General features: G+C 63.6%; 114 protein-coding genes and 1 tRNA gene (1 of these 115 cut by a window edge). 69 read left to right on the forward strand and 46 right to left on the reverse strand.

What is annotated here, in order from left to right:
* Positions 1–179 precede the first annotated feature (179 nt).
* The 7 genes from gmd to ABDW57_RS01585 all read left to right on the forward strand — a co-directional run bounded on the left by gmd (position 180) and on the right by ABDW57_RS01585 (position 7817).
* On the forward strand, positions 180–1223 hold the full coding sequence (gene gmd, locus ABDW57_RS01555; RefSeq protein WP_343728448.1) for a GDP-mannose 4,6-dehydratase: 1044 nt from the start codon (positions 180–182) through the stop codon (positions 1221–1223).
* Positions 1224–1244: 21 nt separating this feature from the next.
* The gene (locus ABDW57_RS01560; RefSeq protein ID WP_343728449.1) at positions 1245–2150 is read left to right on the forward strand and encodes a GDP-mannose 4,6-dehydratase; all 906 of its coding nucleotides are present in this window, start codon (positions 1245–1247) and stop codon (positions 2148–2150) included.
* Positions 2147–3313 carry a glycosyltransferase family 1 protein gene (locus tag ABDW57_RS01565; RefSeq protein WP_343728450.1) on the forward strand — a complete coding sequence of 389 codons (1167 nt, stop codon included), beginning with the start codon at positions 2147–2149 and terminating at the stop codon, positions 3311–3313. The genes ABDW57_RS01560 and ABDW57_RS01565 overlap by 4 nt, the downstream gene beginning before the upstream one ends.
* A gap of 5 nt (positions 3314–3318) precedes the next feature.
* The gene (locus tag ABDW57_RS01570; protein ID WP_343728451.1) at positions 3319–4434 is read left to right on the forward strand and encodes a glycosyltransferase family 4 protein; all 1116 of its coding nucleotides are present in this window, start codon (positions 3319–3321) and stop codon (positions 4432–4434) included.
* 34 nt (positions 4435–4468) lie between these two features.
* Positions 4469–5167, forward strand: a complete 699-nt coding sequence (locus ABDW57_RS01575; protein ID WP_343728452.1) for a response regulator transcription factor — start codon at positions 4469–4471, stop codon at positions 5165–5167.
* Entirely contained in the window at positions 5167–6516 is a 1350-nt protein-coding gene (locus tag ABDW57_RS01580) for a HAMP domain-containing sensor histidine kinase (protein ID WP_343728453.1), read from the forward strand. The genes ABDW57_RS01575 and ABDW57_RS01580 overlap by 1 nt, the downstream gene beginning before the upstream one ends.
* Positions 6517–6599: 83 nt before the next feature.
* Positions 6600–7817, forward strand: a complete 1218-nt coding sequence (locus ABDW57_RS01585; RefSeq protein WP_343728454.1) for a pyridoxal phosphate-dependent aminotransferase family protein — start codon at positions 6600–6602, stop codon at positions 7815–7817.
* Here ABDW57_RS01585 and ABDW57_RS01590 read toward each other — a convergent pair.
* From ABDW57_RS01590 to ABDW57_RS01605, 4 genes are read right to left on the reverse strand one after another with little or no spacing between them, the layout of a single operon-like run.
* Positions 7814–8812: an HD domain-containing phosphohydrolase gene (locus ABDW57_RS01590; RefSeq protein WP_343728455.1), complete on the reverse strand. Its 999-nt coding sequence runs from the start codon at positions 8810–8812 to the stop codon at positions 7814–7816. The genes ABDW57_RS01585 and ABDW57_RS01590 overlap by 4 nt on opposite strands.
* Entirely contained in the window at positions 8809–12267 is a 3459-nt protein-coding gene (locus ABDW57_RS01595; RefSeq protein WP_343728456.1) for an MHYT domain-containing protein, read from the reverse strand. The genes ABDW57_RS01590 and ABDW57_RS01595 overlap by 4 nt, the downstream gene beginning before the upstream one ends.
* 45 nt (positions 12268–12312) lie before the next feature.
* Positions 12313–13272: an alpha/beta hydrolase gene (locus tag ABDW57_RS01600; RefSeq protein ID WP_343728457.1), complete on the reverse strand. Its 960-nt coding sequence runs from the start codon at positions 13270–13272 to the stop codon at positions 12313–12315.
* Between the two features lie 15 nt (positions 13273–13287).
* A complete protein-coding gene (locus ABDW57_RS01605; protein ID WP_343728458.1) occupies positions 13288–13986 on the reverse strand; it encodes a dienelactone hydrolase family protein in 699 nt (232 codons plus the stop codon).
* A gap of 227 nt (positions 13987–14213) precedes the next feature.
* Between ABDW57_RS01605 and ABDW57_RS01610 the strand changes: the two genes are divergently transcribed.
* Genes ABDW57_RS01610 through ABDW57_RS01620 form a run of 3 tightly spaced genes read left to right on the forward strand, consistent with a single transcriptional unit; the run spans position 14214 to position 17400 of the window.
* Positions 14214–15449: an efflux RND transporter periplasmic adaptor subunit gene (locus ABDW57_RS01610; protein WP_343728459.1), complete on the forward strand. Its 1236-nt coding sequence runs from the start codon at positions 14214–14216 to the stop codon at positions 15447–15449.
* The gene (locus ABDW57_RS01615) at positions 15446–16171 is read left to right on the forward strand and encodes an ABC transporter ATP-binding protein (RefSeq protein ID WP_343728460.1); all 726 of its coding nucleotides are present in this window, start codon (positions 15446–15448) and stop codon (positions 16169–16171) included. The genes ABDW57_RS01610 and ABDW57_RS01615 overlap by 4 nt, the downstream gene beginning before the upstream one ends.
* Positions 16172–16215: 44 nt before the next feature.
* Positions 16216–17400 carry an ABC transporter permease gene (locus ABDW57_RS01620; protein WP_343728461.1) on the forward strand — a complete coding sequence of 395 codons (1185 nt, stop codon included), beginning with the start codon at positions 16216–16218 and terminating at the stop codon, positions 17398–17400.
* Positions 17401–17432: 32 nt separating this feature from the next.
* Here the strand turns inward: ABDW57_RS01620 and ABDW57_RS01625 are convergent, their stop codons facing one another.
* Positions 17433–17894: a hypothetical protein gene (locus tag ABDW57_RS01625; RefSeq protein WP_343728462.1), complete on the reverse strand. Its 462-nt coding sequence runs from the start codon at positions 17892–17894 to the stop codon at positions 17433–17435.
* A 157-nt stretch (positions 17895–18051) separates the two neighbouring features.
* Between ABDW57_RS01625 and ABDW57_RS01630 the strand changes: the two genes are divergently transcribed.
* The 4 genes from ABDW57_RS01630 (at position 18052) to ABDW57_RS01645 (ending at position 25663) form a co-directional block, all read left to right on the forward strand.
* Entirely contained in the window at positions 18052–19335 is a 1284-nt protein-coding gene (locus tag ABDW57_RS01630; RefSeq protein ID WP_343728463.1) for a BNR repeat-containing protein, read from the forward strand.
* A 43-nt stretch (positions 19336–19378) separates the two neighbouring features.
* The gene (locus ABDW57_RS01635) at positions 19379–20911 is read left to right on the forward strand and encodes a carboxypeptidase (protein ID WP_343728464.1); all 1533 of its coding nucleotides are present in this window, start codon (positions 19379–19381) and stop codon (positions 20909–20911) included.
* Positions 20912–21134: 223 nt separating this feature from the next.
* Positions 21135–24209: a TonB-dependent receptor gene (locus ABDW57_RS01640; RefSeq protein WP_343728465.1), complete on the forward strand. Its 3075-nt coding sequence runs from the start codon at positions 21135–21137 to the stop codon at positions 24207–24209.
* Between the two features lie 146 nt (positions 24210–24355).
* On the forward strand, positions 24356–25663 hold the full coding sequence (locus ABDW57_RS01645) for an enolase C-terminal domain-like protein (RefSeq protein WP_343728466.1): 1308 nt from the start codon (positions 24356–24358) through the stop codon (positions 25661–25663).
* Here ABDW57_RS01645 and dsbD read toward each other — a convergent pair.
* The 6 genes from dsbD to mrtJ are packed head-to-tail and all read right to left on the reverse strand — an operon-like array spanning position 25647 to position 32676.
* A complete protein-coding gene (gene dsbD / locus ABDW57_RS01650; RefSeq protein WP_343728467.1) occupies positions 25647–27461 on the reverse strand; it encodes a protein-disulfide reductase DsbD in 1815 nt (604 codons plus the stop codon). The genes ABDW57_RS01645 and dsbD overlap by 17 nt on opposite strands.
* Positions 27458–28351 (reverse strand): FAD:protein FMN transferase, encoded by an 894-nt coding sequence (locus tag ABDW57_RS01655; protein ID WP_343728468.1) that lies wholly within the window; start codon positions 28349–28351, stop codon positions 27458–27460. Before ABDW57_RS01655 ends, dsbD begins: the two co-directional genes overlap by 4 nt.
* Positions 28345–29478, reverse strand: a complete 1134-nt coding sequence (locus tag ABDW57_RS01660) for a DUF3570 domain-containing protein (protein ID WP_343728469.1) — start codon at positions 29476–29478, stop codon at positions 28345–28347. The genes ABDW57_RS01655 and ABDW57_RS01660 overlap by 7 nt, the downstream gene beginning before the upstream one ends.
* A gap of 11 nt (positions 29479–29489) precedes the next feature.
* Positions 29490–29711: a DUF4266 domain-containing protein gene (locus ABDW57_RS01665; protein WP_343728470.1), complete on the reverse strand. Its 222-nt coding sequence runs from the start codon at positions 29709–29711 to the stop codon at positions 29490–29492.
* Positions 29708–32323 (reverse strand): choice-of-anchor D domain-containing protein, encoded by a 2616-nt coding sequence (locus ABDW57_RS01670; RefSeq protein ID WP_343728471.1) that lies wholly within the window; start codon positions 32321–32323, stop codon positions 29708–29710. Before ABDW57_RS01670 ends, ABDW57_RS01665 begins: the two co-directional genes overlap by 4 nt.
* A gap of 14 nt (positions 32324–32337) precedes the next feature.
* Complete coding sequence (gene mrtJ, locus ABDW57_RS01675; RefSeq protein WP_343728472.1) at positions 32338–32676, reverse strand: JDVT-CTERM system glutamic-type intramembrane protease; 339 nt, start codon at positions 32674–32676, stop codon at positions 32338–32340.
* Between the two features lie 162 nt (positions 32677–32838).
* Between mrtJ and ABDW57_RS01680 the strand changes: the two genes are divergently transcribed.
* The 4 genes from ABDW57_RS01680 to ABDW57_RS01695 are packed head-to-tail and all read left to right on the forward strand — an operon-like array spanning position 32839 to position 35985.
* The gene (locus ABDW57_RS01680) at positions 32839–33396 is read left to right on the forward strand and encodes a sigma-70 family RNA polymerase sigma factor (protein WP_343728473.1); all 558 of its coding nucleotides are present in this window, start codon (positions 32839–32841) and stop codon (positions 33394–33396) included.
* Positions 33393–34037 carry a zf-HC2 domain-containing protein gene (locus ABDW57_RS01685; RefSeq protein ID WP_343728474.1) on the forward strand — a complete coding sequence of 215 codons (645 nt, stop codon included), beginning with the start codon at positions 33393–33395 and terminating at the stop codon, positions 34035–34037. Before ABDW57_RS01680 ends, ABDW57_RS01685 begins: the two co-directional genes overlap by 4 nt.
* Entirely contained in the window at positions 34034–35311 is a 1278-nt protein-coding gene (locus ABDW57_RS01690; protein WP_343728475.1) for a S8 family serine peptidase, read from the forward strand. Before ABDW57_RS01685 ends, ABDW57_RS01690 begins: the two co-directional genes overlap by 4 nt.
* Positions 35263–35985, forward strand: coding sequence for a TorF family putative porin (locus tag ABDW57_RS01695; protein ID WP_343728476.1), 723 nt, complete (start codon positions 35263–35265; stop codon positions 35983–35985). Before ABDW57_RS01690 ends, ABDW57_RS01695 begins: the two co-directional genes overlap by 49 nt.
* Before the next feature lies 1 nt (position 35986).
* On the opposite strand, the gene ABDW57_RS01700 is transcribed toward ABDW57_RS01695, so the two are convergent.
* On the reverse strand, positions 35987–36484 hold the full coding sequence (locus ABDW57_RS01700; RefSeq protein ID WP_343728477.1) for a glycine zipper 2TM domain-containing protein: 498 nt from the start codon (positions 36482–36484) through the stop codon (positions 35987–35989).
* A gap of 99 nt (positions 36485–36583) precedes the next feature.
* On the reverse strand, positions 36584–37498 hold the full coding sequence (locus tag ABDW57_RS01705) for a LysR family transcriptional regulator (protein WP_343728478.1): 915 nt from the start codon (positions 37496–37498) through the stop codon (positions 36584–36586).
* Between the two features lie 107 nt (positions 37499–37605).
* Between ABDW57_RS01705 and ABDW57_RS01710 the strand changes: the two genes are divergently transcribed.
* Genes ABDW57_RS01710 through ABDW57_RS01730 form a run of 5 tightly spaced genes read left to right on the forward strand, consistent with a single transcriptional unit; the run spans position 37606 to position 41931 of the window.
* On the forward strand, positions 37606–38358 hold the full coding sequence (locus ABDW57_RS01710) for an SDR family oxidoreductase (RefSeq protein ID WP_343729100.1): 753 nt from the start codon (positions 37606–37608) through the stop codon (positions 38356–38358).
* Positions 38359–38372: 14 nt separating this feature from the next.
* Positions 38373–39662, forward strand: coding sequence for an epoxide hydrolase family protein (locus ABDW57_RS01715; RefSeq protein WP_343728479.1), 1290 nt, complete (start codon positions 38373–38375; stop codon positions 39660–39662).
* Between the two features lie 15 nt (positions 39663–39677).
* Positions 39678–40916, forward strand: a complete 1239-nt coding sequence (locus tag ABDW57_RS01720) for an epoxide hydrolase (protein ID WP_343728480.1) — start codon at positions 39678–39680, stop codon at positions 40914–40916.
* Between the two features lie 11 nt (positions 40917–40927).
* The gene (locus ABDW57_RS01725; protein WP_343728481.1) at positions 40928–41341 is read left to right on the forward strand and encodes a hypothetical protein; all 414 of its coding nucleotides are present in this window, start codon (positions 40928–40930) and stop codon (positions 41339–41341) included.
* Positions 41311–41931 carry a zinc-binding dehydrogenase gene (locus ABDW57_RS01730; protein WP_343728482.1) on the forward strand — a complete coding sequence of 207 codons (621 nt, stop codon included), beginning with the start codon at positions 41311–41313 and terminating at the stop codon, positions 41929–41931. Before ABDW57_RS01725 ends, ABDW57_RS01730 begins: the two co-directional genes overlap by 31 nt.
* Here ABDW57_RS01730 and ABDW57_RS01735 read toward each other — a convergent pair.
* Positions 41920–42216 (reverse strand): hypothetical protein, encoded by a 297-nt coding sequence (locus tag ABDW57_RS01735; protein WP_343728483.1) that lies wholly within the window; start codon positions 42214–42216, stop codon positions 41920–41922. The two genes, ABDW57_RS01730 and ABDW57_RS01735, sit on opposite strands and share 12 nt — an antisense overlap.
* Positions 42217–42371: 155 nt before the next feature.
* Here ABDW57_RS01735 and ABDW57_RS01740 point away from each other — a divergent pair, with 155 nt between their 5' ends.
* Entirely contained in the window at positions 42372–42659 is a 288-nt protein-coding gene (locus tag ABDW57_RS01740) for a type II toxin-antitoxin system RelE/ParE family toxin (protein ID WP_343728484.1), read from the forward strand.
* A 2-nt stretch (positions 42660–42661) separates the two neighbouring features.
* Positions 42662–42985: a HigA family addiction module antitoxin gene (locus tag ABDW57_RS01745; RefSeq protein WP_343728485.1), complete on the forward strand. Its 324-nt coding sequence runs from the start codon at positions 42662–42664 to the stop codon at positions 42983–42985.
* 229 nt (positions 42986–43214) lie between these two features.
* On the opposite strand, the gene ABDW57_RS01750 is transcribed toward ABDW57_RS01745, so the two are convergent.
* From ABDW57_RS01750 to ABDW57_RS01840, 19 genes are all read right to left on the reverse strand, one after another.
* Positions 43215–44324, reverse strand: coding sequence for a tyrosine-type recombinase/integrase (locus ABDW57_RS01750; RefSeq protein WP_343728486.1), 1110 nt, complete (start codon positions 44322–44324; stop codon positions 43215–43217).
* Between the two features lie 2 nt (positions 44325–44326).
* On the reverse strand, positions 44327–44551 hold the full coding sequence (locus ABDW57_RS01755; RefSeq protein WP_343728487.1) for a DUF4224 domain-containing protein: 225 nt from the start codon (positions 44549–44551) through the stop codon (positions 44327–44329).
* Between the two features lie 18 nt (positions 44552–44569).
* Positions 44570–44908, reverse strand: coding sequence for a hypothetical protein (locus tag ABDW57_RS01760; protein ID WP_343728488.1), 339 nt, complete (start codon positions 44906–44908; stop codon positions 44570–44572).
* Between the two features lie 4 nt (positions 44909–44912).
* The gene (locus ABDW57_RS01765; RefSeq protein ID WP_343728489.1) at positions 44913–45392 is read right to left on the reverse strand and encodes a hypothetical protein; all 480 of its coding nucleotides are present in this window, start codon (positions 45390–45392) and stop codon (positions 44913–44915) included.
* Positions 45385–45603 carry a hypothetical protein gene (locus ABDW57_RS01770; protein WP_343728490.1) on the reverse strand — a complete coding sequence of 73 codons (219 nt, stop codon included), beginning with the start codon at positions 45601–45603 and terminating at the stop codon, positions 45385–45387. Before ABDW57_RS01770 ends, ABDW57_RS01765 begins: the two co-directional genes overlap by 8 nt.
* A 128-nt stretch (positions 45604–45731) precedes the next feature.
* Positions 45732–47486, reverse strand: coding sequence for a DNA cytosine methyltransferase (locus tag ABDW57_RS01775; protein WP_343728491.1), 1755 nt, complete (start codon positions 47484–47486; stop codon positions 45732–45734).
* On the reverse strand, positions 47483–48553 hold the full coding sequence (locus tag ABDW57_RS01780; RefSeq protein ID WP_343728492.1) for an RNA-directed DNA polymerase: 1071 nt from the start codon (positions 48551–48553) through the stop codon (positions 47483–47485). The genes ABDW57_RS01775 and ABDW57_RS01780 overlap by 4 nt, the downstream gene beginning before the upstream one ends.
* 296 nt (positions 48554–48849) lie before the next feature.
* The gene (locus ABDW57_RS01785) at positions 48850–49227 is read right to left on the reverse strand and encodes a four helix bundle protein (RefSeq protein WP_343728493.1); all 378 of its coding nucleotides are present in this window, start codon (positions 49225–49227) and stop codon (positions 48850–48852) included.
* A gap of 16 nt (positions 49228–49243) precedes the next feature.
* Positions 49244–49843 carry a DUF1566 domain-containing protein gene (locus tag ABDW57_RS01790; protein WP_343728494.1) on the reverse strand — a complete coding sequence of 200 codons (600 nt, stop codon included), beginning with the start codon at positions 49841–49843 and terminating at the stop codon, positions 49244–49246.
* Positions 49844–49901: 58 nt separating this feature from the next.
* Entirely contained in the window at positions 49902–50108 is a 207-nt protein-coding gene (locus tag ABDW57_RS01795; protein WP_343728495.1) for a hypothetical protein, read from the reverse strand.
* On the reverse strand, positions 50108–51019 hold the full coding sequence (locus tag ABDW57_RS01800) for a DUF2303 family protein (RefSeq protein WP_343728496.1): 912 nt from the start codon (positions 51017–51019) through the stop codon (positions 50108–50110). The genes ABDW57_RS01795 and ABDW57_RS01800 overlap by 1 nt, the downstream gene beginning before the upstream one ends.
* Positions 51016–51366, reverse strand: coding sequence for a hypothetical protein (locus ABDW57_RS01805; RefSeq protein WP_343728497.1), 351 nt, complete (start codon positions 51364–51366; stop codon positions 51016–51018). Before ABDW57_RS01805 ends, ABDW57_RS01800 begins: the two co-directional genes overlap by 4 nt.
* Positions 51367–51393: 27 nt before the next feature.
* Complete coding sequence (locus tag ABDW57_RS01810) at positions 51394–51795, reverse strand: hypothetical protein (protein ID WP_343728498.1); 402 nt, start codon at positions 51793–51795, stop codon at positions 51394–51396.
* A gap of 11 nt (positions 51796–51806) precedes the next feature.
* Positions 51807–51995, reverse strand: a complete 189-nt coding sequence (locus tag ABDW57_RS01815; RefSeq protein WP_343728499.1) for a hypothetical protein — start codon at positions 51993–51995, stop codon at positions 51807–51809.
* Between the two features lie 9 nt (positions 51996–52004).
* Positions 52005–52145 carry a hypothetical protein gene (locus ABDW57_RS01820; protein ID WP_343728500.1) on the reverse strand — a complete coding sequence of 47 codons (141 nt, stop codon included), beginning with the start codon at positions 52143–52145 and terminating at the stop codon, positions 52005–52007.
* Entirely contained in the window at positions 52142–52393 is a 252-nt protein-coding gene (locus ABDW57_RS01825; RefSeq protein ID WP_343728501.1) for a hypothetical protein, read from the reverse strand. Before ABDW57_RS01825 ends, ABDW57_RS01820 begins: the two co-directional genes overlap by 4 nt.
* Entirely contained in the window at positions 52390–52827 is a 438-nt protein-coding gene (locus tag ABDW57_RS01830; protein WP_343728502.1) for a hypothetical protein, read from the reverse strand. The genes ABDW57_RS01825 and ABDW57_RS01830 overlap by 4 nt, the downstream gene beginning before the upstream one ends.
* A 70-nt stretch (positions 52828–52897) precedes the next feature.
* Entirely contained in the window at positions 52898–53710 is an 813-nt protein-coding gene (locus ABDW57_RS01835; RefSeq protein WP_343728503.1) for a DUF1566 domain-containing protein, read from the reverse strand.
* Between the two features lie 656 nt (positions 53711–54366).
* The gene (locus tag ABDW57_RS01840; RefSeq protein ID WP_343728504.1) at positions 54367–55074 is read right to left on the reverse strand and encodes a S24 family peptidase; all 708 of its coding nucleotides are present in this window, start codon (positions 55072–55074) and stop codon (positions 54367–54369) included.
* Between the two features lie 84 nt (positions 55075–55158).
* Here ABDW57_RS01840 and ABDW57_RS01845 point away from each other — a divergent pair, with 84 nt between their 5' ends.
* The 29 genes from ABDW57_RS01845 to ABDW57_RS01985 all read left to right on the forward strand — a co-directional run bounded on the left by ABDW57_RS01845 (position 55159) and on the right by ABDW57_RS01985 (position 81449).
* Positions 55159–55395 (forward strand): Cro/CI family transcriptional regulator, encoded by a 237-nt coding sequence (locus ABDW57_RS01845; protein WP_343728505.1) that lies wholly within the window; start codon positions 55159–55161, stop codon positions 55393–55395.
* A gap of 153 nt (positions 55396–55548) precedes the next feature.
* Entirely contained in the window at positions 55549–55992 is a 444-nt protein-coding gene (locus tag ABDW57_RS01850; protein ID WP_343728506.1) for a phage regulatory CII family protein, read from the forward strand.
* A 3-nt stretch (positions 55993–55995) separates the two neighbouring features.
* Positions 55996–58737, forward strand: coding sequence for a DUF5906 domain-containing protein (locus tag ABDW57_RS01855; RefSeq protein WP_343728507.1), 2742 nt, complete (start codon positions 55996–55998; stop codon positions 58735–58737).
* A gap of 289 nt (positions 58738–59026) precedes the next feature.
* Complete coding sequence (locus ABDW57_RS01860; RefSeq protein ID WP_343728508.1) at positions 59027–59512, forward strand: hypothetical protein; 486 nt, start codon at positions 59027–59029, stop codon at positions 59510–59512.
* 140 nt (positions 59513–59652) lie between these two features.
* Positions 59653–59775 carry a hypothetical protein gene (locus ABDW57_RS01865; RefSeq protein ID WP_343728509.1) on the forward strand — a complete coding sequence of 41 codons (123 nt, stop codon included), beginning with the start codon at positions 59653–59655 and terminating at the stop codon, positions 59773–59775.
* Positions 59776–59778: 3 nt separating this feature from the next.
* Entirely contained in the window at positions 59779–61506 is a 1728-nt protein-coding gene (locus ABDW57_RS01870; protein WP_343728510.1) for a hypothetical protein, read from the forward strand.
* 4 nt (positions 61507–61510) lie between these two features.
* Positions 61511–61870, forward strand: coding sequence for an HNH endonuclease signature motif containing protein (locus ABDW57_RS01875; protein ID WP_343728511.1), 360 nt, complete (start codon positions 61511–61513; stop codon positions 61868–61870).
* Between the two features lie 222 nt (positions 61871–62092).
* Complete coding sequence (locus ABDW57_RS01880; RefSeq protein WP_343728512.1) at positions 62093–62602, forward strand: phage terminase small subunit P27 family; 510 nt, start codon at positions 62093–62095, stop codon at positions 62600–62602.
* Positions 62568–64283: a terminase TerL endonuclease subunit gene (locus ABDW57_RS01885; RefSeq protein ID WP_343728513.1), complete on the forward strand. Its 1716-nt coding sequence runs from the start codon at positions 62568–62570 to the stop codon at positions 64281–64283. The genes ABDW57_RS01880 and ABDW57_RS01885 overlap by 35 nt, the downstream gene beginning before the upstream one ends.
* Positions 64280–65593 (forward strand): phage portal protein, encoded by a 1314-nt coding sequence (locus ABDW57_RS01890; RefSeq protein WP_343728514.1) that lies wholly within the window; start codon positions 64280–64282, stop codon positions 65591–65593. Before ABDW57_RS01885 ends, ABDW57_RS01890 begins: the two co-directional genes overlap by 4 nt.
* Entirely contained in the window at positions 65568–66311 is a 744-nt protein-coding gene (locus ABDW57_RS01895; RefSeq protein WP_343728515.1) for a head maturation protease, ClpP-related, read from the forward strand. Before ABDW57_RS01890 ends, ABDW57_RS01895 begins: the two co-directional genes overlap by 26 nt.
* 85 nt (positions 66312–66396) lie before the next feature.
* Positions 66397–67587 (forward strand): phage major capsid protein, encoded by a 1191-nt coding sequence (locus tag ABDW57_RS01900; RefSeq protein ID WP_343728516.1) that lies wholly within the window; start codon positions 66397–66399, stop codon positions 67585–67587.
* A 45-nt stretch (positions 67588–67632) separates the two neighbouring features.
* Entirely contained in the window at positions 67633–67977 is a 345-nt protein-coding gene (locus ABDW57_RS01905; protein WP_343728517.1) for a hypothetical protein, read from the forward strand.
* A 2-nt stretch (positions 67978–67979) separates the two neighbouring features.
* The gene (locus ABDW57_RS01910; RefSeq protein WP_343728518.1) at positions 67980–68267 is read left to right on the forward strand and encodes a head-tail connector protein; all 288 of its coding nucleotides are present in this window, start codon (positions 67980–67982) and stop codon (positions 68265–68267) included.
* A complete protein-coding gene (locus tag ABDW57_RS01915) occupies positions 68267–68584 on the forward strand; it encodes a phage head closure protein (RefSeq protein WP_343728519.1) in 318 nt (105 codons plus the stop codon). The genes ABDW57_RS01910 and ABDW57_RS01915 overlap by 1 nt, the downstream gene beginning before the upstream one ends.
* Positions 68581–69045: a hypothetical protein gene (locus ABDW57_RS01920; RefSeq protein ID WP_343728520.1), complete on the forward strand. Its 465-nt coding sequence runs from the start codon at positions 68581–68583 to the stop codon at positions 69043–69045. The genes ABDW57_RS01915 and ABDW57_RS01920 overlap by 4 nt, the downstream gene beginning before the upstream one ends.
* The gene (locus ABDW57_RS01925) at positions 69042–69401 is read left to right on the forward strand and encodes a DUF3168 domain-containing protein (protein WP_343728521.1); all 360 of its coding nucleotides are present in this window, start codon (positions 69042–69044) and stop codon (positions 69399–69401) included. Before ABDW57_RS01920 ends, ABDW57_RS01925 begins: the two co-directional genes overlap by 4 nt.
* Positions 69402–69525: 124 nt before the next feature.
* A complete protein-coding gene (locus ABDW57_RS01930; protein WP_343728522.1) occupies positions 69526–70170 on the forward strand; it encodes a phage tail protein in 645 nt (214 codons plus the stop codon).
* A gap of 87 nt (positions 70171–70257) precedes the next feature.
* A complete protein-coding gene (locus ABDW57_RS01935) occupies positions 70258–70713 on the forward strand; it encodes a phage tail assembly chaperone (RefSeq protein WP_343728523.1) in 456 nt (151 codons plus the stop codon).
* Positions 70714–70730: 17 nt separating this feature from the next.
* Positions 70731–71027 (forward strand): DUF1799 domain-containing protein, encoded by a 297-nt coding sequence (locus ABDW57_RS01940; RefSeq protein ID WP_343728524.1) that lies wholly within the window; start codon positions 70731–70733, stop codon positions 71025–71027.
* Complete coding sequence (locus tag ABDW57_RS01945) at positions 71027–76177, forward strand: phage tail length tape measure family protein (protein WP_343728525.1); 5151 nt, start codon at positions 71027–71029, stop codon at positions 76175–76177. Before ABDW57_RS01940 ends, ABDW57_RS01945 begins: the two co-directional genes overlap by 1 nt.
* Entirely contained in the window at positions 76177–77097 is a 921-nt protein-coding gene (locus ABDW57_RS01950; protein ID WP_343728526.1) for a hypothetical protein, read from the forward strand. Before ABDW57_RS01945 ends, ABDW57_RS01950 begins: the two co-directional genes overlap by 1 nt.
* Position 77098: 1 nt before the next feature.
* Positions 77099–79333 (forward strand): hypothetical protein, encoded by a 2235-nt coding sequence (locus ABDW57_RS01955; RefSeq protein ID WP_343728527.1) that lies wholly within the window; start codon positions 77099–77101, stop codon positions 79331–79333.
* Complete coding sequence (locus ABDW57_RS01960) at positions 79330–79587, forward strand: hypothetical protein (RefSeq protein ID WP_343728528.1); 258 nt, start codon at positions 79330–79332, stop codon at positions 79585–79587. Before ABDW57_RS01955 ends, ABDW57_RS01960 begins: the two co-directional genes overlap by 4 nt.
* 14 nt (positions 79588–79601) lie before the next feature.
* A complete protein-coding gene (locus ABDW57_RS01965; RefSeq protein WP_343728529.1) occupies positions 79602–80036 on the forward strand; it encodes a hypothetical protein in 435 nt (144 codons plus the stop codon).
* Positions 80033–80470, forward strand: coding sequence for a D-Ala-D-Ala carboxypeptidase family metallohydrolase (locus ABDW57_RS01970; RefSeq protein WP_343728530.1), 438 nt, complete (start codon positions 80033–80035; stop codon positions 80468–80470). Before ABDW57_RS01965 ends, ABDW57_RS01970 begins: the two co-directional genes overlap by 4 nt.
* Positions 80467–80874, forward strand: a complete 408-nt coding sequence (locus tag ABDW57_RS01975) for a hypothetical protein (protein WP_343728531.1) — start codon at positions 80467–80469, stop codon at positions 80872–80874. Before ABDW57_RS01970 ends, ABDW57_RS01975 begins: the two co-directional genes overlap by 4 nt.
* Positions 80871–81131: a hypothetical protein gene (locus ABDW57_RS01980; RefSeq protein WP_343728532.1), complete on the forward strand. Its 261-nt coding sequence runs from the start codon at positions 80871–80873 to the stop codon at positions 81129–81131. The genes ABDW57_RS01975 and ABDW57_RS01980 overlap by 4 nt, the downstream gene beginning before the upstream one ends.
* Before the next feature lie 33 nt (positions 81132–81164).
* Complete coding sequence (locus ABDW57_RS01985; protein WP_343728533.1) at positions 81165–81449, forward strand: hypothetical protein; 285 nt, start codon at positions 81165–81167, stop codon at positions 81447–81449.
* Positions 81450–81471: 22 nt separating this feature from the next.
* On the opposite strand, the gene tmk is transcribed toward ABDW57_RS01985, so the two are convergent.
* Both tmk and ABDW57_RS01995 read right to left on the reverse strand, forming a co-directional pair.
* Positions 81472–82200, reverse strand: coding sequence for a dTMP kinase (tmk, locus tag ABDW57_RS01990; RefSeq protein WP_343728534.1), 729 nt, complete (start codon positions 82198–82200; stop codon positions 81472–81474).
* 346 nt (positions 82201–82546) lie between these two features.
* A tRNA-Leu gene (locus tag ABDW57_RS01995) sits at positions 82547–82631 on the reverse strand.
* 158 nt (positions 82632–82789) lie between these two features.
* On the opposite strand from ABDW57_RS01995, the gene ABDW57_RS02000 reads away from it, so the two are divergent.
* Positions 82790–84751: an APC family permease gene (locus ABDW57_RS02000; RefSeq protein WP_343728535.1), complete on the forward strand. Its 1962-nt coding sequence runs from the start codon at positions 82790–82792 to the stop codon at positions 84749–84751.
* Between the two features lie 64 nt (positions 84752–84815).
* Entirely contained in the window at positions 84816–84962 is a 147-nt protein-coding gene (locus ABDW57_RS02005) for a hypothetical protein (RefSeq protein ID WP_343728536.1), read from the forward strand.
* A gap of 52 nt (positions 84963–85014) precedes the next feature.
* Here the strand turns inward: ABDW57_RS02005 and ABDW57_RS02010 are convergent, their stop codons facing one another.
* Both ABDW57_RS02010 and ABDW57_RS02015 read right to left on the reverse strand, forming a co-directional pair.
* Entirely contained in the window at positions 85015–85158 is a 144-nt protein-coding gene (locus ABDW57_RS02010) for a hypothetical protein (protein ID WP_343728537.1), read from the reverse strand.
* 2 nt (positions 85159–85160) lie between these two features.
* Positions 85161–87056 (reverse strand): AAA family ATPase, encoded by a 1896-nt coding sequence (locus ABDW57_RS02015; protein WP_343728538.1) that lies wholly within the window; start codon positions 87054–87056, stop codon positions 85161–85163.
* Between the two features lie 379 nt (positions 87057–87435).
* Between ABDW57_RS02015 and ABDW57_RS02020 the strand changes: the two genes are divergently transcribed.
* Both ABDW57_RS02020 and ABDW57_RS02025 read left to right on the forward strand, forming a co-directional pair.
* The gene (locus ABDW57_RS02020; RefSeq protein WP_343728539.1) at positions 87436–87828 is read left to right on the forward strand and encodes a gel scht; all 393 of its coding nucleotides are present in this window, start codon (positions 87436–87438) and stop codon (positions 87826–87828) included.
* Positions 87829–87862: 34 nt separating this feature from the next.
* Positions 87863–88261 (forward strand): gel scht, encoded by a 399-nt coding sequence (locus ABDW57_RS02025; RefSeq protein ID WP_343728540.1) that lies wholly within the window; start codon positions 87863–87865, stop codon positions 88259–88261.
* 6 nt (positions 88262–88267) lie between these two features.
* Here ABDW57_RS02025 and ABDW57_RS02030 read toward each other — a convergent pair whose 3' ends face one another.
* The 8 genes from ABDW57_RS02030 to hutC all read right to left on the reverse strand — a co-directional run bounded on the left by ABDW57_RS02030 (position 88268) and on the right by hutC (position 98548).
* Complete coding sequence (locus ABDW57_RS02030; protein WP_343728541.1) at positions 88268–88996, reverse strand: transporter substrate-binding domain-containing protein; 729 nt, start codon at positions 88994–88996, stop codon at positions 88268–88270.
* 93 nt (positions 88997–89089) lie between these two features.
* Positions 89090–90814 (reverse strand): glycosyltransferase family 39 protein, encoded by a 1725-nt coding sequence (locus ABDW57_RS02035; protein ID WP_343728542.1) that lies wholly within the window; start codon positions 90812–90814, stop codon positions 89090–89092.
* A 101-nt stretch (positions 90815–90915) separates the two neighbouring features.
* A complete protein-coding gene (locus ABDW57_RS02040; RefSeq protein WP_343728543.1) occupies positions 90916–91185 on the reverse strand; it encodes a type B 50S ribosomal protein L31 in 270 nt (89 codons plus the stop codon).
* Positions 91186–91351: 166 nt separating this feature from the next.
* Positions 91352–92614 (reverse strand): transcription termination factor Rho, encoded by a 1263-nt coding sequence (rho, locus tag ABDW57_RS02045; RefSeq protein WP_155466069.1) that lies wholly within the window; start codon positions 92612–92614, stop codon positions 91352–91354.
* 121 nt (positions 92615–92735) lie between these two features.
* Positions 92736–93062 carry a thioredoxin TrxA gene (gene trxA, locus ABDW57_RS02050; protein WP_090182984.1) on the reverse strand — a complete coding sequence of 109 codons (327 nt, stop codon included), beginning with the start codon at positions 93060–93062 and terminating at the stop codon, positions 92736–92738.
* 211 nt (positions 93063–93273) lie between these two features.
* On the reverse strand, positions 93274–93663 hold the full coding sequence (locus tag ABDW57_RS02055; protein WP_343728544.1) for a response regulator: 390 nt from the start codon (positions 93661–93663) through the stop codon (positions 93274–93276).
* 1 nt (position 93664) lies between these two features.
* Positions 93665–97558 (reverse strand): PAS domain S-box protein, encoded by a 3894-nt coding sequence (locus ABDW57_RS02060; RefSeq protein WP_343728545.1) that lies wholly within the window; start codon positions 97556–97558, stop codon positions 93665–93667.
* A gap of 267 nt (positions 97559–97825) precedes the next feature.
* A complete protein-coding gene (hutC, locus tag ABDW57_RS02065; protein ID WP_343728546.1) occupies positions 97826–98548 on the reverse strand; it encodes a histidine utilization repressor in 723 nt (240 codons plus the stop codon).
* Between the two features lie 128 nt (positions 98549–98676).
* On the opposite strand from hutC, the gene ada reads away from it, so the two are divergent.
* The 4 genes from ada (at position 98677) to ABDW57_RS02085 (ending at position 102021) form a co-directional block, all read left to right on the forward strand.
* Entirely contained in the window at positions 98677–99738 is a 1062-nt protein-coding gene (gene ada / locus ABDW57_RS02070; RefSeq protein ID WP_343728547.1) for a bifunctional DNA-binding transcriptional regulator/O6-methylguanine-DNA methyltransferase Ada, read from the forward strand.
* A gap of 136 nt (positions 99739–99874) precedes the next feature.
* A complete protein-coding gene (locus ABDW57_RS02075) occupies positions 99875–100612 on the forward strand; it encodes a 2OG-Fe(II) oxygenase (RefSeq protein ID WP_343729101.1) in 738 nt (245 codons plus the stop codon).
* A gap of 13 nt (positions 100613–100625) precedes the next feature.
* Entirely contained in the window at positions 100626–101204 is a 579-nt protein-coding gene (locus tag ABDW57_RS02080; RefSeq protein ID WP_343728548.1) for a TetR/AcrR family transcriptional regulator, read from the forward strand.
* 91 nt (positions 101205–101295) lie between these two features.
* Complete coding sequence (locus ABDW57_RS02085) at positions 101296–102021, forward strand: SDR family oxidoreductase (protein WP_343728549.1); 726 nt, start codon at positions 101296–101298, stop codon at positions 102019–102021.
* Positions 102022–102116: 95 nt separating this feature from the next.
* Here the strand turns inward: ABDW57_RS02085 and msbA are convergent, their stop codons facing one another.
* A complete protein-coding gene (msbA, locus tag ABDW57_RS02090; protein WP_343728550.1) occupies positions 102117–103958 on the reverse strand; it encodes a lipid A export permease/ATP-binding protein MsbA in 1842 nt (613 codons plus the stop codon).
* Positions 103959–104084: 126 nt separating this feature from the next.
* Between msbA and ABDW57_RS02095 the strand changes: the two genes are divergently transcribed.
* The 7 genes from ABDW57_RS02095 to hutI form a co-directional block, all read left to right on the forward strand.
* Entirely contained in the window at positions 104085–105746 is a 1662-nt protein-coding gene (locus tag ABDW57_RS02095; RefSeq protein WP_343728551.1) for an amidohydrolase, read from the forward strand.
* Between the two features lie 82 nt (positions 105747–105828).
* On the forward strand, positions 105829–107532 hold the full coding sequence (hutU, locus tag ABDW57_RS02100) for a urocanate hydratase (protein WP_343728552.1): 1704 nt from the start codon (positions 105829–105831) through the stop codon (positions 107530–107532).
* Positions 107529–109079, forward strand: a complete 1551-nt coding sequence (gene hutH / locus ABDW57_RS02105) for a histidine ammonia-lyase (protein WP_343728553.1) — start codon at positions 107529–107531, stop codon at positions 109077–109079. Before hutU ends, hutH begins: the two co-directional genes overlap by 4 nt.
* Positions 109080–109090: 11 nt before the next feature.
* On the forward strand, positions 109091–109876 hold the full coding sequence (hutG, locus tag ABDW57_RS02110) for an N-formylglutamate deformylase (protein WP_343728554.1): 786 nt from the start codon (positions 109091–109093) through the stop codon (positions 109874–109876).
* A complete protein-coding gene (locus tag ABDW57_RS02115) occupies positions 109873–111237 on the forward strand; it encodes a formimidoylglutamate deiminase (protein WP_343728555.1) in 1365 nt (454 codons plus the stop codon). The genes hutG and ABDW57_RS02115 overlap by 4 nt, the downstream gene beginning before the upstream one ends.
* Positions 111234–111809, forward strand: coding sequence for a HutD family protein (locus ABDW57_RS02120; RefSeq protein ID WP_343728556.1), 576 nt, complete (start codon positions 111234–111236; stop codon positions 111807–111809). The genes ABDW57_RS02115 and ABDW57_RS02120 overlap by 4 nt, the downstream gene beginning before the upstream one ends.
* Positions 111810–111821: 12 nt before the next feature.
* Positions 111822–112170: the start of an imidazolonepropionase gene (hutI, locus tag ABDW57_RS02125; protein ID WP_343728557.1), read on the forward strand. Its footprint extends 860 nt past the window's final position; the window shows 349 of its 1209 coding nt (coding positions 1–349); its start codon is at positions 111822–111824; the stop codon falls past the right edge of the window.

Consider the following 112170-nt stretch of genomic DNA (forward strand, 5'->3'; position numbering starts at 1 on the left):
CTGTAGCTACCGCTACAGCTGGGTTCGTGTAGAAATGGCGGACCTGACCCCGGAGTTATTTCTCCTGTAACAAGATGTAAGTGATGTAAAACGCGGGTTTTCGTGAGAAATGCTCATGTAGCGCTCTGTTACAATATCGGGTTACTAAGATTACCCACGATTTGAATTCGTCATTCACCATGCAGAAAATGAAAAAAGCCCTGGTCACGGGCATCACCGGCCAAGATGGCGCCTATCTGGCGGAACTGTTGCTGGAAAAAGGCTACGAAGTCACTGGCACTTATCGCCGTACCAGCTCGGTTAATTTCTGGCGTATCGAAGAACTGGGCATCCAGTCGCATCCGAACCTGAAACTGGTGGAATACGATCTGACCGACCTGAGCTCCAGCATCCGCCTGATGCAAACCGTGCAGCCGGACGAGGTCTACAACCTGGCCGCGCAAAGCTTCGTCGGCGTGTCCTTCGAACAGCCGGTCACCACCGCGGAAATCACCGGCGTCGGCCCGGTCAATCTGCTGGAAGCCATCCGCATTGTCAATCCGAAGATCCGCTTCTACCAGGCGTCCACTTCCGAGATGTTCGGCAAGGTGCAGGCCGTGCCGCAAAAGGAAGACACGCCGTTCTATCCGCGCAGCCCGTACGGCGTGGCCAAGCTGTATGCCCACTGGATGACGGTGAACTACCGCGAGTCGTATGGCATCTTCGGCTCGTCCGGCATTTTGTTCAACCACGAGTCGCCACTGCGCGGCCGCGAGTTCGTTACCCGCAAGATCACCGATTCGGTGGCCAAGATCCATCTCGGCAAGCTGGACGTGCTGGAGCTGGGCAATCTGGACGCCAAGCGCGATTGGGGCTACGCCAAGGAATACGTGGAAGGCATGTGGCGCATCCTGCAGGCTGACCAGCCTGATACCTATGTGCTGGCCACCAACCGCACCGAGACCGTGCGCGACTTCGTGTCGATGGCGTTCAAGGCGGTGGACGTGACGCTGGAGTGGAGCGGCTCGGCCGACAACGAAATCGGCACCTGCAAGAAAACCGGCAAGGTGCTGGTGCGCGTGAATCCGAAGTTTTACCGTCCTGCGGAAGTGGAACTGCTGATCGGCGACCCGGCCAAGGCCACCAGGGAACTGGGCTGGAAGCCATCGACCACGCTGGAACAACTGTGCCAGATGATGGTGGAGGCCGACCTGCGCCGCAATAAAGCCGGCTTCTCGTTCTAAGTTTCACATTAAGGAGTACCCATGGCTGCTGAAGGTGCGGGCAAACGCGCCCTGATCACCGGTTTGTCCGGCTTCACCGGCCATTACGTCGCGCAGGAATTGCGCGCGGCCGGCTATGAAGTCTTCGGCACCATCTCGCCCGGCCAGGCGCCGGGTGAACGCGAATTCGCGGTGGATCTGCTGGACCGCGCCGGCCTGGCCGCCGTGGTGCAGGCAGTGCAGCCGGACGTGGTGGCGCACCTGGCGGCCATCGCTTTCGTCGCCCACGGCGACGTTGACCAAATCTACCGCGTCAATGTGGTCGGCACCCGCAATCTGCTGGAAGCGCTGGCCGGGCTGCAGAAAAAACCGTCGGCCGTGCTGCTGGCCTCCAGCGCCAATATCTACGGCAATACCGACGTTGGCGTGATCCACGAAGAGGTGCCGGCCGCGCCGGCCAACGATTACGCCGTCAGCAAGCTGTCCATGGAATACATGGCGCATCTGTGGCAGGACAAGCTGCCGCTGATCGTGGTCCGGCCGTTCAATTACACCGGCGTCGGCCAGCACGAGAATTTCCTGCTGCCGAAAATCGTCTCGCACTTCCGTCGCAAGGCCGCCGATATCGAGTTGGGCAATCTGCACGTGTGGCGCGATTTTTCCGATGTGCGCATGGTGGCGGCCAGCTATCGTAAGCTGCTGGCGGCATCGGCCGCGGTGGGCGGGACGTTCAACATCTGCTCCGGCCACGCGTATTCGCTGGGCGAAGCGCTGGACATGATGGCCGATATCGCCGGCTACAAGATCAATGTGCATGTCAATCCTGCCTTCGTGCGCGCCAATGAAGTGGTGCGCCTGGTCGGCGATAACCGCCGTCTGGCGGCCGCCACCGGCCCGCTGGACATCGTGCCGCTGGCCGACACGCTGCGCTGGATGTATTCGGCGTGAGCGCGCAGCCTTCCCTGCGCGTCGGCCTGTCGGTGACGACCGCCGAACCGGTGCTGACCGGCGGCCGCCTCGATGGCCTGGGCGTCTACAGCCGCGCCTTGCTGGAGCACCTGCCGCACGCCGGCGTGGAAGTGCTGCCGCTGTCTTTCGCGCCGCACGGCGATACCCGCAAGCTGCAACTGGGTCGCGGCCTGCCGCTGTCGTTTCCGCTGGCGACGCTGGGTGACTTGATCCTGCCATCCTCGGTGCATCTGAGCACCCAGGTCGCGCTGGGCAAGGGCGCCGCGCCGCTGGACCTGTTCCACGCCACCGACTACCGCATCGTGCGCATGGACTGCCCGGTGGTGGCCACGCTGCACGACGCGCTGCCGATCTCGCATCCCGAATGGGCCAGCCCGAAGATGCGCAAGCTGAAGAACTGGCTGCAGATCAGGGCCGCGCGCAAGGCGCAGCATGTGATCACCGGTTCGCACTTCTCCATCCGCGAGCTGGTGGAGTGCTTTGGCGTGGATGAAAGCAGGATCAGCGTGGTGCACCACGGCGTGGCCGCGCACTGGTTCGATCAGCCGTCGGTGGATGAACGCGACGTCACGCTTGGCCTGCATGGCCTGCGCGATGGCTACTTCCTGTTCGTCGGCACGCTGCAGCCGCGCAAGAACGTCGAGCGGCTGCTGGACGCTTATCTGGGATTGCCGCCGGTGCTGCGCTCCGCGCGCCAGCTGGTGATCGTCGGCCAGCCGGGCTGGCGCAGCGAGGAACTGGTCAGGCGCATCAAGGATGCGCAGCAGCGCGGCGAGAACGTGGTGTGGCTGGACCAGCTGACCGATGAGCGCCATCTGCGCCACATCTACGCCGGCGCCGCCGCCTTCGTGTTCCCGTCGCTGCATGAAGGCTTTGGCCTGCCGCTGGTGGAGGCGTTTGCCAGCGGCGTGCCGGTGGCATGCTCCAACACCACCTCGCTGCCTGAAGTGGCCGACGGCGCCGCGCTCGAATTCGATCCGCTGTCGGTGGACGACATCACCGCCGCCATGACCACGCTGGCGCGTGACGACAGCGTGCGCGCGCGCTGCATCGCCGCCGGCCAGCGCCGCGCGCTGGAACTGACCTGGGATGAAGCGGCACGCCGCACCGTCGCCGTTTATCACGAAGTGCTGTCACATTGAATACCATGCGCGTCCTCCATTTTTACAAGACTTATTATCCCGACACCTGGGGCGGCATCGAGCAGGTGATCCGCCAGCTGTGCGTGGGCACGGGACGCCTGGGCGTGACCAACGAGGTGCTGACCCTGAGCCGCAGCGGCCCGTCGCAGATCGAGATCGACGGCCATGTGGTGCACCGCGTGCCGCTCGATTTTGAAGTGGCGTCGACCGGCTTTTCGTTCGCGGCGATCCGCAAGCTGGCGCGCCTGGCGCGTGACGCGGATGTGATCCATTATCACTTCCCATGGCCGTTCATGGACATCGCGCACTTCATGGCGCGCATCAGGAAGCCGAGCGTGGTGACCTACCACTCGGACATCGTGCGCCAGAAGAACCTGCTGCGCGTGTATAGCCCGCTCAAGCGCCGCTTCCTGCGCAGCGTCGATACGGTGGTGGCCACCTCGCCCAACTACCTGGCCTCGTCGCCGGTGCTGAAGCGCTTCGCGCACAAGACCCGCACCATCACCTATGGCCTGGACAAGTCGATTTATCCGGTGCCGTCCGAGGAACTGAAGGCCAGGTGGCGCGCCCAGGTGGGCGAGCGCTTTTTCCTGTTCGTCGGCGTGCTGCGTTACTACAAGGGCCTGCACATCCTGCTGGACGCCATGGCCAATGTCGACTATCCGGTGGTGATCGTCGGCGCCGGCCCGATCGAGCAGGAGCTGAAGGAGCACGCGCAGCGTCTCGGCCTGACCCACGTGCAGTTCATCGGCGCGGTGGCGGAGGAAGACAAGGCGGCGCTGCTGGAGCTGAGCTATGCCATGGTGTTCCCGTCGCACCTGCGTTCTGAAGCCTTCGGTATCTCGCTGCTGGAAGGCGCCATGTACGGCAAGCCGATGATCTCCAGCGAGATCGGCACCGGCACCACCTACATCAATATCGACCAGGACACCGGCCTGGTGGTGCCGCCGGACGATCCGGCCGCGCTGGGTGCGGCCATGCGCACGCTGTGGGAAAAACCGGAACTGGCCGCCAGCATGGGGCGACGCGCCGAGGCGCGCTACTGGGAACTGTTCACCGCCGAGAAGATGGCCGAGAACTACCATGCGCTGTATCGCGAGCTGGCCGCCCGTCCAAGGTAGAATACGCATTCCTCACTGAATTGCGGAGAATCGCGTGCGCTGCCTGGTTATTGAAGACGAAGCCGAAACCTCCAACTACATCTGCAAGGGCTTGCGCGAGGCCGGCTACATGGTGACCGCCGCCGCCACCGGCCCGGACGGGCTGGATTACGCCAGCAGCGAGGAGTGGGACATCATCATCCTCGACCGCATGCTGCCCGGCCGCATCGACGGCCTGTCCATCGTCGACAAGCTGCGCGCGCTGGGCAAGCAGACGCCGGTCATCATCGTCAGCGCCATGACCACCATCGACGCCCGCGTGACCGGCCTGCGCGGCGGCGCCGATGATTATCTGTCCAAGCCGTTCGCCTTTTCCGAGCTGCTGGCGCGCGTGGAAGCGCTGCTGCGCCGCAGTGCGCCCGGCGCCGACAGCACCCAACTGCAGGTGGCCGATCTGCGGCTGGACCTGCGGACGCTGCGCGTCACGCGCGGCAACAAGGTGATCACGCTGCAGCCGCGCGAATACCGCCTGCTGGAATACCTGATGCGCAATGAGAACCAGGTGGTGACCCGCACCATGCTGCTGGAATCGGTGTGGGATTATCACTTCGACCCGCAGACCAATGTGATTGACGTGCAGATTTCGCGCCTGCGCGCCAAGGTCGACAAGGACTTTCCGGTGCAGCTGATCCACACCCTGCGCGGGGTCGGCTACCGCATGGGCGTGACGCCGCCGGACGAGTCGGAGCTGTAGTGTTCAGACTGCGCACCTCGATCGCCGCCAAGCTGGTATTGGGCTACGGCCTGCTGGGCATCGCGTCCATCGTGGCGGTATCGCTGGTGTTCTACAGCGGCACCATCGGCGTGATCGACCAGAATATCGACGGCAAGATCATGGCGCAGACCGAGCGCCTGGTGGACAATGTCGGCCGCGAGGGCCTGCAGAGCGAAGTCCAGCGCCTGCTCAGCGACGGCGTGGACAGCGACCGCGAAATTTTCCAGATCCTCGATGCCGAGGGCGAGCCGCTGGCCGGCAATCTGGCGTCCTGGCCCAGCGTGGCCGAGGCGCCCGACATGGTCACTTCGCAAGTGCTGCGCAATGGCCGCAGCGCGCCGGCGCGCCTGTATCTGCGGCCGCTGGTGCAAGGCGGCACGCTGATCGTCGGGCGTGACCTGAGCGAGGAGGAGGCGGTGCGCGAGGTGATCTGGCGTGCGCTGCTGGCCGGCGCCTGCGTGTCGCTGATGCTGACCGTCGCCGGCGCGCTGCTGTTCCGCCGCAGCATCGAGGCGCGCCTCGGTGAAATCCGCCGCACGGCCGCGCAGATCGAGGCCGGCGACCTGAGTCCGCGCATCCCCGTCACCGGCAACGACGAATTCGCGCTGCTCAATCGCGACATCAACCGCATGCTGGACCGCATCGAGCTGCTGATGGAAGGCATACGCCACGTCTCCAACGCCATCGCCCACGACCTGCGCACGCCGCTGAGCCGCATTCGTGGACGGCTGGACGATGCGCTGCGCCACGAGATGACGGTGCCACGCCTGTCCGGCGCCGCGCACGACGCCATCGACGATATCGACAACCTGATACGCTTGTTTGAGCGTCTGCTGCAGATTGCCGAAGCCGAATCGGGCATGCGCGGCCGCCTGTTCGAACGGCTGGATCTGGGCCGGGTGGTGGCCGACATCGGCGAGATGTACGAAGCCATCGCGGAAGACAGCGGCATCAAGCTGACCGTGGACGCGCCGGAGTTGCTGTATGTGGACGGCGACCGCAACCTGCTGGCCAGCGCCGTCGCCAGCCTGCTCGATAACGCCATCAAGTACGCCGGCCCCGGTTCCATCATCCACGTGCGCGCCGGCCTGCATCATGGCGACGCCTCGATCGCGGTGCACGACAATGGCCCCGGCATCCCGGAGGCGGAACGCGACAAGGTGACCCAGCGCTTTTATCGCCTCGACAAGAGCCGCCACATGCCGGGCAATGGACTGGGGCTGTCCATCGTCAGCGCCACCGCCACCTCGCACGACGGCAAGCTGGTGCTGGAAGACGGCGCGCCCGGCCTGATCGCGCGCATCGTGCTGCCGCTGGCGCCGGGCTAGCTAACCAATCCGTAATGTGACCGCAAGCTTGTGGTAAGCCGCCCGGTCCTATGATGGACTGATTCTATCCGGCTTCCCCTATCATGCATGACTTAAGCGACATCGCCACCTGGCTGCAGCATCATCCCATCTACCACGATTCGTCGGTGCACAGCACGCTGCCCGATCCTACCTTTGTCACCGGCGGCCAGACGGTGGTGTCCTTCAGTACCAATAACTACCTGGCGCTGGCCAACCATCCACGCCTGGTGGCGGCGGCCAAGCAGGGGCTGGACCGCTACGGCGTGGGCAACTGCGAATCGCGCCTGCTGGGCGGCGATCTGGAGGTTTACCGCGAGCTGGAACGCCGCCTCGGCGCCTTGAAGCACAAGAGCGACGCGGTGCTGTTCGTGACCGGCTACATGACCAACATCGGCGTGCTGTCGTCGATTGTCAAGGCGGCCACGCTGGCGCGCCTGCACGGCTTCCGTTCGCGCAAACGCCACAAGTATGCGTACTACTCGGACGAGTTCAACCACATTTCGATCCGCGAGGGTATCCAGATGTCCGGCGCGCTGCGCTACAACTACCGCCATTGCGACATGAATCATCTGGAATCGCTGCTGGCCGCCGGCGCCGCCGACGGCACCACGCCCATCATCGTCAGCGACGGCGTGTTCAGCATGGAAGGCACGATCGCGCCGCTGCCGGAACTGGTGGCGCTGGCCGAGCGTTACGGTGCGCTGCTGTACATCGATGACGCCCACGCCACCGGCATTCTGGGCGCGCACGGCGGCGGCACCTCGGAACACTTCAACTGCTACAGCGCCAACATCATGCAGATGGGGACATTGAGCAAGGCGCTGGGCGCCATCGGCGGCTTCGTGGCGGTGGAGAAGGATGTGGCGGACGTGATCCGGCTGACCAGCTCCGCCTACGGCTTTACCTGCCCGCCGCCGCCGGACCAGGCAGCGGCGCTGCTGGCCGCGCTGGACATTCTGGAAGAGGAACCGCAGCGCCGCCAGCGCCTGTGGGACAACCAGCGCTACTTCATCGAGCGCATGGCGCCATTGGGCTATACCATCATCTCGACCGCCACGCCGATCCTGCCGGTGCTGATCGGCGATGCGGAACTGTGCCAGCGTTATGCGATGGAGCTGCGCGCCGAGGGGGTGCACGTGGACTCGATCCAGTTCCCTGCGGCGCCGGTGGGACAGGCGCGCTTGCGCTTCATGATGAACGCCGGCCACACGCGGGCGCAGATCGATCACGCGGTGAGCGTGATGGCGCGCCTGGCGGGACGTGGCGAACGGCTGAATTAATGCTCTGCCCAGCGCTCCTTGACTTCAAGCAGCGCGGGCATCTGTTTAAAGAAGAGGTCCACCAGCCGGCCTTCGAAATGCCGGTCGCGCTGCGCTTCCATGTGCTCGACGGCTTTCTCCACCGGCCACGCCTGCTTGTAGGGACGCGCCGAGGTGAGCGCGTCAAACACGTCGGCAATCGCCACGATGCGGCCGACCAGCGGTATCTCTTCGCCTTTCAGACCGTTCGGGTAGCCGCTGCCGTCCCATTTTTCGTGGTGGGTGACGGCGACGTCGTAGGCCATGGCCAGCATGCCGCTCGGGTGCTTGCCGATGATGTCGCCGCCGATCGCGGCGTGCGTCTGCATCACCTTCCATTCATCGGTGTCCAGCGCGCCGGGCTTGCGCAGGATGCTGTCCGGGATGCCGATCTTGCCGACATCGTGCATCGGCGCGGCGTGCAGCAGGTCTTCCGCCTCGGCTTCGCTCATGCCGAGCGCCAGGCCGAGAATACGCGCGTAGTGGCTCATGCGGATCACGTGCAGGCCGGTCTCGTTATCCTTGTATTCGGCGGCCAGGCCCAGGCGCTGGACGATTTCCAGGCGGGTCTTCTTCAGTTCATCCACGCCCACCAACGACAGGTGGTTGCGCACGCGGGCACGCACGATGGGCGGGCTGACCGGCTTGGTGATGTAGTCCACCGCGCCGGCCTCGAAACCGATCAGTTCATCATCGGTGTCGCTCAGGGCGGTGACGAAGATGACGGGAATGCCGGCAGTGGCCGGATCGGCCTTGAGCAGTTTGCAGGTTTCATAACCGGTCATACCCGGCATCATCACGTCCAGCAGGATCAGTTGCGGACGTTCGCTGCGCGCCAGTTCCAGCGCACGTGGGCCGTCCTTGGCAAACAGCAGGCGGTAATGGTCTTGCAGGATATGGCGCAGCAGTTGCAGATTGCTGGCTTCATCGTCAACGACGAGGATCTGCGGCTGGTGCGGTTGATGCGTGGTTCTCATGGGTACTCCGTGGTCAGGCGGGTCAGCAAGGCTTCAAGTGCGGCTTGCGCCTGGGGGAAGTCGAAATCGTTCAATGCGTCCTGCACGGCGCTCAGTTGCTGCGCCAGCGCGGGCGGGGCGCCGGTGAGTGCGGCCGTCAAGGCGGTCAGCGCGGCGTCGTTCAGGGCGCCGCGCTGGAAGAATGGTAGCAGAGCGGCAGATTTCTGGCGCGCGACTGCCGGATCGAAGGCCGCAGCGGGCGGCGCCTCCAGGCGGGCGCCGGAACCGCGCGGCGGCGCCAGCGCGTGTATGGCGCTCAGTGCCGCATCCAGCTGCGCAGCGAGCGTGCGCTGCGCCTGCGCGAGTTCGGTCTGCAGCGAGATCGATATGCCGCCCAGCGCATCGACGGCGACGCCGCTGCCGTCGGCCGCGCCCTCGTCAGCCCGCATGCCGCCAGGGCGCTGCGGCGAGCCGCACAGCTTTTCCAGCTGCGCCAGCGTTGCCGCCAGTTGTTCAAGGCCGATGTTGGCTGCCACGCCGCGCACCTTGTGGCACCAGGCCTGCGCTTCGGCCAGGCGCACCTCGCTGGCGTTGGCGAGCAGCTTGGCCAGCGTGGCCGCCGCCGTGCTGTAGTCGGCCACGAAGCGATGCAAGGCTTGATGGTAGGCGCCTTCGTCGTCGGCCCAGCGCTGCAGGCCGGACTTCTGATTCAGCACGCGCTGGCGCGGCGCTTCGGCCGGCGGCGGCGCGGATGGCACCGGCGCCAGCTTGAGCACCTTCGCAATCTCGTGCGACAGCGCATGCCAGTCGACCGGCTTGGAGGCAAAACCGTCCATGCCCGCCGCTGCGCTAGCCTCGCGGTGCGCCGCCAGCACGCTGGCCGTCATCGCCACCACCGGCAGCGGCGGCTTGCCGTCCTGCGCCGCGCGTTCGCGCTCGCGGATGGCGCAGGTGGCGGCCAGGCCATCCATCACCGGCATCTGCATGTCCATCAGCACCACGTCGTAGCGCCGGGCGGCCGTCATCTGCACTGCCTGCGTGCCATCCTGCGCGGTGTCCAGCGTGTGGCCACGTTTGGCCAGCAGCAGCGACAGCAGCTCCAGGTTCTGCGGCACGTCGTCGGCTGCCAGCACGTGCAGCGGCGGCAGCGGATAGTCGCTGCGTTCACTGGACTGCGCCTCGCCGTTGCGCGCCGGCTCCAGCGGCAGCAGCACATGGAAGGTGGTGCCTTCGCCTGGCGTGCTTTCGGCCCAGATCTTGCCGCCCATGAGCGCCACCAGCTGGCGGCTGATGGTGGTGCCCAGGCCGGTGCCGCCGAAGCGGCGCGTCATCGAGGCGTCGGCCTGGGTGAACGGATCGAAGATGGCGTTGATGCGGGCCGGGGCAATGCCGATCCCGGTGTCCTGCACCGAGATGTGCAACTGGCCCTGTTTCTCGCAGGCGCGCAGGGTGACCTTGCCGGCCGCCGTGAACTTGATGGCGTTGTCCAGCAGGTTGCCGAGGATCTGGCGCATGCGCAGCTCGTCGCCGTGCAGCCACGCCGGCAGCGCCGGGTCGTACACGATGTCGACGGTCAGGCCTTTGCTGCGCGCGTTGTTGCCGAAGGTGGAGGCCAGTTCGTCGATCAGGCCAAGCAGGCTGTAATCGTCCGCCTCCAGTTCCACCGCGCCCTTATCCAGCTTGGCGGTATCGAGGATCTCGTTGAGCAGGCGTAGCAGCGAGCGCCCTTCCTTGCGCACGGTGTCGAGGTGGCGCTGCTGCTCGGTGTCCAGGTCCGTATCGAGCAGCACGTCGGTGAAGCCGAGGATGGCGTTCATCGGCGTGCGGATCTCGTGGCTCATGTTGGCCACAAAGCTGGCGCGTGCGGCTGCCGCCTGTTCCGCCGTTTCCTTGGCGGCGCGAAGCTGCTGTTCCATCTCGCGCCGTTCGCTGATGTCGAGGATCACGCCGTCGATCCAGCGGATGGCCGGATTGCTTTCATCCTGCGTGACGGCGCCGTGCTCCCACATGAAGCGCCGGCTGCCGTCGGCGTGGATCAGGCAATACTCGACCTGATACGCCGTCAGCTGCGCGATGGCGCGCGCGATGTCGGCCGCCACCCGTTCGCGGTCCTCCTCGCAGATCAGGGAGCCCAGCGTGCGCTTGCGATCGGCGCCGACAAAATCGCTGGCCGGATAGCCCGCCAGGCGCTCGATGCCGTCGCTGATGAAGGTCGGCGGCGCATCGAACGCCATGCTGCTGCGGAAGGAGATGCCGGGGATGTTGCCGATCAGGGAGCGGAATTGCTGCTCGCTGTCGCGCAGCGCCTGCATGATGGCGCGGCGTTCGGTGATGTCGGTAATGAACAGTACAAACAGCTCGCGCTGCGCCAGCTTGGCGTGGCCCAGCGCGCGGCGGATCGGTACCTGGCTGCCATCCTTGCGCACAGCGATCACCTCGCTGCCGCGGCTGATGACGGAGGCATCGCCGGTGTGCAGGTAGTTCAGCAGGCCGTCCCGTTCCGAGCGCGCGGGATCGGCCATCAGCACACGGATGTTGCGGCCGATGATTTCATCGCGGCGCCAGCCGAAGATGCGTTCCGCCGAGGTGTTGAATTCGTGGATCACGCCCGCACGGTCGACCGTGATCACGCCGTCCACGGTGGTGGTCAGCAGGGCGCGCATCCAGGCTTCGCTTTCGGCCAGCTGGCGGTACATCTCGCGGTAGCGCAGCAGGCCGTTGGCACCCATCACGAACACGGTGAAGGCCACGGTGATCAGCGTGATCGCCAGCGCCAGGAACGCGGAGTTCTGTTGCGGCGAGGCGTCGGGCGGCAGCACGCCGACGAAACGCGCGGCGGCCATGCCGGTGTAGTGCATGCCGGCGATGGCGCAGCCCATGACGGTGGCGCTGATCCCGCCCAGCATGAAGCGCGGCAGCTTGAGCGTGCGCAGGCCGAAGCGGATCCACAGGGCCAGCGTGGCCAGCACCACCGCCACCACGATCGACAGGCCGAACATGAAAGGATCGTAGCGCAGGTCGAGCGCCATCTGCATGGCCGCCATGCCGGTGTAATGCATGGCGCCGATGCCGGCGCCCACCAGCACGCCGCCGATGATCAGCGAGACGGTGTTGAGGCGCTGGCGGCTGATGAGCAGCAGGGCGACGTAGGACGCGGCCAGGCTGGGCAGGCCGGACAACAGCGTCAGGCCATGGTCGTAATCGACGTCGGTACACAGATTGAAAGCCAGCATGCCGATGAAGTGCATCGACCACACGCCGCTGCCCAGCGCCAGGCTGCCGGTGGCTAGCATGATGGCACGCAGTCCGCGCGTGCCGGCCAGGCGCGCCTGGCTGGCAACCTGGAGGCCCATCCACGATGAGAAGATGGCAACCAGTATGGAGAGGATCACCAACCACGGCGAGTAAGTGCCGTATTGGAGCAGGGCGGGATTGTCCGGCGGGGAGAAGATTTCCATCATGATGAGGGAAACCATATCACATAAAAAAACCGCCCGGAGGCGGTTTTTGGCTTTTACGATTTACGATTTGGCGAAAGCCAGGAAATCGTTATTGAATTTATCTTTATGTGTATCAGTCAGGCCATGCGGCGCGCCTGGATACACGATCAATTTTGCGTTCTTCACAATCTTGGCCGAGGCAATGCCGGCCGCCTTGATCGGCACGATCTGGTCGTCGTCGCCGTGGATGATCAGGGTCGGCTTGTCGAACTTTTTCAGGTCGTCGCGGAAGTCGGTTTCCGAGAAGGCCTTGATCGAGTCGTAGGTGTTTTTGAAACCACCCTGCATGCCCTGCGAATACCAGGCCTGGATGATGCCTTGCGATGGCTTGGCGCCCGGACGGTTGTAGTTGTAGAACGGCCCCGAGGCGATATCCAGGTACAGCTGGCCGCGATCCGCGATCTGGCCCTTGCGGATGCCATCGAACACTTCGATCGGCAGGCCGTCCGGATTGGTGTCGGTCTTCACCATCAGCGGCGGCACCGCCGAGATCAGGCCCAGTTTGGCGATGCGCTTGGTGCCGTGACGGCCAACGTAGCGTGCCACTTCGCCGCCGCCGGTCGAGAAGCCGGCCAGGATGATGTTTTTCAGGTCCAGCGCTTCGATCAGCTGCGCCAGATCGTCGGCGTAGTGGTCCATGTCGTTGCCGTCCCAAGGCTGGCTCGAACGACCATGGCCGCGGCGGTCGTGGGTGATGACGCGGAAGCCGTTATTAGCCAGGAAGAACGCTGCCGATTCCCAGCTGTCCGAGCTCAATGGCCAGCCGTGGCTCAGGATCACTGGCTGGCCGTTGCGTGGGCCCCAGTCCTTGTAGTAGATATCCACGCCATCGCGGGTGGTGATGGTGGCGACGGTCCTGGTCACTTTGCCCGCAGGCGCCGCAACGGCTTCGGTGCTGACTGCGGCCAATGCGGTGGCGGCTGCGGCGACCGCGCTGCCGACCATGGCATTGCGGCGGGATGGGTTGATTTGTTCGGTCATGATGTTCTCCCAGGTTCAAGAAAGGTGTTGTTTGAAGAATGCGTCGGTGCGCGCGTTGGCCAGCGTGGCCGCGGCGGTGTCGTAGTGATTGCCGCCCGGGCGTGCGAAGGCGTGGTTGCAACCGGGGTAGCTATGCAGCTCGATTTTCGGGTTGGCCTTGAAGGCGGCGGTGATGGTGACTTGCGCTTCCTTGCCGATGTACTCGTCCTCTTCGGCCAGGTGGTACAGCAGCGGTTTGCTGACGCTGCCCGCTTCGCCGGCATACTTCTCGGTGCCGCCGCCGTAGTAGGATACAAAGGCGTCAGCGTCGGCGCGCGCGGCGGTCAGGTACGTCATCAGACCGCCCAGGCAGTAGCCGGTGACGCCGACCTTGCCGCTGGCGCCTTGCAGCGTGCGCCCGGCAGCCACGGTGGCGGCGATGTCGCCCACGCCGCCGTCGAAGTCATAGGCGCTGTACAGCGCGAAGCCGCGCGCCCAGTCGCCCGGTTCGGCCTCGGACATGTCGAGGCCCGGATCGGCGCGCCAGAACAGGTCCGGTGCGACGGCGATATAACCTTTGGCGGCGTAGTCGTCGGCGATGCTGCGGATGCCGGCGTTGACGCCGAAGATCTCCTGCAGCACCACGATCACTGGCGCGCTGGCGACATTGCGTGGACGCGCTACGTAGCAGTTGAAACTGCCGTCGGCGACCTTGATGGCGAGGGTTTCTGGCATGGTGTCCTCCGTGGTTTGGAGAGGCTATCTTAGGGATGATTGCCGCGCTTGAGAACGGAGATTCCTGCAAAGCCGAATTGCAATTTTGCATATCCCACCACGCAGGTAGATGGCGCTGACCCGGAAGAGGTAGATAATCGGTGAGTTGCTTTAAAAACAAATCTGTTTGATACTTGCCCGGCTGACCCGCATATCGCCGGGTCTCACTATGGGACACACTGAAAACAATGGCTTTCCTGACCAAAAAGAAGCTCGCCGTGGCCGTCGGCTTGCTGGTGCTTGTGGGTGGCGCCGGCGCGTTCTATTCCAAAAGCAAGACCCCTGTGGTGGAAGCGCCACGTTTCCGCACCGCGCCCGTTGATACGGGCAATATCACGCAATCGGTGACGGCGACCGGCACCATCAATCCGGTGGCGTTGATCAATATCGGCTCGCAGGTATCGGGCACGGTCAGCGAGTTGAAGGCGGACTTCAACGACCATGTGACCAGGGGCCAGGTGCTGTTGAAACTCGATCCGACCATCTTCAACGCGCAGATCCGCCAGGCCGAGGCGCAGCTGGCGTCGGCGCGCGCTTCGCTGCGATTGGCGCAAGCCACGCACTCGCGCAATCAGACGCTGGTGACGCAGAGCTTCATCTCGCCGCTGGCGCTGGATCAGTCCAAGCGCGAGGTCGATGTGGCGCAGGCCAATATCCAACTGGCGGAAGCGCAACTGGCGCGCGCGCAGGCGGACCTGAACAACTCGGTGATCCGCGCGCCGATCGATGGCGTGATCATCAAGCGCACCGTGGATCTGGGGCAGACGGTGGCGGCGTCGTTCACCACGCCGCAGTTGTTCCAGATCGCGCGCGACCTGACCAAGATGCAGATCGATACCAGCGTGTCGGAGGCGGACGTCGGCTCGCTCAAGGAGGGACAGGAGGCGCGCTTCGTGGTGGATGCCTATCCTGACAAGGAGTTCAGCGCGCGCATGCGCCAGTTCCGCCTGGCCGCCAATGTGGTGCAGAACGTGGTGACGTATAACGTGGTGCTGGACGTGGACAATCAGGACGAGCTGCTCAAGCCGGGCATGACGGCGCAGGTGCGTCTGCTGGTGGGCAACCGCCAGAACGTGTTGCGCATCCCGACCGCCGCGCTGCGCTTCCGCCTGAGCGATGAGGAGACCGAGAAGCAGAAGAAGATGGCCGCGGCCAGCGCCTCCGCCTCGGCCTCGGCCTCGGCCAGCGCAAGCGCCGCCGCAGCTGCCGCGCCGCAGGACGACGACGCCGGCTTCCGCAGCAAGGCCGATCTGGCGCGCCTGTTCCGCGTCTACACGCTGGATGCGCACAATCAGCCGAAAGCGCAGGAGGTCAAGATCGGCCTGTCCAACTTCCGCTACACCGAAATCGTTGGCGGCGATTTGAAGAAGGGCGACCAGGTCATCACCCGGGCCATCGGCAGCGAGAAAGAGGGCGGCCTGTGAGCGGCTTGCTGATCGACATCCGGCAAGTCACCAAGAGCTACTTCTCCGGCAGCGTGGAAACGCAGGTGCTGTTCGGCGTTGACCTGGCCGTGCCGCGCGGCGATTTCCTGGCGGTGATGGGCCAATCCGGCTCCGGCAAGTCGACGCTGATGAATATCTTCGGCTGCCTCGACCAGGCCACTGGCGGCAGCTACTTCCTCAACGGCGTGGACACGCTTACCCTGTCGCGCAACGAACTGGCGACCATCCGCAACCGCACCATCGGCTTCGTGTTCCAGAGCTTTAACCTGATCAAGCGCATGAGCGTGGCGGAGAACGTGGCGCTGCCGCTGATCTATGCCGGCGTCTCGCGCTCGAAAGCGCACGCCAAGGCCTTGCTGGAGCTGGAGCGCGTTGGCCTGAAGGACATGGCCAGGCGCACGCCCAACCAGCTGTCCGGCGGCCAGCAGCAGCGCGTGGCGATTGCGCGCGCGCTGGTGGGCGACCCGCCGCTGATCCTGGCCGATGAACCGACCGGCAACCTCGACACGCAGACCAGCGTCGAGATCATGCGCTCCTTCCAGCAGTTGAACCAGGAGCGCGGCATCACCATCCTGCTGGTGACGCACGAGCCGGACATCGCCGCCTACAGCAAGCGCCTGGTGCGCCTGAAGGATGGCCGCGTGCTGTACGACGGCCCGTCCGCCGAAGGCCTGCAGCAAATGAACGCCATAACGGTATAAACCATATGAACTTTTTACAGATCGTTGTAGAGTCATTTCGCTCCATGCTGGCGAACCGGCTGCGCACGCTGTTGACCATGTTGGGCATCATCATCGGGATTACGTCGGTGGTGCTGCTGCTGGCGGTGGGCGACAGCATGAAGCGCTTCATCGCCAGGGAGCTGGAACAGCTGGGCACCAATATGCTGTTCATTTCGCCCGGCGGCGACCGCGCGCAGCAGCAGCGCCTGCGCAACGGCGCGCAGCCGGCACTGACCATCCGCGATGCGGCGGCGCTCAATGAGCTGCCTTCGCTGGCCGGGGCGGCGCCGGTGCTGCAGGGCGGTTTCAATCTGGCGGTCGGCAACGAGAACGCCTCCAAGACTGTGCACGGAGTGACGCCGGCCATGTTCAAGATCCGCGGCTGGAAGGTCGACAAGGGCAGCGCCTTCAGTGATGCCGATGTGCGGGCTTCGGCGCGCATGGTGGTCATCGGCCGCAAGATCGCCGATCAGTTCTTCTACAAACAGGACCCGCTGGGTAAATTCATCCGCATCGAGAACGTGGCGTTCCAGGTGGTGGGCGTGTTGTACGGCGAGGGCAAGCAGGTCGATGGCGGCGACTTGAGCGAGTATGTGATCGTGCCGATTACGGCGGCTGCGGCCAATCTGGTCAAGGTGCAGTTCCCCGGCAATGTGCACTACGTGGTGGCGCAGGGTAAGTCCGGCGGCAATCTGCAGGACGCCATCCAGGACATCAACGAAACGCTGCGCGACCGCCACCACATCAAGATCGACCAGCCGGACGATTTCCGCATCGATAACCTGGCTTCCTTTGCGGAGACGGCGCAGAAGATCAGCGCCGGCATCGCGCTGCTGCTTGGTCTGATCGGCGCGATCTCGCTGGTGGTGGGCGGCATTGGCATCATGAACATCATGCTGGTGTCGGTGACCGAGCGCACGCGCGAGATCGGCATCCGCATGGCGATCGGCGCCAGGCCGCGCGACGTGCTGCTGCAATTCCTGACCGAGGCGGTGGTGATCTGCCTGGTGGGCGGCATCTTCGGCATCATGCTGGCCAGCGGCGCGGCGGCGGCGATTACGGCGACCGGCAAGTTTGACGTCATCATCACCTTGCGCGCGGTGATCGTGGCGTGCGGCTTTTCCAGCCTGGTGGGCGTGTTCTTCGGCTTCTACCCGGCACGGCGCGCATCACGGCTGCTGCCGGTTGACTGCCTGCGCTACGAGTGACTGTCGTTCCGGCCTGCGCCGGAATGACGGGCTTAGTAATCGAACTTCTTGCTGCGGCCGCCGGCCTTGTGGTAGATGGTGTGTTCCTCGCGCTCCTGGCGCAGCTGCTCGCGGCGTTCGCGGGTGGCTTGCGCGCGCGCCTCGCGGCGGGCGTTCTGCTCGTCGATGCGGTATTGCGTCGCCAGGCCCTGCTTGCTGTTCTGGAGCAGGCCGATCTTGTGCCGCATGGCCGCCGCCCACAGCAGGAAAATCACCAGCAGCGCCAATCCGTAGACGGTCTGCCAGATACCGTAGTTCTGGCTGATGATGGGCAGCAGCGGCGCGCCTTGCTCCAGCCAGCCCTGGCCCAGCACGCCCAGTCCGGCCGCCGCCACGCCCAGCGCAAAGGTCTTGACGATCATCCAGCGGCTGGCCTTGATGCGCGATTCCCAGAAAGTGTGCGGATCGTCGTGCAGCTGGTCGAGGTAGGGGGTATGGTCGTGTTGCGTGGTCATAGCGACAATGTTTTAGGGCGCCGGATTGCGGCAGGAATTATCGCATAGTTTGCCGCCTGGAAACTAAGTTGGTATTGATCTACGCTATGCTTTTTGCATATGCCTGACGGCGCAAAATGTATTGGCTGCGCGCCGGCGCTTTGCGTAGCATGGGCTCATGATCAAACGTTTAATCCTGGCGGCCTTGCTGGCTGCGTCACTTCACGCCGTGGCCGAGCCGGTGGTATCGGTGGTGGGCGAGGGCTGGGCCAACAACTCGGTCAACGCCGTGGTGTTTCGCAAAAACTCGCTGGTCACGCAGGGCGACACCCAGTACGTGGCCTACTACGACGCCGGGCGTTATCTGGTGCTGGGCAAGCGCACGCTGGGCAGTACGCAGTGGACCACGCGCCGTACCGCGTGGCAGGGCAATGCCGCCGATGCGCACAACAGCATCAGCATCATGGTGGACGGTGCCGGCTACCTGCACGTCTCCTGGGACCATCACAACAACCCGCTGCGCTACGCGCGCAGTGTGGCGCCGGGATCGCTGGAGCTGGGGCCGAAGCAAGCCATGACCGGCAACGATGAAAACGAAGTGTCCTACCCGGAGTTCCACCGCCTGCCGAACGGGAACCTGCTGTTCTTTTACCGCCTGGGCGGATCGGGGCGCGGTGATCTCATCATCAACCGCTACGACGTCCACACGCAGCGCTGGACGCGGCTGCACACCAACCTGATCAGCGGCGAGGGCAGGCGCAACGCCTACTGGCAGGCTTTCCTGGACGGCCGCGGCACGCTGCATGTGTCCTGGGTATGGCGCGAATCGCCGGACGTGGCCAGCAACCATGACATGGCCTACGCGCGCTCGCGCGATGGCGGCGTGACGTGGGAGCGCTCGGACGGCACGCCGTACACGCTGCCGATCAACGCGGCCAGCGCCGAATACGCGCTGCGCATCCCGCAGAACAGTGAGTTGATCAACCAGACCTCGATGGCGGCCGACAGCGAGGGCCGGCCTTACATCGCCAGCTACTGGCGCGATGCCGGTTCCAAAGTACCGCAGTATCACGTCATCTACCACACCGGAGCGGCGTGGCAGGTGCGTGCGCTGGACTTCCGCAAGACGCCGTTCTCGCTGGGCGGGCAGGGCACCAAGCGGATTCCGATTGCGCGGCCGCAGATCATGGTGGGCGCGGCCGGTGCGCTGCTGGTGTTCCGCGACGAGGAGCGCGGCAGCAAGGTGTCGGTGGCGCAGGCGCGCGACATCGCACGCGGCGTGTGGGAACTGCGGGATCTGACCACGGCATCGGTCGGCGCATGGGAGCCAAGCTACGATACCGAGCGATGGCGCCGCAGCGGCATCCTCAGTTTATTTGTTCAGAATGTTCAACAAGTTGATGGCGAAGGACAGGCTTTTGTGCCGCCGTCGCCGGTGACGGTGCTGGACTGGACGCCGTAACGCTTCCTCACTACCATAGGCTCTTTCAACCTTGAGAGATGCCATGAAATCCAAGCTTGCCCTTGCAGTGCTGCTGGCCATAAGCACAGCCGCCTACGCCCAGGACGCCGACAAGGCGCCCGCCCAGAGCAAAGAACGCGCCGCCGAACTGCAGGCCAGCGAGCGCTTGCTGAAAGCAGATTCACAAGTGAGCAAGACCGGCCAGGTCACCATCAAGGGCAAGGTGGTGCCGTACAAGGTGACGGCCGGCACGCAGCCGGTATGGGACAAGGACGGCAAGGTATCGGCATCGCTGTTCTACACCTACTACCAGCGCAGCGACGTGAGCGACAAGGGCAAACGCCCGCTGGTGATCTCGTTTAACGGCGGCCCCGGTTCGGCCTCGGTGTGGATGCACATCGCCTACACCGGTCCCAAGGTCCTGAACCTGGATGCGGAAGGCTATCCGGTCCAGCCTTACGGCGTGAAGGACAATCCGCACTCCATCCTGGACGTGGCCGATATTGTGTATATCGATCCGGTCAACACCGGCTTCTCGCGCATCCTGGACGGCAAGGCCGACCGCGCGCGCTTCTTTGGCGTCAACGCGGATATCCAGTATCTGGCCGAGTGGGTCAGCACCTTTGTCTCGCGTGAAGGCCGCTGGACCTCGCCCAAGTATCTGATCGGTGAAAGCTACGGCACCTCGCGCGTGGCCGGCCTGGCGCTGGAGCTGCAGAACGCCCAGTGGATGTACCTGAACGGCGTGGTGCTGGTGTCGCCAACGGAGCTTGGCCTGAAGCGCGAAGGCGCGATCGACGACGCGCTCAAGCTGCCGTATTACGCCGCCACCGCCTGGTATCAGAAAGTGCTGCCGGCCGATCTGCAGGCGAAGGATCTGAAGGACGTGCTGCCGGAAGTGGAAGCCTTCACCACCGACGAACTGCTGCCGGCACTGGCCCGGGGCGGCTTCATCGACGCGCAGAAGAAGGCGCAGATCGCCGCCAAGGTGGCGCGCTACTCCGGCCTGTCGGTGGACTACGTGGTGCAGAATAACCTGGCGGTGCAACCGGAGCAGTTCTGGAAAGAGCTGCTGCGCAAGCAGGGCAAGACCGTCGGCCGCCTGGACTCGCGCTATCTCGGCATCGACAAGACCGATTCCGGCGACAAGGTGGATTACAACGCCGAGCTGACCTCATGGCTGCATTCGTTCACGCCGGCCATCAACCAGTACCTGCGCAATGACCTCGGCTACAAGACCGACATCAAGTACAACCTGTTTGGCGACGTCCATCCGTGGGACTTCAAGAATGAGAAGACCGGCGAGAACCTGCGTCTGGCCATGGCGGCCAATCCCTACCTGAAGGTGTTCATCCAGTCCGGCTATTACGACGGCGCCTGCACCTATTTCGACGCCAAGTACACCATGTGGCAGCTCGACCCGAGCGGCAAGATGAAGGACCGCCTGAGCTTTGCCGGCTACCGCAGCGGCCACATGATGTATCTGCGCTCGGAAGACCTGGCCACCGCCAACGACGACCTGCGCAACTTCATCAAGTCCGCCACCCCGGCGCCGAACGCGCCGGCCAGGTACTGATCTGAACCTGCCGCCGGCGGCGTCCTGCCGCTGGCGTATCAATCCCGCCACACCCGCTCGCTCTGCGGCCATAGCAAAATGGTTGCGTATAACATTTTCTGTGTAATTTCTGTTGACAACAACTTTTCAACGCTTTTACACTCAAATGATCGCGCAACCATTTTATGATTCTGTTGCGTGACTTATAACAATTACCGCGGCAGTACGCCGAAGGAGACTGTAAATGCAACAGAAACAACAGAAGGGCCGTCAAGCCGGCCGTCAAATGGCTTTCGGCCTGACCGTGATGGCAGGTTTGATTGCGCAATCATATGCCCAGGACACCACCCCGGCCGCGGCCGCGCCGCAGGCAGATGCCGCGCCGATGACGGTGGTGCAGGTCAGCGGCTACCGTAACTCGCTGCTGTCGTCCGCCAAGGACAAGAAGGAAGCCGTCGGCTTCCAGGACTCGATCAACTCCGAAGACTTCGGTAAATTCCCGGACAAGAACATCGCTGAATCGCTGAGCCGCATTCCGGGCGTGGGCGTGGCGCGCGACATCACCGGCGAAGGCTCGACCATCCAGATCCGCGGCCTCGGCTCCAGCTTCACCAAGATCCTGCTGAACGGCGCGCCGATCGCGGTGGCCTCGTCCGGCCCGATCGACGGCGCCAACACCAACCGCGAGGTCGACCTCGACCTGCTGCCGACCGACCTGTTCACCAAGCTGACCGTCAGCAAGAGCCCGACCGCCGAGATGATCGAAGGCGGCGCGGCCGGCGTGGTCAACCTGCGCAGCGCCCGTCCGTTCGACAAGGAAGGCCGCACCATCGCCGCCAGCATCACCGCCACCAAGCAGCAGATCGCCGACAAGACCGGCGGCCGCGGCTCGTTCATGGCCAGCCAGACCTTCGGCAACTGGGGTATCCTGGGCGGTATCGCACTGTCGCGCCAGCAGATCCACACCACCGGCTGGGAGACCGTCGGCTACACCAACGCCAACCTGTCGGCCGCGCAGAATCCGGCCGCCAACCGCAACAACACCGGCGGCGGCAACTGGACCATTCCGGCCACGGTGCCGGCCGGCGCGGGCAATGGCCTGGTCACCGGCGAGGTGATCGACCAGGCATGGCTGCTGGCGCACAACCCGGGCCTGACCATCCAGCAGATCGACAACGCCATCGTGCCGCGCCTGGGCCGCACCATGGACTACTTCGGCACCAAGGACAAGGGCTCGGCCATCTTCAGCGCGGAATACCGCCCGACCGAAAACCTGCACTTCTACCTGGACACCGTCTACAGCAAGCGCGATGACAAGATGACCCGCATGGACTACGACTGGTCGGTGCGTAACGGCGGCATGATCCCGCTGAACATGAAGGTCGACAAGAGCGATTGCAGCGACGGTTGCACCGTGCTGGGCGGCACCTTCGCCAACACCCAGAACTTCTTCGAGCACGGCTACCGTCATGACAAGGTCGACATGAAGGGCATCAACCCTGGCATGGAATGGAAGATCACCCCGACCCTGAAGCTGGACGCGCAGCTCAACTACACCAAGAGTAACTTCAGCCACGAAGCGCCGACCGTGTACCTGATCACGCCGCCGAACAGCGGCAACACGGTCACCTACGCCAACAACGGCGGCATTCCGTCGGTGGTGTCCAGCACGGATCTGAACAACCCGGCCAGCTATGTCTGGAACACCGGCCGCGTCAACATCCAGAATGAATTCCGCCAGACCGAAACCAAGGGCTTCCACAGCGATCTGACCTGGGGCGACGACAAGTTCAACCTGAAGGGCGGCGTCGCTTATGACGACATCGAGCGCCGCATCAGCGCCAGCGACAACTCGGCCGCATGGCAGGCCGCGGTGTGCGGCAATAACCCTAGCGTGTTCCTGCAAGGCCCGAACGGCGCGCCAGCCTGCAACGGCGCCTCGACCCCGGGCGCCAGCGCCGCCGCGCTGTACCCAGGCTACGGCACCGGCTACACCGCCGGCGCCACCACGCCGCTGACCTATGGCGGCTCGCTGATTCCGCAAACCGCGCTGGCCAGCTACATCATCCCTGGCCCGTACGGCAAGCCGATCGTGGACTGGGACCGCTTTGCCAAGGATTCCAATTACCAGTACTACTACAACAACGCACCGGCCACCGGCGCCTCGTCGACCGGCGCCAGCGCCGGCTTCATTGGCGAGAAAACCACCGGCCTGTACCTCGAAGCCAACGGCAAGTTCGACCTGGCCGGCTTCCCGACCCGCTACAACGGCGGCGTGCGTTATGTGCGTACCAAGCAGTCGGTGGGTTCGCTGAACTCGATCAGCGATCCGCGCAACGCCAGCCTGACGCTGAACGGCAGCAAGTATCCGAACATCGATCAGTGGGTGTATCAGGAAACCACCTACAACAACACGCTGCCTTCGGGCACGCTGGCGGTCAACCTGCGCAGCGACGTGGTGGCCCGTGCCGCACTGTCGCGCAGCATGACCCGCGCCGATCCGAACGCACTGCGTCCTGGCGTGAACTTCTCGGGCGTGTCGGCGGACACCGGCACCATCGGCAACCCGGCGCTGAAGCCCTACCTGTCGGATAACATCGACCTGGGCATCGACTGGTACACCGGCCGCGAAGGCTACGTCAGCCTGACCGTGTTCCAGAAGAAGGTGGATGGCTTCACCGTCAACGAAAACGTCACGCTGCCATTCAGCGCGCTGGCCGCCTACGGCATCAACTACGGCACCCTGACGCCGAACCAGCAGACCGCGATCGACTCGCGCGGCGGTCCTGGCGCTGCCACCGTGGTGATGACCCGTGCCAAAAACGCCGACGGCGACCTGCGCATCCGTGGCCTGGAGCTGGGCTGGGTGCAACCGCTCGACAAGATCCTGCCGATCCGCGGCTTTGGCATCAACGAGACGGCCACCTTCATCACCCAGCGCGCCAGCGGCGATGGCCTGAACGGCTTTATCGCCCTGGGCGTACCTAAGCGCACCAACAACCTGTCGGTGTACTATGACAACCACGGCTACTCGGCCCGCCTGTCGCACACCTTCTCGAAAGGCAGCCAGACCGCGACCGCGAACCAGAACGGCATCACCAATGCCGCGCTGTTCTCGGACGACTACAAGCAGCTGGACTTCTCGTCCAGCATCGACCTGGCGGAAGTGCTGGACAAGGATGGCTGGCCGACCCTGAGCTTCGACATCGTCAACCTGAACAACGATTCGCGCAAGGGCTACTTCCAGTTCGGTAATGCACCGTTCACGCAGTACTCGCCGGGCCGTACCTACTCGCTGGGACTGCGCGCCAAGTTCTGAACGATTTGATCGTCTGGCCCCTGTTCTCCAGCGGGGCCTTTACCCGCCCCCGCCGGGGCGGTTTTTTTTTATAGGATAACGCTGTGAACAATGTGAGCCCTGTAATCACTGCAATGCAGGTCATCCCGGTGGCGGGATACGACAGCATGTTGTTGAACCTGTGCGGCGCCCATGCGCCGTTTTTCACGCGTAACCTGGTGCTGTTGACTGATAGCGCCGGCAATACCGGCATGGGCGAAGTGCCGGGTGGCGCCGGCATCCTGGCGGCGCTGGAACGCGCCGTGCCGCTGGTGGTGGGCACGCAGATCGGCCGCTACAACCGCACGCTGAACGCGCTGCGCGCCGCCATCGCCGGCCAGGACTCGGCCGGCCAGCAGTATCAGGTGACATCGGAGGCGGAAGCGGCGGTGCTGAAGCAGCCGCACGAAATCAATCTGCGCCTGGAAAACGTGGTGACCGCGGTGGAAGCGGCGCTGCTCGATCTGCTGGGCCAGCACCTTGGCGTGCCGGTGTGCGAATTGCTGGGCGCCGGCCAGCAGCGCGACAGCGTACCGATGCTGGCTTACCTGTTCTACATCGGCGACCGCCGCCGCACCGATCTGCCTTATCTGAGCGGCGATGGCGCAGCCGGCTGGTACGCGCGCCGTCATCAGGAGGCGATGACGCCTTCCGAGATTGTGGAACTGGCCGAAGCCACCGTGGAAAAATACGGCTTCCGCGATTTCAAATTGAAGGGCGGCGTGATGCGCGGCGAAGAAGAGATGGACGCCGTCACCGCGATCAAGAAGCGCTTCCCGGATTCCCGCGTGACGCTGGACCCGAACGGCGCCTGGTCGCTGCGTGAAGCCATCGCCCTGTGCAAGGGCCGGGGCGATGTGCTGGCGTACGCGGAAGATCCGTGCGGTCCGGAGAACGGCTATTCCGGCCGCGAGATCATGGCGGAATTCCGCCGGGCCACCGGGATTCCCACCGCCACCAATATGGTGGCCACCGACTGGCGCCAGATGGCGCATTCGCATCTGCTGGGCGCTGTCGATATTCCGCTGGCCGATCCGCACTTCTGGACCATGCAGGGTTCGGTGCGGCTGGCGCAGTTGTGCGAGCAGTGGGGCCTGACCTGGGGTTCGCACTCGAATAATCACTTCGACGTGTCGCTGGCGATGTTCACGCATGCCGCTGCTGCTGCGCCGGGCCAGATCACGGCCATTGATACGCACTGGATCTGGCAGGAGGGACAGGAACGTCTGACGCGTGAACCGCTGCAGATCGTTGGCGGCGCGGTGCAGGTGCCGCAGAAGCCGGGCCTGGGCATCGAACCGGACATGGATCGCATCCAGGCCGCGCATGAGCTCTACAAGAAGGTCGCCACCACCGCGCGCGATGACGCGATGGCGATGCGCTACCTGGTGCCGGACTTTGTCTACTCGCCCAAGCGGCCTAGCTTTGTTCGCTAGTGCGCTGTAGCTGCCGCACGAACGATTCCGGCGGCATGAAGCCGATCACGCGCGCCTGCGGCACTTCCTTGCCGCGGGCGTCGAACAGGATGATGCCCGGTGGGCCGAACAGCTGGAAGCGCTTCATCAGCGCGCGGTCATCCGCGTTGTTGGCGGTGACGTCCACCTGCAGCAGCTGCATGTCCTGCATGGCGGCGGCCACGCGGCCTTCAGAGAAAGTCATGCGTTCCATTTCCTTGCAGGCCACGCACCAGTCGGCGTAGAAGTCCAGCATCACCGGCTTGGTGGTGGAGGCCAGCAGCTTGTCCAGTTCCTCCACCGTGCGGATGCGGGTGAAGCGCGGACCTTCATGTGCCGCGGTCTGCGTGCCGGCCGGGCTGGCGGCGCGCAGGTGCGCCAGCGGTTGCAGCACGTCGGTGCCGGAGCTGGCCGCACCCACCAGTTCAAACAAGCCGCCCAGCAGCATGACCACGCCCAGCGCCTTGCCGGCATAAGCGCCGATGCCGGCGCTTGGCGGCAAGCTGTCGCCGATGCGCAGGAAGACCGCGCACAGGATGGCGAACGCGCCCCACAGCACCATGTTAGCCTTCACCGGCAGCACAGGGCTGATCATCCAGATTGCCACCGCGATCAGCAGCAGGCCAAAGACTTTTTTCACGTTGTTCATCCAGGCGCCGGCGCGCGGCAGCAGGCTGCCGGCCGAGAGGCCGGTCAACAGCAGCGGCACGCTCATGCCGGTGGCCATGGCGAACAGCGCCCAGCCGCCGGTGACGGCATTGCCGGTCTGGCTGATGTACAGCAGGGCGCCAGCCAGCGGCCCTGCCACGCAAGGGCCGACGATGAGGGCGGACAGCGCGCCCATGACGAACACGCCGATCATCTTGCCGCCGCTCTGGCGTCCGCTCGATTCGGTCAGGCGGCTTTGCAGGGCGCTCGGCAGCTGCAACTGGTAGACGTCGAACATCGACAGCGCCAGCGCGAACAGCAAGGCGCCAAAGGTCAGCAGCACCCACGGCTTTTGCAGGGCGCCTGCCAGGCCTTCGCCTGCCAGGCCGGCCGCCACGCCCAGCGCGGTGTAGACCAGCGCCATGCCGATGCTGTAGGCGCCGGCCAGCAGCAGGCCGCGTTTGCGCGTCACACTGCCTTCGCCCACGATGATCGAGGACAGGATGGGCACCATCGGCAGCACGCACGGCGTGAATGACAGCAGCAAGCCAAACACCAGGAAGGCGCCGCCGATGCGCCAGGCGCTGCCGCTTTGCAGCGTGCGCTGGGCCAGCGAGGTGTCGTCTTCCGCGGCTGCGCCCGCAGCAGGGGCGCGCGCTGGCGCCGCGGCGGCGGCAGGGGCTGGCGCGTCGCCGGCCGTCTTCGCCAGCAGGGCGCCCGGCGCGGCCGGATTAATCGCGTAGGTTACGGCGACGGGCGGATAGCACAGGCCGGCGTCCGCGCAGCCCTGATAGCCGACCGTCAGGTCGAACGGCGCGTTGCCGCTCACCGGCACCTGCAGTTCCAGCGTGCCGTAATAAGTTTCCATCTCCTTGCCGAAGTTCTCGTCGAACTTGCGTTTCCCGTCCGGCAGTTGCGGTTGCGTCACGCCCGGGCCGGTGAAGGACAGCCGTTCGCGATACAGGTGATAACCGGCCGGCATGCTCCAGCGCAGGCTCACCGTGTGCGCATCGCGCAGCTCCGCCTTGAGTACAAAAGCCTGCTCCGGCGGCAGGAAATCATCCGCCAGCGCGGATGGCAGCCATGCGGCCATCACCAGCGCGCATAACCATGTAAATATGGACTTCATCATGTTCTCCGAAAAATACGGCCCTCGTGGTCGATGGCCAGGTAACTCACGCCGGAACGGTCGAGGAAATCGATGCCGTCCTGTTCCAGCAGCATGGCCGTGGTGGTACAACTGCCGGCGGTAATCGCCAAAGGCCCCAGCACGCTGACCGAGCGCCAGTAAGACACCGGCATGCCGCTGCGCGGATCCAGCACATGGCAGTAGCGCCGGCCGCCCACTTCAATAAATCGTTCGTAATCGCCGCTGGTGGCCAGCGCGCCGCGGCCGATCGGAATGCTGGCCACCGTGCCGGTCATGTCGCGCGGGTCCTGGATGCCGATGTCCCACGCCGAGCCGTCCGGGCGCGGCCCGAGAAAACGCATGTCGCCGCCGAGATTGACGTAGCCATGATCGATCCCCAGCACCGCCAGCAGTTCGGCCGCGCGGTCGACCGCGTATTCCTTGCCAAAGCCGCCGAAGTCCAGCTCCATGCCCGCCTGCGGCAGGAACACCGAACTGTCACTCCGTTTCACCTTGCGCCAGCCCACCAGCGGCAGCAGGGCTTCCAGCGTCTCCGCTGGCGGCAGCGCGCCGCCGCGGAAATCCCAGGCCTTGCGCAGCACGCCCGAGGTAATGTCGAAGCGGCCCTCGCTGTTGGTGTGCAGGGCATCCGCATAAGCCAGCAGCGCGGCCGTCTCACCGTCGCAGTCCACCGCATGCAGTCCCGCCGCCGCGTTGATGCGGCTGACGATGCTGTCGCCGCGGTAGCGCGAGTACTTTTGCTCGATGCGGCGCACCTCGTCGATGGCCTGCATGGCAATGTGCCGCGCCAGCGCCGCATCGGCCGCCGCGATGCGCACTTCGCAGCGGCTGCCCATGGCGGAGAACGAGACGGTGTAGATGTCTTCTACCATAGCCGCGTAAAGCCGACTTGCAGGCTGCTGGCACGCATCGGCGCCAGGCCCGGACTGCCGTTGCCGAACACGCGCCAGGCGCCGCGCTGCTCGTAGTGTTCCAGCTTCAGGTCCACGCTCCAGTCGCGGTCGATCTGCCTGGCCACTTTGAGACCGGCGGTCACCGCGCCGAACGCCGACAGGCGCTGGTCGGCCGACGTGAAGGCGCTGCCGCCGAACACGTAGCCCGGCGGGAAGGGCGCGCCCAGCCTGGCGTCGTACACCGGATCGAAATAGAAGTCGGCGGCGCGCTGCGAATACAGGCGCAGGTTGGGCGTCACGGTCCAGCCGTTGGCCAGCGACTGCACCCATTCGCCCGACAGCGTATGCGCGCTGATGCCAAAGCTGTCGCGGTAGTAGCGGTAGCTCAGGCGGCTGGTGGCGTCGGCATCGACAAAGCGGTGGTTCCACTGCGCCAGCAGCGTGTCCTGATCGCGCTGGCGCGGCCGGTTGTCGACGAATTTGTACGGATCGGAATAATAGCCATGCCCGCTGCTATGGGTGTAGGTAAGCTGGCCGATGTCCACCGGCGTGAACACGCGCGTCACGCCGGCCAGCAGGTTGACGGTCTGGCGGCCTTCGTTCTGCACGATGCGGTTGACCGGGTTGATGGCGTCATCCGAACCGCCGAGGCCCAGCGCCCACGTGGTGTTCTTGTCTTCGCTGTCAAAGGTGGCCTGCAGCGACAGCGCGCGCGAACGATAATCGTGCTCGGTGGAGAAGGCCGCGCCCACGCTCACCGTGCCGTGCGGCAGATAGCGCGTCACGGTGACGTCGCCGGCCTTGCGCAGATCGTCCATGCGCGAGGCGCCGGATACCGCCGTGTGATAGCGCGGCGAGGCGCCCGAGACGTCGTCCATGGTGGCGCTGGCGGCCACCGACCACTCGCCGGCGATCGGCGCCATCACCGAAACCGATGGCGCGTGCACCTGCACGCGGTCGAGGCCCGGCTGGTCCTCTTTGTAGTACAGGTATTTGACGCTGATGGCGCCGCGCTCCGGCGCCGCCTCGGCATGCGCCAGGCCGGGCAGCAGCATGGCTGCCGCCAGCAGGGCTTGTCCTACGGATGGCTGTTTGTTTTTATCCATGGTGTTCCTTGTCAGTTGCAGCCGCAGCCGCCTGCGCCGACGGCGTTGCCGCCGGAGGCGGCTTCCTTGCTGGCGTAGATGTGTTCATTGAAGCGGGCGCCCAGCGCATCGCCCTGCATCAGCATGTCCGGGCGTGCCAGCTGGCCTTTTTCCCAGGGCTGTACCGGGGACAGGGCGCAGCCGGACAGGCCAGCCATGGCGGCGCACAGCGCGATCACGATGCGGGCCTTCATTTGGCCGCTCCCAGTGCGGCCTTGATGCGGCTTTCCAGCGCTTCGCGGTCGGCCGGACGGAAGCCGCTGTGCTCATACAGCACCTTGCCGTCCGGGCCAATCAGCACGCTGCTGGGCATGCCCTTGATGCCGTAGGTGCGCGGCGCGCTGCCGTTCGGATCAAAGGCGATGACGAAGCGGGCCGGCGTGGCGGCCAGGAAGTTGCGGGCGTCGTCGGACTTGGCATCGACGTTGATGCCGACGATCTGCAAACCCTGGCTGCCGTAGCGCGCCTGCATCTCGTTCATCCACGGGAAGGACTGGCGGCATGGGCCGCACCACGAGGCCCAGAAGTCGACGTACACCAGCTTGCCCTTGTACTGATCCAGCTTGACCGCGCCGTCCGGGCCATTCAGGGTGAAGGCCGGCGCCGGCTTGCCGGCTTCCAGCGCCGATGCGGGCGCAGGCAGTGACAGCACGGCGCAGGCGGCGACGGCCGCCATGGTGGCGGCAGCGGCGCGCGCCTTGCGGCGGCGCCACAGCAGCACGCCGGCCGCCAGTACCACCAGCACCGCCAGCATCGGGTCGTTACCGTCTTTCACCGACGAGCAACCACCGCCGCCGCGATTCTGATTGCCGCCGGCGGCTGGCGCCGCCGCTGCACCTTGGCCGCTCAGGGCGATACTCCAGCTGGCGCCAGTCGCTTGCAGCGCGATGCTGCCGGCGGCGCTGCCGGTGGTGGTTGGGGCGAAGCGCACCGGCAGTTCGCACGAGGCGCCGGCGGCCAGCGTCAGCGGGAAGGCGCCGCAGGCATTGCTGTCGCTGGCGGCGGCGTAAGGGCCGCTGAAGGTGGCGCTGTTGATGGTCAGTGGCGCGCTGCCGGTGTTGGTCAGCGTGAAGCGCTTGACGGGACCCGTGTCGCCGACGGTGGCGCTGCCAAAGTCGAACGACTGGGGATTGGCGCTCAGGCTTGGCGTGGTGTTCGGCACGGACAGGCCGTTGCCGTTGAGGCGCACGCTGAACTGGGCGCCGCCATCGGTCATCAGCACCAGGTCGGCGCTGCGGGCGCCAGCCGCGGTTGGCTTGAAGGTGGAGTCGATGGTGCAGCTGGCGCCAGGGCTGACGGTGCCGTTAACCGCGCAGCTGCCGGCCAGCGCAAAGTCGCCGGGATTGCTGCCGCCCAGTACCAGCGACGTGATCTTCAGCGCGGCATTGCCATTGTTGGTCAGCGTGGCGGTGTGGCTGGCGGCCTGTTGGCCCACTTGCGTATCCGCGAAGGCGACTGGCGCGGTATCCGATAGCACTGGGCGCGCGACCGCCGAATTGGTGCCGGCGCCCGTAATGCCAATCGACAGGTCTGGCGCATTGGAGCGCAGCAGCAGGGTGGCGCTGACATTGCCCTCGGCGGTCGGTGTGAAGGACAGCGGCACATTGCAGCTGGCCGCTACCGCCAGCGTGCCGCTGCAGGCGCCGCTGCCGATGGTGACGCTGGCCGCGCCGCTCACGGCGACGCTGCTGAAGGTCACCGGCACGTTGCCGCGGTTGGTGATGGCCACCGTCTGCGTGGCGCTGGCGCCCACGGTTTGCGTACCAAATGCCACCACGGCAGGATTCGCCGCCAGCGACGGCGCCGCCGCGCTGGCGCTGCCGGCCAGGCTGATGGCGACCGCGCCGTTGCTGGCGTTGGAGGCCAGATTCAGGTTGGCCGCGAAAGCGCCGGCGGCGGTTGGCGTGGCCGTCACGGTCACGGTGCAGCTGCCGCCAGCCGCCACCGGCGTGGAGGTGGCGCAGCTGCCGCCCAGGGTAAAGATGCCTGCGTTGGCGCCGGACAGCGCGACGCTGCTGAAGGTCAGCGGCGCCTGGCCGGCGTTATTCACGGTGATGGTCTGTGCCGGCGACGCGGCGCCGGTCACCAGCGCGCCGAAGTTCAGCGCGGTGGCCGAGACGGCAATGGTGGCGGCGGCGACGGCATTGCCGGTGCCGCTCAAGGCCACGCTGCTGCTGCCGCCGGTGGCATTGTGATTGATGTTGAGCGCCGCGCTGCGCGCGCCGGCCGCGGTTGGGTGGAAGGTCAGCTGCACGTTGCAGTTGGCACCGGCGGCGACGGCCGCGCCGGCGGCACAGCTACCGCCGGTGATGGCGAAATCGCCGGCGTTGGCGCCGCCCAGCCCAATCGCACTGATGTTCAGCGCGGCGTTGCCGGTATTGGTCAGCGTGGTGCTGAGCGCGGCGCTGTTCTGGCCGACCGTGGTGCCGGCAAAGGACAGCGTGGCTGGCGCCAGCGAGGCCGCCGGCGCCGCCGTCACGTTCGGATTGCCGATGAAGGCCGCCAGGTCGGCCAGTTCGGCGGCGGAGAACTTGCCGTTGTACAGCGATCCCATGCCGCCGCGGTTGGCGCTGAAGGCGCTGCTGATCACGCCCGGGTTATTGGCTGCCGCCAGAATGCCGTTGACGTTGTTGGCCGGCGTGGGACCGTGGCAGGAGGCGCACGCGGTGCCGCCGGATACCGGTCCGTTCAGATACAGGCTTTTGCCATTCAGGGCGTCGGCCGCGTGGGCGCCGTGGGCCAGCGCAAGCAGGGCCCATAATCCGGCCAGCTGCGCGCCGCGGTGGGGTGAGAGTAGGTGTTTCATCGGTTCTCCAGTCACTAGGATCCACAAAGGGTGATTGCAAAAGCATTCGACAGACCATGCATCAACGCGCACACGCGCCAGTCGCGCCAGCGCTGATAAGCCGCGCCAAACAGCAGGCCTGGCCAGAACACCAGCGCCGCCGCCGTCGCGCCCGAGCCCAGGTGCAGGGCGCTGAAAGCTGCAGCGCTGAGCAGCAGCGCCGGCAGCGGCGTGGTACGCTGCAGCAGCCAGTGGTGCACGCCGGCGCGGATAATCCATTCTTCAAGCAGCGGCGCCACCAGCAGCAGGCGCGCGATGCCGGCCGGGTCCGGAGATAGCAGGGCGGGGCCGCAGAAGAAGGGAGGCGCAAGCACGGTTGCTGAACAATCTGTTAATGTTGTTGCGGTCAATAGCCACGCACCCGAAGATGGTTCAAAATTGGGCGAATAAATATTTTTGCGGTTTGCTTGAACCTTTTTTTCCCGGCCGCGTATTCACCGCACCAGGGGAGAAAATACATGCGGATGGGCGGAAGAATGGCTGTGTCGGACGAGTTGGATGAGGGGATGCTGCTGCGGCGGGTGTGCGGCGGGGACCGGCTCGCCTTCCAGGCCCTGTACCGCGCCTATTTCTCGCGGCTGGCGCGTTTCCTCGACCGCATGACCCGCAATGTGCCGCTGGTGGAAGAAATCATCAACGACACCATGCTGGTGGTGTGGCAGAAGGCGTCCACGTTCGACGGCAGCTGCAAGCTGTCCACCTGGATTTTCGCGATCGCCTACCGGCAGGCGCTGAAAGCCCTGCGCGGCCTGGATGTGCCGCTGGAGCCGCAGGAGGACCAGCCAGGAGAAGCCGGCACGGAACCTGAACACGCCCTGGCGGCGCGCCAGTTGCAGCGGGGCGTCAGCCGCGCGCTCGATGCGCTGCCGATGGAGCAGCGCATGGTGGTCAGCCTGACCTATTATCATGGCATGGCGTATCAGGAAATTGCCGATACCATGGGCTGCCCGGTGAATACGGTGAAAACGCGCATGTTCCATGCGCGGCAAAAGTTGAAGGACATGCTGTCCGATCATATGGAAGAGATGCAATGAGTACCCACATGAGCATGAGCGAGACCGAGCATCAGGCGCTGCAGGATTTGCTGCCCTGGTATGCATCGGGATCGCTGGGCGAGGCGGAAGCGCTGCGCGTGCAGGAGCACCTGCAGCTGTGCGGCGCCTGCCGCGCAGACCTGGCCTGGCAGCGCAAGCTGCTGGTGACGGAAGGCCCGCTGCCGTCCGGGCTGGACCCGGAGCGCGCCCTGGCGCGCCTGATGCCGCAGCTGGATGCTGTCGCAACCAGGCCGGTTGAACGCGCCGGCCTGGGCGCGCGCCTGCGCGCCTGGCTGGGCAACGCCGGCTGGCAGGGCTGGGCGATTGCCGCGCAACTGGGCGTGATCGCGGTGCTGGCGGTGCAGCTGCTGCCGCGCGGCGAAGCGCCGGCTTATCAGGCGCTGGGCCGCGGCGCCGCCTCCACGCCGGACCTGCTGGTGGTGTTCAAGGCCGACGCACGCCTGCAGGATGTGCAGCAGCTCCTGCAAGCCAACGGCGCGCAGATCATCGGCGGCCCCACCGTCACCGGCGCCTACATGCTGGACGTGGATGCCGGCCACCGTGCCGAATTGCTGTCTGCCTTGCGCGCCAATCCGGCGGTGGAACTGGCGGAATCGCTGACCGCAGCGGGCCAGCCATGAAGCGCATGCTGGCGCTGGCCCTGATGCTGTGCTGCGGTGCCGCCAGCGCACAGGACGGCCAGGATTTGCCGCAGATTGTGCCGCGCGTGGCGCCGGCCGCCGAGGCGGCGCCAGTGTCCGCACCGGCCGAGATTCTGGTCATGTTCAATCTGCCGGCGCCGCACTACCGGGCAGATAACTATGGCAGCGTCGATTACCGCGAAGACGCCGGACAAAGCGCACGCCGGCGCATCGCCGCTTCGGTGGCGGCGGATTACCGGCTGCAGCTGGTTGAAGACTGGCCGATGCCGGTGCTGAACATCGATTGCTATCGCATGCGGCTGCCCGCCGGCCAATCGGCGGCGCCGGTGCTGGCAGCGCTGGCGCGCGATCGCCGCATCGAATGGGCGCAGCTGATTCAGGACTTCGCCGGGCAGGCCGGCAGCGATCCGCTGTACCGCATGCAGCCGGCGGCCGGACCATGGCAGCTGGACGAGGTGCGCAAGGCCGCCACCGGACGCAAGGTGACGGTGGCCGTGGTGGACAGCGGCATCGAAAGCAGCCATCCGGACCTGGCCGGCCAGGTGGCGGTGGAAGAGAATTTTGTCGATGGCCAGAAGTACGTGGCGGAGCTGCATGGCACCGCGGTGGCCGGCGTGATCGCCGCCAGGGCCGGCAACGGCGTCGGCATCGAAGGCGTGGCGCCCGATGCGCGCCTGCTGGCCTTGCGCGCCTGCTGGCAAAGCGGCAGCGCCACCCGCTGCAACAGCTTCACCCTGGCCAAGGCGATGAACTTTGCGCTGTCGAATGGCGCGCAGGTGATTAATCTCAGCTTGTCCGGTCCGCAGGACAGATTGCTGCAGCAGCTGGTGGAGGCGGCGCAGGTGCGCGGCATCCGCGTGGTGGGCGCGGTCGATCCGGCGCGCGCGGACGGCGGCTTCCCGGCCAATGTGCCGGGGGTGTTTGCGGTGGCCTCGGACGGCCTGCCGCAACGCGCCGGCATGCATGTGCTGCTGGCGCCGGGGCGCGATATCCCGACCACCATGCCGGGCGGACGCTGGGGCGTGGTGGCCGGATCGTCGTATGCCGCCGCCCATGTATCGGGCATGCTGGCGCTGCTGGAGGAGCTGAAGCCACAGCTGCCGGCGGCCCGGCTGCGGGACAGCATCGTGTCCAGCGACAGCAGCGCACCTTTGACCGGAATTGATCTCTGTGCCACCATCCTCCGTATTTCAGGAAAATGTACATGCGCGTGCCCACCCAGTTCCAGCAGCCGCTTCGCACGCTCGCCCTGAGCCTCCTGCCCTGGCTGTTGGCGCATGACGCGCAGGCGCAGTTGAGCGGCAGTGCAGGCGTGGTTTCCAACTATCTGTATCGCGGCATCTCGCTCAGCGACGACAAGCCGGCAGCGCGTCTGGCGCTCAACTACGATGGCAGCAGCGGCTGGTTCGCGGGCGGGCAGGTGGTGACGGGGCAACTGGCGGTGGAGACGCACCGCAGCGCGCAGTGGACCGGCTACGCCGGCTATGCGCAGCGCCTGCCGTCCGGGCTGTCGTGGGAGACGGGCGTGTCGGCCTATGCTTTTCCGCATAATTCCAACTGGAGCTTCCGCGAAGTGTTTTTTGGCCTGGCTGGCGACAAGATCAGCGGTCGGCTGCATTATTCGCCCAATTATCTGGGGATGGGCGAGCGCTCGCTGTATGGCGAGCTGAATGGCGGCTGGGTGCTGGCGCCGCGGGTGCACGCCTTCTGGCACGGCGGTTACTACTATTCGCTGGATAACGCGCAGTCCAACCGCAGCGAGGCGCGGCTGGGACTGGCGAGTTCATACAAGGAATGGCGCGCGCAGCTGTCGCTGGATCTGGTGCGCCTGCGCGGCGGTACCTCCACCGACATCTACGGCAACACCAGTGGCGGTGGCGGTGAGGTCCGGCACGTGTTTGTCCTCACCGTCGCCCGCGCTTTCTGAATTACTGCTGCGGTTGTTGCTGCTGTTCTTGCTGGTTGCGCTTGGCGATCTCGTTGCCGACGTAGCCGCCGCCCACCGCGCCAGCGATGGTTGCCAGCTTGCGGCCGTTGCCGCTACCCACCTGATTACCCAGCAGACCACCGACTACGGCGCCGATGCCGATGCCGACAGCGCTGTTCTGTGGCGCAGGGGCCGGAGCTGGCGCTGGCGCCTGGGCCACTTGCTGTTGTGGCTGAGGCTGAGGTGCGGTCACATGATGCACCACCGTTTTATGTTCCACCACACGGCGTGGCTCAGGGGCCGGCGCGGCCACGGGGGCGGCAACCGGTGCAGCCACTGGCGCCGCGGCTGCGACAGGCGTCTCGGCCGGCGCGTTCTTGGCATTCGAATTCGGCAGCAAGCCGGCAATCGACGCCGCGCCGACCAGGCTGACCAGTGCGACCGAAGCAGCGGCAACAGCCATCATTGGGTGGATACGGGTGCGGGTGGTGTTTTCCATTTGTTCTCTCCTGAATATCGCCATCAGTGGCGCTTGCTCCTATAACGGGCTCAAGAGGGAACGCGGTGACGCAAAAAGTGTTTCTAGAGTAAGCAATTGTTACTGGGAATTGCGGTTATCGACGGCCGCGAACAGCTGCACTGCCCAGTCGACAAACACCCGCACCGTGGCGTTCAGGTGGCGGTTGGGCGGATACATGATGTACAGCGGGTGGCGTGGCGGCTGCCAGTCGTCCAGCAGGGTCACGATCTCGCCGCGCGCCACCATGTCCTTGACGAACCAGGCGAAGGTCTGGCCGATGCCCATGCCGGTCATCAGCGCGCCCAGATGGGCCGTGCTTTCGTTCACCGCGACCGCGGTGCGCGCATTGATTTCCAGCTGCTCGTCGCCGCGCGTGAAGCGCAGCGGGAACACCTTGCCCGTCAACGATGAAAAGTAGCCGACGATGGCGTGATGCTGCTCGATATCGCTTGGGTGCGACGGCCGGCCGTGCTGCTCGATGTAGGAGGCGTGACAGCAGGTCACAAAGTCCATCTCGCACAGCTTACGCGCGATCAGCGTGGTGTCGGCCAGGGCGCCGCCGCGGATCACGCAATCGATGCCCTCGCTGATCAAATCGGTGGGGCGGTCGCTGACGCCGAGGCGCAGTTCGATATCGGGATAGGCGGCCTGGAATTGCGGCAGCGCCGGCAGCAGGATCTGGTTGGCGTGGATGGAGCCGGTGTCGATGCGCAGGCGCCCCTTGGGCTGCGCCCGTGTGTGGCGGGTGGCGCTATCCATGTCCTCCAGGTCGCCCAGCAGGCGGCGGGCGCGCTCGTAGTACTGCGCGCCTTCCGGCGTGACTGTGATCGTGCGCGTGGTGCGGTGGATCAGCTTGGTGCCGAGGTGGTCCTCCAGATCCTGCACCAGTTTGCTGGCGGTGGAGCGCGGCAGATTGAGCTGATCGGCGGCCTTGCTGAAGCTGCCCGCCTCGGCAATCCGGACAAAAGTACGTAGCGCTAAGAGTTGATCCATTCAATTGTGCATGTGTGTGGATAGTGATTCCAATTTTACCTAATTTACACAACTGACTGCACAAAATACACTTCATTCCATCAACTAACCCAACACGAAGGAGTGAAATCATGAGCAAGCTTCAAGGCAAAGTAGCAGTAGTCACCGGTGGCACCAGCGGCATTGGCCTGGCCACCGCCCAGCGTTTCGCAGCAGAGGGCGCCCGCGTCTTCATCACCGGCCGCCGTCAGGCTGAACTGGACAAAGCCGCCGCCAGCATCCCGAACGCCACCGGCATTCAGGCCGACTCGTCCAGCAGCGCCGACCTGAAACGCCTGTTTGAAACCATCAAGGAAAAAGCCGGCAGCATCGACGTGCTGTACGTGAACGCCGGCGGCGGTTCGATGGCGCCGCTGGGCGCCATCACCGAAGAACACTTCGATGATGCGTTCGACCGCAACGTCAAAGGCCTGACCTTCACCGTGCAAAGCGCCTTGCCGCTGCTGAACAAGGGTGCCTCGGTGATCCTGACCAGCTCGACCGCTGGTGTGGTCGGCACCCCGGCCTTCAGCATCTACAGCGCCAGCAAGGCCGCCGTGCGCAACCTGGCACGCAGCTGGATTCTGGACGTGAAAGAGCGCGGCATCCGCATCAACGTGGTCAGCCCTGGTCCGATCCAGACGCCGGGCCTGGTCGAACTGGCTGGCGATGACGCCGCCGCACAGCAGGGCCTGCTGGACTACCTGGCGTCGCAAGTACCGCTGGGCCGCGTGGGTCAGCCAGAAGAAGTGGCCAAGGCCGTGGTGTTCCTGGCCTCGGACGACGCCAGCTTCGTCAACGGCACCGAGCTGTTCGTCGACGGCGGCCTGGCACAGGTTTAAGCGGAGCAGCATCCATGGACCAGTTCACGCACCCAGATCCAGCGCGCCGCGCGGCGCTGCGCGGTGTCGCCGCGGTGGCCGCCGCCGGCGGCATTGCCAGCCTGATGCCCGCAGGGGCAGTGGCAGCCACTGGCGCCACGCCAGTCGCCTTCGCGCGTCCGGCCCCTGTGCCCGGCGTGCAGCCCTTCAAGGTGGCGGTGCCGCAAGCCGCGCTGGATGATCTCAAGCTGCGCCTGTCGCTGGCACGCTGGCCGGAGCAGGCAACGGTGCCGGACTGGTCCCAGGGCGTGCCGCTGGAGCGCCTGCAAACGCTGGTGGACTACTGGCAGCACCACTACGACTGGCGCAAGGCTGAAGCGCGGCTGAACGCCTTCCCGCAGTTCACCACGCGCATCGACGGCCTCGACATCCACTTCCTGCACGTGCGCTCCAGGCATGCGAACGCGCTGCCGATCGTGCTGACGCATGGCTGGCCTGGCTCGGTGTTTGAGTTCATCAACACCATCGGCCCGCTGGTCGATCCGACCGCGCACGGCGGCAAGGCGGAAGATGCCTTCCATGTGGTGATTCCATCGCTGCCGGGTTACGGTTTTTCCGGCAAGCCGACTGCGGCCGGCTGGGGCCTGCCGCACATTGCCCGCGCCTGGGCCAAGCTGATGCGCCGTCTCGGCTACCGCAAATGGGTGGCGCAGGGCGGCGACTGGGGCGCCGGCGTGACCACCTGGCTGGCGAAGCGGCATGCCGATGGGCTGGCGGCAGTGCACCTGAACCTGCCGATCCTGTTCCCGCCGCCGATCGAAGGCGAGCCGGACAAGGACGAGCAGGCGACCATCGCCCAGCTGATCGCGTTTGACGGCAACAAATCCGGCTATGCCAAGCTACAGGGCACGCGTCCGCAAACCATCGGCTACGCACTGGCGGATTCGCCAGTGGCGCAAGCGGCCTGGATCTACGAAAAACTGGCGGAGTGGACCGACAGCGGCAACGATCCGGAATCGGTATTGAGCCGCGATCAAATCCTGGACAACATCACGCTGTACTGGCTGACCGGCAGCGGCGCCTCGTCCGCCCGCCTGTATGCGGAAAGCTTCAGCAGCGACTTCTCGACGCAGAAGCTGGACTTGCCGGTGGCGGTCAGCCTCTTCCCCGGCGAACTGTATCACCCGCCGCGCAAATGGGGCGAGCGCGTGTACTCGAAGCTGTACTACTGGAACGAAGCGGCACGCGGCGGCCACTTCGCGGCCTTCGAGCAGCCGGCGCTGTTCACCGCCGAGTTGCGCCGCGCTTTTGCCACCATTCGTTAAGCCCAGGAGAACATCATGCAAACCTCACCAATCCAGCCGGCGCGCCGCGCGCTGTTGACCGGCAAGCCATCCTCGCTGCGCCGCGCGGTGCCACAAGGCCTGATGCTGCCGCCGGCGACCACCGCCATCACGCCATTTCGCGTCGAAGCGCCGCAGGCGTTGCTGGACGATCTCAAGCTGCGCCTGTCGATGACGCGCTGGCCGGAGCAGGAAACCGGCGCTGGCTGGTCGCAAGGTGTGCCGCTCAAGCGCATGAAGGAGGTGGCGCAGCATTGGCAGCACCGCTACGACTGGCGCCGTGCCGAAGCCAGGCTGAACGCCTTCCCGCAATTCCGCACCGAGATCGATGGTCTTGGCATCCACTTCCTGCATGTACGCTCGAAGCATGAGAATGCGTTGCCGCTGGTCCTGACCCATGGCTGGCCGGGCTCCGTGTTCGAGTTCCTGAAAGTGATCGGCCCGCTGGTCGATCCGACCGCGCACGGCGGCCAGGCCGAGGATGCCTTTCATGTGGTGGTGCCATCGCTGCCGGGCTTCGGCTTCTCCGACAAACCGCAAGAGAAGGGCTGGAACGTGGTGCGCATCGCCAAGGCCTGGGGCACGCTGATGGCGCGCCTGGGCTACGGCAAATGGGTGGCGCAGGGCGGCGACTGGGGCGCCGGCGTGACTACCGCGCTGGGCCACATCAAGCCGGCCGGCCTGGCGGGCATCCACCTGAACTGGCAGTTCGTGTTCCCGGAAAAAATGCCGGCCACCTTGTCGGCCGACGAGCAGCGCGCGGTCGATGGCATGGGCCGTTTCCTCAGCGGTGAATATGGCTACTTCAACGAACAGGCGACCCGTCCGCAAACCGTGGGCGAAGTACTCAGCTCGACGCCGGTCGGCCAGGCCGCCTGGATCTACGAAAAATTCCAGGCCTGGAGCGACAACGGCGGTGACGTCGAAAATGTCCTGACGCGGGATGAAATCCTGGACGACATTTCGCTGTACTGGCTGACCAACACCGCAGCCTCGTCCGCGCGCATCTACTGGGAAAACTCGCCATCGAGTTTTTCCGGTGGCCGGCTGGATCTTCCAGTGGCGGTGAGCGTCTTCCCGAAAGAAATCTACCGCGCACCGCGTTCGTGGGCCGAGGCGACTTACCCGCAAATGATTTACTGGAACGAAGTCGAACGCGGCGGCCACTTCGCCGCCTTCGAGCGACCCGCCCTGTTCGTGGCCGAACTGCGCGCCGGCTTTGCCAAACTGCGTTAAGGAGCAAGCACATGCGCAGCATCATCTACCATCAATACGGCGAGCCGGCAGAGGTACTGCGCCTGAGCGATGTGCCGGCACTGCCGGCGCCGGCTGAAGGCGAAGTCCTGATCCGCGTGCACAGCCGGCCGGTGCATCCCGGCGATCTGCTTGGCATTCGCGGCCGTTACCGCGCGCCAGGGAATACCGCGCCGGTCGGAGCGGACGGTGCGCGTCCCGGCTTTGAAGGCGCGGGCGTGATAGAAGCTGTCGGCGCCGGCGTCGACCTGGCGCCCGGCACGCGCGTCGCCTTCTTCCCCGCCCGTTGGGCCTGGAGCGATAAAGTGCTGGCGCCTGCGCGCTTCGTCACCCGCATCCCGGACCGTCTTTCAGATGCGATAGCTGCACAACGCACGTGGCACCGCTCACGGCGGCATTGCTGCTGAGAGCAGTGAAACACGCTGGCGCCAAGCGTGGCGATGTGATCGCGCTTTCTGCCGCAGGCGGTTTGGTGGCGCGCGTGATGTCGACCTTGTTGCTGGCTGAAGGCTACGTGCCGCTCGGCATAGTCCGATCGGAGCAAGCGGCTGCGGTCTTGGCCAGACAAACGCCGCAGATGGATTTCGTCAGTACGGAGCAGGCCGATTGGGCGAAGCGCATTTTCCCGGTCACCAAAGGCAAGCCAATCAAGGTCGCGCTGGACCCGGTCGGCGGCAAGGTCGCCAGCGCGCTGGCGTTGATGCTGGCGGATGGTGGAACGCTGGTTTCCTACGGCGACCTGTCCGCAGCACCGATTGAAGTGCCGGCGCTGTCATTCTCAACGCGCGGCATCAGCATCCAAGGCGTCTCCGTCGGCCGCTGGCCGGCGCTGCCGGATGAAGTCCGCGCGGCCGATATCGCCATGGCGATCCAACTGGCCCAAGCTGAGCCGGACCTCTTCCGCGTCGCAGCCGAATACACGCTCGACCGGATTACTGACGCCGTAACGCACGCGGAACGCCCAGGCAAGGACGGTGCTGTACTACTAGTGGATTAGCCTCAGCATGAAGCCGGTCAGCAATGACGATTGCAGGATGGCGATGCCAACGACCCAACGCACAAGCACGGTCCGGGTTTCAGCAATCTTTAGCTCCAGTTCAAGCTTGACCTGTTCAATTTTTGCGTTGCATTTAATGTCAACTTCTTGCAGCTTGTTGGACAGCTGACTTAGTTCTCTAAATAATTGACCGGTGGTCTCAGCCTGAATTTCAGCGAGCGCCGGCTGCATGCCGGCTTCCATCAGGCGTTTGGCGTATTGAAAGCTATCGAAGGGAGTGGACATGATCGCGCCTGTGACGGGGTAAGCGTTCATGGTGGACCGCGTCAGAAAGACTATTATGAGCCGAATCAAAAGAATCCGGTGCACTATGTAAACCGCTAAGCAGTGATACTTGATGCACACCAATACCACCGTAGCGAGTTGCGCTACGGTGGCGTATGATCAAGTCATTCCGACACAAAGGATTACGAGATTTTTTTGAAACCGGCAGCCTGGCTGGTATTCCATCATCGCATGCATCAAAGTTAGCGGCGATGCTGCGACAATTGGATGCGGCGGATGGACCTCAGGATATGAATGTGCCGGGATGGAAGCTACACTCGCTTAAAGGCAGGCTTCAGGAGCATTTTTCCGTACATGTGAGCGGGAACTGGCGGTTGACGTTTCGGTTCGAAGGTATTGATGCGGTTCTTGTGAACTACCAGGACTATCAATCAAGGCAATAATCATGGCAGATATGTTTAATCCACCGCATCCCGGCCTCACGCTGCGCGATGATGTACTGCCGGCATTTAAGTTGCCAGTAGCAGAGGCGGCAAGGCAGTTGGATGTTGCCCCCCAGGCCTTGTCGGATATCTTGAATGGTCAAGCCCCGATAACGGTGGAAATGGCATTACGCATCGAGGCCTGGCTTGGCGTCGACCGTGGGGGGGCTGTGCGGGTCTGGCTGGCGTGCCAGGCCGCGTATGATTTGTGGCAAGCGAGACAGTGCTTGGCCGACGAGCTTTCCCAAGTACAGTCCGCCTCTCTGGCCGCAGAATTCTCCGAGTGATCAAGGCAAAAAAAAGCACAGAGATGCTCTGTGCTTTTTTCTGGTGTTCTGGTGCCCCGGGCCGGAATCGAACCGGCACGCCTTGCGGCGGCGGATTTTGAGTCCAAAGCGTTATCTTTAAGAATCAAATACTTAATATCAAAATCTGTTCCGCAAAAATTTTTCAGACGCGATATTTTCTCGGGGCTAGATCGCTGAGAACTCCGTTTTTGCGGAACGAATTTGCCGTTTATTTCGTCGGGGGAACCAGTTTTCCGCGGCGATTGCGCACATAGGTTGCCGTCATCATCGGCGTGGTATGGCCCAGCTGCGATTGCGCCGCCTCCATGCCGCGATCTTCCTCCGTATCCGTGCCCGCCTTGGCGCGCAGATCGCGCACCTGGTACTCCCGAATCCGCGCCTCGAGCAAGGGATTGGCTGCCGCCGCCGCGTCCCGTGCGCGATCGAATGCGCCGCGCATCTGGGCGTACGTCATCGGCTGGCCGTCCTCATTGTTGATCAGCATCAGGCTGCTCGACTTTCGTTCCTTGATGCGCCGCATGACCTCCGCCAGCGCGCCCTCAATCCGGAAGCGCACTTTCTTGTCGCCCTTGTTCTGTCGCACCAGTAGCGCGCCGTCGCGCTCGTCGGCCAGCGTCATCTTGCGCACGTCGGCAGGCCGTTGGCCGGTGAGGTAGGCTACCTCCAGCAGGTCGCGCAGCGGGGCTTCGGCGACAGCCAGTACCGCATAGTAGACGTCATCCTCTACATAGATATCGCGGCCGGCCTCCTTGTGACCCTTTACGCCGGCACATGGATTCGGCTTGCTGGTCAGGCCGTGTGCGCGGGCAGTGTTCCAGATGTGCGAGAACAGGGCCTTTTCGCGGTTGGCGCGGACGTGGCCTTCGGTGTCCGAAACAGGCACCAGTTTGCGGCCTAGCTTTTCGCGCACAAGGTTCTTTTCGACCGCTGTTGCAGTTGCCATCTTTACGCGCCAGCTCAGGTACTGGGTGATGTGATATGGCTCTATGTCGTCCAGCACTACAGGAGGGTCATCGAAAAACTGGTACAGGAATTTTATCTCGCGCTCGTTGTCCTGCTGCGTGCGCCGCGCCTTCTTTGGGACGACTTCGCGGAAATAGAACTCGGCGGCCACGCGGAAGGTTACGATCTGCGCCACGGCCTTGCCGCTCATGGTGAGCTCGGCCCACTTCTGGACCGCCACCACGTAGTCTTTGCCGAGCGGGATTTCTTTTCGGGGCTTGGCGCCGGTGTCCAGGTAGTAGTGGACCCGGTCACCTCGATGCCGGGCGCGCATGCCAGGCGGGAGGTTGGTGTTGCGACTAGCTTTGCGGCCCATAATCAACTCGCTTTCAGCACCTTCGGAACCCAGGGCTGTTTTGCTGGCGCGGCTGGCGCCGCCGCCATGCCGCGCCCCTCGATGGCGGCGCGCGCCACCACCGCACGACCCAGGGCGTTCACGAAGAACGGGATCCCCATGCGGCGCAGCTGATCCACCTGCAAGCTTTTGAACTTGCGGCCGGTGAGCACCGCGACTTCATCATCTTCCAGAAACATCGTGGTCATAGTTACCATCCTATCACTTTAAGATTCGCCCCATGGCTTCACGGAGCCACCTTCCTGAACTCGATAATCCGCGCCCGGGGATTGGTCGCCTTTGTGAGGCGCTGGGCTCTGCGTTGCTTGAGTTCCTGCCGTCGGGGCAGCTGGTGTGTCCGCATCCCGTATCCCAATGTTCAGCCGAGTAAACTGCGCTTCCGGCTCATCGAAAACCCATACCTTCCTGGTTACGACGAAAAAGTGCTCGCCTTCGAATCGCAGTTCATCGCCCACTGAAGGCGCGAAGTCTATTTGCCTTCGGGAAAACAGGCCGCGTTCTTCGTGGACGAAGTGTGCCTTGATCGTACGTCGAAGTTCATTCATGGCGCTAATCTCCTGCAGTTTCGATAGCAAATTGGGCGCGGTCGAGGCGCTCGATCTCTGCCAGGATCAACGCTCCGGCACGAACCAGATTGGAGCGCTTGTCTTTGGGTTTCCACCATGCTGCACTCCAAGGCCAGTCGAGTGGGAGGCGTTTTGACTGCACGTCACTCTCGGCGTGCGAGCAACCGGCCCATGCGTAGCAGCTTGCTGCGATCGCCATGTCGCCGGCGGTATGCTTGTCATCGTGCTCGGGCGTCCAGCCTTCCGCGCTGATCTGGCGCTGGCGTTCAGCTGCGATGTCTCTAAGAGCGGTTCTCTGCGCAGGTGCTGGCAGGAAGTCATCGTTTCGATTTTCAGAACCGATCAGCACCAGGCCGCCGCCGTCGTCTTTGGCCCACGATGGGCCGATAACCGGCGCGCCGGCGCCGGAGATGAAGTATTTTCCGTCAGCGCTGGGGACTCCAGCTTCTGTTTTCTCACTCATGGGATTGCTTCAATATCGTAATTTCACATGGCCGCACCGGTTCGGCGCTGCCTTTCAGGTAGACGACCATCTCCTCGTCGCCGTCGTGCCAGCAGAAGCCGGCGATGAACTTCTTGACGCCAGAGTGCAGCACCGGCCGCGTGAGCTGCTTAGCGCGGTGGATGCGCATGTCGTGCATATCGGCCTCATCGCGCGGATGTGGCGCCGCCATCACGGCCACCAGTTCCAGAGCACCAGCGCAATGAAGATACCGGCGCTTACTAGCAGCTCCGCGCCGGTCGGTGGCTGATACTTGGGTGGGGGATGTTCGTCGTGTTTCATATAGCTTCTCCTGTAGTGTCAGGCCGCGTAGGCCCAAGTGCGTTCATGCGAGAAGTTCGCCCGGATCAGCGCCTCGGCCACCGGAGGGCAAACGCTGTTGCCGCACATCCTGACTTGCGCCGACTTCGACAGCTTCCTGCGCGGCAGAAGTCGCGGATCACCGTCGACCTGCTTGCCGTTGTTGAACAGCTCCGTGGGATCAGGAATTTCTTCGAACTGGTAGTGACTCGGGAATCCCTGAGCGGCGTAAAGCTCCTTCGGCTGAAGCATGCGCAGGCCGATATCGACGATTTGGTAGTCGACGCCATGGATCGTCACGAGACCGTAGCGGTCCTTGGTGGTGACGGTGTGCAGCGGCTCTTCTAGACGTGGATCTTGATCGGTGCCGTAGTATTTGAGAAGGAAGGCACGCACCTCGGCATGGTGCTGGCCGTCGGCGCTGACCGTATGCAGCGGCTCGTCCAAGCCGGCGCCAGTGCTTGTGCCGCGAAGCTTAATAAGGCTGCTGGTGACTATGCCTAGCGCGTGGGGCGAGCCAGCCGGATTTTCCTTCGGCCCGGCGGTGATAGTGGGTACCGGTTCATCCATCGAACTGCCGGTGGCGCCGGTGCGGAACTTGGTGATGTGCGCCGACACCAGGCTGAAGTGACCGCCCTTTACCTGCGCGCAGATGGTGCGCAGCGGCTCGTCCGCCGGCATCACGCGCTGATTGGCCGCCTGCGCGTGCTCGGTCAGGAATGCCGAGACCAGCGCGGCCTTGCTGGCGCCGGCGACGACGGTGCCCAGCGGTTTCTCGATGTCCATCGCTCGCGGCGACTGGCCGGCGCGCTCGCCGTAGCCGGTCTGCACCAGGGTAGCGACGGAGATCGCCTTCTCGCCACGGTTCGCGCCGGTGATGGTCCGGAATGGCTCGTCGATCGATTCTACCCGGTCACTGCCTTGGTGCGTGACTGGAACGATGAACGGCGAGCCGGCATCTATCACGTACCGCATGATGCCCTTGGCGATGCGTCGGAGCGTGGCCTCGGCCAGCGGCTTGTCGCGCTCGAAGATGCTCGGGCACGGCAGCGAGAAGTCGATGCACTCGGCGGCGGTGCGGTGCGGCTGCAATTGGCCGCTGGCCACAGCGGCAAGGTTGGGTGCACCGTGCGACTGGTCTGGCCAGGCGATCGGCAGGCCGTCGCGGCGTGCAACCATGAACAGGCGCTTGCGGATGGTCGGCGTGTTGTAGTCACTTGCGCGGATCTCACGGAATTCGACCGAGTAGCCGTGGCCCTTTAACTGGCGCACGAAGCTGGCGAAGGTCTTGCCCTTCTTGGCCGGATCAGGCCGTAGCTTACCGTCGGTACCGACAATCAGCGGCCCCCACGTTTTAAACTCCTCGACGTTCTCCAGCATGATGACGCGAGGCTTACACTTGGCAGCCCAGCGCATCGCGACCCAGGCCAGGCCACGGATCTTTTTCGAGACCGGCGTGCCGCCTTTGGCCTTGCTGAAGTGCTTGCAGTCAGGCGACAGCCAAACCAGCGCCACCGGCCGATTGCCAGTCACCTCGATCGGATCAACGTCCCAGACGCTCTCGCACAGGTGCCGCGTGTACGGGTGGTTCAGCGCGTGCATCGCCAGCGCTTCAGGATCGTGATTGATGGCGATGTCGACCGGCCGGCCGAAGGCGGCCTCTAGGCCGGTGCTGGTGCCTCCGCCGCCAGCAAAATTGTCAATGATAAGTTCGTGGCCAAGATCCAGCGGCAGCGTGAAGTTGTCGCGCTTCATGCGGCTCTCCGATGCGCCTTGGTCAGGTGCTGGTTGACACTATGCCCGCGCGCCAGGACCGCCTGGGCCAGCATGACGCGCTGGCGGTGGCCGTGGCTCGCCTGGCGCAGCAGGCCGAAGTAGCTGTTGGCCGTGGCGTGCACATCGGACGCTGCAGCGGCGGCGATACGGTCGACCGCAACGTTGACCGTACGGCGGCGCGTGGTGCTGTGCCACGGCTTGATCACCTGTCCCACGAAATCAATGCCGCGATCGACTGGCTGCAGGATGGTCTTGCTCGGATTGAGCATGACGTCCAGCTGGGCAGGGAGGAAAGTGGCTATCTCCGCGCCGGCGGCGTTGAGCCATTGTGGTGACTCGTGCAATAGGACGAAGTCATCCACGTAGCGGATGTAGTAGCGGGCACCGATCCGGTGCTTCACGAACTGGTCCAGGCGGTCCAGCAGCACGTTGGCGAAGAACTGCGAGCTCAGGTTCCCGATCGGCAGGCCGTGGTCGGCGTCCTGGTGGCCGAGCCGCTTATGGGGCGGCACGCGGCTCAAGAGCTTGGCGCTGCCGCGATACTCCACATTCTCGCGTGGGTCGTGGAAGAGAATCGTTTCTGCCAGGCGCATCCACCACGGCTCGTTCACCATGACGGCTATCAGGTCGCGCAGGCGGTGCTTGTTGATGCTGACGAAGAAATTGGCCAGATCACATTTCAAATACCACGCCGGCTTGCTCCAGTTCTGGGTTATGCTGCGGACCTTCCTTTCCAGGCGCTTGGCGGCATACATGGTGCCCCGGCCCGGGATGCAGGCGCAGCTGTCCGAGATGAAGCTGGCGTGGAAGCGCGGCGAGATATGGTTATACAGCAGGTGGTGCACGATCCGGTCGCGGAACTCCGCTGCCCAGACCTCGCGGGCCTTGGGTCGGGTCACGACAAAGCAGATCGAGCGGCCGGGGCGATAGGAGCCGCTGTGCAGCTCATCGTACAGGTCGGCCAGATTGGATTCGAGGCGGACTTCGAATTCCAGCGCGCTGGGCGTGGAGCGTTTGTGTTTCCGGCAATCGAGGTATGCCTGCACCAGCTTCTCGAAGGAGAAGCTGGGCGGCGGCGCCGTATGATCTGCGGAAGGCGCGCACGCGGCCGGCAGCCGACTTGTGATTGTTGTTCTGATTGCCATCGTTGAAGTTCTGGTTCCAGGCATAATGGGCGTTGGCCTCGTGCTGCGATCGTGCGTGCTATCTACGTCGCCACGCCGAAGGCAAAGCCGATCAGCATGGAAACTGCGCCAGACCTGCCCGGACTCAGCCGGCGGTATCTGTGCTGCGCATGGCGGTGCCCGAGTAGGGCAGCGGCACGACCAGATTAATAAATCGCTCAGGCGTGATGGCCTTGACCATCACGCAGCGGGCGAGCGGCGGCGTAGTTCTTCCACCCGCCAGCCTGTTTTCCGATCTGCGTGGTTACCTGCACTGCGGCCGCATACCGCTTGGTCGAGATGAATTGCTTGTCCCGGCCAAGGCGGATCAGCAGCTCTGTCACCTGCAGGCGTTCGAGCAAGGCCTCGATGTACGGCACCTTCTCTTTTGCGGCATTGGCCCTGGCGATCAGCACGAGGATCTCGATGCACTCCTCGTGGATCTTCCGGCCGAACGACCCCTTGAAGTCGCGGGGCATGTCCTTGACCAGGTCGGCAGCAAGGCTGAGCAGGGCGTAGGCCTCTTTGTAGATCGGAAGGCTGGTATGGGTAGCCATTTAAATTAATGAATGGTTAAATTTCGAATCTGCGGAAGGCGCGCACGCGGCCGGCAGCCGACTTGAGATTGCTGTCCTGATAGCCACCGCCGAAGTACTGGAGCCAGGCAAAATGGGCGAGGGCCTCGTGCTGCGTGCTGGACCAGTACCAGGAATGCAGCAGGGCGTCGGCTTCGTCTACACGCAGGGCGGGCACGGGCGTCTGCGCAGGGGAGTCGTCGCTGTATTCTGCGCCGGCAGGAACGCTGCTGCTGTTCGCGCCGTGGCCCTGCCAGTTTTCATCGGTGGTCGGCTTGAATTGGCGATAGGCCATCTCCAGTTCGTCCTTCGAGGGGATGTACCAGTCACGGTGGCCGCCGATTTCCAGCGCGCGCACGCGCTCCGCCAACTTGCTGTCAGCGGCGACCATGGCCTCGGTATTGCGCATGCCGTCGTTGACGCTCTTGGCGCCCTCCACCGACTCCAGCGTGCCGTTCCAGCGGCCGCCGACTTCCCCTGCTGCGCCGGCCATCACCACGCCGAATTCCTTGTCGGCTACCTTGATGATGCCGACGAAGTAGCCGCCGTTGATGATGGCGCCGATGGCGGCCGGGATGTTCGTTTGATTCTGATTCATGTTGACCTCTCTATAGGTGCTGCGATTGCGCGCCGCTGGCGGCGCGGGAGACTTGCGCTTAGGTTGCTTTCGTGGCCGGCTGCAGTTCATCGACCGGGATGTGCCACGGCTGGCCGTCAAGGGCGCCGGGCACCTGAACGGCAGCGATGCGGCGGCCATTGCTCAGGTCGGCCTTGATGTCAGCCACCTTGCCGGTCTGGAAGCCGTGGTCGGAGTCGAAGCGAACAGGCGAGCCAACGGTGATTTGCTGGGTGGCGGCGCGCATTACGGCTGCCCCATCAGGACGGTGTAGCCGCTGGCCACGGCCGCATCCACGTAAGCCTGGAATGCCTCTTCCACGGCATTTAGTGGGCGGTCCAGCTCGTACCAGAATTTCACCTTTCCGGCGCCCAGGCGGTACTTCAGGCGCGCGCGGATCTTGTAGGCTTGTGCGTTCTTGAACAGGCGCACGCCCAGGAAGAACTCGCGAGGGATCGACAGCGTGCCGTCGGCGCCGGCCGTCGCGCTGGTCTGTTCGCTGTAGGTCAGCTGCACCTGGCCGTTGTCCAGACGCTGGTGCGACTTGAAGTCGACTTCGGTCTTCGCCTGCAGGGTCAGGGCCACGGCGTACAGTGCATCGCCGGACGGCTCATCGCTACCTTCCGCCGGTGGGGCGATATCCGCGATGTTGTCTTCGAGGAAGATAGCGAACGCTTCCTGATCCATCTTCACGCCGCTGTTGTTCAGCCAGGTGGTGAATTCGCGGCTGTACTCAGCCTGATAGACAGCGCGGTGATCACGGCGGCCTGGCTGGTTGACGACAGCGCCGTCGGAGCCGAGCGCGTGGTCGTTCAGCACGGCCACCAGCGTGCGGCTGTCATGGTCGGCGTAGATGTAAGTGCAAGCGGGATCACCCTGCTGCGTCACATAGGCGGCGAAGCTGCTGATATCGCTTAGGCGCTGCGTGCCGGCCTTGCGGCGCGGCGCCAGTGCGGTGGCTTCGATCGCGGCCGTGACGTTTTCCAGCGTGTGGTCCTTGGGCACCAAGGCGAAAAATGCGTCGCCTTGCTGGCGAATCGCGGATGCCAGCGTGCTCAGCTTGCCGATCTTGTCGATCGCCGTGGTATCCAGGTGAACCTGCTCAGCTGGCTGCTGGCTCGCCAGCAGGGTGGTCGGTTGTTGAATTTCGGTGCTCATTGAATCGCTTCCTTCAGGGTGGTGGGTTGAGCGGATGGCGCCTGGCGCAGGTCCAGGCTGCTCTGGCGCGGATGGCTACGCGACAGTTCGTTATCCGAGGTGAGCCAGTAGACGTCGGTACCGCGCTCAGGCTTCGGAAGGGTGACGGTTACCTTGTCGGTGATCATGACCTTATCGACTTCGGAGCCTTTGCTGGCGGGCTTCACCTCGATCTTCAAGGTGACCGTGCCGCCCTTACCGGTCATCGCGACGGCTGCCAGCAGGTCATTCAGGCCGGTGCTCAGCTCGGAATGGGTGCGGCCGTCGCGCAGCTCCTGCACGATGACCGCAAATGCCTTGTTGCTCATGTTTGCGTTGCCTTTCTCAGTGGTGGATTAATACTTTTTGCCGCCTACCGCCAGGCGGGCTTCCGGCTTGTGGTCCGGGCGCTGGAGGTTGAACGCCAGCTTTTCGCTGATGGCGGCGCCGAGGTCGTAGCCGCGGCTGCCGGCGAGGTCGAAGATGCGGATGACGGCGTCGGCCAGCTCCACTTCCAGCATTTCGCGATGAGGGAGCTTGTCGTCCATCAGGCTCTTGCGGTCGCCTTCCATGCCTTCGGCAACCTCGGAGACGATCAGCATCAGCATCTCGCCGGTGTTGCGCTCGATGCGCATGCCGGTGGCGGGATCGTTCCACCAGCCGCTGTACACGGCTGCGCCATGGCATTGTTGGTTCAGGATCTGGCCCGCCGTCAGCAGGGCGGGCGAGTTCAATGCGAATTGGATTGGGGAGGACATCTTGATTCCTTTCAGTCGTTGTCGTTGGCCTGCAGCTTCTTCACGTCGATGCGCGCGCGGCGCTGCAGATGCCGGCGAGCGAGCAAATTCAAAATCAGGTAGTACGACCGCTGCTTCAGCATCTCGTCCAGCGGCATGTCCGTTGCCAGCGCACGGTGTGCGATTTCAAGGGCGGCTCGGTCAGTGATCGGTGCGTTCATCGTGGCCTCTCAAATCGGCTGGACGGTCACTCCGCAAGCGCCGTGGCGGTCCAGTGCTTCAATGTGTACGGCGCCGCTGTCGGTGCCGATGGCGAAATAGCTGAATGGCGGCGTGCCAGGCATGCGTACCGTCACCACAAAGGCGCTCATGAGACGGGCCGGTGTTGTTCGATGTGGTCGGCCCAGATGCTGCAGCCTTCGCTGACGCCGGCAAAGAAGGCGTCGTATGCGGCGGTGCCGGCTTTGTGTGGGCAGGTCATGGGCTTCATCGTGAAGCGCAACGTCAGCAGCGCGCGGACGCCCAGCTTGTATTCCTCACTGCGCGGCGTGCGGCCTTCCGCGAAGGCCAGCGTCATCAGGTGTTCGATCCACTCGCGGGGATTCATTGGTTTGTTCATGCGGCACCTATCAGGTTCAGGATGTTGCGAATAGACGTGACGGTTTCAGCGGACACGGCGCCATTGCGTTCGAAATCGGCGTCCACCGCGCGGCATGCGCCAGCAAGCTCGTCGCTGTACGCCATCTGGGAGGCAGCCACCTTCATTGCGGCGGCGGGCAGGCCGGCCAGCGTGCCTGGTGGTGGCGTGCGGGCAATGAAGCGGCCCTCCACGTTGTAGATGGAGAAGCACCCGGTCGAGCACTGCCGAATACGGGCGCCGCTGGCACGCTGGTACGCGGTCAGATGATCGGCATGTGCGTGCAAGTGCGCGGCGTGCAGCTGTGCATTCGACAGCTTGGTCTCATCGATCGCAAAGAAGCGGCGGTCACCGCATTCCGGTTTCAATGCGTCCATATCGCTGGACGCGAAGACAAAATTCGTGTTGGTGCGCATGGTTGTCGGCTCAATCGGCAGCGTGGAAGAGGCCGGGCGTCCCGCGCCCGGCTACTGAATGACTAAATGCTCAAATGGCAAATCTGCGGAAGGCGCGCACGCGGCCGGCAGCCGACTTGTGACTGTTGAGCTGAAAGCCATCGTTGAAGCCCTGGGACCAGGCACAATGGGCGGTGGCCTCGTGCTGCGAGCTGGTCCAGTACCAGGCGGCTTTGAACGCTTCGCGGCCGCCGTCGGCAAAGAGGGCCACAGTGGTCTGCTCAGGCGACGCCTTGGTGTAGGCCTTGCCAGCCGGGATGCTGCTGGGGTTGATGCCGTCGTCGCCGTCGGCGTAGTTGGTCTGCTGCGTGGGCTTCAGCTGGCGGTAGGCCATTTCCAGTTCGTCCTTCGCAGGGATGTACCAGTCGCTGTAGCCGTTGATGGTAGTGCCCAATACGGCCTTGGCCAGATCGCTGCCTGCTTCGGCCATGGCCTTCGTATTCGCGAGGCCATCGCAGCGCGACGTGGCGCCGGATACCAGACTGACGTCGTCGTTCCATTTGCCCTGGAACTCGCCCGACACGACGGGGGAGACGACCACAGCGTAGCGCTGGCCTTTCACCTCGATCACGCCGACGAAATAGCCGCCCGCCAACGGCGCGCCAAAGCGCATGCCATCGACTGATTGGTGGTGGGCGCCCAACTGCGCGATGATGTCGGGCGAGGCGGTGATGATGCGCTGGTCGGCGTCGAGCACGATCAGGTGCTGGCCGGCGCGGTCGGTGTACTTGGTGAGGCCTTCCCACTTCGAGGAGACGGTCAGGCCGGTGATTGCGTGATTACCCAGGCGGGCAGAGTAGGTGGGCTCTTCGGTGATGCTCAGGATTGCTGAGACTGGCGACATGCTGTTCTCCATCGGTTGGTGAGTCGATGGAGGAACTATAGCAATTTGCTTTTTAGTTCGCAATAGCAAATTGCATAATTTGTCTTCGGCGCGGCTTCTTCAGGCGAAAAAAAATCCCCTGGCAGGGGATCTCTTCGTGCTAGCCAACGCGGCTAGGCCAGTGCCGACTGGCAGTGCCGGCATTTTATGGCTTCAATTTTGATCTCTTCAGCGCAATGCGGACACTTTCGGGTGAACGCGGTCTCATAGTCTTTTTGTACTGCACTAGGTGTCTCGGGCGGTGTAATAGGGACGTCCCGCGATACTTCTTTCCATCCGTTTTTAAGGTATTTGCGGCGAAGTATGCCTCGGATAGATAGGGCATACGCAATAGCGGCTATTGGCCCGCAAATAATTAGGGCTGGACCTCCAGATACGATGGTGGGAATGATGACGGCTAAAGTCCATATCAGAACGTGCGACCACAACCCTTTGAATATTAGATAGAAGATTCCGAACAAGACGACCCAGATGGGTGTCAGGTCGGAGACTTCCTCGCGATATCCATTCGCTGGGTTTTCGTAGATGTGGTCCATGAAAATCACCCCTTCAAAGAGAATGCAATCAGGAAATTGTACCTACGTTAACTTGCTGAAATCTATCGAAAAATCACCACGTCAAATTCGATCGGTTTCCCTGCGGACGACACGGCCTACGACAATGCACTCGCCGCTCGCGCAGCCTTTAGGTCTATGTCTTGTCTGATCGGCGTTGTCGGAGAACAGCCACCATTGCCCACGCTCTTTAACCAGGCGCTTAATCACTGCCTCTCCATCGTAGTTGAACGCGAATACTTCGCCGTCTTTCATTTGTGTATCAGCAGTGTTGACGATTACGAGGTCGCCCTCATAGAGGTTCGGCTCCATGCTATCCCCGGTTACCGTAAGCGCAACAAGTTTTGACGGATGAAGGCCCTTGCGATCCACCCAGTTTTTATTTACTGAGAGCACGCTGCCGTCATAGATTTCGGGCACGGTTTCAAATCCTGCAAAACCGGCGCGCAATATCAGTTGAACTTTGGGGATGTGATAGAAGTTTGGATCGCCAGGGTCAGCGATCACGACGGCATGGGCACCGAGCACCACTGGCGTTTCTCCATGAGGCATATCCATCCAACCCTCCGGCTTCCCGCATCCAACTTCCAGCTTTTTTGCCAACGCATCGCCTACGCCACGCGAGCGGCCAGTTGAGGACTTAGCACCATTCAGAATCTGGCTGAGATACATGGGTGCTGTTTCTGCACGGCGTGCCACTTCCTCGGCGGTCTTGAATTCTTTCACAAGCGCACGGAGGTTTTCGAGGCGGATCTGTTTCGAGGTAGACATGTGGGCATTAAATAGCAATGTGCTTATGTTTGGAATGCGCAAATTGCTATTGACCGGCAAAAAGCAAATTGCTATAGTCGGCGCATGAAACTCATCGACTATGTGCAAGGGCGCGGAGCGCGTAGCGCGCTGGCCAAAAAACTCAACCTGACCCCGGTGCTGATCAGCCAGTGGGCCAATGAGACGCGTCCAGTGCCGCCTGAGCGGTGCGTCGAAATCGAAGTCGCTACCGATGGCGAGGTATCACGTCGAGATCTTCGCCCCGATGATTGGTGGCGTATATGGCCTGAATTGACCGCCAAGCCAGAAGTGACGTCCTGACCGTGAATCATCAGCTGCGAGAGCAGCAGTATTGTTGCGCCTAAAAAGTTGCAGTTTGGAATTAGTTTCATGGTGGAACGTGCTGAATAGATTGTTTTGATGATTATTTCATTTCTTTTTTGTAACTCTTACGTTTTTTGAATGGGTCAGCGCATGAATGCCAAAGATGCCTTCCACCAGACAGTCCATAACTACCCCGGCGGCTGCGAGGCACTGGCCGCACGTTTAGGTGTAAACGCAGCAGTTTTGCGCAACAAAGCCAATCCGAACGCGGACTATCACAAGCCAACGCTGGATGATGTGGACCGAGTGATGGTGCTCACCGGCGACGTATCCGTTCTCCATGCGCTTGCGGCCAACGTTGGCCACGTCTGTGTGCGTGCCGAGACCGACGGTGCTGTGTCCGACATGGCAGTGCTGGAGTTGGTGGCCAAGGCATGGTCGGCCAGTAGCGATGTGGGTGCTGAGGTCTACGCCACGCTGGCCGACGGAATCGTAGAGGCGCATGAAGTGAGGCGCGTCGAGCAGGCGGTCTATCGTACTGTGCAGGCACTGAACGAGATGGTAACCCGTCTGAAGTCCATGGCCGAGAAGTAACGCATGGACCTCACACAAGTCATTGACCAGATGCAGGCCTACGGCCTGCCTATGCTGCCAGCCGGGCACCCGATCCGTGACGGCCGCATCAAGCGCTTCGGCAAGGGCAAGAAGGCGTGGTATCGGTTGCGCGAGGTCCGCCTGCGCACCGGCAAGATCGTCGTCACCGGCGCCTTCGGCCTCTGGCAGGGGCAGGACCCGAACACGGTGCCTGTCACGATCGACTGGAGCGGCGTGACCGACGAAGAGCGCGCCGACTTCGACCGGCGCCAGGCTGAATTCGAACGGCAGGAGCAGGAGCGGCGCGCGCACGCGGCCGAGTTGGCTGCTGGCCGCGCCCGGCAGCAGTGGCGGGACGCCACCGACGTCGCCGCGCCCGAGTTGGTGCCCTACCTCCTGCGCAAACAGGTCGGCGGCGAGCATGCTCGTGTGACCGCTGACGGCACGCTGCTGGTGCCGGCGCGCCGCTACCGTGCCGGGCGCGCGCCGCAGCTGGTCAGCGTGCAGAAGATTGCGCCGGACGGCGAAAAGCGATTCAATCTGGGCGCGGACATGGTCGGCGCCGCATGCTTGTTGGGGGCGATCCCACAGGATGCGCCACTGATCGGCGTGGCTGAAGGTTACGCCACTGGCCAGTCGGCCCGCCTCGCGACCGACTGCACCTTCCCGGTCATGGTGGCCTTCAACGCCGGCAACATCATGGCGGTGGCTACGCAGCTGCGCGAGGATTTCCCTGACGCGATCCTGCTGTTCCTGGCAGACGATGATTGGCAGCTCACCCAGCGCTTCGCAAAGATGCTGGTGGACGACTGGGCCATCTCGGATGCAGTTCCGATCGATGGCGCGAGCCGTTCGTTCACATCGGAAGCTGGCGACGAAGTCGTCGTCAAGTCCTGGTGGCGCAAGGACGCCAATGGCGTGGCCTACATCGAGGCCGACGTGCGATCAGGCCGCCGGATCAAGATGTACAAGTTCGAGAACGCGGGCATCTCCCGCTCGCGTGCTGCTGCCAAGGCCGTTGGCAATGCCCACGTCGTCTGGCCGGAATTCGTAGATCGCGGCGAGAACAAGTGGACCGACTTCAACGACCTGCACGTTGAGCAATCGCTCGATGATGTGCGCGCGCAGCTGGAACCGGTCGTGGCCCGGTTGCTTGCTGGCGAGCCTGATGCGGTTGCTGGCGAAGCCGACATACCGCTGCCGCCCGCCGCTGAAGCTGTCGATTCCCCCGTGCCCCCTTCTCAGGATGACGTCGTGGGACTAGTCGCGCCGACGGCGGAGCAGCTGATCGCGCACTTCGCGCTGATCTACCCGACCACGGACGTGTGGGACAGCCTGCGGCGCCAGCGGATGAAGCGCTCGGCATTCGCAGCGTGGGTCGGCAAGGCCGCTGCAGCGGAATGGGAGAAAGATCCGAAGCGCCGTACGATCATGCGCGACTCGCTGCCAGCGCTGATCGGCGGCCGCGCAGTCCAGGGGGGCGCCGGGGGCGGCAAGCTCGATGAGATGCTGGAGCACCTCACGCTGCTGCGCGGCACGGAGACCGTCTGGGACGGCATCGGCCAGCAGGTGATGACGCTGGGCGCCGTACGCGCCGACTACACGGCCGATCTGACGTCGAAGTGGCAAGAGCATGCGCTGCGCAAGACGATCGAAGCGCGCAACCTGGTGTTCGATCCGACGCAGCAGGCTGACCCCGAGACGTGCGTCAACATCTTCCTTGGCTGGCCGGTGAGACCAGTCCCTAACGTGGAGCTGGTCCAGCCAATCCTCGCGCTCCTTGAATCGTTATGCAGCGGCGAGGATAACGTCGATGACTGCGTGGCCTGGATACTGCGCTGGCTTGCGTTCCCGCTGCAAAACCCTGGGGCCAAGATGCAGACGGCGCTGCTGATGTTTGGTGAGAAGCAGGGCACCGGCAAGAGCCTGTTCTTCCAGGATGTGATGGCTCCGATCTACGGAGAGTACGGCACCGTGGCCAGTCAGCACCAGTTGGATTCCACCTTCACCGCCTGGCGCTCGCGCAAGCTGTTCGTGCTGTTCGAAGAGGTGCTGTCGCGCGACGACAAGTACAGCCACAACGGCACGCTGAAGTACATGATTACCGGCAAAAAGATGTCGATCAACCAGAAGAACCTGCCGGAGCGGACGGAAACCAACCACCTCAACGGTGTTTTCCTGTCGAATGAACCGCAGCCGATCCCGATCGAGCTGGAGGACCGCCGCTTCATGGTGATTGAGGCGCGTGCGCGGCAGTCGAAGGAGTTTTACGACAGTGTCGCCGCGGCCCTCAATGCCGGCGCTGTTGAGGCCTTCTACCACTTCCTGCTGAACTTCCCCTTGGACGGGTTCAACGAACACACCAAGCCGCTGATGACGCTGGCCAAGGAGCGCGTGATCGAGTTCGGTCTGAACAGCTGGATGTCGTTCCACCGCAGCTGGAAGGAGGGCTACCTGGCCGCGCCGTACTGCTCCTGCCTGTCTGAAGACCTCTTCAAGATCTACAGGCGCTGGTGCGATCGCACCGGTGAGAAGCCGCTCACGCTGTGCAAGTTCGCCGGCCTGATCGCCAGCCGGGAGCACAAGGTGAAGCGCAGCGTCGCGGTCGGCGCCAAGGGCAAGACCACCAGGATGGTTTTCGAAATCAAGGCCGAGGGCGAGGAAGAGTCGCTGGAGAAGCAGATCGAGCGCTTCCGCCGCCTTGGTGACATCCGAGGTGACAGTAGGGCAGATGACCCTGAGTAATGCAGGGTTGAGCAGGGTTTGAAACCAACCCTGCAACGTCAAAGCCCGCATGAATACAGGGCTGTAGCAGGGCAGTCAGTGTTTGCATGGTTTTACGCACGTATGCGAGAGATTTCTTTCAGGGCTTAACTGAACCATCTCGCATACATGAGAAATCACCCTGCACACCCTGCGCACCCTGCTACGAGTGAGTGTTTATGCTGGTTAGACGATTGCAGGGTTGTTTTGGAACCCTGCGCAAGTATGCAGGGTCAAGATTTCGGGTTGAAGTCCAAGATTGGGGAACAGAATGATGCGAGAAAAGATAACGATGGCATGGCGCGGAAAATGCCCGCCAGTCGAGGAACTGGCCCTTGTCGAGGTCAGGGCGCCGGTGGTTCCGCCAGCAGCGCCTGTTGCCACGCTGGTAGCGCCGGCGAAGGCGACTGAGCAGGACCCGCTGGAGCTGTGCCTGGAGCTGTGGAAGATTTGGATGGCTGACGGCATCGATCGTGATCTCGGCATGCAAACGATGCGCGGCCTGCAGGGCGACGGCGATGGGCATGGCATCGATATCCACGAAGCCCAGCGCGCGAACGATATCAAGATCGCCCAGGCCACCGATGCGATGATCGACAGCATGCTGGTGATCCACCGTTGGGCCATATACCGGCTCTGCAGCCTGGCCTCGCCGTGGCGCTTCCCGAACGCCTCGCTGGTCACCGTTGGCGAGGAGGCGCGTAGCAATTTGCGCGGGCTGCTCAAAGAAAATGTTTGCACCGCGATTCTTTTTTGATATAGTGCTCGCACAGGGCGACTTCGCACGCCCAGAAAAAAGTAAGCCCGCCTCCTTACCGACGCGGGCTTTTTTTATTTGCACCTACCGAAGGCCGCTGCCGCAGCAATGCGCAGCGGCCTTTTGCATTGGAGCCGCCCATGAGTATCGAAGCTGAGCGCACCTGGCTGCTGATCGTTCTGCAGCTGGCGCACATGCAGGTGGACATCAAGCACAACCAAGTTCGCGGCCCGGGCACCGGCCGTCTTCACTATCTGAGGTAAGACATGACCGTCCGTCTGCTGGCCGACTACGACCGCTATCCGGCCAATGCCATCGTCACACTGGATGCCGGCACCGAGACCGGGCTGATCAACGCGAAGCGCGCGCTCGCTGACCTCACTGGTGGCGTTGCACTGTTACCTGAATCGACGCCAGCCGAGACCATTTACGAAGCGAAAACCGTTGCCGTTGGTCGGACTCGCACTTTCACCTTAAACGAAGGTCAAGTGCTGATACTGAACGGCTCGGCGGGGGCGTTGGGATCTGCATCCCAACTCAACCCTGTTGCAGGCGGCTCTGCGCTGGCTTCGTGGGCTGTAAGCCAGGGCATTGTCGGCCCTATCGGCCCCTACGTCGGTACACAAAAGGTGGCGGTTTCGTGCACCTCCGGTAGCATCACCGTCACGCCTCAGGATGCTTCCGCGAGCAATGCGATCCTGCAGGGGAATCCCGCAGGTGTGCCATTTCGCCTGAAGTTGCCTGATGGCCGCGCCATCGCGCAGCGACGCGTGGGCAGGAGAGGCACCGTGGTGCTTGACGGTTCTAATCCCGCAAACTGGGCGTTTATTTTCGGCACGGACGGTAGTTCCTCGCTGAGCAGCGACGCGGTGAATAAACAATACTCTGCGAGTGGGCTGTCGGTGAATCCTGGCGGAATCGCGACACAGGGTGTTAAGCGCACGCTCGCCAGCACATTTGCCATCAGTGCTGGCACTGTGATTCGCGTCAACCTCTACATTCCGCCAGCGGGCTACAGCGCAAGTCAAACCTTCACAATCAAATTCTCTTCCGACGCCAACGCAACGAAGTCACTGCAGTACATCTTCAGCAACGCGCACATTCAGCCTGGCTGGAATGCGTTGACAGTGATTGCAGGCGAGGATGGCACCTACGAACCTCAGGCAGGCGCGGCCTGGACTGCTGCCGGCGGGCAAGCTTGGGGAGATAATTTCAATTACTTCCACATTTTTGGCGGCGCCAACGTTGCGAATCAGCCATGGGTGCTGGACTCGGTGACGATTGGCGCCGCCGACGTGCCGCGCTTTGTGTACACCACCGACGGGACCGATCCATCGATTCTTGCGAAGATCGCGCCGGCCATGGCTGCGTACGGATTCGTCGGCACGGCTATGATTGACGGCGATGCTGCCACCGTGAATTCGTTCGCGGCCACAGCTAAGCTGTTGATGTCGCGCTATGGCTGGGAATTGGGTGTGCAGGGCATTACGCACACTAGCTACAACACCAATGGGCGTGATATAGGCGCAGATTGGGACACCTGCGTGGCCAACTTCCTCGCTGCAGGACTGCCCGCGCCGCGCACATTCGCATATCCGCAGAACGCTGCAAGTGTGGCCAACGACGCAATTCTTGCCGCGCGCGGCTGCGTGTGGCGGCGCGCCTCAGGGCTCGACATCACGCATAACAGCCCGGGCTTTTTGCCGGGAATGATCGACACCATGGTGCGGCAGGGCTGCAATGCTCACTCCGGCCAGAACTATAACACTGGAACTGTGTACCAGCAGATCAAGAACCGAATCGCCCACCACGGGAAAGTAGCTGGCATCATGTCCTCGTTCGCTCATAACGAGTCGATGCTCTCCACTGACTGGGCGCTCGGTGGCGACTTGTCGCAGTTCTACATGATGTTGGAGCAATGGGCGCAGATCGGCGCCGAGTCGCTGCTTGCATCGCAAGTAGGCGCTGTAGCGAAGCAGGCCGTCTTTTACTAAAACGATGGCGACTGCCAAGGTTCCGAGCTGGCGTAGCGACCGCCGTAAAACAGCCGAGAGAGGCTACGGCGGACGCTGGCAACGTGAGCGGGCAGCGTATCTCCAGCATCATCCGCTCTGCGTGCTCTGCCAAGCGCGTGGCCTTGCCGTCGAAGCTACGGTGGTTGACCACAAGGTCGCCCATCAAGGCAACGAAGATCTCATGTGGAATCAAGAGAACTGGCAGCCGCTGTGCAAACCTTGCCACGACGGCGAGAAGCAGCAGCTTGAGAAGAGCGGCACGGTCAAGGGCTGCACTGTAGATGGCCTGCCGTTGGATGCGAATCACCATTGGTCGAAGCCAGCGCGAGTAGAAAAGTTATAGGAGCTAACCCTCGTTCCTGCTCGATTTTTCGAGCGATCGAATCGAAAAATGACTGGAAGGCAACATTCCTGCTCAACCGAAAGGTTGCCTAATGTCATCAAGAAGCGGGGACTGGGGGGGGGGAGGCAAATGTTGAGGCCGACGTCTCCCTGACCGGCCTGTACCCTGTTTTTGTATGAGCGGGAAATATGAGAGGGGGGTATTCCCCCGTAGGAGATGGGCATGGCAGGCAATTCGAACTCTGGACGCAAGGCCATTCCGGCCACCGTGCATCTGATACGCGGCAACCCGAGCAAGAAGTCGGCCGAAGAACTGGCGGGGGCGACCTCCCGCTCCGGTCCGCCGGCGCAGGCGCCGGCATGCCCTGACTTCCTGACCGCCGATGCGAAGACGGAGTGGCGCCGCATCATCAATGACTTGGTGGTGTTGGGCGTCGTCACCAAGATTGACCGCGCCGAGCTGGCGGTGTACTGCCAGGCGTGGTCGGACTGGAAGATGGCGCGCAAGAAGATCGCAGAGATGCGCGACACCGGCTTTGTCGAGACCACACCGAGCGGCTACAAGCAGATGAGCGCGTGGATGCAGGTGGCCAACCGCGCCGAGGATCGCATGCGCACCGCTGGTTCCTCGTTCGGCCTGAATCCTGCCGCGCGTGGACGCCTCGAAATTCGCTCACCTCAGGGTGAGCTGTTCCCGAATGAGCAGAAAGACGCAGCAGAGAAATACTTCTGATCGCGCAACGGAGTTCGCCCAGGGCGCGGTCAGCGGCACGCTGGTCGCTGGCCCCCACGTACGCGCCGCTTGCGCCCGGCACCTAAAGGATCTGGAGGATGGCCACGAGCGCGGCCTGACGTGGGATCTGGCCGCCGCCCAGCGCGCGATCGGATATTTCGAAGAAGTTCTGTGCCTGAACGGCGGTCAGTACGAAGGCAAGGCCTTCCGCGTGCTGGGCTGGCAGGCATTCGTCATCGGCTCGCTCTTCGGTTGGAAGGGACCTGACGGTTACCGCCGGTTCCGCGTGGCGTATGTCGAGACGGCCAAAGGGTCCGGGAAGTCGCCACTGGCGGCCGGCATCGGCCTGTATGGACTGACGTCGGACGGCGAGGCGCGCGCCGAGGTGTATGCGGCAGCAACGAAGAAGGATCAGGCGCAGATCCTGTTCCGCGATGCGATCGCGATGGTTGACCAGTCGCCGTCGCTCGCCGGCCGGCTGGCGATATCCGGCGCCAAAGGCAAGGAGTGGAACCTTGCCCACAACAAGACCTCGTCCTTCTTCAGGCCGATCAGTGCCGATGACGGGCAGTCCGGCCCGCGCCCTCACATCGCGCTGCTGGACGAGATCCACGAGCACAAGAATGCCAACGTGGTCGAGATGATGCGCGCGGGCACCAAGAGCCGGCAGCAGGCGTTGATCTTCATGATCACCAACAGCGGCAGCAACAAGCAGTCAATGTGTTTCGAGTATCACGACTACGGCGTAAAGGTTTGCAGCGGCACGCTGCGCGATGACAGCTTCTTCGCCTTCATCTGCTCGCTGGATCATGGCGATGACCCGTTCAAGGATGAGGCGTGCTGGTATAAGGCAAATCCGAGCCTGGCAGACGGAATACCGGGCCTGAAATACCTGCGTGAGCAGGTGACACAGGCCCGGGGCATGCCGTCGAAGGAAGCGCTGGTGCGGCGCCTGAACTTCTGCGAGTGGACCGCCGCCGCCGCGCCCTGGATATCGAGTGAGGTGTGGTTTGCGTGCGAGGACGACGACATGCCGCTGGAAGCGCTCTACGGGCGCAGCGGCGTGGCCGGTCTGGACCTGTCCAGCACACAGGATTTGACTGCGCTGGTGGTCGCGCTGGACCCGACGGAGGATGACCCGCACGTACGTGTGGTGCCGTATTTCTGGCTGCCCGGGGATGGCCTGCAGGAGAAAGCCGACCGTGACCGGGTGCCTTACCTCGCCTGGCGCGATGCTGGGCATCTGGAAGCGTTGCCGGGGCGCGCGGTGAACAAGCTGGCGGTGCTGCACCGGTTGGTGTCGGTGTGCGAGCTGTTTGATATCCGCACGATCGCCTACGACCGCTGGCGCATCGAGGACTTCAAGCAGCAGATCGAAAACGAGGGCGCCACGCTCCCTGAGCTCAAGCCTTTCGGCCAAGGGTTCAAGGAGATGGCACCGGCGGTGGACGAGTTCGAACGGCTGCTGCTGGACCAGAAGATGAAACACAACGGCAACCCGGTGATGACCTGGTGCGCCGCCAACGCGGTGCTGGTCAGTGATCCAGCGGGCAACCGCAAGCTGTCGAAAATTCAGGCTACCGGCCGCATCGACGGCATGGTGGCGGGTGTAATGGCGATCGGCTCAGGTATGGGCGCGGTCGAATCGAGTGAGATCGAGCAAGGATTCGTAGAACTATGACGACGACAGCCTCGTGGGACGACGTGCAGCGGCGCGCCGCGGTGCCCGGCTCCGCCATCCTGAACGCATGGCGCGCAGAGCGGGAGAGCGCGCGTGCTCAGGCACAGGTGTCAAATGCCACCTACAGCCCCGAAGTCATGGAGGCATTCGGCGTGGTTCCTGGCGCTGCCGGTATGTGCGTGTCGGCCACCAGCGCCATGCGAGTTGCAGCTGTCTACGCCTGTGTGCAGAAGATCGCGGAGCCGATCGCCACCTTGCCGATTTACCTCTACAAGACGGACGGTGACACCGCTGACAAACTGCCCCGCGACGACCTCTGGTACAAGCTGAACGAGCAGCCATCGCCCCAGTACACGGCGGCGAGCCACTGGGAGGGCGTGAGCATCGCCCAGCTGCTGCGCGGTGATGCCTATACCTGGATTCGCCGCAACGCGAACAACAGCATCCGGGAGCTGCTGCCGCTGCCTTGGGGCAGCGTCAGTCCCATCCGGCAGTCCGATGGCAGCGTGCGCTATTACGTCAGCCTGCCGGACTATGGCATCAACACCTGGCTGGAGCCAGCCGAGATCCTGCACTTCCCCGGCTTCGGGTTCGACGGTCTGAAGTCGATGTCGGTGATCTCGCATGCGGCCCGGTCTGCCGTCGGCAACGCACTGGCGATGGACGAATACAGCGGCAAGTTCTTCGCCAACGGCGCCCACCCGTCCATCGTTCTGGAGGCGCCGGGCGTCATGAAGCAGCCGCAGATTGATCAGCTGCAGGCTGCCTTCGTCAAGAAGTACGCGGGCATGGAAAATGCCCACCGGCTGCCGCTGGTGCTCACTGAAAACGTCAAGGCCCGGGAAATCAGTCTCAGCGCCGAGGATGCGCAGCTGCTGGAGGCGCGCAAGTTCCAGGTGGTGGATATTGCGCGAGCGTTCGGCGTGCCCCCGCACATGATTGGCGAAACCAGCGGCGCCTCCGCCGTCGGCGCCGGCTACGAAGAGCAGGGCCGCAACTTCATCGCTTATACCCTGCAAGGTCATCTGCGCCGGATCGAGCAGGAACTGAACCGCAAGCTCTTCCCTCGCAATTTCGGCCGGTTCATCCAGTTCGACCGTGAAGCCCTGATCGAAGGCAACAGCGCCGCGCAGGCTGCGTACTATCGCGCCGCACTCGGCGGTCCCGGCACCGGCATGGGCTGGATGAGCGTAGACGAAGTGCGCAAGCGTAAAGGCCTGGCGCCGAAGGGCGGCGCATCCGGCGAGATTTTCGACCCCCGCACCATGAAAGCACCTATCCCAAATGAAAATCCAGCAACTGCTGCGTGACAACGCCGGCCGCGAAAAGCGGCCACTGAATCTCGTGCGCAACGGCACCGAGGCGTCGCTGTATATCTACGACGTAATCGACTCGTACTGGGGCGTCAGCGCCATGGACGTGGTCGCTCAGCTCAATCTGATTGGTGATGCCCAGCTGCTGCACGTGTATCTCAATACCCCCGGCGGCGATGTATTCGAGGGCCGGGCCATCATGGCCGAAATTCGCCGCTTTGCCGGCAAAACCGTTGCCCACATCGACAGTCTCTGCGCCAGTGCTGGCACCAGCATTGCCATGGCGTGTGACGAGGTGGAGATGTCGAAGGGCGCCTTCTTCATGATCCACAACGCCAGCGGCTGGGCATACGGCGACAAGCAGGACATGCGCGAAACCGCCGACCTGCTGGAGAAGGTCGAAGGGGCGATCATCACCGATTACACCGACAAGACGGGCAAGGACGCGGCCGAAATCGCGGCGTGGATGGATGCCGAGACCTGGTTCACCGCAGAGGAAGCGCTCGCCGCCGGCTTCATCGACCGGCTGGCGCCTGAGTCGGCCTCGACGGCCGAGACCACCAACCTGTGGAACCTCGCTGCATTTAACCGCGCGCCCAAGGCGCTCAAGCCGGGCAACAAGGCCACCGCCGAGCCCCCTGCGCAAAACCAATCAACGAATCCGTCGATGACTGTGGCCAACGCGAACCGGTTACGACTGCTGCAAGCTGTTTAGCGCTCTCGCGCACAACACCGTGAGGGCCGGATGCCCTCGCCAACCCAAGGAGCCAACAGGCTCCTTTTTTTATGGAAGATCGAATATGAATATTCAGGCACTGCGCGAGAAGATCCAGAACCTCGCTACCCAAGCTAACAACCTGATCGCGAACAAGGGCGACTCGACCTGGACCAAGGAAGAGCAGAGCCAGTTCGACGGCTGGGCCGACGAGATCGCCCAGCTGAAAAACCAGATCGCGGCAGTCGAGAAAATGCGCTCGCTGGAAGCTGAAAATTTCTTCGCTGACAAGCCGAAAAAACAGGGCGCCGAAGAAGTCGAAATCACCGACTTGGTCGCGGTGGCACTGTACCTGCGTAACGGCACCAACGTCACCGCCGAGCAGGCGGCCGCCATCCGCAATGCCATGTCCACCACCACGCCATCCGAGGGCGGCTACACCGTCCCGGCCGAGATTGCGGCGATGGTGATCGACAAACTGAAGGCTTACGGCGGCATGCGCGCGGTCGCGGAAATCATTCCGACCGAGTCCGGCGGCGCCCTGAACTTCCCAACCAGCGACGGCACCGGCGAGGAGGGCGAGATCGTCGGTGAAAACGCCGCGACCACCGGGCAGGACATCACCTTCGGCACCGCGCCGCTGGCGACCTACAAATACAGCTCCAAGAAGATCGCACTGCCGGTCGAGCTGATCATGGACAGCGCCATCGACGTGATCGCCTTCGTGCTGAACCGTCTGGTGACCCGTATCGCGCGCATCCAGAATCGTCACTTCACCACTGGCACCGGCACCGGCCAGCCGTTCGGCATCGTCACCCAGGCCGGCACCGGCAAGATCGGCGCCACCGGCCAGACGCTGTCGGTCCTGTACGACGACCTGGTCGACCTGAAGCACTCGGTCAACCGCGCCTACCGCGCCAACGCCCGCTTCATGATGAACGACATGAGCGTCGCCGTGGTCTCGAAGCTGAAAGACACCACCGGCCGCCCGATCTGGGTGCCGAGCGTGACGTCGGATGTGCCGGACACGCTGCTGGGCTTCAAGGTCGAAATCAACGACGACGTGGCGGTCATGGCCGCCAGTGCCAAGTCCATCGTGTTCGGTGACCTGTCGAAGTATGCCATCCGCGATGTGAAAAACAGCGCTAGCCTGCGCCGTTTCGACGACTCGGCCTTCGCGCTGAACGGTCAGGTTGGCTTCTGCGGCTGGCAGCGTTCCGGTGGCAATCTGCTGGACCCTGCGGCAGTGAAGGTCTACCAGAACTCGGCAACTTAAACCACCAACAGCTACGGCCCATCGCGGGCCGTGGCGCAGGAGATCATGATGGCAAAGAAAGAAGCGAATCCGGAAGCCGCCAAACCGTCCGATGGCGCTCCAGTGGAACAAGATAACGATGCATCGCAGGACCTACCTGCATCGGCTGATGCGAGCACCGAGCCTGATGGCAGTGCCGGCGAAGTCGAAAAAGCCGAGGACGAACCGGTGGCAGCGGCAGCTTCCGTGGCGCCAGCTGTCGCAAGGAAAGTAAAAGCGCTGGTGCTGCGTAGCTGTGGCTTTGGCGAGCCTGGCGACGTGATCACGCTGGACGCGGCAGAAGCCAAGACTGGCTCTGACCAGGGCGCGCTGGATCTGGCCGACTCGGCCGTCGCGGCGGCAGAGGCCTGACCATGCCTATCCTGACGCTCGAAGAGGCCAAGGCGGATCTGCGAGTGGACAGCGATGATGCTGACGAAACCATCCAGGCCTTGCTGGATGCGGCCATTCAGTCTGCATCTGACCGTATCAACCGCCCCATCCCTTGGCAGGATGAGGATGGGGCGGATGTCGAGGTGCCAGCGTCTGTGAACGCTGCAATCCGGCTGGAGCTGCGCGCCCTCTACGACAATCCGGACAGCGTCCATGGCCGCGCCTTCGAAAGCCTGCTGGCGCCCTACATCGTGGATCGGGGGATCTGATGCGCTCCGAGTCGCTGCGGGACCGCATCGCCATCCAGCGCCGGGCCGTCGGTCAGGATGAGATCGGCCAGCCTGTTGAGGCGTGGGAGGAGGTGACCAAGGTCTGGGCCAATATCCGACATCCAAGCGGCATCGAGGCGGCACGGGCCGGCGCCAGCACCTCGCTGGTGCGCGCCAGCATCCGCATTCGTTACCGCGCCGACTGCTCGGCAGGTATGCGCGTTGTGCACAAAACCATGGTCTACGATATCCAGGCTGTGTTGCCGGACGAGGTGCGCAAGGATTACGTTGATCTGGTCTGTCAGGTGGCCCAATGAGCTTTTCCGTGGATATGTCGCAGTTGACGGGCCTTGGCGAGCAGCTGCGCCAGTTCGGTGCCGAGGTGCATGAACACGTGGCGCTGGACGGCGCCGCAGCGATGGCCAATGTGGTGTATTCACGCGCGCGGCTCCTGGCGCCGGTGTCCGAGCACGCCCACATCTTCTATGGGCGCAACTCGAAGCGCACGGGCGTCACCTACACATTCCAGCCCGGCAACCTGCAGCGGGCGATTTATCGTGCGTTCTCTCCGGAGAAATCGGGCGCGACGCGCAAGGAATACCGGATCAGCTGGAACCATTACAAGGCGCCGTACGGCCACATGGTGGAATTCGGCACTTCCACCGCTGCCGCACACCCGTTTCTGGGGCCGTCGCTATCGTCGCTCCCGGAGGCCTTCGCCGCGGCTAAAGTTGAAATGGGGGCCAGCCTTTTGGCGTTGCAAAGGAGCCGGGGATGAGCATGGAGTCGCTGCTGTTCAATCAGCTCAGCCCTCTGGTCGGTGGGCGCGTGTATCCCGGAGAGGCGCCGGAAGGCGTGATGACTCCGTACATCGTCTACCAGCACAGCGGCGGCCAGCCGGTGAACTTCTACGGCGGGGAGCAGCCCAGCAAGCGCAACGCCCGGATGCAAGTATCGGTATGGTCGAGCACGTTGGCCCAGGCACTGTCGATCGCACAGGAGGCGGAGACGGCATTGCGCGCTTGCGCGCCGCTGAACGTCACCGTACTGACGCAGTTTTTCACCAACAAGGACGACGCGACGAAGCGGCATGGAACTTACCAGTTCTTCAGCTGTTGGTCCGATATCTCGTAATGCATCAGAAGTAACGAATCAAGGCCCGCCACCGTGCGGGCCTTTTTGCTTTCCGGCCCCTGGTGGGCCACCAACCAAGCCGCCCAGTGCGGCTTTTTTTATTGCCCATCGAAAGGAAAATGATATGGCAGTTTCGCTTCCCAATGGCATTCTGTGGGCCGTTGCTACGGCCTATGCCGCCGCCCTGAACGTCACCGCAGCAAGCAACGCATCGGAGTGCGCGCTGACGGTGGCCAACGGCCTCGCCGCCGGCGACATCGTCGAATACACCAGCGGCTGGTCGCGTGCGAATGCGCGCTTGTTCCGTGTCAAGTCGCCTACCGCTGGCGGCCTGGTGCTGGAAGGCTTCGACACCAGCAATACCACCCAGTTCCCAGCTGGCAATGGTGTCGGCTCCATTCGCAAGATCAACACCTGGACGCAAATCCAGCAGGTGATGGACGCAACCAGCTCCGGCGGCGATCCGCAGTACCAGACGTTCTCCTTCCTGGAGGACGACTACGACCGCCAGATCCCGACCACCACCAGCGCTCAGTCACTCGCGATCACCATCGCGGATGACCCGACGCTGGCGGGCTACCAGGCACTGAAGACCGTCGCCCAGGCGCGCGTGGCCACCGGCCTGCGCGCATCGCTGCCGCAAGGCGGCTTCATCTACTACAACGGCATCTTCGCCTTCGACGAGACCCCGACCATGTCGAAGGGCAACGTCATGCAGGTGAAGAGCGGCTGCGCCCTGCAAGGCCGCCCGGTGCGTTACGCCAGCTAACCCCTTGTCGTCATGGGCCACCCTGGTGGCTTTTCGCAGCCGGCACCTCGCCGGCTGCTTTTTTACCCACAATAGCGAGAAAACATCATGACCATCAAACTCGGCAAAAACCCGAAGGATTTCAAAAAGACCCTCACTGTCGTCAGTATCGACGGCGTCAGCGACACGCTGAGCATCACCTACATCTATCGCGATCCGGTGCAGATGGCCGAGCTGCTGGATAAGCGCGCCGCAGCAGCAGCGGCGGAGGCCGAAGCGAGCGCCAAGGCAGCCCTTGAAGCGGAAGCAGCCGAAGCCGCAGCTACGGAGCAGGGCCGCGATGCTGCAGCGGCGCCGGTCAAGATCCCCAGCATCAAGGAAGGCTACTTGGCACAGGCACACGCGGCAGCCAATGAAGTTCTGGAAATCGCCACTGGCTGGGATGTCGATGACGCCTTCACCGCCGAAAACCTGCTGGTGCTGGAAAAAGAATTCCCGGGCGCGCTGGTGGCAATCCAAGCGCGCTACCAGCAGGCCGTGACCGAGGTCCGCGTAAAAAACTAGAGGCCGTCGCGGCCGACATGTACACCCCTGCCGCCTCGCCAGCCGAGCTTGCGGCGTGGGGGCTTCTCCCATCCGACATTCCAGACGTCGAAGTCTTCGAGGACAACTTCGAGGCCTTCGACCTGTTCTGCTACATGGGCACCCAATGGATGGTGGGCATGGGCGGCGCGACGGGCCTCAGGTATGAGGTTGCTCATCACAAGCTGGATCGAGCAAACCTTTCGAACGATGAATACGAAGCTCGTATGACCGACCTGCGAATTATGGAGCAGGCGGCCTTGAAGGCAATGCGCGACCAGCGCAAGGAGACGTAATGAATGATCAGATCGGCGCAGCGTCAATCGCCTTGGCGATCGATTCCAGTGGCGTAGACGCTGGTCTTGAGCGCGCCGAGGCGCGGGTGCAGCGCACCGGGCGCACTCTGCAAACGCTGGGTCGTACCGGTGCGACCGCAATGGATGGGATTTCGTCCGCTGCCAACGAGGCCGCGACGAATCTTGACCGTGCCACGCAGCGCCAGGCCCGGAGCATTCAGACCCTGACGGCCGAGCTGCAATCGGGTGGCCGGGCCACGCGCGAGTTCCAAGAAGCGATGGCGCGTAATCGTGGCGGCGAAGCCGCTGTGGCCGCCCTGCGTCCGTACCTGGACGAACTGGACCGCGTCAGGGAGGCGCAGAACGCGGCCGCGCAGGCGTCCTTGCGCAACGGCGCCGCGTTTCAGAACAACGCCCAGTCCGCAGCACAGTTGACCGCAAGCCTCCGGCAGGTGCCAGCGCAGCTTACCGACATCGTCACCTCGCTGCAGGCCGGTCAGCAACCTTTGAGCGTGCTGCTGCAGCAGGGCGGCCAGTTGCGTGACATGTTCGGTTCCGTTGGCGGGGCCGCGCGCGGTCTTGGCGGCTATATCGTCAGCCTGGTCACGCCAGTGACAGCACTGGCCGCCGGCACTGCCATCCTCGCGTTGGCCTATAACCAGGGCAGCAAGGAGTCGGACGCATTCCGAAAATCCATCATCCTGACTGGCAATGCTGCCGGCGTCACCACCAGCCAGTTGGCGGCAGCGGCCAAGCAGGCTTCGGCCGTGAGCGGCACTGTTGGCGAGAATGCCTCCGCGATTGTACAGCTGGTGAGCACGGGCAAGGTCGGCGCCGACCAGCTGGCACGTTTCTCCGCGACCGCGATCCAGTCTCAAAAGCTGTTGGGCATCTCGATCGAGGATACCGTCAAGGCATACGCCGACCTGGGCAAAGACCCGCTGCAGGCGACGCTCAAGCTGAACGAGCAGTACAACTACCTGACGCTGGCCACTTACAAGCAAATCAAGGCGCTGGAGGAGCAAGGTCGCACTGCGGACGCTGCTAAGGTGGCGCAGACTGCGTATTACGACGCCCAGGAATCGAATAACAAGAAGGCCGCTGCTGGCCTCGGCACGTTGGAAAAGGCGTGGAATGCGACCGGTAACGCAGCAAAAAAGGCATGGGATGCCATGCTTAACGTCGGTCGTGAAACTACTATTGAGGAGAAAATCAAACAGGCTGAGCAGGCCTTGAGGGATGCCAAGTTCAAGCAGCTCGGGTTTATCGGAACATCTTCAGAAAAGCAGGCCGCTGTGGATGAAGCGCAGCGTCAACTGGATCGCCTGCGGAACCAGAAAAAGGTTGGTGAGCTAGCGGCGCAGTACGCGGCAGAGGATAAGAAGAGCCGCGACGCCGCGCTTGAATTCGATCGGCAAGAAGAGCAGTACCTTAGCCGTATTGAGAAATTGCGCCGCGAGATTGGAAACGCGGTCCGTCTTGGAAATCAATCCGCTCAGCGCGGCGAAGATCCGGCGGCCGTCGAGCAGCGAATTCAAACTCGCATCAGGGAGATCCGCCAGGCTAATGCGGACTTTTTCAACCAGTCTATCGAGGCACAGATCGCGGCTATTAAACGGCTGGGAGATGCACAGGAAGAGCAGGCTCGCCGGGCCTTTGTTCCGCTCCAAGCGAATCAAGATGCTGGCCTCAATAAGGCTCTGGATCAGCAGGTTCGATTCGTTGAGGCCAAGTCGGCTGCGGACGAAAAACAGCTCCAGCTACAGAAAGCGTATCTGCAGCAGCAGCTTACCCTTACGGCCCAAGAGGCGGTTTCGATCGATGGGCAGTTTGAGCGTGAGCAGAAGCTGGCCGACCTCAGAGCCGCCATCGCCCTGAAGGACCAGCAAATCCTGACGCGGCGAAAGCAAAGTGCCGCTGAGCTGTTTGTTCTGGATGTCACCAACACCCGCCAGGCTATCGAGGCATATAACAGCCTGTTCGATAGCCGCCAGGCGGATCTGGAGGCGCTGCGTAGCCAGATCAAAGTTCAGCAAGACGAGAACGAGGCAATAGGTCTCAATGCCGAGCAGCTCAACATTCTAAAAGTCCGGCGCGCAGAAGAGGCAGCAGCAGCGCTCGATTCGAAGGCCGCCATCCTCGAAACGATTGTAGGGCGCGAGGAGGAAGCTGAAGTTCTGCGCCGGACCGCCCAGGCCATGCGAGACCTGGCTTCCGAGCAAGCCCTTGGCGACAACAAGCGGCAGTTCTATTCTCAGTATGACGATCTCTTCAATTCGATCAACCAAGCGGCCAAATCGACCTTCACGAGCATGGAAGGTGGTTTTACGTCCGTGTTCAAAAAGGCCGACGATGCGCTGAAATCCGGTGTGCTGGCGACTCTTTACGACCTGACTGCACAGCCACTGCTGATCAACATCAAGGCAAAGTTGACCGGGCAACAAATGACGCCGCAGCAGTTGGCCGTGCAGCAGTTCTACGACGCCACAGGCTATAAATCCTCTGGGGCTGGACCGATCAGCGATGTCAGCAATGCACTCGGCATCTACAGGCTCACGAGCAGCGCCGGCTCGGCTGTAGCCGCGGCTGGCAACCTGTTCGGCTCTTCGGCTGTTGCTGCGTTTGGCCAGGGGCTGGCCGGCGGCAGCGCTGTCGCGGACGCTGCTGCCGCCTATGCTGCGGCTGGCGAAGGAACGATTGCCAGCGCCTTGACGGCCGGCTCGACCATCGGCTCCATCGTCTCGACCGCATTGCCATACGTGGCCGCTGCCGTGGTCGCCTACAAGGCATGGGGCGCCCTGTTCGACGACGGCCCCGAGAGCGACACGCGCCTCACCTTCGCCAGCAACAATGCCGCCGGGAACATTTCTATCAACGAACGCGGCAACGAGGGGAAGAGCGATGCCTATATCGCTGGCGCGGCGACCAAGTCGTCGTTCGGCACGTTCGGTGTATCGAGCACCTTCTGGGCGCCGGCGGAATCGAAGACCGTGCAGGATTTCGTCAAGACGGTGGGCCTGGCCGATGACGCGCTGGCGAAATACCTGACCGCGACCGAAAAAGCCACAGTCACCAGCTTCCTGACCGGGAAGACCAGCACCGCCCACGTCGGCGCCGAGGGGCAGATCAACTCGGAGAATGCCGGCGCCGCTCTCGCGCAGGTATTCAATGAGCGGATCAAGAATATCCTGGAAGGGGTGGAGCCTGGCTTGGCCAAGCTGGCCGAGGGTTTCCAGGGTACGTCCGCGCAGCTGGCCACCGAGGCCGAAAACCTGTTGGCATTCCGTGCCGCCTTGCGCGATTCCGGCGATACCGTTTTCGGCGTGAAGGTCACGCTCCAGGACATCGCGGCCCTGAAACAACCAACGGAAGCGGCGTCGGTGGCGCTCAAGCGCGTTACCGCCGAATTTCAGGCGACGAACTCCCTGGCCGGCGTGCTGGGCCGGAATGCCGGGGATGCGTTTGGCGCCTTGGGGCTGTCATCCGAGGAGGCGCGCCGGAACATCATCACCCTGGTGGGTGGGATCGATGAGCTGACGTCGCAGACGTCGTTCTTCGCGCAGAATTTCCTGACGGAGGCCGAGCGCCTGGCGCCGGTCACCGATGCGCTGAACAAGGCGTTCGCTTCTCTCGGCATCACCGCCATCCCGGAGACGCGCGCCCAGTTTGCTCAATTGGTCAAGAGCTTCGACCCGGCCACCGAGAGCGGTCAGAAAATGATCGCGTCGCTGCTCGATCTGGAAGAGGCATTCGCGCAGACGCACCAGGAGCTGGACACCACCACGAATACGCTCAACCAGCAGAAGCAGCAGCGCCAGCTCGAAATCCAGCTCATGGACGCACTGGGCCAGTCCGAGCAGTCGCTTGCCGCCCAGCGGGCGGATGCGCTGGCGGCGCTCACCACTGATCAGGCGAAGCTGACTCAGGCCCAGATCTACGCAGCGCAGGATGCCAAGAAAGCCCTCGATTCGCTGTTCAGCGTGGCGGGAGACGCGCTGTCGCGGTTGACGGCATCGGTCAACGCGGAAAAGCAGCGTCTGAACGATGCATACAACCAGCAGGCGAATGCGATTCGTGACGCCACCCAGGCACAGGTGGAAAGCGCCCAGGCGAGCCTGTCGGCGGCGCAGACGCAGGCATCGGCAATCGAGGCCGTGTTCAGCACTTTGAATTCCGCATTGGCCTCGACGAAGATCGAATCGGAGGCCGCCAACCGGGCGCGGCGCCAGGCTGCCCAGGCGGCGCTCGGGGCGGCGCTGGCCAACCCCAAGGGTCTGGCCGACAACAAGTCGGTGGCCGAGGCTGTCGCCACGCTCACCGGTCAGTCAAATTCCCGGTTCTTCGGCACGTTTGAGGACTACGCGCGCGATCAGGCGCGTACCAACAACGTACTGGCGCAGCTGCGTGACGAGGCCGGCGGTCAGGTCGACTACGCGAAGCAGACGGTAGAGAACCTGCAGGAGGCGATAAAAGCTATCCAGAAATCCGGTGAGAAGCAGCTTGAGGCCCTGCAAAAAAATAACGAACAGCAGCTGGGCGTGCTGGATCAGCAGCTCGCATCCGAGACTGCGCAGCTCGACGCGCTGAAGGGCATCAACAATTCGGTCTTGAGCGTGAAGGATGCGATCAGTCAGTTTGCCGCAGCCATTGCGGCGATCCAGGCAGCGCCGGCGCCGACTGTGGCAAGTGTCACTCCTTCCGTGAAAACGGAATCGATCGAATCGCTGTACGAAAACCTGCTGGGCCGCCCGGGTGATGTTGTCGGCCTCAAATTCTGGAATGAGGCGATGGCGAATGGCGCGTCGTTGGACGACATTGCTGCCCAGATCAAGCTGTCTGACGAGTACAAGAAGCTGCACAGTTTCGATGTCGGTACCAATCGCGTGCCCTACAACATGTTGGCCAACATCCATGAGGACGAGCGAATTATCCCGGCGGCCGACAACCGGCAGTTGATGGCGTTGATGGCGCGCGCGACCGATCCAGCACAAAACGGCGCCGTGCTTTCGAATGAGGTGGCCCGCCTGCGCGGTGTGGTCGAGTCCCAGCAGCAGCTGCTGGAGGCGATCGCGGCCAACACCGGGATCTCGGCGGGTGCGCTGAGTGCGGCGCAGGGCGGCCGGCCGCTAAATGTGAAGGTGAAAGACTGATGGCTGCCTACCTGAGTGTTTTGATACCGACCCAGATCACCGAGCCGATGCTCACCGATACGACGGTGCCTGAGACGGACTACGGTCTATGGGATGTTGGGACGACATATCCGCTTGGCGGGCGGTGCATGAAGGAACACCGGATCTACGAAAGCCAAATCGCCGGCAATGTGGGGAAAGATCCGGCCGACCTGAATAACCAGTTCGGCACCGTCGTCTACTGGCTCGACATCGGCCCGACAAACCGCTGGGCACTTTTTGACAACGACACCAGCACGCAGACCAGCGCCGTGGGCAGCATGACCTATGTGCTCTCCGCCAAGACCTTCAACACCATCTATCTCGGCGGCCTGCAGGCGCAGCATGTCGACATCGTGGTCAAGAACGAGCCGGGCGGTGATGTTGTGTTCACCTATTCCGGCACGCTCCAGGCGAATCGCCCGTCGGACTACTACGCCTACTGCTTCTCGGGCTTCTCGTTCCTGAAGAGCAAGATCGTCAGCGGCATCCCGCCCTACGCGACCATGGAACTCACGATCACGCTCAGCAATGGCGCCAGCGGCACGGTGCTGTGCGGCGTGCTTGCCGTGGGCCTGATTCAAAAGCTCGGCCGCACGCAGCAGGGTGCCAAGGCCAAGCCGAAGAACTTCGGCTATGTCGATATCGACAAGTACGGCAAGGCCACCATCGTGAAGGGCAAGAAGGCGACGGACATGTCCGCCAGCGCCAAGATCGATTCCAGCGAGGCGCGTGAGGTGCAGGAGGCGCTGCAAAACGCCCTCCAGACCGCGTGCATGGTTTCTTGCAGCGACAGCGCCGGCTACTCGGGGCTGAATACATTCGGCTTGGTCAGCGGCGAGGTGACCTACAAGACCGACGAAACATCCGAAATTTCTATTGACGTGGAAGGACTCTCTTAATATGCCTATCTTACCTGTCCCGCATATCGGCCTTGCGCCTGACCCGGCGCCACAGCGAGGCGATCCGGACACATTCGACGACCGTGTTGATGAGCTGGTTGAGTGGTGGGAGACCTCGCCCGAGCAGCTCAACACCCTGGTGGACGGCGTCACCAACAACGCGAACGAGGCCTACGGTGCTGCGCAAGACGCTGCCGAATGGGCCGCGCTGGCGCAATCGGCAGCCACCGGGTCAGTCGCCGCCGTGGACCTTGTCGCCACCAGTACCAGCTCGGTGGTGATCGGCACCGGCATCAAGAATCTTGTGATTGAGCCGGGCAAGCAGTTCAAGCCCAATATGCCGATCCGGCTTGGTGTTACCGCCAGCGTGGGCAGCTATATGGACGGCTACGTGCGCACCTACGACCCGGCCACCGGTGCGCTATCGATGCAGTCCCTGCAGCGGTCGGGCACCGGCACCTTCACGGCCTGGACGCTGACCATCACCGGCCCGATGAATCTGGCCTCCTTCTTCGGCGGCGGTGGTACCATGATCTGGAACGATCTAGCGTCCGATGGCGCCGTGGACGACAATCCAGAGAAACTGCACGTGGCCTCGGTGCTGTCCGGTGGCGCACTGGTCATGCCATTCCCCGGCGGAATGATTGACGGCTACTATGCCTATGAGTTCTACAACCGCCCGCGTACGGTTGCAGAAGGCGGCGTCAGCAGTGACCTCACCATCAAGGACTACACCGGCGCGCCACTGGCCTTTCTCCCACCAGGCCGGGCCACACCCGCCCACGTCATCGGCGGCCTCGCCAGTCCGATTTTTCCCGAGGCATCCCAGGTGGGCAAGCCCTTGCGCTTCGCCGCCACCGCGAGCGCGCGGATCTCCGGATCGGCGGGTGCGTTTGTCCGGGTTGTCACGCTAGATGCCACCCGCACGATGTTCATCGTCCACGGTACCAGCATGCACGCGGTGGTGTACGACGCCTCGACCAACACATGGGGATCGCTGACGCTGATTCGCTCGGCGTGGGGCGGCACGGGCGCCATCGACAATGTCATGGCGCTGATGATCGCGACCGACACGGTACTGGTGGCATCGTGCCCAGAGAACTCGACCGCGCTGCAGATGGTGGTGCTGTCGATCAGCGGCACGGCGATCACCCCTGGCACCGCGCAGACCAGCGCCGCTGGCGCGGCTTCGGCGCGACTGCTAGACCTGATCGCAGCCGGCTCCAGTTATGTCCTCATCTATGTCGATGCGAGCAACAATCCCCGCATGCAAGCTCGCACCGTTTCCGGCACCACAGTGTCGGCGCCCGGTACCGAAGTGACCGGTACCGGAGGCACCGCCGCGCCAGCCGTCATCCCGGGTGGCTCGACTACCTTTGCAGTGATGACATCGACGACGTCGCTGATGACGGTCAGACCATACACCGTCACTGGCACCGCGATCGCGGCCGGCACTGCGGCGACCCTTACGGTTACCTCAATCAGCGGCATCACGCTGCGGTATAACGGTATCCGCTGGACCGTTACCCACATCGGTGCGAGTGGTATCGCGCGCGCTGCTGCAATCTCCTTCAGTGGCGCGGCGGTGGCGGTCAGTGCTGTCACGTCAGTGGCGTCGGCCGTGACCACGGTAACGGCCATCCAGGCACAGCAGATGGAGTACAACACGCAGATCGCCGTGACCGGGACAGACGCCAGCGGCGGCTTCGTCACCGAGTTCAGCAGCCTGCGAGATCCCGGGTCCGGCAGCCTGAGCTTGATCGGCTCCCTGATTGCCCGCTATTCGATGGCCGCCCAGACCGTGGCGCCGGCTGGCACCGACTGGGATGGGCTTGCATCGTCGGCAGTCGCATCGTGGACGATCTCCACCGCGAAGGGCAACGAGGTCCACAATTTCCAGAGCACTACCGTGACCTTCACCGCGGTGCGGTCGTATCGCATCGGCCCCGCGAACGTGGCCACCGGATTACCGCCGCCAAGCCTCTATCCGAAGCAGGTACTGCACAACTCCGTGGTCAGCAAACCGCTCAGCCTGGCATTTTCGACGCTGGGTGATGGCACGAAGCCTGCGCTGTACTCCGGCAGCGGCACCGACCTGTCCACTATGCGCACGTCGCCGCAGCTGATCAACGATCCCGTCAATGGCGCAAAAGGCACCGACCAAGGCTCGTTGTGGCTGGCGTATTCGATGGGGACGGACGCCAACCTGATTCTTGAACAAGTGAGGGTCGTATGATTGTTTATACCGAACTGGCCGGCCTGCTCGGGCCTTTCGACCGTGTCGAGGTGCTTGCAGACCGGCTGCTGTGCGACGGGGCCGAGGTGCCATTCTCTGTCATTGGCGCCTTTGAGCAGCTTGAGGTGGAGCTGCCCTTTGGGTTCAACCCGGAACAGTACGAGTGGAAGGAGGGCGCGCTCGCTCCCAAGGTGCTTACCGATCCCAGCCAACCGAGCCTGCTTGCCAGGCTCTTTTCTTTTTCTAAATCGTAATCATGAAAGCGACCATGCCTGCTATCGAAACCACCTCCGCCGCCGGCGGCGCCCTGATCAAAATATTTGGCATCCCGGTCCTGGCCGGCGCGGCCGCCACCGCGCTGGTTTTCCTCTTCATGTGGCCGCGTACGCTGCGCGAGGCGTTCGTGCGCCTGGCGTGCACCATGGCCACGTCCAGCATCTTCGGCCCGATTGCTGTCATGGCCCTGCACAGCTGGTGGCCATCGCTATTCGATTCTTCCAAGGCGGTGGCGGCGATGTACGGCGCCGATCCCGCGCTGGGTATGCTGTTCGTCGCCGGACCTGTCATGGTGCTGGCCGGCCTGCCGGCATGGTGGCTGATCGGCGGCCTGGTGCGCTGGCTAGATAAGCGCCGCGACAAGGACCTGGGCGAGATCGTGCACGACGCGGCTGAGGTGGTGAAGGATGCGCGAGGTGCCCTATGAGCCTGACCGAACACTTCACCCTGGAAGAGCTGGTGGCTTCGCAGATCGCGGCGCGCCGCCGCATCGACAACCGCCCCAGCGCGGGCATCATCGACAACCTGCGCCGAGTGGCCGGCGTGCTGGAACAGGTCCGCGCCGCGGTCGGCCGGCCGGTCACCATCTCCAGCGGCTACCGCTGCCCGGCGCTGAATACCGCTGTCGGCGGCGCGCGTGACAGCGCCCACCTGCAGGGCCTGGCCGCCGATATCAACGTGTCCGGCATGGCGCCGAAGGATCTGGCACGCGCCATCGTCGCAGCCGGCATCGAGTTCGACCAACTGATCTACGAGGGCACGTGGGTGCACATAGGGCTGTCGGCCAGCAAGCCGCGCGGCCAGGTGCTGACCGCGACGTTCGCGCCGGGCGGCGTTGTTTATTCGACGGGGATCACGTGAGCGCCTTGGGTGACCTGGCGGTCGGCGTGGGCGGTGCACTGGCCGGCCAGCTGTGGAAGGTGAGCACGCTGGTGCTGGCGGCCGTTCTGCTGGCGGGTGGCGGCGCGGGCGGCGCGCTGTGGTGGTCGGCGGCGACGGCACGCGACCAGGCGCTGGCCGATCTGAAGAAAGAGCAGGGGGTCAATGCTCAGCTGCGCGCCGGCGTGGATGCCCAGAACACCGCGATCCTGACTCAGGCGCAGCTCGCGCGCGAGGCCGAAGCGCGTGGGCTGGCAGCCCAACAGGCAGCGGCTGCGAACGGCCGCCGCTACGACCAGGCGCTGCAGCAGATCGCCGGCGCGCGCGCCACCAGCTGTGCCGATGCCATGCCCTACGTGAACCAGCTTTTGGAGAAAGTGCGATGATGCGCGCGGTCGCGATACTGGGTGGCGTCTCGCTGCTGGCCAGCTGCGCTAGCGCGCCGGTGCCGACTACGCAAACCGTTCAGGTGCCGGTGCCGGTGCCGTGCGTGAACAACGCGCCGGGGCGCCCGACCTTCGAGTTCGATAAATTGCCTGCCACGGCCAGTGATGGGGATAAAATTCTTGCCCTGGTGCGCGACTGGGCGCGGTACCGAAAATACACAGGGGAACTGGAGGCGATTGTCGCCGGCTGTAAATAGCAATATACTGAGTTTTTATACAGTATTTTCGCCATGTCACAGCACCTTTTTCGAGATCCGCTCACCGCTGAGCAACTGCGTGAAATTGGTCAGCGACGTGACCCGGCTGACATCATTTCTCTGCTTTGGGAGATCAAGCGCCTCAGGGCAACTGTGCTGAGAGCCGACCAAGTCATGCGCTCAGTGCGGGGAGGTGATTTCATTACGGATGTGTTCCGCAAGGAGCTGGCAGAAGAGCCGGCGGTGCAGGAGTTTAATCGGCTGCGCCTCGGGGCGGATCTTGCAGATCGCCCCGAGGGTACTCGCCTGCGCAAGTGACGGCCGGACTAGACCAGGCGTTTCACGCTGAAACTTGCTCTGCCGCTAGTTTTTTGGAAATGCTCCACCAATCGCACGACTCCGTGATACGTGGCATGCAATACATCGGATCATCGCAGCCGTAAGACTTGCCACAGCGCTTTGCTTTAATCGGGCCAGCCATCAGAGCAGTGATCATGGTTTGGTAGAGCAACGGTGGCGACATGGTCGCATCGACTCTTTGCAGTACCGAGTCTGCTGCGGCAATCGCCCGGAAAATTTCGCCGGCTTTGGCCAAGTCCTCCTGGCGTTCAAACAAATTTGGTTTCCCGTCCCTTGCCGTGACCCGACTCACGGCTAAGTCTGCAGCAAGGTCAAGCCAGAATGCCGCATCTGGCTCAACTATGTCGGCTCGGATGCGGCCTACGATGGATTCATAACTCTCTACCAAGATGCCTTGATAGGCGATGGTCGAGTAAAAGTAACGGTCTAGGATGACAATGTGACCAGCTTCCAGAGCCGGAATGATTTTCTTCTTGAGATGATCCTGGCGGTCAAGGATGAATAACTCAAGTTCCTCGTCGCGCGGGAGGCGGCCCACAAGGGCGGAATCGCGGAGCTTTTGACCCCACTCACCGTCGGTCGGTTCTTTTGATACGACCACGGTCTCACCCGCACTCTCCAGTGCTGCTTTCAGCAGATTGACTTGCGTGGTTTTCCCCGCACCGTCGATGCCATCAATTGCTATTAATATGCCAGGGTAAGTGTTCATTAGACGAGTATAACATCAAGCCGGGAGCGTCAATCCTGAAAATACGAGGGCGTGACGCTAAATAGCGAAGATAGGAAGTCTGGCCGTTTTTGCTGACTTTCGCCATTGCTCATCTTCCAAAATTTGGAACTCCATATTCCAAAAAATCAAAGGGCTACAAGCGCGAACTTGTAACCCTTTGATTTTACTGCGAATTCTTGGGGTGGCTGATGGGGCTCGAACCCACGACAACAGGAATCACAATCCTGTGCTCGCCAAACCATTTTGCGGAACTGTTCTATTTTTGCGGAACTTTTAAGTGACCGTATTGACTGCTTAAAATCCTTGAAACCCGCATGGATACTGCTGGTGCCCCGGGCCGGAATCGAACCGGCACGCCTTGCGGCGGCGGATTTTGAGTCCGCTGCGTCTACCAATTCCACCACCGAGGCAGGTGTATTTGCAATGCGACCCGCATTATCACCGATTTGCTATCCGGCCGCAACCCTGATTCCAATTTTTACAAAAAGACAAGTATTTCTGCCCGCGCGAAGCAGGTATCATCACGCTTACAGCCAGATTTTGCCGGCCCGCACCGGCGCAGAGACGCATGAAAAATAATAAGATTCGTGAAATTATCCTGGGGAAACCGCTCGATCCGATGAAGAGCGAGACGCGCCATTCGATGGCGCTGGTGGCTTTCCTGGCCTGGGTCGGCCTCGGTGCCGACGGCCTCTCGTCTTCCGCCTACGGTCCGGAAGAAACCTTCCGCGCGCTCGGCGGCCATACCCATCTCGGCCTGTACATGGCGATTGCCACCGCGGTGACGGTGTTCATTATCGCGCTGGCTTATAACCAGGTGATCGAGCTGTTCCCGACCGGCGGCGGCGGCTACCGCGTGGCGACCAAGCTGGTGGGGCCGTACATGGGCCTGATCTCGGGCTGCGCGCTGATTCTCGATTATGTGCTGACCATCGCCATTTCCATCGCTTCCGGCGTGGATGCGCTGGCGTCGTTCCTGCCGCTCGGCTTCCAGCCCTACAAGCTTTGGGCCGAGGTGTTTTTCATCGGGCTGCTGATCGTGATGAATCTGCGCGGCCTGAAGGAGGCGATCCAGATTCTGCTGCCGATCTTCCTCGGCTTTGTGGTCACGCATTTGGTATTAATCGTTTATGGCATTTTCGCGCACGCTTCGCATCTGCCGGAACTGATCCCGACCACGCTGTCGGAGACCACCGACCTGGCCAGCCATATCGGCTGGGCCGGCGTGGCGGGCATGCTGTTGTTGGCGTATTCGCAGGGCGGCGGGACGTACACCGGCCTGGAGGCGGTGTCCAACAACGTCAACCTGCTGGCCGAGCCGCGCGTGCGCACCGGCAAGATGACGATGTTGTACATGGCCTTGTCGCTGGCGTTCACGGCCGGCGGCATCATTCTGCTTTATCTGTTGTGGGATGCGCAGCCGGTGCCGGGCCAGACCCTGAACGCATCGACGTTCAAGAGCATCATCGCCAGCATGGGCCTGGGCGGCGAGGTGGTGAACCAGATGCTGTTGGTGGTGGTGTTGGCGTTCGAAGCCGGCCTGCTGTTTGTGGCGGCCAATACCGGTTTCCTGGGCGGTCCGTCGGTGTTGTCGAATATGGCGTCCGATTCGTGGGTGCCGCACAAGTTCCGCTACCTGTCGACGCGGCTGGTGACGCAAAACGGCATCCTGGTGATGGGTATCGCCGCGCTGGCCATCCTGTGGTGGACCGGCGGCAGCGTGACGTTGCTGGTGGTGCTGTACTCGATTTCGGTGTTCCTGACGTTTGCGATTTCGCTGTTCGGGCTGGTGTTGTACTGGTCGCGCAATCGCAAACAGGGCTCGCGCTGGAAGCGGCGCTGGGTGTTGTCGGCGCTGGGCTTTGTGATTTGCGCCGGCATTCTGGTGGTGCTGCTGATCGAGAAGTTTGCCGAGGGCGGCTGGGCGACGGCGGCCATCATCGCGGCGATGGCGGCGTTCTGTTTCTACATCCGCAAGCATTACCGCGAGACCAAGCAGGCGATTCATTCGGTGGACGAGGTGTTTGCGTCCCAGCCGTTCGGCCCGAATCAGGAGCCGATCGAGCCGAATGTGGATGACCAGACGGCGGTGTTCATCGTTGGCACGTCGCGCGGCGGCGGTTTGCATGCCTTGCTGTGGGTGCAGCGCATGTTCCCCGGCCATTTCAAGAATTTCCTGTTCGTGAATGCGCGCACGGTGGATGCGCATGCCTACGGCGGCGAGGGCGCGCTGGAGCAGATGCGCAACGAAGCGGCCGAGACGCTGGAGTTCTTTGTCGACTTCTGTCATAGCCACGGCATGGCGGCGTCGTCGTATCTGGGCTTCGGCACGGATGCGGTGGAGGAGGTGACGCGGCTGTGCGAAGAAATCAGCAGCGAGTTCCCGCATTCGATTTTCTTCACCAGCAAATTGATCTTCGCTTCCGACAACTGGTTCACGCGCCTGCTGCACAACCAGGCCGCGCTGGCCGCCCAACGGCGTCTGCACCTGGAGGGGTTGCAGATGGTGATCTTGCCGATGAAAGTATGAGGTAAGTCAATCGTGATGCGGCAGCGCGGGGCGGATAATTGATCCTCGACGCATGGAGGTTGCCATGGAACTGATTGAGCGAGTGGACGCGCTGGAGCGGCAACTTGATGATCTGACAGCGCGTGGCGCATGCACGCGTTATCCGTTATTCGATATGTATGACGAGTCCTTTGACGCGTGCTCATCCTCGAAAAACGCGTATGGTTTTTGAGGTGGCAGATTCAGGTGCACAGCTGACGGCCCGCGCGATTTGTGGCCGCACCTTATTCCTCCGCTTGCGGGCGCGGCGGGCGTTTGGCCAGCAGGTAGCTTTGCAGCAGGCGCGTGGCGCGCTGGCGGGTGCGGTTGATGATGTCGCGGGCGCTGCGTTTTGCGCTCAGTACCGGTGCTTGCTTGGGATCGCTCATGGTCATGCCTCCTTGGCTTGTTGCTGCTGTTCCAGCAGCGCGAAAATCGCGTCTTTCGACAGTACGTATTGGTCCATCAGCACGCCTTTGAGTTCGGCAATCTGGTCGCGGTAGTCGGCGATGGCGTTCAGGGTGTAGCTGTAGAGTTCGTCGGCTTTGGCTTCGACCTGGCCGAGGCCGGCCTCCTTGTCCTTGAACTGGCTGTGGTCGATCTTGGAGCGCGAGTACATCGACAGCTTGTTGACCATCAGGTCCAGCATGGAGGTGGCTTTTTCAATGTCGTTCTGGCTGCCCACCGAGATGCCGCGCGCGCCGTAGAACAGTTCTTCCGCCGCTACGCCGCCGTACAGCTGGATGACGTCGCGTTCCAGTTCTTCCAGCGTGCGCAAAGCCACGTCATCCGAGGCCGACAGCACATAGCCCAGCGCGCCCAGCTTGGATACCGACTCGGTCGAGATCTTCAGCAGCGGCGAGCGCTCCTTCACTTCGGCCAGCGACAGGCCTTCGCGCAGCCACGGGTCGATCTGCATGAAGAAGTGGCCCAGCTCGTGCAGGGCAACCCGTTCGCGCTGGCGGGTTTTCTCGGCGGTGGTGGCGCGGTCGGTCAGGCCGATGGTGGCGCGCTCGAAGGCGCGGAACATCAGTTCGGTGTTGATGACCTTGTTTTCCTGGATGGCCAGCATGCTGGCGCGCTCGACCACGGTCTGCAATACGGCCGGGCTGAGGTTGGCGGTGATTTCCGCCACGTGGTCCAGCTGCAGGTCGTCCCAGTCGACGCAGCCGTCGGCCTTGCGCGCCAAAAAGGAGCGCAGCAGTTCACGGCGCTCGGTCTTGTTCGGCAGGCGGAAGTTGATCTTGACCGAGAAGCGGCGCAGCATGGCTTCGTCCATGCGCGTGGAGCTGTCGTCGAAGTTGGAGGCCACCACCCAGATCACGCCTTCGCCCTTGTCGCTGCGCACGCCGTCAAGCAGGCTCAGCAGGGTATTGGCGGTGTCGTCTTCCCATTTCTTTTCGCCGCGGCCGCGCGGCATGAACAGGCTTTGCGCTTCGTCGAGGAAGATGATGCAGTTGCCGCGCGCGCAAGCCTTGCGGTGCAGCGCATGCAGCGCTTTCGAGCCGCCGCCGATGTAGCCGGACTCCAGCGCCGAGCCGGAGGCCGAGATCAGCGGAATGTTCAGGCGCTTGGCCAGGTAGCCGGCCAGCTTGGTCTTGCCGGTGCCGGCCGGGCCGGTCAGCATGACGTTGAACGGTTTGTCGATATCGTGTTCCTTGTACAAGGCGCGGTTGCGGATCATGTCTTCCAGATGCAGCACTTCCTGCTTGATGTCTTCCATGCCGATCAGGTCGTCCATGCTGCCGTTCAGCTGGTCCGGCGTCAGCACGCTGGCGTTCACGCCCATGCCCGGCAGGCCATTCCGCAGCAGGAACAGCGCCAGCACCACCAGCAGGATGTCGAGCACGTGGCGCGACAGGAAGGCGCCGACCTTGGCCAGCTTGCTGACGTCGTCGTCCTGCATCACGGCCTTGTGCGAGGCCAGATAGTCTTCACGGGCGATGGCGTAAGGAATGTTATTGCGCAGCAGGACTTCACGCTCCAGGCTGAGGTGGGTGTTGCCGGGCACCTTGACCACGTACAGCTTGACGTCGTTCTTCAGCTTGAAGATGTAGCGCGGCGCGTCCGACTGCGGCGCCGCCACCAGCAGATATTCCAGTTGGGCGCGCTTGGCCGGCAGCGCCGTGATCTGGGCGATGTCCTGGGTGTGCAGCACCGGCGCGCTGTCCTGCGGCACGTCGGCGCGCAGGCCCAGCACGATGACCAGGGTGACCGTCAACGCCAGCAGGGCGCCACGGACGTAGTTGTTACGCAGAGCAGATTGAAGTTTGTGCAAGGTAAACATTGGGTGCCATCCAGAGGCATGCTGCCAGGGCTGGGCGCGGGGGTGAGGCGCAGCAGCCGGGGCCGCCATGACCGGCAACGCAGGGTGGGGCGTGGCCAGAGTGGAAATAAAATGCTGCCGTACGGCAATGCATTCAATGCGCAACTATAGCGCCGGCGGCGGCTTTTGTATCACGTCGCCCTCACAAAAAGCCGCAGCGCGCAACACCTGCCGCTTTTCGACCGTTTATCCGGCTTTTTTGCAGTTGGTCCGCGCGCTTTTACCGCTCGTCGCATCCGCAGGATCTTTGACGGCGGCTTTGTTAATCTGTACCTGTCTACCGCTGAACTAGAGATTACAGCGGTGGCTCCCGAACCTTACAACTTAATGGAGCACACCAATGAAAACGATCCTTGCTGGCATCGCGGCCTCGCTCGCCCTGTCGTCCCTGATGACTGTCGCCCACGCTGAAGACGTGAGCGTGAAGGTCACCTCGAAGTCGCCGCAGCGCTATCACCTGCTGGAAGAAGATTTCTACAACTTCAAGAGCGTCTACGCCCTGCAGAACGGCCAGCGCATCAGCTTCACCTCGCGCATGAACCACTTCTATACCCAGCTGGACGATGGCCAGCGGGTGCGGATTTATCCGGTCTCGCGCACCGCCTTCGTGACCGACAGCGGCGCCCGCATTGAGTTCCGCGAGCAGGGCGAGACCGTGGGCATCGCCAACTTCGAAAAACTGGTGCCGGACAGCCAGCTGGCCGCCAACACCAGCATGACGGCCCGCCGCTAAGCCGGCGCGACACTTTGGATATGGGAGATGCATCATGAAAACCACTCTGTTGAGCGTCGCCGTCGCTGCCGCCTTGTCGATCACTGCCCTGGCGCACGCCGCGCCGCCGGATAACGAGAGCGTGAAGATCAGCGCGCCGGCCGCAGCCGACTTCAGATTCAAGCCGCAGGATTTCTCGGACTATCTGTATTCGTATGCCCTGAGCAATGGCGACCGGCTGAAGTTCAGCCAGAAGGTTGCGCACTACTATGCCGAGGTCAACGGCCATAAAAAAGTGGAAATCTTCCCGGTCGCGCCGGGGGAATTTGTCACTCAGGCCGGCACCCGCATCAGCTTCCAGGACAGCGGCTATGAGCTGACCATCGATAACTACGAGCGTCTGCCGATGACGGCCCAGCTGCCGGCCAACACCACGGTGGTGGCGTCCCGTTGAGCGCGCCTACTTGGCCGGCTGGTCGTATTTGCGGTCGATGCGCTGCAGGCTGCCGTCGCGCCGCATCTCGGCCAGGGCGGCGTTGAGCTTGTCGATCAGCTCGTCCGGCACGGACGGATTGCAGGCCAGGTAGACTTTCACCCGGTGGAACACCATCAGCGGCACCAGCTTGTCTCCCCATTCGGGCGGCGCCGGGAAGGCGGCGCCGTTGCGCACCGCCACTGCCCACAGGTCGATGCGGTTGAGCAGCAGCTTTTGCGGGTTGACCAGGTCATTGGTGGCGGCGTCCACATTGAAGCCGCGGCTGCGCAGGTAGTCGTCGCGGGCATCGCCGATCGAGGTGCCGATGCGCAGCTTGCGCGCGTCGTCCACGGTATTGAGCGGGAAACGGTGGTCGGCGCGGCCCCAGAACTGCCATTCGGCCTCGTCGGTCGGTCCCACCCATTTGAACCAGCTTTCGCGCTCCGGCGTGCGCGAGGTGGAGTAGACGCAGGTGCGCTCCCTGGTCTGCGCCATCATCAGGGCGCGCTTCCACGGCAGCATTTCGATCTTGTATTCGGTGCCGGTGCGCGCCATCAGTTCGCGGATTTTATCGGTGGCGCGGCCGGTGATGACGCCGTCGGCGCCGACCATGCTGGCCGGCGGCAGGTTCTCCGTGGTGAGGTGCAGCGGCGCGGCGGTGGCCGCGCAGACACAGGTCGCCAGCAGAAATAATGTCGGGATGATAAGTCGCATGGGCTGGCCGCTTTTTATCGGAAAGCATAGCAGCAATGCGATCCGGGCGGCAACACGGCTGTGTATCAGCCGCCCGGGCGAGGGGACGCCGGCTCAGTCGGCGCGGCGGAACAGGCGGAAGCGCTCTTCGCGGTCGGCCGGGCGGCGGCCTTCCCACAGCAGCACCCATTGCTTGCCGCGGTGCTGCGGCGCGATCTCGCGGTCGTCGCGCAGCTTGATGCTATCTTGCAACAGCAGCAGGTCGCAGCGGCCGCCTTCCACGCCGGCAAACGGCAATTGCGCGTAGTAGGCAAACGAGGCGCGCTGGGCCGGGCCGACGTTGCTTTCGATACAACCGGCTTTGGGCGGCAGCTTGTCGGCAATCTGGCGCGCCACGCCGGCGTAGCTCTTGCTGTAGTTGACGTCCGGCAGGAACAGCGTCATCAGCAAAATCCAGATCAGGATCAGGCCGCCGGACGACAGCACCACCGCCCGCCACAGCACGGCCGGCTGGCGCGAGATGCGCCAGTACACCAGCACAAACCAGCCCAGGGTGGCCGCCAGCGCCACAAAGAAGGCGGCCCAGCCCAGTTCCGGGTGGAAGCCGGGCACCAGCTTGAGCGCGTTCTTGGCAGCCTGCGCCGGCCAGCCGGTCAGCTTGGCGATCCAGAATACCCAGATCACGGCCGCGCACAGGGTCAGCGCCATGACCGAGAACCAGTCGATGGCGTTGATGGCGCCGCGCTTGACGGTCAGCAGGCCGAAGGCAGCCATCACCGCCAGCGGCGGCAGCAGCACCAGCAGCTGGCCCTGTTCCGGTTGCGGGTGGCACAGGGTCAGCAGCACACCCATGCAGACGAAGGCCAGCGGCACCACGATGTGCAGCACGCCGCGCTGGCGGCGCCAGGCCCACACCGCCCAGGCGGCAAACGGCCAGGCCGGCCAGAAGAACCAGAGGCCGACGCGGAAGAAGAATTTGAGGGTGGGCCAGCTCGGCCAGCTCAGTTGCAGCCAGTTCCAGCCCATCCAGGCGTTCAGCGGCTGCTGGTGGTACGGTTCCAGCAGCTGGGCCGGGATCAGCCACAGCGCGGCGACGGCGCCGCCGACCGCGATCATGGCGCCCAGGTCGCGCACCGCGCGGATGGCGGGCTGGGCCAGGAAGCGGGTGCAGGCAAACAGGGCCAGCATCAGGAATACCGGGGTGATCCAGCCGCGTGTCAGGGTCAGCAGGCCGATCGCCAGGCCGCTGAGGGCGGCGTTGCGCAGCGACGGCTTTTCCACGTAGCGCACGGTGCGGTACAGCAGGAAGGCGGTCATCGCCACCTGCAGCGCTTCCGGCGTGGTTTCGTGGCTGTGCAGCAGCAGGCCCAGGCAGCCGAGGTAGATCAGGACGGCGGCGTCGGCCAGGGTGCGGCCGAAGTCGTCCGGCTCGGGCTGGCCGCCAAAGGCCAGGCGCAGCGGTTGCGCATCCTGGCGCCGGCCCAGATGGAAGGTGGCGTACCACAGCGACAGCACGCCCAGCAGGAAGACCGCCACCGTGCCGACGCGGGCGGCCAGCACGTCGCCCAGCAGCCAGCCGAACAGCTTGATGCCCAGCGCGCCCAGCCAGAACGCCAGCGGCCCTTCGTCCGGCCAGGACAGGCCGGCGATATTCGGCCACAGCCAGTCCTGCCAGTTGCCGTGCGCCATGGTCCACATGATGCCGAAGCTGGCGGCGTCGTCATTCTTCCACGGGTCGCGGCCGATCAGGCCAGGCAGGATGTACAGCAGGCCGAGGGCGAACAGCGCCCAGCGCGGCAAGGCCAGGGTAGCGGCGGCGGGAAGACGGACTGGCTTCATCGATCGTGTGTTTTTATGAGTAGAACCGGAGTATGCAGGAAAACGGCACAGCAAACAAAAAAAGCAGCCAGAGGCTGCTTTTTTTATCGAAGCGGCTGAAATTAGCCTGCAGCGACGGCGGTTTTCGAACCAACCGAACCGAACTTCTGGCGGAATTTCTCAACGCGGCCAGCGGTGTCGACGATTTTGTGTTTGCCGGTGTAGAACGGGTGCGACTCAGCCGAAACCTCGATCTTTACCAGTGGGTAGTCTTTACCTTCGTGGTTGATGGTTTCTTTGGTGGCGATGGTCGAACGGGTGATGAATTTGAAATCGCACGACAGGTCGTGGAAAACAACTTCGCGGTATTCTGGATGGCCTTCTGCTTTCATGGGAACCTCGGTTAGTTTGGTAGCCAAACAGCACTTCGTCGGTCTGTACCACTTCGTGACCCGATTGCCGCTCACTTGCCAGAGTTTAAAAATAATGCGATCGCGGATTATACGCCCGTAAACGCAAACAGGCAACCGCGGTTGCCTGTTTATCAAGGCTGACTAATCAGCCGCCGCGCCTCATCATGTCGAAGAACTCGGTGTTGTTCTTGGTGGCGCGCATCTTGTCGAGGATGAACTCCATCGCCTCGATCTCGTCCATCGAGTACAGCAGCTTGCGCAGGATCCAGATCTTCTGCAGCTGGTCCGGCTTGATCAGCAGTTCTTCGCGGCGGGTGCCCGACTTGTTCAGGTTGATGGCCGGGTAGACGCGTTTCTCGGCCAGGCGGCGCTCCAGGTGCACCTCCATGTTGCCGGTGCCCTTGAATTCCTCGTAGATCACGTCGTCCATGCGCGAGCCGGTTTCGATCAGCGCGGTGGCAACGATGGTCAGCGAGCCGCCTTCTTCGACGTTACGGGCGGCGCCGAAGAAGCGCTTCGGACGCTGCAGCGCGTTGGCGTCGACACCGCCGGTCAGCACCTTGCCCGACGCCGGGATCACGGTGTTGTAGGCGCGCGCCAGGCGGGTGATCGAGTCCAGCAGGATGACCACGTCTTTTTTCATTTCGACCAGGCGCTTGGCTTTTTCCAGCACCATCTCGGCCACCTGCACGTGGCGGGTGGCCGGCTCGTCGAAGGTCGAGGCCACGACTTCGCCGCGCACCGAGCGCTGCATCTCGGTCACCTCTTCCGGACGTTCGTCGATCAGCAGCACGATCAGGGTCACATCCGGGTGGTTGGCGGTGATCGCGTGGGCGATGTGCTGCAGCATGACCGACTTGCCGGATTTCGGCGACGCCACCAGCAGGCCGCGCTGGCCTTTGCCGATCGGCGAGATCAGGTCGATGATACGGCCGGTGATGTTTTCGGTGCCGTTGATGTCACGTTCCAGGCGCAGCGGCTCTTGCGGGTGCAGCGGCGTCAGGTTCTCAAACAATATGCGGTGCTTGGAGGCTTCCGGCGATTCGCCGTTGACCTTGTCGACCTTGACCAGCGCGAAGTAGCGCTCGCCATCTTTCGGGGTCCGCACTTCACCCTCGATCGAGTCGCCGGTGTGCAGGTTGAAGCGGCGGATCTGCGACGGCGAAATGTAGATATCGTCGGTGGAAGCCATGTAGCTGGCGTCCGGCGAACGCAGGAAGCCGAAACCGTCCGGCAGCACTTCCAGGGCGCCATCGCCGAAGATCTGCTCGCCCGATTTGGCGCGTTTTTTCAGGATTGCGAACATCAGTTCCTGCTTGCGCAGGCGTGCCGCATTGTCGATATCCAGCCCGATCGCCATCTCCAGCAAAGCAGAGACGTGTAAGGCCTTGAGTTCAGATAAATGCATATTGTTGAGTGTCCCGTGACGGGAAAGTAAAGGTAGGGGAGGGAACTACGTGGGTTGTCTCGTATTATTCAGCGGCGGCCGCGGGCGCGGCGCCGCTGGTACAACGTAGCGATATCTTATCTTAGATATTGCTGTCGATGAAAGAGGTCAGCTGGCCTTTTGCCATTGCGCCAACCTTTTGAGCGGCTGCAACGCCGTTCTTGAACAGGATCAGGGTCGGGATGCCGCGGATGCCGAACTTGGCTGGCACCGCCTGGTTCGAATCCACATCCATCTTGGCGATCTGGATCTTGCCTTCGTATTCTTTGGCCACTTCTTCCAGGATCGGGGCGATGCTCTTGCATGGGCCGCACCATTCGGCCCAGAAGTCCACCAGCACTGGGCGGTCGGATTTCAGCACGTCGGCGTCAAAGGAAGCATCGGTAATGTGTTTGATATTTTCGCTCATATTTTCCTCAATCGAGGTCGGTAAGTAATAACGCCTGGGGACTGGGCCTCAAACGCTGCCATGAGCAGCAGTTGGGTGCCATTTGCACGATTTCAATGTCTCAGAGGGGATGGCAACAAGGTCGGCAGGCGAGGGATGGCGTAAATAATAACCCATTTTTTGGAAATGTGCGGTTGTTTGTCGCAAGCCTTACTTTTTCTTGCAATATTGCCTAATTTTGCGGCTGGCAGCGGGTAGCCGCGCGCGCCAGCAGCTGGCCCAGGGTTTCCATGCTCATCGGCTTGGCGACGGCGTCGAGGATGGCCAGGCCCTGCGCCTCGGCCAGGCGGGCCGCGGTTTTCAGCACCGCGCCGTCGACGCCGGACAGCAGCACCAGGCAGCCCTGGTATTGCTGCGCCGCCGCAAGGCGCAGGAAGTCGATGCCGTCCATCACCGGCATCGACAGGTCGCAGATCACCAGCGCCGGCGGCCGCAGCCGCAGTTCGATCAGGGCGCGGCGGCCGTCGGTCTCGCGCACCACGGTGTGCTCGCCCAGGCTGGCGATCATATCGGCCAGCAGTTCCAGCATGAAGGCATCGTCATCCAGCAGCAGTATGCGCATGTCAGTTATCGTCGGCGAAGGTGGTATTGGTCATGATCTGTTCGGTGATGCGCTCCAGCAGCGGCCACAGTTTTTGCAGCAGCGCGCGCGCATGACGCTGATTATCGGCGTCGCTGTCGGTCACCGGCAACTGTTCCAGCTCCAGCAGCAGCTCGCCCATGCCGAGCGCCCCCACCGTGCGCGCCGGCGACTTCAGGCGGTGGCCCAGTTCACGCAGCGCGGCCAGGTCGCCGCGCTGCAGCGCCGCCTCCATCTGGTTCAGGCCATCCTGCGTATTCTGCAAAAACTTGAAGGCGAACTTGCGCACCTTGTGCGGATGGTAGCCCAGCAGCTTGGCCAGGATGGACAGGTCGATCACGGCCGGGTCGCCGCCCAGCGTGGTCTTGAAGGCGGGGCGCGCCGGTCGCGCGGGCAGGGCGTCGCGCGCCGCGCTGTCGTCGCGCTCGGGCAGCCAGTTGGCGATGGTCTGGTACATCAGCGCCGGCTGGATCGGCTTGGAGATGAAATCGTCCATGCCGGCCTCGATGCAGCGCACGCGGTCCTCGCTGGTGGCGGTGGCGGTCATGGCCAGCACCCGCATGTCGGCCAGGCGCGGGTCGGCGCGGATGCGGCGCGTGGCTTCCAGGCCGTCCATCAGCGGCATCTGCACGTCCATCAGCACGCAGTCGAAGGCGGTCTGGCGCAGCAGCTCCAGCGCCTCCATGCCGTTGGCGGCCAGGCAGACGGAGGAGCCCACGTCTTCCAGCATCTCCAGCGCGATCTGCTGGTTGAAGGTGTTGTCCTCCACCAGCAGGATGCGGGCGTTCTTCAGGGCCGACATGACGGCCGCGCTGCGCGAGGAGGCCAGCAGCTCGGCGGCGGCATCCTTGACGCGGTCGATCAGGGCCGGCACGGTGGCGCTGCTGATGCCCAGGCGTGCGGTGAACCAGAAGGTGCTGCCCTGGCCAGGGCGGCTGCGCACGCCCACTTCGCCACCCATCAATTGCGCCAGCTGTTTGCAGATGGCCAGACCAAGACCGGTGCCGCCGTATTCGCGCGTGGTGGAGGTGTCGGCCTGCTGGAATTGCTGGAACAGTTTGTCGATCTCGTCTTCCGACAGGCCGATGCCGCAGTCGCTCACTTCAAAGCGCAGCAGGCAGCTGGCGGCGTCGCCCACCACCTGGCGCACCCGCACTTCGATGCGGCCTTTTTCGCTGAACTTGATGGCGTTGTTGGCGTAGTTGATCAGCACCTGGCCGAGCCGCAGCGGATCGCCGCGCAGCACCTTGGGCAGGGTGGGATCGAGGTCGTACACCAGTTCCAGCTCGCGGCTGGCGGCCTTCGGCGCCACCACGGTGTTGAGCGTCTGGATCACGTGGTCGAGGGCGAAATCGACCTGCTCGATTTCCAGCTTGCCGGCTTCGATCTTGGAGATGTCGAGGATGTCGTCAATGATGCCCAGCAGGTGCTCGCCGGCGAAGCGGATCTTCTCCAGGTAGTCGCGCTGGCGCGGATCGAGTTCGGTCTTCAGCGCCAGGTAGGCCATGCCGATCACGCCATTCATCGGCGTGCGGATCTCGTGGCTCATATTGGCCAGGAACTGGCCCTTGGTCTGGCTGGCTTCCTCGGCCACCACGCGCGCCTGATCGAGTTCGCGCGTGCGCATCGCCACCCGTTCCTCCAGATGCTCGTTCAATTCGCGCAGTGCGTCCTCGCCGCGTTTGCGGTCGGTGATGTCGGTCAGGCTGGCCACCACCAGCTGCACGTTGCCGCTGTTGTCGGGGATCGGCTCCGCATTGACCGACAGCCAGCAGCGCGTGCCGTCCGGCTGCGTCAGCCCCATCACCACGTCGCGCACCGACATGCCGGTGACCAGCGCCAGTTGCACCGGATGACTGCTGCCGTCGTACGGCGTGCCGTCCTCGCGCACCCCGGCCCACAGGCCGCCCGGGTTCAGTTCCTCGGTCTGCGCCAGCATGCGCGCGGCGGCGGTGTTGCGTTCCAGGATATGGCCGTGGCCGTCGATCATCACCAGGCCGTTGGTGACGGCGTTGAAGATGGAGGCGATGCGCTGGCTGGACTCGTGCAGCGCGCTTTCGGCCTGGCGGCGCGCGGTGATGTCGGTCAGCATGGCCAGCATGCCGGCATAGTGGCCGGAATCGGCGTTGATCACCGTGGTCGAGAGCAGGCACCAGACGGTGCTGCCATCGCTGCGCGTGAAGCAGACGTCGCCCTGGCTGGCTTCACCGGACAGGCGGCGCTGCAGGTGCTGCTTGAGCAGCTCACGGCCGGTGTCGTCCATGAAGTCGGTCATGGCGCGGCCCATGATGAGTTCCACGTCGTAGTCCAGCATGCGCGCCAGCGTGGGATTGACGAAGGTGGTGCGGTCGTCGGCGTTGGTCATCCAGATGCCTTCGGCGGCGGTCTGCACGATCTGGCGATAGCGCTCGGAGCTGGCGTGCAGCGCTTCCTCGGCGCGCTGGCGCTGGGTCATGTCGCGCAGCGCCACGATCACCAGGTCTTGCCCGCTCAGCTCCACCGGCGACATGTGCACCATGGCCGGGAAGCTGCTGCCATCGGCGCGCATGGCGCACAGCACGCGGCCCGGCAGGTTGGGGCGCGAGAACAGTTCGCGCGCGCGGCCGTTGCTGCGCATGGCTTCCGGCGCCAGCTGTTCGATCGACAGGCCGGCCATGGCGTCCTGGTAGCCGAAGCTGCGCGCGCAGGCCGGGTTGGCGTGCAGGACGCGCCCGCTCTTGTCCGCGATCAGCAGTGCGCCGGGCGTGGCGTCCACCAGCGCCCACATGCGCGCTTCCTCGGCGGCGGTATGGGCGGCGTTGCCGATGCGCGCGCTTTCCAGTGCGGCGCCGGCGCGCTGCTCGGCGTCCTCCAACTGCGCGCGGGTGGCGCGCAGGGCGCTGCTTTGGACCCGCAGGCGCCAGGCGCCGGCCGCCGACACCACCAGCAACAGCAGGCCGGCGAGCCAGCCGCCGTAGCGCAGCAGCGGGTTGCCTTGCGGCGGCTGGTAGAGGAAGCCGTCGATATTGAAACTGGCCGGCAGCATGCCTTGCGCGGCGTAGTCGCGGGCGATGGCGCGCCAGCGTTCGGGGTTGCTGTAGCCCAGTTCGATCAGCGGCTGCTCCAGCAGCGGCGCGATGCGCTGGGCTTCAAACACCAGGTGTTCACGGCTGTGGCGCTCGGGGTAGCGGGCGCGTATCAGGTCGGCGATCTCGCCGGGATGCTGCATGGCGTAGACCCAGCCGCGCAGGGTGGCTTCGCGCAGCGCCTGGGCGCGCACCGGGTGTTCGCGCAACTCGCTCTCGGTGGTGTACAGCACGTCGCCGTAGAAATCCATGCCGTGGCTGCGCGGCGACACCAGCTCGTACGGCACGTTGAGGCGGTCCAGGACGTAGGGGGCCTCGGTCTGGTACACCGACATGGCGTCCACCTTGCCTTCGGCCAGGTCGTCAAAGTTGTAGCTGTGCGGGATCTGGACAACGCTCTCCATGCGCACGCCCTGCTGTTTCAGGAAGACGGTCAGCTCTTCGTTGTTGGGCGCGATCATCAGGCGGCTGCCTTCCCATGGGCGCGGCTTGCCGCTGGCGTCCAGCCGGCGCAGCAGGGTGGCGCCGGAGTGCTGAAAGATCGACGCCAGCACCACCACCGGCTGGCCCATGCCGCGCGCCAGCAGCAGCGTGGTGTTGCCGACGCCGTACTGCGCCTGGCCCTGCATCACGTTCTGCAGCGGGTCGTGGCCGGGGCGCGCTTCCAGCAGCGTGACTTCGAGGCCGGCGTCGCGGTAGTAGCCCTGGTCCTGGGCGGCGTAGTAGCCGGCGAACTGGAACTGGTGCTGCCATTTGAGCTGGATGGTGACTTTCTCGGCAGCGCCGGCCGGGAGCAGAAAAAGCGCGAGCACGCACGCTGTCAGCTTATGCGACAAACGTTGCCAGCTGGCCTGGCGCATGCGCGAACGGCTGAGAAACAAGTGCTTCCCTTTCGGTGATCTATCGGGGCTGGGTCTGGGAAACTATAGCATCGAAGACGAGGCCGTTGGCGGACACGTGGCAAGAAAACGATTGCTTCCTGAATGGCTGTAAAACAGCCGCCGATTTAACAATTGAGGGCTGTTTTCGTGACAATCGGTGAGAATGCGCGCCGCCGGGGTGGCTTGCGCGCTGCTAGCTTACTGGCTGAAGCTGCCGGCGAACTGGTAGCGGTGGCCGGGGTGCCACATGGTGGCCATGGAGGCGATCAGGCCGCCGGAGCGGGTCTGGCGCTTGAGCACCAGGCAGGCCTGTCTGGTGTCGATGGCCAGCATATCGGCAATGTCGCGCGGCGCGGCCAGCGCTTCGATGCTGTAGGTCGCGCCCTGCAGCGGCGCGGCCTGCATCAGGTATTCATTGGGGGTGATGTGGGCGAAGTCCTGCTCCATGTAGTCCGGCGCGCACAGCGGGTTGACCCAGCGGTCCTCGACCTGGATCGGCACGCCGTTTTCAAAGTGCACGATCACCGAATGGAACAGCAGGTGGCCGGCCGGCAGGTCGAACTGCTTGGCCATCAATTCGCTGGCCTTGACGCGCTCCAGCTGCTGCAGGCTGCTGCGGTGGGCGTGGCCGCGTGCACGTACTTCGTCGGCGATGGATTTAATCTCCAGCAGCGTGGCCTGGTATTTTTGCTGGGCCACATAGGTGCCGGAGCCCTGGCGGCGCGTCAGCACCTGTTCGGCGGTCAGTTCGCGCACGGCGCGGTTGACGGTCATGCGGGAGACGCCGAATTGCTTGACCAGCGCCTGCTCGGACGGGATCACGTCGCCTTCCTTCCACGTGCCGGCGGCGATTTCCGCCAGCAGGTAGTCTTTGATGCGCTGGAAAATAGGGGTGCTGTCCTGCGTAACTTGATCGTCCAAACAGTGTCTCCTGATAAGAGTAATCATTCTAGCATCGCCTGCTTGTACAATTCAAAAGCAAGAGGCGGAGTGCATGGCCGGTCGGTGCTGGCTACGATGGCCACATTCCACCAACGAGGGAGTCTGAGATGGGCAAGTATGGTAGCGATGAGAAGCGCTGGGCTGCGGTGCAGCAGCGCGACGCCAGCGCCGACGGGGCGTTCTGGTACTCGGTGCGCAGCACCGGGGTGTACTGCCGGCCGTCGTGCGGCGCGCGCCCGGCCTTGCGCAAGAATGTGGCGTTCCATGACAGCCGCGAGGCCGCCGAGCAAGCCGGCTTTCGCCCCTGCCTGCGCTGCAAGCCGGACCAGCCGCCGCTGGCCGAGCGCCAGGCCGCCATCGTGGCGCAGGCCTGCCGCCTGATCGATGAGGCGGAGGAGGCGATGGATCTGGACAGCCTGGCCGAGGCAGTGGGCGTGAGCCGCTTCCATTTCCACCGCATGTTCAAGGCGGTGACGGGGATTACGCCCAAGGCCTACGTCAACGCGGCGCGGGCGCGGCGGGTGCAGGCTGGCCTGGCGGCGCAGGCCACGGTGACGGATGCCATGTACGCCGCCGGCTTCAATTCCAGCGGGCGCTTTTATGCGCAGTCGGAGGCGGTGCTGGGCATGAAACCGTCGACTTTCCGCGCCGGCGGCGCCGGTGAGCAGATCCGCTTTGCGATTGCCGAGTGTTCGCTGGGACCGATCCTGGTGGCCAGCACGGAGCAGGGCATTTGCGCGATTCTGATCGATGATGATCCGGATTTTCTGGTGAAGGATTTACAGGACCGCTTTCCGCGTGCCGAGTTGATCGGCGCGGAGCCGGAGTATGAACAGGTGGTGTCGCGCGTGGTGGGCATGGTTGAGCAGCCCTCAGCGGGCCTGGATCTGCCGCTCGACGTGCGCGGCACGGCGTTCCAGCAGCGCGTGTGGCAGGTGCTGCGGGCGATACCGGCCGGGCGGCGGGTGACCTATGCGGAGCTGGCGGAACTGGCCGGCGTGCCGCGCGGCGCGCGGGCGGTGGCCAGCGCGTGTGCGGCCAATGCGATTGCGGTGGCGATACCGTGCCACCGGGTGGTGCGCAATGACGGATCGATCTCCGGCTACCGCTGGGGTGTGGACCGCAAGGCGGAACTATTGAACAGGGAGGCGGTCAATGAGCAACGGTGAGCTGGATTTCGGCGACGCGGCGGCGGAGCGCAAGCCGCGCAGCGTGCCGCCGGCCGCTTCCGCGCCTCGCAGCGAAGCGCAGCAGGCCGCGCCTGCCGCCGCCGGCGTGTCATCGCCCGCGCGCGCCGAGGCAGGCATGGCGGCGCGCAAGGCGGTTGGGGCGGCGGCGGGGATCGCCGTGCATGTGGCGGGACTGGACTGGCAGGCGATAGGCGATGAGCTGAACGCGCACGGCTACGCCATCCTGCCTGGCATGCTGACCGCCGAGGAATGCACCGCCATGGCCGCGCAGTACGGCCAATCGCAGCTGTTCCGCAGCCGCGTGGTGATGTCGCAGCACGGCTTCGGCAGCGGCGAGTATCAATACTTCCGCTACCCGCTGCCCTCCACCATCGCCGCCTTGCGCAACGCCCTGTATGGCCCGCTGGCCGTCATTGCCAACCGCTGGCATGAGCTGATGGACTTGCCGGACCGTTTCCCGGCCGAGCATGCCGATTTTCTGGCGCGCTGCCACGCTGCCGGCCAGCAGCGCCCGACGCCGCTGCTGCTGCAGTACAGCGCCGGCGATTACAACTGCCTGCACCAGGACCTGTACGGCGACCACGTCTTCCCGCTGCAAGCGGCTGTGCTGCTGTCGCAGCCGGGCAGGGACTTTGAAGGCGGGGAGTTTGTCCTGACCGAACAACGCCCGCGCATGCAATCGCGCGTGGAGGTCGTACCGCTGAAGCGCGGCGACATGGTAATCTTCGCTGTCAATCACCGTCCGGTGCAGGGCACGCGCGGCATCTACCGCGTCAACCTGCGGCACGGCGTGAGCCGGCTGCGCGCCGGATCGCGCCATACGCTGGGCATCATCTTCCACGACGCAAACTAACCAGGGAAAATCTGTGGCACGGCAAAGAGAGTTCGACCGCGACGAAGCATTGAACAAGGCACTGGAAGTCTTCTGGCAGAAAGGCTACGCGGCCACCTCCACCACCGACCTGCTGGAGGCCATGCAGATCGGCCGCCAAAGCCTGTACGACACTTTTGGCGACAAGCGCTCGCTCTACCTCGAAGCGCTGCAGCGCTACAACCAGGCCAGCGTCAATGACCTGCTGCGCCACCTGAAAGGCGGCAGCCCGCTGGCCGCCATCGACAATATGCTGCAAGCCTTCGCCTGTCGCCCCAGGCGCGACAACGCCAGGGGCTGCATGGGCGTCAACGCCATTTCCGAATTCGGTACCGCCGACGAGGACGTCAACGCGCTGCGCGACGCCAGCGCCAGGCTGCTCAACCACGCGGTGGAAGCGCAACTGCGCGGCGCCGCAGCAGCCGGCGAAATCGCGGCCGACACCGACATCGCACACGCAACCGCCTTCGTGGCCGCCACGCTGTCCGGCATGAAAGTCAGCGCCAAGGCCGGCGCCTCCATCGCTACCCTGCGCGCCATCGCCAGCTTCGCCGTGCAAGGCCTGCGCGGATAATCATCACAAAACGTTTACTTGACCGTTCGATCCAGAAATTCTAACATGGCCTTGGTTTTTGACTAATTGATCCAAAACGAAAGGAAATATCATGAAAGTAGCTCTGGTAACAGGCGGCGCGCGCGGCATCGGCGCGGCCATCGTCAAACGTCTGGCGCAGGATGGCGCGGCTGTGGCCTTCACCTATGTATCATCGCCTGACAAGGCAAACGACCTGGCCGCCACCATCATCGCCAGCGGCGGCAGGGCGCTGGCCATCCGCGCCGACAGCGCCGACGCCGCAGCCGTGCAGGCGGCGGTGACGCAAACGGTGGCGCACTTCGGCCAGCTGGATATCCTGGTCACCAACGCCGGCATCCTGAATCTGGCGCCGATTGAAGAGTATGCGCTGGAAGACTTTGACCGCATGGTGGCCACCAACGTGCGCGGCACCTTCGTCGCCATGCAGGCGGCGGCCAGGGTGATGAAGGAGGGCGGCCGTATTGTGACCATCGGCAGCATCGCCGGCTTGCGCGTGGCCTTCCCGACGTCCAGCGTGTATTCGATGACCAAGGGCGCGGTGGCGGCACTGGTGCGCGGCGCGGCGATCGACCTGGCGCCACGCGGCATCACTGTCAACAACGTCCAGCCGGGACCGACCGAAACCGACATGAATCCGGGCGACGGCCCGCATGCGGCAACGCTGCAAACCATGATCCCGGCACGCCGTTTCGGCAAGCCGGAGGAAGTGGCGGGGATGGTGGCGTATCTGGTGGGCGCTGAAGCAGGCTTCGTTACCGGCGCCAGCTTTACCGTGGACGGCGGCTATACCGCCTGACGTGTCATTCCGGCGCAGGCCGGAATCCATGCAACGCGTGTGTCAGAGATAGCGCGCGCGTTCCACGCGTTCCGACCTGCGCCGGAGCGACGGGATTACGTCTGAACGTTTTTTTGCGTTTGGTACAAGCGGGCGTAGATGCCGTTCTGCGCCAGCAGCGCGTCGTGCGTGCCCGATTCGGCAATGCGGCCGTGATCGAGCACCACGATGCGGTCCGCTTTCTCGATGGTCGACAGGCGGTGGGCGATGACCACCGTGGTGCGGCCTTTCATCAGCACTTCCAGCGCCTGCTGCACCAGGCGCTCCGATTCCGTGTCCAGCGCACTGGTGGCTTCGTCCAGAATCAGGATCGGCGCGTTCTTGTATAGCGCGCGTGCAATCGCCAGGCGCTGGCGCTGGCCGCCTGACAGGCGCAAACCATTTTCACCGACCGGCGCGTGGTAGCCTTCCGGCTGGCGCACGATGAATTCATGCGCATGCGCGGCCCTGGCCGCCGCCTCAATCCGTTCCATCGACGGCGCCGGATCGCCGTAGGCGATATTGGCCGCCAGCGTATCGTTGAACAGCACCACATCCTGCGATACCAGCGCGATCTGCTGGCGCAGCGAGGCCATGGTGTAGTCGCGCAGGTCGACGCCATCCAGCTCGATGCTGCCGCCGCTGACGTCGTAGAAGCGCGGCAGCAGGCCGGCCAGCGTGGTCTTGCCGCTGCCCGAGCTGCCCACCAGCGCGACCGTCTCGCCGGCGGCGATATCGAGCGACACATGATCCAGCGCCGGACGCGCATCCGGGTCCAGCGGCGTACCGTCAGCGCCGCGATAGTGGAAGCTGACGTCCCGCACCGACAGGCGGCCCTCGGCGCGGGCGATGGTTTTGGTGCCCTGGTCCGCTTCCGACTCCAGGTCGATCAGGCCAAAAACGGAGCTGGCCGCCGCCAGGCCGCGCTGCATAGGTTCGTTAATCTTGGTCAGGTTCTTGATCGGCGACTGCATCGCCATCAGCGCGGTCAGGAAGGCGACAAAGCCGCCGGCCGACAGCGCGCCAGCCTGGGCGCGGATCAGCGCGAAATAAATCACCGACGACAGCGTGATGCCGATCAGCAGCATGATCAGGCCGGAGTTGAAGGCCGAGGTGGCGGCGTGCTTGACCGCCAGTTGGCGGTTCAGCTTGACCACCTGGGCAAAGCGGTTTTGCTCGTACTGCTGGCCGCCGAAAATCTTCACCACGCGCTGGCCGCTGATGCTCTCGTCCAGCACATTGGTCAGGTCGCCCATGGCGGCCTGGGCGCTGTTGCTGAGCGCGCGCATGCGGCGGCCGGCGAAGACCACCACGGTCGCCACCAGCGGCAGCAGGAACAGGCAGAACACCGCCAGCTGCCAGTCCACCACGAACAGCGTGATCAGGTAGCCGGTGGTGGCCACCGAGTCGCGCACCGCGACGTTGACCACGGTCAGGCCGGCTTGCGCCACCTGGGCGGCATCGAATGCCACGCGCGACAGTGTGGTGCCGGTCGACGACTGGTCGAAATAGCGGTTCGGCAGCCGCATGATGCGGGAAAACATGGCTTCGCGCAGGTTGGCCTGGACCCGGCTGTTGAGCCACGCCGCGCCGTATTCGCCGGCAAAGCTGGACACCATGCGCAGCAGGGCCAGCGCGAAGATCACGGCCGGGATGGTCCACAGCGCGGCCTTGGACGGATCGCGCGGCAGCAGATCGCCCAGCGCCTGCTTCATGGCTGCCATCATGCCGGTGGACGGGGTCTTGATCACGCCCAGCGTGTTGGCCGGCGTCAGCGCATCGACCACGTTTTGCAGTTGGCCCAGCAGCAGCACGTCGGTGGCGGCGGCCACGCCGACCGCCAGCAGCGTGGCGAACATGATTCCGCTGTACGGCAGGAATTCCTTGATGAGGCGAAGGTAGAGTTGGCGGCTGGACACTGGCTATTCACGCTAAAGAATACGGGAAGCCAGCATTGTACCCGTCCCGCCACTGGCCCCGCCCAGTTGTGCACGGTTCGGTTGACCAAAACGCAAACTTCGCTACACTCTGAATCTTGCTGCTGAATGGAGATTTCGATGCGCACCACCCTTTTAATCGCTGCCGCCCTGGCTTTGCCGGCCCATGCCGACACCATCATCGACCGCGCCAATGGCTACACCCTGAACGCCGCCGGCCAGCTACAGCGTTTCACCTCGCTGGCTTTCGATGACCTGGGCCGCATCGTGGCGGTGGGCAGCGAGGCTGAAACGGCGGCCGCGCTGCCGAAGGCGGAGCACATCGATGTGCAGGGCAAAACCGTGCTGCCAGGCCTGATCGACGCCCATGGCCACGTGTTTGAACTGGGCGAAATCGCGTCCGGCGTGGAGCTGTACAGCCCAGGCTCGCTGAACGCGGCAGTGCGGGCGGTGGCCGATTTCGCCCGCTCGCACCCGAAGAAGGCCTGGATTATCGGCTTTGGCTGGAATCAGGAGATCTGGAAGCTGGGCCGTTTCCCGACCGCCGCCGAGCTGGATGCGGTGGTCAACGACCGTCCGGTGCTGCTGCACCGCGTGGACGGCCACGCGGTCTGGGTGAATACCAAGGCGCTGGAAATGGCCGGCATCGACCGGAATACGCGTGATCCGGCCGGCGGCAAGATCGAGCGCGACGCCAGCGGCAAGCCGACCGGGGTGCTGGTCGATGCGGCCATGGAGCTGGTCAACAAGGTGGTGCCGCTGCCGACGCCGGCCGAGGCGCGCGCCACGCTGGACGTGGCCCTGAGCCAGTTGGCCAAGGTCGGCCTGACCAGCGTGCACGATGCCGGCATCAAGGTGGTGCAGGACGATATCTACCGCGACTACGCCGACCACGGCAAGCTGACCACCCGCGTCTACGCCATGATCGGGGACACGGCCGGCGATTTTGATGAATTGTCCAAGGATGGCCCGCTCAAGTCCTACGCCAATGACGTGTATGCCCTGGCGGCGGTCAAGCTGTATTCGGACGGTGCGCTGGGCAGCCGCGGCGCGGCCTTGCTGGCGCCTTACACCGACATGCCATCCACCAAAGGGCTGCTGTTCTACCCGGACGCCGAGATGCGGGCCAAGATGAACAAGGCCATGAAGGCCGGCTACCAGGTCAATATCCACGCGATAGGCGACGCCGGCAACCGCCAGATCCTGGACGCCTACGCGCAGCTGATCCCGCAGTACAAGAACGTCGCGCTGCGCCATCGCGTGGAGCATGCGCAGGTGGTGGCGCTGGAAGATATCCCGCGCTTCAAGCAGCTCGGCCTCATCCCGTCCATGCAGCCGACCCACGCCACCTCGGACCAGAATATGGCCGAGCAGCGCGTGGGCCATGAGCGCATCAAGGGCGCGTATGCGTGGCGCAGCTTCCTCGATCAGGGCTCGAAGATCGCCTGCGGCTCGGACTTCCCGATCGAGTCGCCAAACCCGTTCGAAGGGCTGCACGCGGCGGTCACGCGCCAGAACAATGCCGGCGTGCCGGCGGGCGGCTGGTACAAGAACCAGGCCATGACGCTGAACGAGGCATTCCGCTGCTTCACGCTGGACGCGGCCTATGCGGCGCATCAGGAAAACGTGATCGGTTCGCTGGAGCCGGGCAAGTGGGCCGACTTTATCGTGGTCGACCGCGACATCTTCAAAATCGCGCCGGAACAGCTGGGTAAAACCACCGTGCTGCAGACCTGGATGGGCGGAAAGCGGGTCTATAGCAGGAAATAAGCCGATAGAAAAAACCTGTTGACTTGGTTGTATATACAACTTATGCTGCGAGGATATTCACAACCTCGCGGCAGGAGCCCCTATGACCATCCAATTAGACAGCGATCCACGTTACGACGCCAGCCGCGAGATCCGCGCGCCGCGCGGTCCTGAGCGCACCTGCAAGAGCTGGGGGGCGGAGGCGGCTTACCGCATGATCCAGAATAATCTGGACCAGGAAGTGGCGGAAAATCCGAAGCATCTGGTGGTCTACGGCGGCATTGGCCGCGCGGCCCGCAACTGGGAGTGCTATGACCAGATCCTGGCATCGCTGCGCGAGCTGGAAGACAATCAGACCTTGCTGATCCAGTCGGGCAAACCGGTGGGCGTGTTCCAGACCCACGAGGATGCGCCGCGCGTGCTGATCGCCAATTCCAATCTGGTGCCGAAGTGGGCCAACTGGGAGCATTTCAATGAACTGGACCGCAAGGGCTTGTTCATGTACGGCCAGATGACGGCCGGTTCGTGGATTTATATCGGCACGCAGGGCATCGTGCAGGGCACGTTTGAGACCTTTGCGGAAGCGGGTCGCCAGCATTTCGGCGGCGACCTGAAAGGCCGCTGGGTGCTGACCGCAGGCCTGGGCGGCATGGGCGGCGCGCAGCCGCTGGCCGCGACCATGGCCGGCGCGGTGTCGCTGACCATCGAGTGCCAGCAGAGCAGCATCGATTTCCGCCTGCGCACCCGTTACCTCGACAAGCAGGCCGGGTCCGTCGATGAGGCGCTGGAGATGATCAAGCAGCACAAGGCCAACGGCGATGCGATTTCGATCGGCCTGCTGGGCAATGCGGCCGATGTGCTGCCGGAGCTGGTGCGCCGCGCCAAGGCCGGCGGCATCGTGCCGGACGTGGTGACTGACCAGACTTCGGCGCATGACCTGATCAACGGCTACCTGCCGCAGGGCTGGACCGTCGAGCAATGGAAGGCGGCGCAGCAGGATGCGGCGCGCCATCCGGAATTGAAGGCCGCGGCCACCGCATCGTGCGCGGTGCACGTGCAGGCGATGCTGGACTTCCAGACGCTGGGCGCCAGGGTGGTCGACTATGGCAATAACATCCGCCAGGTGGCGTTCGACCATGGCGTGAAGAATGCGTTTGATTTCCCTGGCTTTGTGCCGGCTTACATCCGCCCGCAGTTCTGTGAGGGCCGCGGCCCGTTCCGCTGGGTGGCGCTGTCCGGCGATCCGGAAGATATCTACAAGACCGACGCCAAGATCAAGGAGCTGTTCCCGCATCACGCGCAGGTGCACCGCTGGCTGGACATGGCGCGCGAGCGCATCGCCTTCCAGGGCTTGCCGGCGCGTATCTGCTGGCTGGGTCTGGGCGAGCGTCACATCGCCGGCCTGGCGTTCAATGAGATGGTGCGCAACGGTGAACTGAAAGCGCCGATCGTGATTGGCCGCGACCATCTGGACACTGGCTCGGTGGCCAGCCCGAATCGCGAGACCGAGGCAATGAAGGACGGCACCGATGCGGTGTCCGACTGGCCGTTGCTGAACGCACTGCTGAACACCGCCGGCGGCGCGACCTGGGTGTCGCTGCACCATGGCGGCGGCGTCGGCATGGGCTATTCGCAGCACTCGGGCGTGGTGATCGTGGCCGATGGCACCGATGCCGCCGCCAAGCGCCTGGCGCGCGTGCTGGTCAACGACAGCGGCTCCGGCGTGATGCGTCACGCCGATGCGGGCTATGAAACTGCGGTCGCCTGCGCCAAGCGCAATGGCCTGAACTTACCAATGATTAAATGAGTGTGAATATGAGTCTGATTCTGAAACCCGGCGCCATGACGCTGTCCGAACTGCGCAGCGTGTGGGGCGCCGCCGCGCCGCTGTCGCTGGCGCCGGAAGCCTATCCTGTGATTGAAGCCTCGGCCGCCGCTGTGCAGGCGATCGTCGCCAAAGGCGATGCTGCCTACGGCATCAACACCGGCTTCGGCCTGCTGGCCAAGACCCGCATCCCGGACGACAAGCTGGAACAGCTGCAGCGCAACCTGATCCTGTCGCACTCGGTGGGTACGGGGGAGCTGATGTCGGATGCGGTGTGCCGCCTGATCATGCTGATGAAGATCGGCAGCCTGGCGCGCGGCTACTCGGGCGTGCGTCCGCTGATCATCAATACGCTGATCGCGATCTACAACGCCGGCATCATGCCGGCGATTCCGGCCAAGGGCTCGGTCGGCGCGTCGGGCGATCTGGCGCCGCTGTCGCATATGACGCTGGCGATCATGGGCGTGGGCCAGGTACGTGTGAACGGCGAGCTGCAGGACGCCGCCGCCGCGCTGAAAGCCGCCGGCATCGCGCCGGTGGTGCTGGCCGCGAAGGAAGGCCTGGCGCTGATCAACGGCACCCAGGTGTCGACCGCGCTGGCGCTGCATGGCCTGTTCATGGCCGAGCGTCTGCTGGAAGCGGGCATGGTGGCCGGCGCGTTGTCGCTGGATGCGGCCAAGGGTTCGGACTCGCCGTTCGACGCGCGCGTGCATGAGGTGCGTGGCCAGCCAGGGCAGATCGCGGCGGCGTCGATTTATCGTCAGCTGGTGTCCGACAGCGCGATCCGCGCTTCGCACCTGGTGGGCGATGAGCGCGTGCAGGACCCGTACTGCCTGCGCTGCCAGCCGCAAGTCATGGGCGCCTGCTGGGACATCATCAACAACGCCGCGCGCACGCTGCTGATCGAAGCGAACGCGGTGACCGACAATCCGCTGCTGTTCAAGGATGGCGAACTGTCGGTGGTGGTCTCGGGCGGCAACTTCCACGCCGAGCCGGTGGCGTTTGCCGCTGATACGCTGGCGCTGGCGATCGCCGAAATCGGCTCGATTTCCGAGCGCCGCATTTCGCTGCTGATCGACGCCACCTTGTCCGGCCTGCCGCCGTTCCTGGTGCGTGATCCGGGCGTGAACTCGGGCTTCATGATTGCGCACGTTACCGCTGCCGCGCTGGCGTCCGAGAACAAGTCGATTGCGCATCCGGGCAGCGTGGACACGATTCCGACTTCGGCCAATCAGGAAGACCACGTCAGCATGGCGACCTACGCGGCGCGCCGCCTGGAAGATATGGCGCAGAATACGGCGGCGATCGTTGGCATCGAGCTGCTGGCGGCGGCGCAGGGGATTGATTTCCATCGTCCGCTGACGACGTCGCCGCATCTGGAGCATGTGCATGAGCAATTGCGCCAGAAGGTGCCGTTCTATGAGGTGGACCGCTTCTTCGCGCCGGATATCGAGGCGGCCAAGGGCATGGTGCTGCGCGGCGAGTTGAGCGCATCGTGCAAAGAGCTGTTCACGGCGCTGCATCCGTAAGGAGGTCGGGCATGGACTATCAGTTCAAAGCAGGCAGCATTCCCTTGCTGGTGTCCATGCCGCACGTGGGCACCGATATTCCCGGCGATGTGCTGGCGGCGATGACGCCGGCCGCTGTCGACAAGCAGGATACGGACTGGCATCTGGTGCGGTTGTACGCGTTTTTGAGCGAGATGGGCGCGTCGGTGTTGTCGGCGCGCTGGTCGCGCTATGTGATCGATTTAAACCGGCCGCCGGAGAATACCAATCTGTATCCGGGACAGGATACGACGGGTTTGTGCCCGGTCGATACCTTTCATCGTGAGCCGCTGTACTTGCCAGGCCGTGCGCCGGACGAGGCGGAGGTGCGGCGGCGCTTGCGGACCTACTGGCAGCCGTATCACGATCAACTGCGTGCCGAGCTGGATCGTTTGCTGGCGCTGCATGGCCGCGTGGTGCTGTGGGATGCGCATTCGATCGCCTCGCATGTGCCGCGCTTCTTCGAGGGCAAACTGCCGGATCTGAACTTTGGCACGGCGAACGGCACGAGCTGCGCGCCGGACCTGACCGGCACCGTGGTGGCGCGCGCGGAGGGCAGCGGCTATACCATCGCCGTCAATGGCCGGTTTAAAGGTGGGCATATCACGCGCTTTTACGGCGAGCCGGCAAAGGGCGTCCACGCGATTCAGCTGGAGATGTGCCAGTCGACGTACATGGATGAAGAGGCGCCGTATGGCTATCGCGAGGATCTGGCGTCGCGCGTGCAGCAGCCGCTGCGCGCGATGATGCAGGCCGCCGCCGACTGGGTGCGCGCATGAGCAAGCTGTTTGCACGTCACGCGCTGCTGCCCGACGGCTGGGCTCAGGATGTGCTGATCGAGTGGGACGCCGGCGGCAGCATCGTGGCCATTGGTACCGGCGCGGCCGGGGCGGCCGGTGTGAAGCGCGTTGAGTACGCGCTGCCGGGCATGATCAACCTGCATTCGCACAGCTTCCAGCGCGCGCTGGGCGGCAGGACCGAGAAGGCCGGCGACAGCAAGGACAGCTTCTGGACCTGGCGCGAGCTGATGTACCGCTTCGCGCGCAACATCACGCCGCAGCATATCGAAGCCATCGCCGCGCAGTTGTTCAGCGAATGCCTGCGCCATGGCTATACCTCGATGTGCGAATTCCACTACGTGCAGCGCGCGCCGGATGGCGGCATGTATGGGCGGCCGGCGGAAACAGCCGAGCGTGTCATTGCCGCCGCACGTTTGAGCGGAATCGGCGTGACCATGCTGCCGGTGTTGTATAGTTATTCCGGCTTTGGCGAAATGGCGTTGAAGCCAGAGCAACAGCGGTTCCGCACCGATGCGCAGGATGTGTTGCGCATCGTGGAAGCGCTGGAGCCGCTGCGCGATGCGCAGACCGAAGTCGGCGTGGCGCCGCATTCGCTGCGCGCGGCCACGGTCGGGCAGATACAGGAGGTGCTGGGAACGCTGCCGAAGGCGCGTCCGGTGCATATCCATATTGCCGAGCAGATGGCGGAAGTGCAGCAATCGCTGAGCTGGAGCGGGCGCCGCCCGGTGCAGTGGCTGCTGGAACAGCTGGAGGTGGATCAGCGCTGGTGCCTGATTCATGCCACCCATCTGACCGACGATGAAGTGAGCGCGATGGCCCGCAGCGGCGCGGTGGCGGGCCTGTGCCCGACGACGGAAGCGAATCTGGGCGATGGCCTGTTCCCGCTGGAGCGCTTTCTGTCGCAGGGCGGCGTGTTCGGCATCGGCAGCGACAGCCATGTGTCGCAAAGCGCGGTGGAGGAGCTGCGCTGGCTGGAATATGGACAGCGCCTGCAGCATCAGCGCCGCAATATCGCGGTCTCGGACGCGCAGCGCAATGTCGGTGACTTTTTGTGGCAGGGCGCGCTGCGCGGCGGCGCGCAAGCGGCGGGACGGCCGGTCGGCGCATTGGCGCCCGGCCTGCGCGCGGACATCGTGGTGCTGGATGACGCGCATCCGAATATGTTTGGGTTGGCGCTGGACGAGGTACTCGGCAGCCTGGTCTTCAGCGGCAACGACAATCTGGTCAAGGACGTCATGGTCGGCGGCCAGTGGGTAGTGCGCAATCAGCAGCACGTGGCGCAGCAGGCGATCGCTGCGCGCTTCAAGCAGACCTTGGCCGAACTGAGGGAGTTCCGATGACCCAGCTAATCCAGTATGCAAACCTGCGCTCGGCGCCGTGGAAGAACGGCGGCGGCAGCACCACGGAAATCGCCATCTCGCCGGCCGGCGCGCATCTTGATGATTTCGAGTGGCGCGTCAGCCTGGCGACCATTGCGCAGGACGGCCCGTTCTCTGCCTTTCCCGGCATCGACCGCTCGCTGGCGCTGGTGGATGGCGACGGCGTGCTGCTGGATTTTGGCGATGAGCGTTTTGTGCTCAGTCCCAGCGAGCCGCTGATCGAATTCGCCGGCGAAGATGCGGTGCATGCCACCGTCACCGGCCAGCACACCACCGATTTCAATGTCATGACGCGGCGCGGCGTGTGCCGTCATCGTCTGGAGCTGCGCACGGTGCGCGGCAAGGAAGCGCTCAAGCGCCGCGCCGGCACCACCATCCTGTTCCTGGCCGACGGCGAGAGCCTGACGCTGAGCAGCGCGCGCGAACGCATCGCCATGGTGCGCTACGATACGGTGGTGATGGAAGCCGACGACGACTGGACCATGGAAGCGCAACAGGCCACCGTGCTGGTGGCCGATATCATCCGCAATTAAAGAAAGCGAAGTATGTGGGACGTGTTGTTTACGAATGTGCATCTGGCCACCATGGCCGGAGGCTATGGCGAGATCCGCGACGCCGCCATCGCAGTGAAAGACGGCCGCATTGCGTGGCTGGGGCCACAGGCCGGGATGCCTGCCATGCAGGCGGTAACGGTGCACGACGGCGGCGGCAGCTGGCTGACGCCGGGCCTGATCGACTGCCACACCCACATCGTCCACGCCGGCAATCGCAGCGATGAATTCGAGGCGCGTCTGAACGGCGCCACGTACGAAGATATCGCGCGCGCCGGCGGCGGCATCATGTCCACCGTACGCGCCACGCGCGCGGCGTCGGAAGAGGAGTTGCTGCGTCAAA

This window comes from Duganella sp. (assembly GCF_039595735.1).
In the GTDB taxonomy this organism is placed as follows: domain Bacteria; phylum Pseudomonadota; class Gammaproteobacteria; order Burkholderiales; family Burkholderiaceae_D; genus Rugamonas.

Bases quoted from the DNA above. Each gene is read 5' to 3' on its own strand.
- ABDW57_RS01985 (WP_343728533.1), top strand. From the start codon at position 81,165: ATGTCACAGCACCTTTTTCGAGATCCGCTCACCGCTGAGCAACTGCGT.
- ABDW57_RS01570 (WP_343728451.1), top strand. From the start codon at position 3,319: ATGCGCGTCCTCCATTTTTACAAGACTTATTATCCCGACACCTGGGGC.
- ABDW57_RS01590 (WP_343728455.1), bottom strand. From the start codon at position 8,812: ATGAGAACCACGCATCAACCGCACCAGCCGCAGATCCTCGTCGTTGAC.
- ABDW57_RS01815 (WP_343728499.1), bottom strand. From the start codon at position 51,995: ATGAACGCACCGATCACTGACCGAGCCGCCCTTGAAATCGCACACCGT.
- ABDW57_RS02085 (WP_343728549.1), top strand. From the start codon at position 101,296: ATGAAAGTAGCTCTGGTAACAGGCGGCGCGCGCGGCATCGGCGCGGCC.
- gmd (WP_343728448.1), top strand. From the start codon at position 180: ATGCAGAAAATGAAAAAAGCCCTGGTCACGGGCATCACCGGCCAAGAT.
- ABDW57_RS01805 (WP_343728497.1), bottom strand. From the start codon at position 51,366: ATGAGCAACAAGGCATTTGCGGTCATCGTGCAGGAGCTGCGCGACGGC.
- ABDW57_RS01960 (WP_343728528.1), top strand. From the start codon at position 79,330: ATGATTGTTTATACCGAACTGGCCGGCCTGCTCGGGCCTTTCGACCGT.
- ABDW57_RS01910 (WP_343728518.1), top strand. From the start codon at position 67,980: ATGCCTATCCTGACGCTCGAAGAGGCCAAGGCGGATCTGCGAGTGGAC.
- ABDW57_RS01625 (WP_343728462.1), bottom strand. From the start codon at position 17,894: ATGACCACGCAACACGACCATACCCCCTACCTCGACCAGCTGCACGAC.
- ABDW57_RS01935 (WP_343728523.1), top strand. From the start codon at position 70,258: ATGACCATCAAACTCGGCAAAAACCCGAAGGATTTCAAAAAGACCCTC.
- ABDW57_RS01640 (WP_343728465.1), top strand. From the start codon at position 21,135: ATGCAACAGAAACAACAGAAGGGCCGTCAAGCCGGCCGTCAAATGGCT.
- ada (WP_343728547.1), top strand. From the start codon at position 98,677: ATGGGCAAGTATGGTAGCGATGAGAAGCGCTGGGCTGCGGTGCAGCAG.
- ABDW57_RS01725 (WP_343728481.1), top strand. From the start codon at position 40,928: ATGCGCAGCATCATCTACCATCAATACGGCGAGCCGGCAGAGGTACTG.
- ABDW57_RS01800 (WP_343728496.1), bottom strand. From the start codon at position 51,019: ATGAGCACCGAAATTCAACAACCGACCACCCTGCTGGCGAGCCAGCAG.
- ABDW57_RS02040 (WP_343728543.1), bottom strand. From the start codon at position 91,185: ATGAAAGCAGAAGGCCATCCAGAATACCGCGAAGTTGTTTTCCACGAC.
- ABDW57_RS01825 (WP_343728501.1), bottom strand. From the start codon at position 52,393: ATGAACAAACCAATGAATCCCCGCGAGTGGATCGAACACCTGATGACG.
- ABDW57_RS02000 (WP_343728535.1), top strand. From the start codon at position 82,790: ATGAAAAATAATAAGATTCGTGAAATTATCCTGGGGAAACCGCTCGAT.
- ABDW57_RS01770 (WP_343728490.1), bottom strand. From the start codon at position 45,603: ATGGCGGCGCCACATCCGCGCGATGAGGCCGATATGCACGACATGCGC.
- ABDW57_RS01600 (WP_343728457.1), bottom strand. From the start codon at position 13,272: ATGACCGAACAAATCAACCCATCCCGCCGCAATGCCATGGTCGGCAGC.
- ABDW57_RS01890 (WP_343728514.1), top strand. From the start codon at position 64,280: ATGACGACGACAGCCTCGTGGGACGACGTGCAGCGGCGCGCCGCGGTG.
- rho (WP_155466069.1), bottom strand. From the start codon at position 92,614: ATGCATTTATCTGAACTCAAGGCCTTACACGTCTCTGCTTTGCTGGAG.
- ABDW57_RS01705 (WP_343728478.1), bottom strand. From the start codon at position 37,498: ATGGATCAACTCTTAGCGCTACGTACTTTTGTCCGGATTGCCGAGGCG.
- ABDW57_RS02095 (WP_343728551.1), top strand. From the start codon at position 104,085: ATGGAGATTTCGATGCGCACCACCCTTTTAATCGCTGCCGCCCTGGCT.
- ABDW57_RS01680 (WP_343728473.1), top strand. From the start codon at position 32,839: ATGGCTGTGTCGGACGAGTTGGATGAGGGGATGCTGCTGCGGCGGGTG.
- ABDW57_RS01660 (WP_343728469.1), bottom strand. From the start codon at position 29,478: ATGGATAAAAACAAACAGCCATCCGTAGGACAAGCCCTGCTGGCGGCA.
- ABDW57_RS01930 (WP_343728522.1), top strand. From the start codon at position 69,526: ATGGCAGTTTCGCTTCCCAATGGCATTCTGTGGGCCGTTGCTACGGCC.
- ABDW57_RS01865 (WP_343728509.1), top strand. From the start codon at position 59,653: ATGAGTATCGAAGCTGAGCGCACCTGGCTGCTGATCGTTCTGCAGCTG.
- ABDW57_RS01720 (WP_343728480.1), top strand. From the start codon at position 39,678: ATGCAAACCTCACCAATCCAGCCGGCGCGCCGCGCGCTGTTGACCGGC.
- ABDW57_RS01585 (WP_343728454.1), top strand. From the start codon at position 6,600: ATGCATGACTTAAGCGACATCGCCACCTGGCTGCAGCATCATCCCATC.
- ABDW57_RS01915 (WP_343728519.1), top strand. From the start codon at position 68,267: ATGCGCTCCGAGTCGCTGCGGGACCGCATCGCCATCCAGCGCCGGGCC.
- ABDW57_RS01955 (WP_343728527.1), top strand. From the start codon at position 77,099: ATGCCTATCTTACCTGTCCCGCATATCGGCCTTGCGCCTGACCCGGCG.
- ABDW57_RS01775 (WP_343728491.1), bottom strand. From the start codon at position 47,486: ATGAAGCGCGACAACTTCACGCTGCCGCTGGATCTTGGCCACGAACTT.
- ABDW57_RS01620 (WP_343728461.1), top strand. From the start codon at position 16,216: ATGCTGGCGAACCGGCTGCGCACGCTGTTGACCATGTTGGGCATCATC.
- tmk (WP_343728534.1), bottom strand. From the start codon at position 82,200: ATGAACACTTACCCTGGCATATTAATAGCAATTGATGGCATCGACGGT.
- hutU (WP_343728552.1), top strand. From the start codon at position 105,829: ATGACCATCCAATTAGACAGCGATCCACGTTACGACGCCAGCCGCGAG.
- ABDW57_RS01740 (WP_343728484.1), top strand. From the start codon at position 42,372: ATGATCAAGTCATTCCGACACAAAGGATTACGAGATTTTTTTGAAACC.
- hutH (WP_343728553.1), top strand. From the start codon at position 107,529: ATGAGTGTGAATATGAGTCTGATTCTGAAACCCGGCGCCATGACGCTG.
- ABDW57_RS01870 (WP_343728510.1), top strand. From the start codon at position 59,779: ATGACCGTCCGTCTGCTGGCCGACTACGACCGCTATCCGGCCAATGCC.
- ABDW57_RS01895 (WP_343728515.1), top strand. From the start codon at position 65,568: ATGAAAATCCAGCAACTGCTGCGTGACAACGCCGGCCGCGAAAAGCGG.
- ABDW57_RS01645 (WP_343728466.1), top strand. From the start codon at position 24,356: ATGTTGTTGAACCTGTGCGGCGCCCATGCGCCGTTTTTCACGCGTAAC.
- ABDW57_RS01665 (WP_343728470.1), bottom strand. From the start codon at position 29,711: ATGAAGGCCCGCATCGTGATCGCGCTGTGCGCCGCCATGGCTGGCCTG.
- ABDW57_RS02010 (WP_343728537.1), bottom strand. From the start codon at position 85,158: ATGAGCGATCCCAAGCAAGCACCGGTACTGAGCGCAAAACGCAGCGCC.
- ABDW57_RS01595 (WP_343728456.1), bottom strand. From the start codon at position 12,267: ATGGTTTCCCTCATCATGATGGAAATCTTCTCCCCGCCGGACAATCCC.
- ABDW57_RS02025 (WP_343728540.1), top strand. From the start codon at position 87,863: ATGAAAACCACTCTGTTGAGCGTCGCCGTCGCTGCCGCCTTGTCGATC.
- ABDW57_RS01655 (WP_343728468.1), bottom strand. From the start codon at position 28,351: ATGGTAGAAGACATCTACACCGTCTCGTTCTCCGCCATGGGCAGCCGC.
- ABDW57_RS01925 (WP_343728521.1), top strand. From the start codon at position 69,042: ATGAGCATGGAGTCGCTGCTGTTCAATCAGCTCAGCCCTCTGGTCGGT.
- ABDW57_RS01795 (WP_343728495.1), bottom strand. From the start codon at position 50,108: ATGCGCGCCGCCACCCAGCAAATCACCGTTGGCTCGCCTGTTCGCTTC.
- ABDW57_RS01695 (WP_343728476.1), top strand. From the start codon at position 35,263: ATGCGCGTGCCCACCCAGTTCCAGCAGCCGCTTCGCACGCTCGCCCTG.
- ABDW57_RS01950 (WP_343728526.1), top strand. From the start codon at position 76,177: ATGGCTGCCTACCTGAGTGTTTTGATACCGACCCAGATCACCGAGCCG.
- ABDW57_RS02075 (WP_343729101.1), top strand. From the start codon at position 99,875: ATGGCGGCGCGCAAGGCGGTTGGGGCGGCGGCGGGGATCGCCGTGCAT.
- trxA (WP_090182984.1), bottom strand. From the start codon at position 93,062: ATGAGCGAAAATATCAAACACATTACCGATGCTTCCTTTGACGCCGAC.
- ABDW57_RS01685 (WP_343728474.1), top strand. From the start codon at position 33,393: ATGAGTACCCACATGAGCATGAGCGAGACCGAGCATCAGGCGCTGCAG.
- ABDW57_RS01745 (WP_343728485.1), top strand. From the start codon at position 42,662: ATGGCAGATATGTTTAATCCACCGCATCCCGGCCTCACGCTGCGCGAT.
- ABDW57_RS01605 (WP_343728458.1), bottom strand. From the start codon at position 13,986: ATGCCAGAAACCCTCGCCATCAAGGTCGCCGACGGCAGTTTCAACTGC.
- ABDW57_RS01670 (WP_343728471.1), bottom strand. From the start codon at position 32,323: ATGAAACACCTACTCTCACCCCACCGCGGCGCGCAGCTGGCCGGATTA.
- ABDW57_RS01830 (WP_343728502.1), bottom strand. From the start codon at position 52,827: ATGCGCACCAACACGAATTTTGTCTTCGCGTCCAGCGATATGGACGCA.
- ABDW57_RS01970 (WP_343728530.1), top strand. From the start codon at position 80,033: ATGAGCCTGACCGAACACTTCACCCTGGAAGAGCTGGTGGCTTCGCAG.
- ABDW57_RS01965 (WP_343728529.1), top strand. From the start codon at position 79,602: ATGCCTGCTATCGAAACCACCTCCGCCGCCGGCGGCGCCCTGATCAAA.
- ABDW57_RS01905 (WP_343728517.1), top strand. From the start codon at position 67,633: ATGATGGCAAAGAAAGAAGCGAATCCGGAAGCCGCCAAACCGTCCGAT.
- ABDW57_RS01760 (WP_343728488.1), bottom strand. From the start codon at position 44,908: ATGAATGAACTTCGACGTACGATCAAGGCACACTTCGTCCACGAAGAA.
- ABDW57_RS01940 (WP_343728524.1), top strand. From the start codon at position 70,731: ATGTACACCCCTGCCGCCTCGCCAGCCGAGCTTGCGGCGTGGGGGCTT.
- ABDW57_RS01980 (WP_343728532.1), top strand. From the start codon at position 80,871: ATGATGCGCGCGGTCGCGATACTGGGTGGCGTCTCGCTGCTGGCCAGC.
- ABDW57_RS01820 (WP_343728500.1), bottom strand. From the start codon at position 52,145: ATGAGCGCCTTTGTGGTGACGGTACGCATGCCTGGCACGCCGCCATTC.
- ABDW57_RS02020 (WP_343728539.1), top strand. From the start codon at position 87,436: ATGAAAACGATCCTTGCTGGCATCGCGGCCTCGCTCGCCCTGTCGTCC.
- ABDW57_RS01885 (WP_343728513.1), top strand. From the start codon at position 62,568: ATGAGCAGAAAGACGCAGCAGAGAAATACTTCTGATCGCGCAACGGAG.
- ABDW57_RS01765 (WP_343728489.1), bottom strand. From the start codon at position 45,392: ATGAGTGAGAAAACAGAAGCTGGAGTCCCCAGCGCTGACGGAAAATAC.
- ABDW57_RS01785 (WP_343728493.1), bottom strand. From the start codon at position 49,227: ATGGCTACCCATACCAGCCTTCCGATCTACAAAGAGGCCTACGCCCTG.
- ABDW57_RS01560 (WP_343728449.1), top strand. From the start codon at position 1,245: ATGGCTGCTGAAGGTGCGGGCAAACGCGCCCTGATCACCGGTTTGTCC.
- ABDW57_RS02035 (WP_343728542.1), bottom strand. From the start codon at position 90,814: ATGAAGCCAGTCCGTCTTCCCGCCGCCGCTACCCTGGCCTTGCCGCGC.
- ABDW57_RS01855 (WP_343728507.1), top strand. From the start codon at position 55,996: ATGGACCTCACACAAGTCATTGACCAGATGCAGGCCTACGGCCTGCCT.
- ABDW57_RS02005 (WP_343728536.1), top strand. From the start codon at position 84,816: ATGGAACTGATTGAGCGAGTGGACGCGCTGGAGCGGCAACTTGATGAT.
- ABDW57_RS01635 (WP_343728464.1), top strand. From the start codon at position 19,379: ATGAAATCCAAGCTTGCCCTTGCAGTGCTGCTGGCCATAAGCACAGCC.
- ABDW57_RS01860 (WP_343728508.1), top strand. From the start codon at position 59,027: ATGATGCGAGAAAAGATAACGATGGCATGGCGCGGAAAATGCCCGCCA.
- ABDW57_RS02115 (WP_343728555.1), top strand. From the start codon at position 109,873: ATGAGCAAGCTGTTTGCACGTCACGCGCTGCTGCCCGACGGCTGGGCT.
- ABDW57_RS01810 (WP_343728498.1), bottom strand. From the start codon at position 51,795: ATGTCCTCCCCAATCCAATTCGCATTGAACTCGCCCGCCCTGCTGACG.
- ABDW57_RS01850 (WP_343728506.1), top strand. From the start codon at position 55,549: ATGAATGCCAAAGATGCCTTCCACCAGACAGTCCATAACTACCCCGGC.
- ABDW57_RS02055 (WP_343728544.1), bottom strand. From the start codon at position 93,663: ATGCGCATACTGCTGCTGGATGACGATGCCTTCATGCTGGAACTGCTG.
- ABDW57_RS02030 (WP_343728541.1), bottom strand. From the start codon at position 88,996: ATGCGACTTATCATCCCGACATTATTTCTGCTGGCGACCTGTGTCTGC.
- hutG (WP_343728554.1), top strand. From the start codon at position 109,091: ATGGACTATCAGTTCAAAGCAGGCAGCATTCCCTTGCTGGTGTCCATG.
- ABDW57_RS01945 (WP_343728525.1), top strand. From the start codon at position 71,027: ATGAATGATCAGATCGGCGCAGCGTCAATCGCCTTGGCGATCGATTCC.
- ABDW57_RS01690 (WP_343728475.1), top strand. From the start codon at position 34,034: ATGAAGCGCATGCTGGCGCTGGCCCTGATGCTGTGCTGCGGTGCCGCC.
- ABDW57_RS01900 (WP_343728516.1), top strand. From the start codon at position 66,397: ATGAATATTCAGGCACTGCGCGAGAAGATCCAGAACCTCGCTACCCAA.
- ABDW57_RS02120 (WP_343728556.1), top strand. From the start codon at position 111,234: ATGACCCAGCTAATCCAGTATGCAAACCTGCGCTCGGCGCCGTGGAAG.
- dsbD (WP_343728467.1), bottom strand. From the start codon at position 27,461: ATGATGAAGTCCATATTTACATGGTTATGCGCGCTGGTGATGGCCGCA.
- ABDW57_RS01715 (WP_343728479.1), top strand. From the start codon at position 38,373: ATGGACCAGTTCACGCACCCAGATCCAGCGCGCCGCGCGGCGCTGCGC.
- ABDW57_RS01840 (WP_343728504.1), bottom strand. From the start codon at position 55,074: ATGTCTACCTCGAAACAGATCCGCCTCGAAAACCTCCGTGCGCTTGTG.
- ABDW57_RS01920 (WP_343728520.1), top strand. From the start codon at position 68,581: ATGAGCTTTTCCGTGGATATGTCGCAGTTGACGGGCCTTGGCGAGCAG.
- ABDW57_RS01735 (WP_343728483.1), bottom strand. From the start codon at position 42,216: ATGTCCACTCCCTTCGATAGCTTTCAATACGCCAAACGCCTGATGGAA.
- ABDW57_RS01750 (WP_343728486.1), bottom strand. From the start codon at position 44,324: ATGGGCCGCAAAGCTAGTCGCAACACCAACCTCCCGCCTGGCATGCGC.
- ABDW57_RS01755 (WP_343728487.1), bottom strand. From the start codon at position 44,551: ATGACCACGATGTTTCTGGAAGATGATGAAGTCGCGGTGCTCACCGGC.
- ABDW57_RS01880 (WP_343728512.1), top strand. From the start codon at position 62,093: ATGGCAGGCAATTCGAACTCTGGACGCAAGGCCATTCCGGCCACCGTG.
- ABDW57_RS02015 (WP_343728538.1), bottom strand. From the start codon at position 87,056: ATGTTTACCTTGCACAAACTTCAATCTGCTCTGCGTAACAACTACGTC.
- ABDW57_RS01700 (WP_343728477.1), bottom strand. From the start codon at position 36,484: ATGGAAAACACCACCCGCACCCGTATCCACCCAATGATGGCTGTTGCC.
- ABDW57_RS01630 (WP_343728463.1), top strand. From the start codon at position 18,052: ATGATCAAACGTTTAATCCTGGCGGCCTTGCTGGCTGCGTCACTTCAC.
- ABDW57_RS01845 (WP_343728505.1), top strand. From the start codon at position 55,159: ATGAAACTCATCGACTATGTGCAAGGGCGCGGAGCGCGTAGCGCGCTG.
- ABDW57_RS01835 (WP_343728503.1), bottom strand. From the start codon at position 53,710: ATGTCGCCAGTCTCAGCAATCCTGAGCATCACCGAAGAGCCCACCTAC.
- ABDW57_RS01875 (WP_343728511.1), top strand. From the start codon at position 61,511: ATGGCGACTGCCAAGGTTCCGAGCTGGCGTAGCGACCGCCGTAAAACA.
- ABDW57_RS01610 (WP_343728459.1), top strand. From the start codon at position 14,214: ATGGCTTTCCTGACCAAAAAGAAGCTCGCCGTGGCCGTCGGCTTGCTG.
- ABDW57_RS01790 (WP_343728494.1), bottom strand. From the start codon at position 49,843: ATGAATCAGAATCAAACGAACATCCCGGCCGCCATCGGCGCCATCATC.